The following is a 115,343-nucleotide window of genomic DNA, read 5'->3' on the forward strand; positions in this document are numbered from 1 at the left end:
GCAGAAAAATTTGTTTTTGTGGAATATAATTCCCTACATTTGCATCCCGCTTCACCACATAAGTGGTGGAAATGTCGGAACGGGGCGTAGCGTAGCCCGGTATCGCGCCTGCTTTGGGAGCAGGAGGTCGCAGGTTCGAATCCTGCCGCCCCGACACAATTGGACAGGATGGTATTTATACCATCCTGTTCTTTTTTACCCCCACCCGTAATGCCGTTCAGGCTTACAATTGGGGATCAAGGGATCAAGTTGAAAACTTGGGGGATTAGGTAAATTTTTAAGCATAGAGTTTAGTTAATCTATAGAGAAAAAATTCGACGTCCCGTACACCTCTGAGAGCGTTTCTAAAGGACTTTATCTTCGCATTAAATGATTCAGCAGCAGCGTTGGTAGCTCTGTTGTTAAAAAAGTTGAGGATACCCAGATAGTGGATCTTTATAGTCCTGGCCACGGTTTTAAAAGATAACAGTCCTGCTTCTTCGACGTCATTGTAGCGATGAAGCTGCCGGACGCGGAGGTGCCATAGTAGTGGCAGTTGGCTCATCAAACGATTTTCAGCAGGAGGTTAAGCAATACAGGGATGAACACTGTATACCTAAGTTCGTGCAAAACCAGGTAGAAGCCGCTAGTGTCAACCGTTACCGGGAGTATGGTCCGATTTATATCGATCAGGATAGTCAGCATCACTTCTCCCTGGTATTAGAGATGTATAGTGCGCCTATCTGGTCTTTCAGTGATCAGCGTAGCGAAACAGGGCTTGGCATTTGGGCCTATCACGTCTGTGAAGCCGTACTGTTTTGGCTGATGAAAATGGAGCCTGTGATGCATGAATGGTTGGATGGCATTGATCTTCCGGTTATCGATATTGAAGTACACGTTGATCCCGCAGTTGCTGACTTGGATACTATTGACGCAACGAAGGTAGATCAAACCGACACCCGCATCGTCTGTACCCCCACGGCGTGCGGGGTGAGGCTCCATGTGCCGCCGGGATTGCTGGCGTTGACAGGCTTTAGCGATAATCGCGCCGATAAGGCGTTGATGGCATCAGTGTTGCATGCTATGAATCAATTACCCAGGAGGCAACAAGCGGTTGATGTATCGACAGCACAACAAATCACAGATGTGGTGGAAAATATCATGGTGCCAACTCAGGCTAAAATGATCCTTTACAATGATGCTTCTCATAATGTTCAGATAGATCCGCGCAACCTGGTTTCGTCCCGCTATCTACAGGATGCAGACATATCTGCAGTGCTGGAGAGTTTGGTAGGGTGGCTTGGCGACAAATACATAATCCCCAAAACAATTGCCACTGTAGCTGAAAAAATACAACTAACAACCGACATCGTTAATGCGCTCAACAGCCAGATCGCCACTGAAATCGCGCAGTATGATGGCCAGGAACTGCTTCAATACCTGATTGCCCGTCACGAAAAGTTGGTTCAGGAGAGAGAATTTCAGGAATTGTATTTGCCGGCACGCATTGCCTGTTTCTCTGACTTTCAGCAGGAATTGGAGAAAATGAAAAAGAAGGGAAAACAACTGGTACCAACTGCATTTGCCTATCGTACACTGATTGAGTATGTGGCCAGCAACCCACCATTCGGAACAAAGCGTCCCAACATGGATAAGGTAGATTATCTCCTCGCCCTTATGGATATGATCAATGACTGGGGGACGGTCGGCGATACGCTTCGCCTGGGTTTGAACGATCCGGAAATGGGCCTGTTGCCCTCTGGAAGAATCGGTGCCGATAAAACCATGGAACGTGATTTTTTTGATAAATACCGACACTTAAAAACAGAAGCCGAACTTTTTAAGTTCCAGGAAAACTTCGATCGGATCTATCTGCCCCGTCCGCGTGGTAGGATGTCAGCTCCTACCGACGAGGTAAAAAAGTTAGATGCCGCTTTTGAAGCCGAATATGGGATCACATTCACCGAGAAGGCGCAGCTAATAGGCGCATTGATGAATATTGGATTTGTGGAGGGGATGCCCTGTGTTGTTATTGAAGAAAACGAATTGGTGGCACGTTTGGTAAAGGATTTACCTGAGCTGTCTGAGGCGAAGATAAAAGACGCATTAGTTCTCCTGACTCTCCAACAGCGGCCAGCTTTGGGAACACCTGTCGCGCCTTACACTTTTAATGATATCGCCACTTGGAGATATAACCGTGCCTTGTCGCACCTGCGAAGGCCGTTGGTTCGTATCAAAAATGGCGGTGCTCTCACCTATATGTACGGTTATCGTCACTTGCTTGATGTTGTAGGTAACTACTACATGCTGATTGGAGTAGGTAAACTGGCGGCCAGCAGTGCGGCCATGAAGACTTACTTGGGTGCAATGGCCGAAGAACGCGGTAAGGAATTTCGTAACATGGTGCGAGACTGGTTTAAGGGCAATACGCAGTTTGAGGTGATCAATCACGAGGTTAAGATTGATCGTGGAAAGCACCTGGATGCCGAAAAAAATTACGGCGATGTAGATCTGCTGGTAATCGACCATAAAGGGAAGATAGTCTATGCTCTCGAATGTAAGGCAATTTATGGTGCTCGCAGTATTTATGAAATGAAGACCGAGGCGGACCAATATCTTGGTCGCCCAGGCAAAGAAGCAAAAGCTAAAATCGGAATGCATGTAGAGCGTAATAACTGGTTGCAAGCAAATTACAATAAGGTCGCGGCGTATCTGAAGCTGGATGGCTCTTATTCGGTACACTCGATGTTGATAACTGCCGAACCAATACCATTGCCTATCCTCAAAGCTGCACAAGTGCCATTGCCTATTACCGATTTTGTGCAGTTGCGTATGAACGGTGTCGATGCCCTAAAGTAACCGTACTTTACATTATATACCTGCGCCTCCACCAAATCTCGGTGGTGGCGCAATCATTTTCCGTTGCCGCCGTTTTCGCCCAAGCTAAGGGAATCAAAACTCATTTCATTAATCACCAGGGGACAAGGTTTATCATACGTTCTCCCGTAGGATTCTTTGGCAGAATACGTAGTATCCATCGAAATAGACCTGTCCCAACAGATAAATAGCAATAATTGAGGCGATAGGCCTTTTTTTGCACGAAAAAATGGCACGAAAGTTTCCAGGTTGGCCGGTTGAGAGCTTTGTTGGAATGACGTAGAAATAACCTCAATACCTTGCTTGTCGCAGTATCTACCTACAACGGTATCAATTAGCAATAAGCTTTCCAGATTAGCCAAGCATGTTGTTGCAACATTTCGATATCTAACAGCTTAAGCTGTTTGTAAGCCTCTCTGTGGCAGTGCCGGTATTTCAAACTGCTCCCGCAAAAACACTGGGCATTTCGCAATGGCATATCGTTCGCGGCGATATACATCATTAAACTTTGGGTGGCATTGGCATCGTTACCTGTTTTTAACAACTGGCTGTAATATTCCAGCAACCCTTTGACGCCGTGGGAGTATTCCCCGTTTACATAATAACCTTCCACACGCCGGTGTGTTTGATTAAACAAGTAAGGCATTACCTGTTCACCAATGTAAGTACAAAGATCAATGCCCTTCAGACAACGTAAAACCTCTTCCGGAGGTACAGTAATACAACAGGTAAATGTATCTTCGTTAATGTGCCAGTCGCCAATGCGCGGAATCTTACCTCCAGTTTCGTAAAGGTCAGGAAAACGGTAGGGGAACGAATCTGTTGCATGAATCGCGACCTCATACTCATCCCACTGTTTCCCCTCCCGATCAATGATGGGTAGACTTCCCACTAATATAATGCGATCTTCCACTTCTTTTTTGTGAAGTGTAGGGAAACAAACAATAGCATCGTCTACCTGTTCCAGAAAATGCAAATAACCCTCACTCATTTGTTCTGCTATATGGTTTAGAGGTTATTGCACCGGCGGCAAGACTACTACTTGGCTTGCTATACGGAGCATCTTTACTTAAAGGAACTTCGTGGCATCTAAAACGCTTGCCAAGGCTTTTCTGCCAGTGATCGCAGGCGATGGTGGGATTATCTTCTGCCAACGCTTTTTTAGCATTATCAATAAAAAATTGCAGGTAACGCATGAATGCCTCTTTGTTTTTGTAATTTGCAAGCAGATCCTCTCCCTGAGGGGATGTTGGCCGCAAGCATTTGAAGTCCTTACGCAGAGCGCTTTCAATTAAAACAAGGGTTTCCTTCAGCGAAACATCGTCCCTGTCGTGCGGATAATAGTGGTTGGCAACAAGGATCGTCATAATCAGCCCACAAGGCATCTCCTCTCTTCTTAAGTCTCCCCAGGCTTTGAGGTATCGTACAATACGTCGAATCTGAACATCTTTTTTACGTACATCACCCAACCACCTCTGATAGTCTGAAAATAGTTTAGCCTCGTAGAGGAAACCTTTCTTAAACCCTGACTGTGCTTTTTCTTCGAACCAGGCAATGAACTCAATCGGATTACTCAGGATCCAACCTTTGGACTTTACAGCCAGGTCAGGGCATTCCTTATTTCCTGCATAGTAAATGGGAAGATCGATATGAAACCCCTCCTTTTTTATCACACGCACGCAGGTATCTTTATCGATCACTTCTTTAGAAGCGTCGTAGTCACCAATTGCATTGATAACCGCCTTGTGAAAGAAAGCGGGTGACGGCCTTTGGCTGGCAGGTAAAGTGCCGATGAAGTATACACCATCATCAAGATCATAATCATCGTTTTCTGGTGCAATAATCGTGTCCATCTCAAAGGAACCCTGGCTTTGGAACTCAAGGTCTTCATACAGATTCTGTACGGTATTTTGGAGTTGTTTGTGGCGGCTGGCAATGCGTGCCCGAAGTTCATTGCGCGAGCGGATTAACTCATCCCTTTTTCCATCTGACAGTCGAATAATGTGGTTATACTGTTTAAATGTTTCGTGTAAATGTGCCATAATGTTATATGTTGTAAAGTTTTCTGGTTTTAAAAAAGTCAGTGATTGCCGGATCCTTTTTTGCTATTGTACCCCTGTCATTTCCTTTGCCTCGAATAAAGCGGATAGCGTTTGTTTTGGCGCAATCCAGTTTTACCAGGTGCTGTTGCTCAGACGACACCATTTCCGAGGGGATACGCACATACTTCACCTTTATATCGTTCATCCCGCATAACTTTTGAAGGAAATAATCTGTAAAGGCACTTTGCCCGTTTAGTGAAATATCGAACAAATCGGCCCCCCAGCGCATGAAGGAACGGTGCCTGGAAAGCCCAACTGATTTGCCGCCTGTATTATTGAGGCTACTAATAGACAACACCTCTAACGCATTAAATGACTTGTCTTTACCCACGAAGTAGGTTAGGGCTTCTATAATCCCTATAAGCGTTGGGTTGTTGGCCCAGACGCCGCCGTCAATAAACTGCTTATGATCGTATCCTGGAATCTCGCATAGCGGAAAAAATGTTGGTGCCGCTGACGTGGCTAATGCAACGTCGACCAGGGTAGTACCGTTATCCCGATCCAGTAGTCCGTGGTCACGTTTAAAAACCCAGGGGCGCGCATCAGTAACAGAATAAGATGGAATGCAGATCAGGTTATTAAGGTCGCCGACCTTCTTTTCTTGGAAAAACGTTTCTAATATCTTCCTTAACCGTTTGTCAGAGTATTTCCCACCCCATAAAGCCTGACGAATACGAGCGACAAAAGGAACAATGCTGCGTGGGAATATCTTGCTTCCTTCCTCCATGTAGAGCCTGCTGATTTCTTTTGACGGTTTCCCAAGAGCCAGTCCCAAGGCGATCAGCCCACCTGTAGAAGTACCGCAGATCATATCAAAATACTCTCCACATAGGCCAAACCGCTGTTCCAGATGTTCCAGCACGGTTGCTGAATAAAGCCCTTTTATCCCGCCACCATCAATACACAGTATTTTAAACGGCTTATAGTCTTCACTTGTCAATAATTGTGTCATTTTTATTATATTAGCTGTAGGAGCCTTTGCCCTTTATTATTACTTAACCGTCGCCGACTGAAATTACCCCGCAGGGGAAAAAGAAAATTTTTCGGTTATAATGGATGTAGAAACTGGACAATACTTTGAATGGAACCATCGCAAGCTCGATGGTTTGCAAAATACAGATGCAGCGTGGGCCGCTGCTATTGAGAAATGCCGGAGGGAGATTAGTATCCGTCTGAGCAAAAGAACACATTTCGGGGCTCATTCGACTACCAGGCTGGGAGAGGATGCTATCGATTACTATGTCGAGTACGCATATGATGCTGTTCTAAGTGGTTCTTGGCAGTGGAAGGACGAATACTCTCTTTCTCAGCAGCTTTGCCGGATCGCTGGCAGTGTAATTGATACTGAAGTTCAAAAGTTTAAAGTTCAGCAGAAGAACAATGAGGCTCAGGTAATATATGAAGGAGCTTTTGATGACCTGGAAACTTACTTTTATCAGCAGGAAGAACTACCGGTGGGGTTCAATGACATGGACCAACTGATCATGGATCAGAAAATTCGGGAAATAGAGGAATTAATCAAGGGGGACACTAATTGTGAGGTATTCTGGGACTGCATTAAAGAAGGTATGAAGCCAGCCGAAATTGCTGCTATTATGGAAAAGACGCCTAAGCAGTTGTATAAACTACGCGAAGTTTTTATCAAAAAAATTCAGTCTTCTCCTTATTTTGAATCGGATTACTATGCAAAAGTCAAACGTTGATATATTAAATCATCTATACGGCCTGTTGCTGGACATGAACTTTCATGAGCCTGATGAGGATATTTGGGAAGGGAATAGCTACAAGCAGGATCCGTTTATTGCCAAGCATTTACGGCAAATAAAGCTGCGCACTGCAAAATTACGGGCAGTACAACAGAAGTCTGTATATAGTAATCTTGTTGCGGAGGTGCAGCGCTTAAAGGAGTTCGGGTTTGATAAATTAAAACAAATGCTTTCACAGCGGGAAGCGCAGCAACTGTATCCATTATTTAACAGATTTGAACAACTTACTGAAAAAGATAAGGACTCTATAGCTGAGGATCAAGAACTATTACACTTATTTAGTATATTAAAAGACAAGCTTAATAACTTCCAATCTGATGAGCCATCCCAGTCGTGAGGCACAACTGCTACTAGAGGAATTGGGGTGGTCGGCCCCTGGGGATCTCACTGTAGAAGAAATGGCTTATGCATGTGGTTTGATGATACAGCGTAAGGAAATGGAGGGTAGCGATGGGCATATCCTTATGAATGGAAGCATGGGGATTATCAACGTAAATGTTGCTATAAGCTACCAGCCGAAGATTAACTACGTGATTGCCCACGAAATCGGACATGCCCGCCTACACAGACAACTTTCTTTTTTTGCAGACAACAAGAAAACCTTAAATGAGTGGTATGCCAAAGGCCCCCAAGAAAAGGAAGCGAATGAATTTGCAGCCGAACTGTTGATGCCAGAGGCACTGTTTAAGAAGAAAGTAAGTAAAGAAAAGCTTAGTGTAAAACTGATTGAAAGTGTAGCTACCTATTTCGGTACCTCGAAGACTGCCACCTTCCTAAGATATAGAGAACATGGTGAATACCCGGTTATGGTCATTTTTGTTGAGAATGGCGTTATTAAGTGGAAGCAACCTTCAGATGATTTTCCTTATAAATGGCTAAGTTTAGATACTCGGTTACCATCATATACTGTAGCAGGTGATCATTATTACAGACAGGTATTGGAACCTGTGCCGGAGAAAGTGGATGCTATTGAATGGTTCCCTGAAGATTATACTGCCCAGCGAGAACCGCACCGAAAGCTTTGGGAGCAATGTTTTCCCGTAGGGGAGAATAGCCTTGTGACCTGTATATGGACTCCTTAAGCAATCCCCCAATCGTGACAACCCGCCATTATGGATTACAAACTCCCCGAAATCCTTTAAAGTCTGTATAAAATGAGTTCGACAATTGTCCAACTCGCCCGATTTTTACAGTTTATGCATGGAAATCCGCTCCAGTAGCGGATTTTTTGTTCGAATCAAGTTTCGTTATATTAATTCCGGAATGCTGTAATTTACTGTAGCAAAGGCTTTACCTGAATTCGAATCCAGTAATTTTTTTTGATTGAGAAGTTTTAGTTGAATGGTGCCTGCAACTGAACAGGTATTGCTGCAGGGGGATATTTTCTAATTGTCAGCCCGGTAACCAACCATATTCCCAGCACTTCTTTAAGGCCATCCCGTTTTAGTCCTACAGAGATGTAGACAGTTTTATTCACAACTTTGCTATTCTCCCGTACCTTAAACACAATGCCATTCAGACGATGAGATAAACTGGTTCTAATGGCCGGTTTTGCCAGGCGACGATATCTTGGTCACACGGCTGGTTATACGGCTGATCGTGGCGGTGGAAACGTCAAATTTATATACTTCTCTTATTTGCCCTTCTATGTCAGATACGCCCATTCCTTTAGCATAAAAGGACACAATTACCTCTTCCTGCCCCTGGACCATTCCAGCCCGTTAGGTACGATCATCGGGTTAAAACTGGCATCACGATCCCCGGGAACTGTTATTTCAGATTCACCATAGCTGGTTTTAATCTTCTTCTTACTATATCTATTACGGCTATTGTCGCTTTTATTTGGCTCATGTTTATCATAGCCTAAATGACTATCCAGCTCGCCTTCAAGCATCTTTTCAATGCCCCGTTTTTGAATCTGAGCCAGGAAATTATTTAACTGATCGGCAGTTTTAAAATGCTTCAGAAAGTCGTCTGATAAAAAATCTTCTGTCTTCATAAAACTGTATATGCTTTAAAATTGAAAAATCGAGGTGAAACACCCCTACTTTTAGATTTTACACAGTTTATGAGATAGTGTCATTTTGTTTATAGTCAAAGATGGTTCAAACTGAAATGAATTCAACTGACTGCTTTATCAGGTTCATGATGTATTCAATATTCTTATTGTCTTCAATCGCTATTTCATAGTCGCCATTACCCCAATGGCCAACAGCAGAAACATCCCTTGCTAGTTTCTTGTTATCTTTCAATTGTCCTTTCTTTAGGTTAATCCACAGCTTTAGAGATTTTTTCAGGATTGAAATATCAGCTACAATCTTTTCGCCTGTTTCAAAGCTAATGCGTATTTTCTTGGGGCTTACTTTCATTTCATTTGAAAGCTTTAATATTTCAGCCTTGAATTCATTATAAAGCTTTGTAATTTCAGGTGAAGCATTTTCCAAGTGTTCTTTCTCTGTATATGTCTTAGCTTTTACTGTGACGACTTTCTTAGCAGCTTTTTTGGTTGCCTTTTCTTTGGCTGGTTTATCTGTCGGCTTCGTTGTTGCAGGAGCTGCCACCACTGTTGGTTGCTTTTTGTTGGCAGCATAGTGAACCTTCATTGCTTTGATAATATCAAACAATAGTCGGAAATTTTTGAACTCTTCTTTATTAGTAAATGTTTTTGCTTTTGCAAGTAAGTTGGTCTTTGTAAGGTCTTTCAACTTTTCATTAATGCTTTCGATAGACTTGCCGTTAACATGAGTAGCAATTGAGTTCAACGCATCTTTGTAAGCCTCCAATAAATGTTGTGTATCGTAAAAGTTTTCTACTGTGAAAAATTCACTTTTGTGTACTGTATGTTTTGGATAACCTGTAGCATAAAACCCTAACTCATGCCGTTTTTTATTTTGTTGATTGGGAAATTGGCATTCCGTATGACTTAACTCTCTATTTCCAGTAGCATCTACATCAAATACCCCAATACATAGTTTATTGTATTCAATTTCTGATGTTCGTAACCCAAGCATCATTGGGGGAATGTTGCAGGCTGAGTTCATGTAGAAAATATCAAAACTTAATTCAGGGTACTCGTCTTTCAATTTGTAAAAGGCCAGGTTAATATGTTCTTTATCGTGTTTTCCTTCTACCAGTAACACAATAGGTTTTTTAGCAGCTAGAAAGCTGTTCTGCTGATGCTTATTCCAAAACTCGCCTGTTATTTCTTCAATGATTTCCTGCCTGTTCTTGTCTTCGATTTTGCCAGCAATCAGCATGTACACATTTTCATCTTTTATAGCTTGGGTTATAGTGGGAGAATGCGTTGTAATAACAATTTGCCTATTGCTTTTATAAGGTTCAAAAGATTTAATGATTTGCTCCTTATTGTTTAAGTGAACATGAGCATCAGGTTCATCTAAAATAAAGAGGCTATCTTCCTGCCCGGCAAATTCCAATGCTGCTTTAATCAGCAATAGTTTCTTTTCGCCCTCACTTAAATCCGTAATGGTTAAATTCTTGTTGAACTTGATAGCTATATCGTCAATTATTTTAGAGCCTTTTGGGGTGTTAGCAAGGTAGAGGTACTTATACAGATCATCTGTTACATAGCCTTTGTCCTCTATCAGTTTCTTAAATTCTTCTAACTTGTATTCGCTCTTGCTGTCTATTCCCCTGATAAATTGTAAGGCAAGGTTATCGTTGTAGTGCTCATAATTCCGTTTCAGGAAATCTATCTTAATCTTTTCTACTGTATCAATTTTGAGAACATCTTTTATAAATTTCTTATTGCTTTCTGAATTTGATACTAAAAGGCTGAGCAATGAAAGATGCCAGTAGAATTTATTAAGGAAAAGCATTTTTGGCAGGTTTGAGTAATCCGTTCCCTGTTGCTGTGCTTTATTGATATTTTTTATAAATTCAAGATAGAATGGCCCATAACAATCTTCAAACAACCTGTCTTCCTCACCGCTGTAAATAGCAATCACTTTTTGTGGCAGGTAAAGGCTTATATCAAGCATTGCAGTGCCATCCACAAAAAGGTTTTTTTGTGAACCTTTCTTTTCAATACGAACTGTATTGTTTTTTGAAGTTGCGTATTCCAGTGTATAATCAAAATCAACTTTGTAAGAAGATTTGTAGAGGTTTCGGAATATGTGGCTTAATGCTTCCAGCAAGTTGCTTTTACCACTGCCGTTGTTGCCAATAAAGGCAATCAGGTCTGAGTTATGAGTTAAATCAGCATCAAGGTTTTTGTAGTTTTTTATGTGTAGTTCTTTAATCTGCATAATGGTCAAAAATTTTCTGTTCAAACTCTATTTGAGCGGTACATAAAATATAATCTCTATCCTTAATAATATTCTGAACAAGTTCTCGCTTCGCGCTAATCTCCTTCACAATCTTCATTTGTTCTTCCATTGAGGGGCAGATTATCGGCGCTTGCAAATACTCTTGTCCATTAATGTTTGGCTGACCAGCAACTCTTTGGTTTGAATGTATCCAGTTCTTAAAAGTATAAGACTTTGTATATTCCAATAAATACTCAGGTGCTACTTTAGAAGTATCAATATTGTATTTTACTAGATAGCCCGCATAAATAGCCTTTCCATATTGCTCTTTATACAAAAAAGTCTTGCCAACTGTATTTCCAGACCTTGCAATCAAGAAGTCATTCTCCTTTAGTAAAAATTTATCGTCGACGATTTCAGGTGAAACAAATTCATCGTTTAATGTACCGTTTTCATTGATATCTGTTATACGTATATAACGTGTGTCTGATTTTCTCTGAACCCCTTTAACATTTGCACCATACATGGGTTTGCCAATGACTATTTCTTTAAACTGAATAGGCTTAACGTTTTTATAGTTGGTAAGTGACTGATTAACCCATACATCCCATCTTGTAAAATCCTTAAACTGAAAAATCTGTAATCCCTTTTTAACTGTTTTCTGAGTGTTCTTTTCCACTCCCAATATATCCAAGAAATATTTCTCAATTTCTAATTCAATATTATCAGCTTGCGATTTAAGAGCTACGGCCTTACTTATTTTGCTATTATATTCTTTCAGGATATTCTCCTGTTCCTTAATTGAAGGCAACGGAATTTTGTACCCCAATACATGATAAGGTCTAATTGCAGAATAGTTGGTGCTTCCTGTTGATTTTACTTGTTTAAGAAACCCATTTGTCTTGACAAGAACACCTAAAAATTCAGGCAATAACTGGCTTGTATCAATGTCAAACAAAAAATAATGACTACTTACTACTGCATCTTCTAACTCCTTTGGAACAATACCAAATCCACCAACTTTTGCATCAATTTCTGCAACTAAAAAATCATTAGGCTTGCATAATTGTTGTTTTTTTGTTTTGATTTCTTTACCTAAAACTTTATCTCTCAAAACAACACCTTTGCCTTGAATCTGAACCCTACATCTCTTGTAAGACTGGTTATCGTTGATTGTAATAATCTCTTTTCGTTGTTTTAACACCGTTCTGAGTTCTACGATTTTATACGCGGAGTTAATTTCGTTTTGATGACTGAGTGTATAATAATCCCAGAAGCCCAATTCATTAAAATTGGTAAACTTTAAATACCTGTAGTTAGATGTGTTTATAACCTGCTGCATTCTCATTTTAGTTTTTTACATAGAATATTTCAGGTTCAGAAACTATACTGTTATCATCAGCAATTGGTATTCGATAGATTTTGTCATCCTCTAATACCTCGTACTTGACTTTTTTAAATTTATTGCTCCACAAATGGTTTTGATTGCGGTAAATTTTAAATTCTTCAGCCAGCGGCTCTAACTCGTTTTCAATTTTTGAACCAGTGCTGCTAATTCCTGCCTTTTGCACTTCGGCAATAGGTATAGAGTAGCTGAAACGAGCTTTTATCAAAGCCTTTGTTTCCGAAATAATCTTTTCTTCCAATAGCCGCAATTCTGCTTTCAGTTGTTTTTTAGCATCTGCATCTAGGGCTTGATTGCCTTTCAATTCTATCTTATCTTGTATTGCATTTACTTCTGCCTGGTATTTCTTCAAAGCTTCTTTCTCAGCTTTAGCGGCAATAGTATTATACTGTTTTGCTTCTTCCTCCGTAAATTTTTTGAAGAAGAGCAGACTTGGTTTTACAGTGGCCCCGCTAGCAATAAATACATCCTGCGGAATGGAAGTGATAAACAGAATTTTTGCTTTGCTTTCTACAAACTCCCTTGTCTTTTGTAGGTTGGTATTGTTGAGCACCCCTTCAGGCAATACAATACCCATTCTGCCACCCGGCTTCAATAAGTTTAAGCATCGTTCAATAAACAATACTTCAGTTAGTGTACTCATACTGCCAGTTTCGTATAATTCAAGCAATGATTTACCAATGTTATCATTAACCTGTTTCAATGCTTCATCATAAGCTTTTCCGTATCTTTTTTGATACTTTCTGATTCGTTCTATATCTGTGTATTTATCAGCTTCCGTTATTTTAAGACTTTTTTCAATACGGCTGCCGAATGGCGGGTTAGTAAGTATTACGTCAAAACGGTTCTCAAAAATGCCGTTTACATTCAGCAGACCATCGTTGTGATGAACACCACCGTGCCCATCACCGTGCATAATCATATTCATTTTTGCTGTACGGCTCATTCTTGGGTTGGCATCTGTACCAAAAATGCAATCGTAACTCAGTTCCCTAATCCTGCTTTTGGAATTATTGATGTCTAATTCTGCATTCAGTTTGTAGAATAATTCGTTTACAGTTTCATCAATAGATTCTCTTTTTTTCTCTGTCAGTTTTTCGTAATCTGCATTGTAGTAATCTTTCTTAATCTTCTCCTTAGCCGAATGAATTTCATTTTCAATTTTGGCTCTTACGTACTCAAATGCTTTAATTAAAAAACCGCCTGAACCACAACAAGGGTCGCAGATAGCTTCGCCTTCCTGTGGATCTAACACTTCCACCATAAAATCAACTATTGTCCTTGGTGTAAAGAATTGCCCTAACTCACCTCTGAACGTTTTTCCTAAGAATTGTTCAAAGGCAATGCCTTTCACATCATCACTGGTGGTTGACAAATTGTAAATCTCCAGTTCTTCTACAATAGCCTCAAAGCTGTTCTCCCGAATGCGAATTATTTCATTTGGCTCAAATAAATCATCATCTTTGAAGTCCTCTTTGGTTTGTTCAAACAAAAACTGGTAAAAGTCTTTACCGTCTTTGGGTTTGTACTTTTCATAGCTGGCCTTATCTGCCTTAAATGCTTCCTTAGAGAATATTTGATTTTCAGAATTGGCTCTTTCGTACCTGATTTTTATAAAAAGAATTTTGCTGATTTCATCAAAAGCAGCCTCCGGTGAAAGTTTATCATTGTTACGAATTATATTATGGCATTTGAAAAGTAGTTTGGAAAACTCATCTCTTGTAAATGCTTTTGTTTGCTTTAATAACTCACTAATCTTTTTCTCATCATTGATGATTTTTGCATCAGGAATGTTAACTACTTCGTCCAATCGTTTGGGTATTTCGCCTTTTACGACTTTGAAGATTTTGGTCTCCTTTTCGTTTGTAGTAACGAAAAAATCAGCACCACACATTGCAGCATAGTTGGCTCCTTGAAAGTAATCATCTACTTGAATAGTTATATTGTCGGCTTTGCACTCAACGATGATTACAGCATTTTTTCTTTTCTTCTTATCGTCTGTATTTTTGTAAACAATAATATCCGCTCTTGCACCGCCAGTGCCTCTTTTGGTATTACTCACCAGAACCTCCTGCTCCATTTGCTCTAGAGAAAAGCCGTAAGTGTTTGCCAATCTGCAGATATACTTTTGTCTTACAATCTCTTCAGGCTTTAGCACTAACCAAACATTATCACCTTTAAGCGGTGCTTTGATTTTGTTGCCTTTTATTTCTATTTCTATAGCCATATGTGAAATGATTTGTACTTGTCAGTTGTTTAAAATTATGTTCTTGCAAAATCAATTAAAGGTTGAATATCTCCTGCATCGGCTGCTTTTATTGCTTTAAAGTAGATTCCTCGTGGGGCACCCTGCTTTACCAGATTGGCTGCTCCCCAGGTGTAAATTGGTTACTTGAAATTTTTCTTTATCACTATATCTGCTCTCAGGCGGCTATGCCTGCCGTTTCCATTGGGAAAACAATGTACGCTTACCAATCAGTGCTTAAATCGTATGTTACATTCATCGAAGCTGTAAGTGCCATTGGCATACCAGTATTTTTCATCGTCCAGCAAAGTCCTTAACTCTGTTGGTATCTTCCATTTGTCCACGCCAATATTTTTATTGGTATGCCGGAACTCACCTGCCCATGCCCGTACATTGCCATACATCCGTTTATGTACTGTTTTGAGAAAATCTTCGATAAACACATTGTCAGCCATAAAGGAACGCCCTAAACTCCATGCTACTGCCTGCTCAATACTTTGCTGTTCAAACTCGTCCAGCTCGTCGCGGGTAGCAATGGTGGGAATAAGCAGGTCTTCCTTTTCGTCTTTATCTAATGGTGTTTGTCCGTCTATATACTCACAGTCTAATCCCATAAGGTTTTAGGCATTTCGTTTTTTATAATGGCTGCTCTTTCCTGAATGGCTTTTTCAATACGCTGTTTGGTGATTTCCTGGTCTTCCAGCTTCATGGTGTTGGAAGTTCGTACTATTTGTGTGGCCAGTTCTCTTGCCTTACGGTCTATCAATGCCTCCAAACTGCCATCGTTTGGCACAAAGCCATACACCAATTGCATGTCCAATGCCTTGCCCGCTTCCCTGAGGGCTTTGATGGAAATAGAACCGTCTTTCTCCCTGCTTTCCATGTCCTGCACACTCTGTTTTGTAACAGAAAGGCGGTTACCCAATTGTAACATACTCATGCCAATGGCGGTACGGATGGCTTTTATCCAGCCGGTAGGTGGTGAGGCCACCTTTTGCAGGCTGGTATAAACCAACATTTTGTTATTGAGTTGCTGTATCTGTAATGACTTGTTGCACATGATGGTAAAGTTATACTTTGACTAAACGACGGCAAATGTAAGGATATAATCTGACAAATACATTAAAAAAGTAAGACTTTGGACTGACTTATAGATAGGGATAGTTAAGACATACTTTGGCTATTACATAAGGGATGAAATGTGGAAGTGAGTAGCCACACCTAATTATTTAGGTGTAAAATTTGTATCCATAGATTAGTCTGTTATCCCTAAACCTGTTAACCTGCCATTGCAGATCACAAATTCACTGAAAACCTTTAAGTTCTGCACAAAAGAGTTCGACAATTGTCCATCCACCCCGACTTTTATTAGATTAAACATAAAACCCGCGCTCATCAGCGCGGGTTTTATGTTTGAATCGAGTTCCTTTGTTTGAGTCTCAGAATGCTGTAATCTGCTGCGGTAAAGGATTTGGAACGGTTCGAATCCTGTAGTCTTTTAATTGAGATGTCTTAGCTGAAAATGATACAACAATGTTGGTGGCAGTAATTATGATTTAATAAATTCCAAAATGTCCTTGTTAATAGTTTCATGCCCTGTCGTTGGCATTCCATGTGAGAATCCTGGGTAAGTATTAGTATTCCCTCGGCCCGCAATCGCCGCCGATTGAAAATATATTGTTGAAGTTAAGCGCAAAAGCTGATAGTTATTCGTCGGCCGGAACTAAAACTGGGATTTGCAATTAGCTGATGTTGCAATGTCCTGCCCAACTTGCATAAAACCCCAATGTTGACTGTTCGTTGTTCCTCTCGTTAATTGGTTTCGTCAATCGTCTCAAAAAGTTGTTCTGCCAAATTTAAATTCGTCTTGTAGCCATTATCAATTGTTAAAAAATATTTGATCTGCCAATCTTGAGTTTTTTTAGCTTGTTTATTTGCCACTGTGTCCCAAGGGGGGTAAACCCTAATCCCACGTTTCCCTTTTTTGCCGTTTCCTGTCAGAATCCCTTTGTCAAGCAATACAGATTTTGGAAAAATAAATTGTCCAAAGTTGTCGCCGTTCTGTGATGAAATAATAATAAAATCAATTTCATCTGTCAAGTCAAATGGTTGAGTTACCCCTTCCTGATTTCGTTTCCAAATTGCTACAAATTGTCCAGTCTTTGTTGGTGTAATTTTAGAAATCCGGAATTTAATTTTGAGCTTATTCAGCCTAAAAGTACACGCTCCATATTCTTGGCTTTCGTCCTCTGCAATTAATCCGTCAAAGTCAAAGCCACATTTATCGTATACCAAAATTTTAGCACAATAAAGATGTTGTTGTAAATTTTTATCGTTCGTCAAGTCTGTTTTATTTGTTATTTAGTTTTACTGTAACACTTGTCTGCGTTGAAGTTGATGAATGTCGTTTTACAATGACAGTCGACCCAAAAATAAGCGCAATTATATAATTTTCAGAATATTATATCAGAGCAATTTTATCTATCAACTAATTGTGTAGATACTGCGCTATACGCATTTTGTATAATTATAAACTGACTGGTATTTAAGGCCAGCCGGTCTATTCCGGCAAAATCTGGCTATAAGCTGTGAAATCTTGCTTAAGCTAGCAAAAAGTTTCGAAAGTTGTAACCAACTTTCTGCAAAGGGGGACAAACATTATAAAAGATACTCCGTACACTTCTTATTTTTTACAAATGCTCGGTTATAGCAAGCCAACACCCTCAGCCAAATTTTGCAAACTTTTTGCAAAAAAATGCCGATTTCTTCCAAATCTTCGACCAAAAAATTGGAACTGTGTCGCCCCGACAAAAGAGGACAAAGTGGAAAAATTTCCATTTTGTCCTCTTTTATTTTCAAGCGAAAGCTATGTCCAGTGAACTGTCCGAGGTAAAAAAAGACTGATTATATTGACAAATCTCCAACACATTATGTGTTGGGGCTAAGATTACCAGATTGAATAAGCGTCATTTCACCCCTCAATTTTCCCGTTTCGTCGTTGATTTTTGTATAACCTTGCTTAATTTTCTTTTCTTTATATAAATGATTAGAAACGAGCGGAAAATATACTTATACAGCTCCTTGTTGATTGCCTTGATGGCCAATTCAGCCAAGCTAATGGCACTTAATACTGATGGAATCATTGCCCGCTATTGGCAGTTCAATGCTTGGGAATATGGCTTCCAATTTCTGTACAATATGTTATTTTGCCTGGTACTATTACACCTGAACCTTGCCCATGGCAGATTTTTCAGCGTGTACCGGCAAAACAAACAATGGCCAAAACTGTATGGTTACAATGCGCTATTGGTAATAACTGCTATTATCTTGGGAAGTCTCATCCACTCGGCACTGTTTGATATAGTATCTTTTCAGAAGATAATAGTAAGAGGATATGTCGCCCGGTTTATCCTTAGTACCATGATGGTTGTTGTGGTGATACGCCTCATCTTGCTGATACGGGAAAGCAGGCATAAAGACCTGATAAATGAACAGCTTCATGCGGCCTATCTGCAAGCCCGGTTAAAACTGCTTCAAGAGCAGCTTAATCCCCATTTTCTTTTCAATACGCTCAGCAGCCTTTCAGCAATTGTAAGAGAGAATCCGCAACAGGCTCAGGCCTATATCGTGCATTTGTCCAAAGTTTTCCGGTATACACTCATACATTCAGGTAATGATATGGTAACGGTAGATATAGAACTTCAGCATTTGGAATCCTACACCCAACTGTTAACAATGCGACTGGGAAATACGTTCCAGATCCGGACAAACGTAAGTCCTGATATTTTGCAAAAACGGATTCCTCATTTATCATTACAACCGTTGGTGGAAAACGCTGTTAAGCATAATAGTAGCACCACTTCACGGCAGCTAACCGTTGATATTTATGACAAAAAAGGCTGGCTTGTAGTGCAAAACAACCTGCAGCCTGCCACCAGCGAGATTGAAGGCACAGGGGTAGGACTGGCCAATCTGAACGAAAGATTCAAACTGCAAGCCTGCCGTGAAATAGAAATACATCAAACCGGTGAATATTTTATAGTCCAATTACCGCTGCTATGACCACGACCCGCCCCTTCCGCATTGTATTAATAGAGGACGAAGCCGCAACGGCAAGAAACCTGGAATATATCATTAGAGAAATTAAACCTGCCGTTGAGATCATGGCAACGTTACAAGGTGTGACGGAAGCGGTGGATTGGTTGGCGGGGAACCATAATAGCTATGATTTGATATTTTCTGACATACGGCTTTCGGACGGATTGTCGTTTGAAATTTTCCGGCAAACAAACATCAGCAAACCTGTCATTTTTGTTACAGCATATAATGATTATGCGATCGAAGCCTTTCGTAACAATGGTATCGATTATATACTAAAACCTTTTGATGAGGAGGAGATACGCCGTGCTTTATTGAAATATAACACGCTGATAGTTCCTGACGTTGAAATGGAACAGAGTAGGATAGCTGGCTTGTTACAGCAGCTGCAGTCCACTACTAAGAGCTACAAGAAATCGTTTCTTTTCCATTACTGCGGCAGGCTTATTCCTGTGGAATCTAGCAAAATTCATTGGTTTTATACCGCCAACGAGATAGTGTATGCCCATACAACAGAAGGGAAGCAGTACATCGTAGCGTCTACGCTGGAACAATTAGAACAACAGTTGGACCCCGCTCTTTTTTTTCGTGCCAATCGTCAATTTATCATCCATCGAAATGCCGTAGATACTGTGGAATATTTTTTCAATGGTCGACTGGTACTCAAAATACATCCCTCTCCCCGGGAACAGGTGTTGGTTAGCAAAGCGAGAGCAATGCTTTTCAGAAAATGGCTGGATCAATAGCTGTGTTCCACCGCCAGATTTAGCAGGTTCACCCTCTTTTACCTGAGTGGCAACTATCTGTATTATTACATTTGTTGTATTAAAAATTAAACATTTTTACGATGGTCTTAAAAATTAAGAAAAAATGGGCTTCCCTTGTAACTACCCTGGTGCTCATGGTATTTACAGTATCGGCGCAGAACAAAGAAACAATACAAGACGGCACACCCGAACAGCGGGCAAAGATACTAACCGAATGGATGAAAACTAACCTGGCACTGAGCGCCGTGCAAACCGAACAGGTGTATCACCTAAACCTTCAATATGCTCAAAAAAATGCGCTCATCTCGCAAAGCAAAGGAGGAAAGCTGTCTAAATACAAAAAAATGAAAGCTTTGCAGCAGGAAAAGTCTGCTTCCTTTACCCAAATCTTAAATACGGAACAATACAAAAAATACCAGGAACTTAAAGAACAAATGCTGAAAGCAATAAAAGAAAAGAGAAAATGAAAAGGCTATTATATCTATTGTTAATGATGTGCATTGCTGTTTCAGCCTGCTCTAAAAATAATAATGGTGGAAATACACCACAGCCTGACAACAGTCTGCAAGGACCTATACAAAAGCCTGTATCCGGCTATGGATCAGATGGGAATTATGAAGTAGCAGAAATAGATTTTGACAATCCGCAATATGCCGGAACGCAGGTTTCTATTTTTTATCCGAAGGGAATTACTTCTCCTAAACCCACCATATTCTTTTCGCATCCTTTTGGTGGAGAAAACAAAGCTTACAATATAGGGCTGTATAATTTTATTGCGAAGAAAGGATATGTGGTAGTATTTGTGCCTTACCGCACTGTCGATATTAGCATAGATCACCGCTATCAGACACTTTGGGAAGGTTTTATGAAAGCGGCGATGGCTTATCCTAATATTATCGACACCAGAAAAGTGGGATTTATGGGACACTCATTTGGTGGTGGCGCCAGCATAGACCTTGCCTACAAAGCTTTTACCGAGAAAGGTTGGGGACAAGATGCCCGTTTCCTTTTCACAATGGCTCCATGGTATTCTTTTAACTGGAACAGTCCGTTCACTATCGAGCAGCAATTGCGAAGTTTTCCTGCCAATACCAAAATGATAGCACAGGTATATGACGAGGACGATGTGAATGACCACCGCCTTTCTATCGATATCTATAAACACATCAATATACCTGACAGTGAAAAGGATTTTATTTACATCAAATCCTCGACCATTAATGGATATAATTATGTGACTGACCATGTAACACCCAGCTCCCGCAAGGCTTATGACGCATTAGACTATTACGGTGTATATCGCCTGCTGGATGCGATGATGGATTATTGTTTCAACGGAAATGCCAATGCTAAGAATGTAGCTTTGGGTAATGGATCTACTGCGCAAATTACGATGCCCTCTTACAACGGGCAATCAATGACTCCACTGGAAGTAACGGACAATCCTACACCAAAGTATCCGCAAAGTAAATACCAATTTCCGTGCAGCAGCAATGCTAACCCGAGGAACAACTATTGCGAATAATTGAGAGTAATAAATAGAACGGATTGAGAAATTTGGTAAATGTATGCTGCTGCTCGGTGTCACAGCATTGTCCCCCGGATGCCTGATTGAAGTTGACGCGATCGCGATTATTGATTGAAATTGCACTTTCAAAATAAAGCCTGCCCCACCGGGGCAGGCTTTATCACTTTATGCGATGCTTCCCTAATTGATACTGTAAAAGAAGCTTCTTAGTGCTTCTGCGAAGACCGTAGGTACTTCCAACGCGGCAAAATGTCCACCTTCTGCCATTTTTTGGAAACTGACTACGTTTACAAAGCGTTCTGCCCATTCCCTGGGAAATTGGGCTTCTCTTGGAAATATAGCTATACCTGCAGGTACGCTACTTTTTTTCAATGGTTGAGCACCTCCCCACTGCGCAATTGCATCTGCCTTGTACATTCTGACCGAGGTACCGATAGTTTGTGTGGTCCAGTAGATCATAATATTAGTGAGTAATTCATCTTTACCGCCAAATGCCTGCTCTATTATTTCAGGCGCAGCGCCTGCATTGATGAAGCTGAGTATCCAGGCCGTAAGCGCAACAGGAGAGTCATTTAAACCGTAGGCCAACGACTGGGGTTTGGTTGAATGTACCATGGCATAGGCGCCTTCGCTATACCACCACTGCTGCACGAATCCGGCAAATTGCCTTTCAGCCTCTGTCATGGTCTTTGGGTCTTCTTGTCCCATTGGATAGCCAATGTCTGTAAAATGTACCCCTGCCACTATATCGGGGTATTTCGATGCAAGGGCTTTAGTGATGCCCATACCTACATCGCCACCAGCTGCGTAAAATTTGGCATACCCCAGATTTTCAGTCATCAATACTTTCCATAAATCGGCCACTGCTTCACTGGACAAGGCAATCTTATCGGAAAAACCGAAACCTGGGATGGAAGGGATGATCAAATCAAAGCTTTGATCACCTTCAGTGAGTAACGGAATGATCTTGTGGAAACGGTAATAACTATCCGGCCAGCCATGTGTCAATAGGAGTGGCTTTGAATGCTTCCCTTTTCCCTTGATATATTGAAAATGGATTTTCACCCCGTTCACATCCGCCATGTATTGCGGGTATTTATTCAAGGCCGCCTCCTGCTTACGCCAATCATACTGGGTGAGCCAATAATGTACCAGCGCTTTCAGGTAGGCTTCACTGGTACCGAAGTGCCAACCCGATCCTTCTGCTTCACCCGGCCAACGGGTGTTGTCCAAACGGTTTTTTAAATCATCCAGCACTTGTTGAGGAACAGATACATTGAATACAGATACGTTTTTCATCATTGAAGTTTTTCTGGTTTGTGAATGTAGGTTTGTGGCACTTAATATGAGTAATGACAAAACAAGAGAAAGGATTCTTTTCATAATACCTTATTGTTTTAACTGGAACAAAGGTATATCAGAGGGTACGGGTATATTAGGCAAGATGGCGGAAGAACTGGTATAAAATTCGGTAAAGTCATTTTTACTGGCAGTTGGGAAATATGGTTATGTCCTGCGATAGTCAGTTGGGGTGACGTTTGTTAACTTTTTAAATGACTTAGTGAAATGAGAAGCATCTTCATAACCCAGCCAGTAACAAATCTCTTGTATGGAAAGGGCGGTTTGTTTCAGTAAACTTTTAGCTTCCATTATCACATATTCATCGATGAAAGTTTTAGCAGACTTGCCTAATTCTACCTGCAGGATCTCGCTGAGATATTTCGGAGTGATACTTAGCTTAGTAGCATAATAGGCTACTTCTTTATGTTCGGGGAAATGTTCTGCTACCAGTTTCCGGAATGTGCCGGCAATCTTCTCTTTGTTGGAAGCTGCAATGTTTGAAGAAGTTTGTGTATGAATAGAATGATACGTTTTGATCAACATCAGTAGTGAATGAACAATGCCGGGAATGGCATTCTTCTCTTCTTTTAACGCTTTAAGCAAGTCGAATATTGCCGTTATTTTTTTTAGTTGCTCCGCTGTTAACCGGATAACATGGTTACCCCCATGAAAGAAGAAGGGATGCGATGACAAGAACGAATTAAATGATAAGTCACCAAACAATTCTTCCGTAAAATAAATAGTATCATGTTCTGCCGTGTAGTTGCCTGTCCATTGACACACCATGCCCGGCCCAATGGTAGTTAGGCATCCGGCTGTTACCAGGTAATCCGTACTGCCAATTTTAAAAACATCTCCTTCGCCGGAATAAGTGATGCCAAGACCATAAGCAAATGTGCGGAAGGGGAAATTGATATGGGCACTTTTGTAAGTATGCCTGTCTGCCAGGAAAAAGGGTACCTGGAGACTATGCGAATTCTGATGCTTCAGAAATTCATATAGGTTAAATGAATTTAAATTGGTTTTTCGTTGCATACCAGGGTTATTAGTTGTAGGTAATCTAAAAATAGCACTTTTCTTATACTAATGCTGCAGCTTTAAACAACAAAAAATACTTAAATTGTGAAATTTAACGGCTTTTTTGCATCCAATCAATATAATCCTCTATCCTCCCTGCGAGATAAAAAGGTAAATTCAGTAAGGAATATTCTTTTCCCTTTGAAGTACTTTCTGTATCAATTTTTAATTGGCCACCAAAAGCATGCTACGATAATCCCGCCAGAAATCATCCGTATATAGAAAAAGAAAAACCCTGCCACCGGTTTGGTTTCCAACGCTGGCAATTTGTTTGTCATTAGCCGCTTTGGCAAGTAAAAGACTACATTCTTCTGCCCCTGGGGGTGCTACTAGCACCCATCTTTTATCATCGGTCAGTTTTGTATCTTCCAGTAGCTGGAAGTTTAATTTTTCTGTGTAGAATTTTATAGCCTCATCATAATCCTTTACTGTTAGTGCGATGTGGGCAATTTTTTGTTTCATAAAATCGACCTGTTTCTTCGAGATGGATTAAAACTTTCGATGCTAGATATTCATTTTGACCATCAGGTGCTCATCATGCAAAACATCGTTTTTGATGACGGCCTTTACTTTAACGGCCTCCAAGTGGTATCCGCTCTTCATTAATACTTTTTTGGAAGCCTCATTATAAGCAAACACACCTGCATAAATGCGAAGAATATTCATTTCCCGGAAGGCATATTCGGTGAGCAATGAAACGGCTTCTGTCATGATGCCTTTTCCATGAAAAGGCGCACCAAGCCAGTAGCCGATTTCGGCGGAATGACGGTAGATATCTGTTTGAGGCGTAAGCGTAATGGCGCCGGCAATTTTATCCTTTGCATAGATACCCCACACATGATTCAGCTTACCTTGTTCTATGAGAGAAAGAAACTCTTCCGCATCCTTCAGTGAATAAGGCGATGGAAAAGTGTCACGGAGATTGGCAGCAACAGCCGGATCATTGGCCAAGACGGCCATATCCTCAAGATCGCTGCGTTCAATGGCTTTCAGCTTAACATCGTTCTTTCCTGTAAGTGTCACGATTGTTTTCATGTTTTAATGTACATATATCTTCCGGTAGGGTGAAAATTATATTCCTTTTATATCACTGAAATTTTGTTAGCCATAATCACGATAAAGTCCTTCACGAATAATTTCTTGAGTGCATTGCTGCAATTTTCATGAATATTAATCTTAACCATGATAATTGAATTTACTGAGGCAGACTATACGTCACTTTCCCATTGGCATCCAAAAAATTCAGTTTGGCAGTACCGCTGGAATCCACAAACAGCTGTAACCGCGTTCTACCCATACGGTCCGCGAGCTTTACCATCGCCGTTTTACTATCGTCTTTGCCTACAAAAACGCGTTGTGCATAAGCCTGCTGACCGGGCTGAGGTTCCATCAGCCGTTTAAGCAATTCCTCTTTGGCAGGACTATTGGGAAGTGCCTGCGCTTTTTTATAGTCACCTCTCCATTGCCAGAAAGCTGGCGATGTTTGCCAGTCATCTATATGTAATCCGGTGTTTTGATCGCCATTCTGATCAGCATATGTCAGGTAGAGTACCTGGTTTTGATTATACTGGTCAAAAGATAAATGCCCCGTAGCAGTGTATTTCCCACTACTGTCTTTGCCGCCCATAAATACCAGGCCCCCGTTTTCAGTGCCTTCATCGTTATAAAAAACCAGTCCCGGTCTATTGCCGCCAGGGATAGGTGGTTTGATAGGTTTGCCATAAGCCATTACTTCCGGGGAACGGCTTTTATTGGAAATGACCATCCTTACCTGTCCATTAGACTCTACAATATTGATGCGTTCTACTGAAATTTCACTAAACCGTTCGATACGGGTGAAGGCAAATAAACCGGCGGCAACTACAAGTAAGGTAAGGATACCAGCGTACCATTTAAGGCGCATTAAGTCCTTTTGCATTTTGACGAATTGTTCTTCCATGGAGGATTTATATGAGTGTTTAAATATTGTAAGATTATTAGCCGGCAATGAATTTATTTTGGTAGCGTAAATAGGTGATGAATGTAATTTAGTACCAATTTTTAAATCAAAAAAGAAAGCGGCCGCTAAAATAGCAGGAAATAGGGGGTATCAGCAGCGGAAAATGGTAATGCGTGCAACAGGGTACTATATTTTCATGATAACCTAAGCTTAGCACAATTAATTAAATCCGCTAAATAAGCTCCCTGCTAAAGAAATAAAGCTACTTGTATGCAGAAGTGAACTCATACAGCCGGTAATGATGCTTTCCTGTTCCATTGATACAGGTTAACCATGGTTGCTGTGCCACCAACGGAGAGCAATGACCGTAAGTAAAAATGCGGATCACCCGTTGCTGCGATTCGCACTGCAATATGTCCAGCATATGTTGTAGCATGCGGCCCTCAAAAGGCGTGTAGAAAAAGAAAAGTGTGCCTTTAGAATAATCGCCCTGGTGTGCATTTATATTAGTAAAAGAGACTCCCTGCAACTGCAAGCTACGTACGCAGCGGCGGGCGTAGTCACAATAGGCAGGCTCGTATTCCATTCCTTTCGATACGATTCCGCTGAGCAGGTTAACCAGGATGGTGGCTTGTCCGAGTCCACTTCCGATGTCGAAAAATACGTCATGTGGCTTGGGCCGGGCTAATGCTACCATTTCAAATATAATTCTTGCAGGCGTTTTCTGATAGTATATCATTTCAGGCTCCCGCTCCAGCATAGGTGCTGGAAGCGGGTATACAGATAATAAGCCGTTGATAAAAGTGTCGAGGTCATCATAGCCTGGTTCATCAGATGGTGCGGCGCTGTTAACCACATCTCCCACGTATTCAGAAACCATGGCGTTAAAAGCAGCCGGAGAATAGTAACCTGCGCTGATTTTTTGCCGGAGCTGTGCGAACAATAACAGATCAGTTTGTTCCAGTTTGCATTTCAGTTGTATTGCGCATTGTTGTAGCTTCAGCAACGCCGGTGTGGGAGCTAAGCTGCTGATCCGGTCCAGGATATGAAAGTCGAGCTGGTCGATAGCCTGGGCGCGGTGACGGAAATGTTTTATTTCATAAAGGGTATCTTCTGCTTCTATCGCCCGGATACAGGACTGTAGCTCATTTATTACCACGCAATTTTTGACTGAATGTAAAATAAATTATGTTTTATCAGCAGTAAATTTTATACCGACAACACCTGGTTTTAATGTAGCTTAGAGGGATACGCTGTTAAAATCATCCTATGACCATCATACAAATCATATTGATACTGGCTACTGTTAGCGCCGGACTGATTACGGGGCTTCTTTTTGTTTTTTTGATTGCTATCAATCCTGCATTTACGCGTTTGCCGGATACCGCCTACATTGCCGCCATGCAGGCTATTAACCGGGTAATTGTAAACCCATTATTTATATTCAACTTCCTGGGCGCCGGGATATTATTGCCCCTGGCCGCATTTATGGATGGCAACTGGTGGCTATGGATGGCAGCGGCTTTGTATGTATTCGGAGTGCTGGGTGTAACCATCGGCGGCAATATTCCACTAAATAGTGTGTTGGATAAATTTCCGTTAGATACAGCCACACCGGAAGCCGCCGCCAGCGCCCGCACCGCTTTTGCCACTCCCTGGAATAAATGGCACGCGGTACGTACTTACGCAGCCCTGCTGGCATTCATATTGGAGGTGGTAACCTGCGTGTATAGGGGATAGAACAGCTTATTAGATACAAGAAAGCCTTCCCCGCGAGGAAGGCTTTCTAAGAAGTAATGATTACGAAAACTAGAAATTAGTGTTGATGATAAGTGTATTCCTGTCTGATGCTGCGAAATCCATTAGAATAGTTCCATACCGGCCATGCGTGTTGTTGGTAAAGTAAGTGGTCAGTTGTGGATTGATGGCATTGGAAACGGTAGTAATGCTGGGGATACCGAAGATTAATGATTTATATCCACTGCTGAAGTTGAGATACCATACAGATGCACTTCCGTTTTGGGCTTCTGTCAGCAGGTTGGTGATACTGGTCCATTTACCACTGTTATCAGGCACTACATATTGATCCTGTACCCTCAGGTTGGCGTTGCTGTTGTTGATAGAAAAGGTGGTGTTGTCTGCCCAGTTGGTACAGTCTATGCCCTTGGGCGTGTTGCTGGCGCCAAACCGTCTTACCAGTACAATTTTGCCCCTTACCTGTCCCAAGTTGGGAATGGTGGCGCTTAGATACCATTTGGAAGGTTGCAGCTGTGTGTAGCTGTCGAATGTTTGTTCAAAGGTGCGTGTGTTGTCGGTAGGATCATACTCTTCTTTCACACACATGACAATGGTTTCAGAAGGGTTGGCTGCCAGGAAGTCGTAACAGGCGTTGGTAACATCTGTAAAGTTCAGGTTTTGGTAGATGGAACCATGATGAATGGCAAAGGCATCGCCAATGTGCCGGCAACGGATGTCGAGAAAGCGGGTGCCTGCGTCGAGCTGTTCACGGATGGTGAGGTTCTGGCATTTGGCAGTGCCGCCTATGGGCTCAAAACGTGCGCCGCTGTCGTGGGTGCCAGGAATAGATAAATTGGATAAAACGGTATTGTCGGCAATGGATCCCATCCAGGCAGACAATGATACTGTTAGACCAGCGGTGGCAAGGCTGTTGGCGCCCGCATCGGCCCTCCTTTCGGAAGTTGGCTGAACGATATCTTTTTTACAGCTGAAAAGGAAAAAGGTGGCCGCAGCCAGAAAAAGGGTTATTTGCTTCATAGTGGATGTTTTTAATATTTAAAATATACTAAATAATTTTAGAGATAGCTATACCTGGCGGCGTTAAGTTTTTATGAAAAAACAGGTTCGTTTCCGGGTTGCCGGCCTGCGACAAGTGTTTTATTTTTGAAGAAAAGAATTACATGCTCACGACAGAACGGATGTACCAGGCGCTGATGGAGAAAGATGTGGCTTATGAAGGGCTGTTTGTAGCAGCGGTTAAAACAACGGGTATTTTTTGCCGTCCTACCTGTACAGCGAGAAAGCCAAAAGCCGGTAACGTAACATTTTTTCCTTCTTCCAGGGAGGCCATCGAAAATGGATACCGGCCTTGTAAGGTATGCAACCCCCTGGCGGCCATTGGGCAAACGCCTGCGCATATCCGCTGCATTATCGATGCCCTGCAGGCGGATCCGTCCAGGAAATGGAAAGATGCCGACCTGTTACAACAAGGCGTAGAGCCGAGCACCATCAGGAGATGGTTCCTGAAACACCATGGCGTTACCTTTCATGCTTACCAGCGCATGTTTCGCATGAATGCGGCGTTCAAAAAAATACAAACCGGGGAAACGGTTACTGCCGCCGCTTTCGATGCCGGTTATGAATCACTCAGCGGTTTCGCCGATTCTTTTAAATCAGTTTTTGGCGTGTCCCCCGTCAATAGTAAACATCAGCAAGTGATCAGTATCACCCGGTTGGAAACGCCCATTGGAAGCATGTTTGCCTGTGCGGTAACAGAAGGGATTTGTTTACTGGAGTTTACAGAAAGAAAAATCCTGGCAACGGAGTTTAAGGCGTTGACGCGATTGCTGCAAGCAAACATTATCCCGGGCGCCAGTCCCCATTTCGAGGTATTAAAGCAAGAGCTGGACGAATATTTCGCCGGAACCCGGAAAGTCTTTACGGTGCCGCTGCTGATGCCGGGGACCGTCTTTCAGCAAAAGATATGGCAGCTGCTGCAAACGGTGCCCTATGGTACTACCCGGTCGTATAAACAGCAAGCGATAGCGGCTGGTGAACCCGATGCTGTGCGGGCATTGGCGCATGCCAATGGCATGAATAGAATTGCCATCCTGGTACCCTGTCACCGCCTTGTGGGCGGCGATGGCAGTCTTACCGGCTATGGTGGCGGCATCTGGCGGAAGAAATGGTTGCTGGAACTGGAAAAATCACATGCTGATCCCTCTTAAGCATTTGTTAATCCCACACCGTTTACAATTGCGAAACATATTGCGATGTCTAAAATCCTTCTTTTGGCAGATACAACACGTAATCATCTGCACATGAAAAGATTTTTGGCCTTTTTTATTTTTACGGCAACTACTCTTTCTTCCGCCGCTCAGAAAGTACTGCCCTTGTATAAAGATTCCATACCCAACAGTATTGGCACTATTACACCGGAAAACGCACCAGCTATGACCCTCTACAAGCCGGAACACCCGAATGGTACGGCGGTGATCATCTTTCCCGGCGGAGCCTATGGCGGCCTGGCCATCGATGAAGAAGGGTTCAAAGTAGCCGAAGCTTTTATTACCAAAGGCATCACTGCCTTTGTAGTAAAATACCGCCTACCCTCAGATGCTACCATGCGCGATAAAAGTATGGGCCCTTTACAGGATGCGCAACAAGCCATAAAATTGGTGAGGATGAATGCTGCCGAATGGGGCGTCGATAAAAACAGGATCGGTATAGCAGGATATTCTGCGGGAGGCCACCTGGCCGCCACCCTGGGTACACACAGCGCCAAAAGCTATGTCCCCAACAAAGAAAAAATTGACCTGCGGCCCGACTTTATGATCCTCGTATATCCGGTAATCAGCATGCACGATGAACTCACCCACCAGGGTTCCAGAAGTAACCTCATCGGCCCTAGCCCATCCCCGGAAAAAGTGGCCTTTTTCTCCAACGAAGAATGGGTGAATAATAACACGCCACCGGCTTATATCACGCACTGTAACGACGATGCGGTGGTAAGCGTCAACAACAGTATCGCCTTTTACCAGGCCATGCAAAAAGGAGGTATTCCAGCAGAACTACACCTGTACCCCACCGGCAATCACGGATTTACCCAACGGTTACCCGTGTACGAATGGCTCGACCCCATGTCGTGGTGGATGAAAAGAGGGGGCTGGCTTCCCAATACCCCCTGATATTGAATCATGGCATAGCAGCGTGAACAGTGGGGTGCACCGGCGGCTTAGGGTGTAAAAGCTTTATCAATGGACGCTCTATCTTCTTGTAAAAAAGAATACCCACCGCTACACCCAAAGCCATGTGAACAAATATGGATAAGTCTGGATTAAGGAAAAATCCTGTATAGATATACATATTCGTCAGTAAATAGAAAAAGGTAAAGTGGGTCAGGTAAATGGAATAAGAGGCATCTCCCAGCAACAGGAAAAAGCGGTTATTCCATAACCTGGCCAACACCCCCTTCTTCTCCAGGAAGATACAGCCCGCCAGGATAAGGGCGCTGGGTAGTCCCCATAATAGCACCCTCTTTAAACTTCCCGTACCGGTTGTTACACTACCCAGCTCGGAAATATCCCCGAAACCATGGAAAATATTATATAAATAGCCCCCCACTCCCAATAGCAAGAGGAACGCCGCCACGCCCGCCGGCAACGTGATATTGCGGTACAGCCAGTAGATAATAACGCCAAATAAGAATTCCAGCATAATAGGGTTAGTATAAAATATCAGCCGGGGATCATGCACCTGCAAAACTTTTCCAATAATCACCAGGAGGGGAATAACCAGCAACAGCAGGAGCGTTTTGTATTTTATGCGTGTTAATATCAACAGGAAAAATAACATGTAAAACCACCACTCAAAGGAAAGCGACCAACCCACCACTAAAATAGGAAACAATGCTTTTTGCGAATTCAATACCGGCAACATCAACACCGTGTTTTTTAACCCGTATAAAACAGCCTCAATAGGATAGAATTTATCGAAAAAACAAAACAACACCATGTATATCAAACTCGCCACATAATAGATGGGATTAATCCTTAAAAAACGTTTCTTCAGGAAATCGAGACCATCATAGGCGCCAAAATAATTACTGGCAACATAACTGATAATAAAACCAGATATCCCGAAGAAAAGATCTACCCCAATGGCGCCAAAGTTTTCCAGGAAGAAGAACTTTTGCTGATGCGACACGGAAAATGCTTCCTGTATATCAATGGCATGAACATGGACCACCAATAAAACCGCGATGGCTCTCAGGAATTGTATGCTGTTAATCTTCATAAATGGGATACTGATTGAGGGTAAAGGACTGTAACACCGGTTCACAACTATATACAGCAAATTATGATTGTTGGCTGTAACTACACCTCAGTCAGTATCATTCTTACCTGATACGCGATTGCCAGGATATACGGCTGATTTCAAACCAGTTGGAAGGCACGCCGTCATGTATAAAGGTATCGGTTAACTGAAACCCTACTTTAGTTAAAACATGTACTGATGCAGCATTACCTGCATCGGTCCAGGCATAAAGGTAATCGGGCTGCAACTGCTCAAATCCGTATTTGAGCGATGCCAGGGCACATTCGGTGGCATAGCCCTTCCCCCAGTATTGTGGTATAAACCGATACCCCACATCGTAAAAATTAACCTGGTGATGTACCGGCGCCGTTACCAGTTTCAATCCCGCCCATCCCACAAAGTTATTGCTGGCCTTTTCAATCACGGCCCATCTGCCAATCCCGTTGCTGACATATTGTTCACGGATAAACCGGATTTTCTCCCGCGCTTCATCCAGGGTGTTAATGGTAATGCCTCCTACATATTGCACTACTGCCGGATCTCCATCCAGTGCCAACATACCGGGGGCGTCGGCGGGAATAATTTCCCGCAGGATCAAACGGGGCGTTGAGGCAAATATCTCCATACACTACTGTCTATTTTTCGCCCAATTTAAAAAACCTGCCGATATTTCTAATAAGAAATACCCGGCGTTTGATGAACAAACCGCTGATCTGTTAACTGTTTTAGCATAAAATCGGCTACATCGGCCCGGGAAACCTGTACGGTGATAGCGGGGTCATTAGCGGCAAATCCATACCTGTATTGCCCGGTGTGGTTACCATCTGTTAAATTACCAGGTCGTACAATTACCCAGTCCAGCTGGCTGCTTTTGATATGTTTTTCCTGCAGGGCATGATCGGCAAAACCCTTTTTCAGCAGGAAAGGCGCAATAATATACCGGAACACAAAAGGGGTTCTGCGCAGTACTTCTTTGCTGTCGCCATAACCAAGGGAGGTCTGGCAAATAAAACGCCTGATACCGGCTTTCTCCATCGCACGGATAATATTCCGCGTGCCTTCAGATCGCACTACACCCGTTTTATTGGCAGGGCGACCAATGGTAGATAATACCGCATCATGGCCTTTCATAATCGGTTCTATAGTTTGATAATCCAGTACATCGCCCTGTACTACCTGTAGATTAGGATGTTGTACCTGCAACATCTGCGGGCTACGCACAAACGCGGTTACCGTATGTCCCTGTTGTAAAGCCTGCGCTAAGAGTTGTTTACCGGTACCCCCGGTGGCGCCAAAGATTAGTAATTTCATCATCATTAATTTTATAATCCAAAATTAGGATGACGGGTACTGGGGAAATAGAACAAAACCGACAAACAATTATTTTGTAATAGAAGGGAAGTTGGTAACAATTTCTGTATTCTTCTTTTGATACTGGTAAGGCGATACGCCGGCAAATTCCTTGAATACACGGATATAATGCGACTGGTCGGCATAATCGTTTTCAAAAGCGATATCGGATAACTTGCTGTAGTCATTATTTCTCAGCTGGGTCAGCGAGTGCTGGAACCGGCATATACGCGAAAATAGTTTGGGAGAGATACCCACGCCCTGTTTAAACCGACGCTCAAAACTTCTTTCCGTGAGCCTCAGTTGCTGTTGTAATTCCTTTAAGGAAATACCTCCTTTGGAGGCCATAATTTGCATCAGGGCATATTGGGTAGCCTTATCGGGCCCCGTTTGATGTTTATTAATTTGTTCAATGAGAAATGCTGAAATAACCGCTATTTTCTCCCCTGTAGAAACAGTATTTGCCAGTCTTTCATTCAGAAAATAATCTTTTGAGGCCTCCAGTAAATCCAGGTCAGTACAGGTGTTGGTGAGGTCTCCTGCATTCAGGCCGAAAACACTATGCAATGCATCCGGATAAAAACAAACACCGATGGTACAAATGGTGCCTGCCAGCTGTAACTCTGTATATTTTGTAGTTTGCCCGTACAGTAATAAGTCGGGCAACAGTTTATCATCCTGGAGAAAAGTACCCTGACCGGATTGCTGGAACAGCAAACCCGGACAGCCATCTGCTACCGGCCCAAATATTCGGGGAGTAGCAGCAGCATCACTTTCCAATGTCCAGAAATAACGAACATGGCGCTGAAGATAAGTTGGTGGAGGAATTTCCTGGTACTTCATTTATTTGGGTAATAAACTTACATTCAAGGTAAGATTTTTTTATTGAATCCAATATTATCTGCCATTTCCATAGACGCATTATTTTATGAAACAACCTTTATTGTACTTCGTTGGCTGTATTGCCCTGCTACTAGCCACAGCAACTGGATGGGCGCAAAATAAAACAGTCGTTTTTCAATCTGACTTCGGGCTGAAAGATGGAGCAGTATCAGCCATGAAAGGTGTGGCCAACACGGTATCTGCCGATCTTAAACTCTACGACCTTACCCACGAAATTCCTGCCTATAACATTTGGGAGGCTGCTTACCGGCTGGAACAAACCGTTCCTTACTGGCCGGCCGGAACCGTTTTCGTGTCGGTAGTAGATCCCGGTGTAGGCACTTCCCGGAAGTCGGTGGTATTGAAGACCAATTCCGGCCACTTTATCGTAACCCCCGATAACGGCACCCTCACACTGGTAGCCGCTTCTCTGGGAATTGCTGCAGTACGTGAAATAGACGAAGCAGTGAACCGCCGTAAAGATTCACAACAATCCTACACCTTCCATGGCCGCGATGTATACGCCTATACCGCCGCCAGGCTGGCTTCCGGTGTCATTACCTTCGAACAGGTTGGCCAGGCCTTACCCAATGAGGTAGTGAAAATCCCTTATCAGCCAGCCACCCTGGAGAATGGTATACTTAAAGGAAATATTGCTATCCTCGATGTGCAATACGGCAATGTATGGACCAATATTTCCGCTGATTTGTTAAACCGGTTGCATCCCAAATATGGCGACATCCTCCATGTTACCTTCTTCCATCTTGGAAAAAAAGTACACCAGGCAGATGCTCCCTACAGTCAAACCTTTGGCGCGGTAGCCATCGGCCAACCGCTAAGCTATCTGAACAGCTTAATGGAATTGTCGTTTGCACTCAACCAGGGCAACTTCGCCGATACCTGGCATATTGGAAGCGGTAGTGAATGGAGCGTGGAAGTAACGGTTAGGCGCCGTTAGTTTACAAGTTCGAAATCCTAACTACCTTGTCTTGCGGCTAAAGCGGGGACGTTGTGATAAATCGAAGTTGTACAATAGGGTGATGCCATAAATATCTGGTTGCCTTTTACTAACGCTCTTCATATAGGAGCCTTTAAGTTCTATGCCATCCGCTTTGTCGCCAATCCGGATCCTCATGCCGGCATTAGCCACCGGCCCAAATGAATCCTGGTACGTAGAATCGGTATAGTGATAATTCCTGATCACCTGCGTAACATTCACCGGACCATAATGATAGCCAAAACCGCCACCCACAAAGAATCCCACCCGGTGTGGATTATTGAGAGAAGAAAGTGCGCCCACATTGAAATTTAATATAACTGGTATGTCGATCATAAACCGGGATTTTACTTCCGGTTCGCCGGTATCGTAATCGTAATAGTAAATATCGTCCCCCACATAGTAGCTGTCCGTTTGCCTTCCTCCGCGGCCGCCGGAGCCGCCAATACTCAGTGGAATGCCTACCGACAACGATGTGTGCTTATGTTCCATCAGGTTGAAGCGGGGTGAATAGGTAATAGCAATACTGAAGATGCTGCCAAAGCGAGGGGTATGATCAATGAACCCCGACAGACCAACTGCATGCATGAAACTTTGGGAGAAAAGCCGGGAACCGGTGAGGCAAATAATTGCTAACAAAACAATTTTTTTATTCATGGTACAGATGGTATTGGCTGATCGTGAAATGCGCAAAAGAGATGCCAATAAATAGGGTTATTTGCCACCTTATCTTGTATGGCAGTGCATTTAAAGCAAAAAGAAAGGGTTGGAACGATAACCATCGTTTCAACCCTTTTCTTTTTTTATACCTGGCTACTGCAATACGTCCAGTATCGGATGATCAATTCCCTGCACCTGGGTTTCAGCAGGCTTAATCAGCTCCAGTACGGTGATCTTATTGCGGCCGGTTTGCAGCCATTCGGCAGGAACATACAGTGTTTGCTGCGGGCCTACCTTCCAGTAACGGCCCAGGTGATGACCGTTGATCCACACAACGCCTTTACCCCACTTGCTCATATCCAGGTAAGTATCGCCTTTGCTGCTCAGTGTAAAGCTACCTTCTTTTAATACTGGTGCATCTGCTGCTACTGCCGATGTTTTGATAACGGGCTGTTGTTCGTAAGGAAGCTTAAATTGCTGCCATTGATGAATCGCCTTTCCATTAAATAATACCTGTCCATCTATCCCTTTCCTGTTTTTCAGGAGATAAGGGCCAAAGTTGATGCGTCCCAGGTTTTCGACCAGGATTTCCAGTGTTACATTTCCAGCAGGGAGGGTAATGTCGGTGCTGTCCTGCTTCAGTCGCCTGTCGAGGATCGCTACTCTTTTTCCGTTTACGAAAACCAGCCCGTAATCTCGCAGGTCTTTGATCTTTAAAGTGCCGCTACTGCCGCCTTTGAGAGTAGTGCGGTATAATACAAAGCCATAAGCCTGTTTCAGGTCTTCAAACGTTAACGGATCTACGCTTTTTACTGCAGCAGGCAGTTGGCTGAACAGGGCACCGCTGCGCTCAAAAGTAATAGCAGGTGTTGTGATTACCGGCTTTTTAGCAGGAATTTCCGGTAAGGTTACTCCAGGTGCTAAATGTTTGGCGATTACTTCTCTGAATGCCATGAACTTAGGCGTAGCATTTCCCGCTTCATCCAGCGGAGCATCATAGTCGTAACTGCTGATCTGTGGCGAATAAGGCGCTTCATCGTTGTAGTTGGCGCCGTTCATATAGCCGCGGGTAGTTCCGCCGTGGAACATGTACATGTTGATGGAGATACCGGCAGCCAATACCCGGTCTAAACGGGTAAGGAAATTTTCGTAAGGAACAGTATGGTGCTTTTCTCCCCAGGAATCAAACCAGGCAGGATACCACTCGGCAATATAGAATGGGCCCTTGCCATTGTGGTTTTCTTTTACCAGTTGTTTTACTTTTTCCGGATCATCCACGCCGTTTACGGCCGGCAGCAAACCCGGCAGATGTCCTTTGGCTACGTCTGCGGCAGGATCGCAAGTATAGAGCAAGCCGTCAAAGCCAGCTTCTGTAAACATCTTACGGTTAAGCTCTAGGTAAGATTTATCGTTAGCGTAAGAACCATATTCATTTTCAATTTGTGTCATCAGGATGTTGCCACCATGATTGATCTGCAAATGCGCCAGTTGTTTGCCTACGGCTTTAATATAATTATTGTAGGCTTTCAGGTATTGAGGTTCTTTACTCCTCACTTCCAGCCCTTTTATTTCCTGCAACCAGTAAGGATAACCGCCAAATTCCCACTCCGCGCAGGCATAGGGGCTAGGGCGTAAAATGACCCACATACCTTCTTCCTGACATATTTTTACAAAAGCAGCTACGTCGCTATTGCCGGAAAAGTTATAATGTCCCTGCTCTGGTTCGTGCATGTTCCAGAACACATATGTACCTATGGTATTTAAGCCCATAGCTTTTGCCATTTTGATCCGGTCGCGCCACGATTCACGGGGCACCCGCAGATAGTGGATCTCGCCGGAAATCATCTGGAAGGGTTTCCCATCCAGCAAAAAGGTGGAGTCGCCTAACTGAAAGGTATGTTGTGCACTTAATTGGAAGCAGCATAACATCATCAGTATTACTACGCTGATTTTTTTCATCACTTACTGTTTATTTGCGTTTAATTGTTGGGTCAATGTTACCACAGATCGTGCGGGTATCGTTATCGTATGACCGTTTACGTTACCCGGTTGTAAGTTGCCCTGGTTGTTGGTGGTATAGCTACGCATGCCGCCGCCAGGTAAACCTTTGCCACGTACGGTTATGTTAGTGGCGGAAGAGCGGCTATTGATAACCACAATAGCGATGCTGTTGTTTGTATTTTTATAGGCAGACAGATAGATATCTTTTGTATCAGCGCTGTCTGCCAGTTGCGCGGATACCCTTTGTGCGCCGGGTCTTACAAAACGGCTGTAATTACCGAATACCCACAACATTTTTGTATCGTGGATTTGTCCATCCGCTTTGTTTTTATCTATATAAATCAATCCATCTTTATAATCGTATGGCGATATAGCCAGCCACCACTGCCAGGCTGATGCGTTGGCAACGGCAAGATCAGTGTGGATAACCCTGGCCAGGTATAAGGCGGCGTCCATGCCCAGGTCTACCTTATTGCCGTTCATTTCGCCGGCATTATCGCCCAGTATGCAATATTCTGATTGCCAGAAAGGAATGCCCATCAGCGAGGCGTGTAATCTTTTACGTATAGCCACGGCCGTGTCTTGCGGAGAGGTGGTGAAATAGCTATGTCCTGCTATCGCTTTGTATAAGCTGGGGCGGTTTCCCAGGTAAGTAGGGCTGTGCGGATCGAAGAAAGCAGCTATCTGCATGCCTTTGGCTGGTTTGTCTTCACCGGCATAGAGGTAGTTGATCTTGCCGGCTTCTGTTATTAAAATCTTTGTGGGGAGCTGATGTTGATGAAAGGTCTGGTCTACCGCTTTTACGAGACCATAAATTTGTTCGTTGTTATAAGGACATCCTTCCTGGCCGCCATCGCTCCAATCCCATTGGGGTTCGTTAACAGGACTTACAAAATCGAGGGTGATGCCGGTTTCCTGCTGGATGCCTTGTACTACGTTTTTCAGGAAATTGGCTACGGCGGGGTATTGTTCGGGGGGCAGGTTGCATTGTCCGTTACTGGCAAATGCTTTACCGTTGCGGGTGAAGGCTACCGGGGGACTATTTAGAAAGCCCAGAAACTGTTGAACGCCCCTGGCTTTGGCGGCATTTAAGAACCATATCTGTCCGGCTTGCTGCTGCCAGTGGTATTGATGATCGGCGCCCAGGAAGCAGGCTGCCCGCCGCCATTCATCGCGGATGCCGCTTTCGCTGCCTTGTTCGGCGCTGCCAGCGCCAATGTTAAACCGCCACATCGACAAGCCAATACCTTTGGGTTGTCCGTTGGCAGTTGTATCGCTGCTAAACAGCCAGTCGGCCAGCTGGTTTCTCTTAGGATCCGGCCAGGTGCCGGTAAACTGGCAGGACCAGGCATCGGATGCCGCAAAGTTGTGAATAGTTTGTGCCTTCCTGGAAAGGTCGATGTTTACCCGCATCGCCGGGTTATGCTGAGATATACCCTGCTGTAATATCATACAACCGAGCAGGGCGCCTGTTATTTTTTTCATGTTCCTAGTAAGCGGTTGCACGCAAAGCCGCATGGTATGCAAGGACTTCCCGTAGTAAGAAGGGTAGTTGCAAGCCTGTAAAGTAGTAAAATAGTCGCTGATTATTTTCCAAATCTGATGCTGCTACCTTACTACTTTACAGATGCCTTGCTCCTGTTGGATTCATGCTATTGCCTGAAACTTATCATGACTAGTAGCCAGGGTTCTGCTTCAGAGCGCCATTGGAGGCCAATATATCTGCCCTTGGAATAGGTAACCAATAGTTGGCTTCTTTAAACAGGCGGTTATCCAGGGCTACTTTCCTGGTATAAGTATAGGCGCCGCCGTTAGCCGTAATGGTAATACCATAAGCCGGTACATTTTCGGTAACAGTGGCTGTTTTCCATCTGCGCACATCATAGAAGCGGTGCTCTTCAAAAGCCAGTTCTACCTGCCTTTCTCTCCTGATAGCGTCGCGCATCTGGTCTTTGGAAAGCCCTGGTGTTAACGCCGGCTGATGCACGCTGGCACGCTGCCGGATCTGGTTGATCGCATTGTATACGCTCGCATCGGGACCAACAGCTTCGTTTTGCGCTTCTGCATAATTCAGCAATACCTCTGCATAACGGATGTAAATCCAGGGCTGCAACCCCGCTACATCCCATGGATTGTCGATCGGATTTTTATCATCCAGGAATTTGCGCAGGTAATAACCTGTTTTGGAAGCATTCCAGTTGGAAGGACCGTCCTTACTGTCTTTACCCCCGGGTGTAAAGGTTTGTATGGTAGATCCGCGGTAAGAGGCGCCATTATAGAGAATGGTGGCATAAAAACGGGGATCCCTGTTGGCATACGGATTCTGTGGATTATACCCTGAAGCCGGATCGGTAATAGGTTTGCCGTTATTCATTTCATATGCATCCACCATATTCTGCAAAGGCGTATTGCCTGCCCATCCGCCATAGCCGTTAGGGCCATTGGAGATTTCGAGGCATACGTGGCGGGCGCCTACGGCAAATTGCCGCGCGAAAATGATTTCATTGTTATTGCTGTTCAGGAACAACTGTGTATAATCCGGCGCTATGCTGTATTTGGAAAGACCTATTACAGCTTTGGCAGCATCGGCTGCGGCCTGCCAGGTACCTACGTTGTAGAGCGGGCTGGCGGCATATAGTAACAAGCGGGCTTTCAGGGCCAGCGCAGCAGCCTGGGTAGCTCTGCCAGGCAGCCAGTCGGTGCTGTTGTTATCGGCTGGAAGATCGGGCGCTGCAGCAGTGAGCTCGGAAATAACATAGTCCATTGACTGTTGTAAGGTAGCCCTGTTAAATAAAGCCGGATCGCTCAGATTATCCTGCAAACTGTATTCTTTATCTCCCATCATTACTACGCCGCCATAGTTGCGGATCAGGTCATGATAACGGTAAGCGCGGATAAAGCGCAGTTCTGCCCTCAGGCGCTTGCGGTGCGCAGTACTCATTACTACAGTGTCAATGTGATTGAGCCCGTAGTTACATTCCCGGATACTGCGATAACTTCTCCCCCAAATGGTACCAGTGATACCCATGTTTTCGGGGGCCAGCTGTCCCTGCTGAACGAGCCAGGTGTTATCGTCGTTGTTATAAATAGATTCGTCTGTAATAGAGCTCCACAAACCATATTCGAACCCTCTGCCAAACCCGGGGTTGCTACCTTCCCCTTCTTTATCCTGTAGCTTAATGCTTAGATAACGGTTAATGACATAGTTTTCAAACAAAGAAGAATCGGCCAGTACGGCATCTCCCAATATCCTGTCGGTGGGAGTTACATTCAGAAAATCTTTCTGACAGGAGGAAAGGATACCTGACGCCACTAAAGCCAGACCGTATAATATATTTGTAGTTTTCATGATTTGATTTTTGTGTTTAGAACTTAACATTTACACCCAGGTTCACGATACGTTGTTGTGGATAAAACTGTCCACTGTTGCTGAAACCTTCCGGATCGTAGTCTTTGACTTTGGTGATGGTGAAAAGGTTAAAGGCATTGGCATATACGCGAAGACCCGCGATCCTGGCGCGTGATAAAACAGCCGACTGGATGGTATAACCCAGGGAGATGTTTTTTAAACGCAGGAAAGAGGCGTTGTTCAGCCAGAAAGTGTTGGGACGGAGGCCGCCATTTACAGAAGAAGAAGCACGTTCATCTACCCGTGGATAAGAACCGTTAGGGTTGGATGGACTCCACCGATTATCGGCCCAGCTGCTGTAGAAATTACCGATGGTACCAGATTCAGGCAGCACATATTGACTTACATGTGTTTGTCCGGCAAACAATACTGACAAGTCAAATCCTTTGTAATCGGCTGCGAGGTTAATACCATAAGTGATTTCAGGAATGTTGCCATACTTGGTTCTTACCATATCATCAGCGGTGATTTGTTTGTCGCCGTTATAATCCTGGTAAATCAGGTCGCCCAGCTTGGCATTCGGTAAATGGGGATATTTGGCCAGGTCGTCTGCTGTTCTGAAAATGCCGATGGTATTATACAGCAGGTAAGTATTCATTGGCCCGCCAGTTTCCCGCTGATAGGGTAAAGTACCTACCGCTTCGTCTTTGAAGATGATCTTATTTTTGGCATAGGTTGCGTTACCGGAAACATTATAATGGAAACCGCTACCGGTAGTATTGTCATACCCCAGGGTAGCTTCAATACCCTGGCTGTTTACCTTACCGATATTTTCTGCCGGCACCAGCGGATTGTTTTTATCAAATGGATTCACAATACCGGAGGTCTGCGTCAGGGAAGTGCGTGGCGTTAATATCTTGGTACGATGCTGCTGGAAATAGATGAATTCCAGGGAGAAGTGATCGAAGATAGTGGCATTCAGCCCCAGGTCCATCTTTTTAGCTACTTCCCAGGTAATATTAGGATTGGCCAGCTTTACCAGGTCTATACCACTTTGAATTTGTCCGTTGATCACATATTGGTTATAGAAAGAGTAGTTATCGAAATATTGGAACAATCCCACATTATCGTTACCCAGCGTACCATAGGAACCGCGGAGTTTCAGGTTATTAATAAATTTCACTGGCTCAAACCAGGATTCTTTGGATACTACCCAACCAGCAGAAACGGAAGGGAAGAAGCCATACTGTTTGCCTTCGGGGAAGGTGGAGGATCCGTCTACACGGGCCTGTACTTCCAACAGGTATTTTTCGAGGTAGTTATATGCAACTCTTCCGAAATAGCTTTTCCTGGTAAAGTTGTAGCTGCTGCCGAAGTTACTCCTGTCGGTAGCGGCAGCACCTCCCTGCGATAATTCCGGTGTGAGCGGGGTAGGAAAGTTGATCCGGCCAGCGCTCAGAGTATCTACCATGTTTTTGCTTTGCTCATAACCAATAAAGGCGTTGAAATCGTGCGCACCAAAACGGCGGGCATAATTCAGTTTAATGTTGGTGGTCAGCAGCGACATATTCCGCTGTTGCTCTACCAGCGATGCTTTACCATTGGACCCCCCTACGATCTTTGGTATATAGGTGTTTGAAGCCGCGTCGAAAGTGTATTCTTTATAAGGTGTAGCGAAGGTTTTGGCAAAATTCCAGGATTTGTCGGCCGACAGGAAACCATCCAACGATAAACCTTCAACTCCCGGAATCGCATAAGATCCTTTCAGAATACCATTAAATACCTGGGTAGGGTTGCGGGAAAGACCACCCATATCTGTTACCTGCATCACCGGGTTATTATTTTCAATACCGGTTGTAGGCAGGCCATTAGGATATCTGTCTAACACGGTAGGGTAAGCCCGGTAAATGCCGCGGAAAATATCTCCTGCAGAAGTAGTAGGATATTGGCGGTCTTCCTGGCGACCGGATAAGTACAGGCTCACTTTCAGGCGTTTGGTAATATCGGCGTCAATATTTGACCGGAAATTATACTGGTTGTATTTGGTGGCGCCGTTTTTATATAATCCATTTTGACCGATCATACCCAGGGAAACATAATACCGTACATTTTCTCCACCGCCATTTACAGAAAGACTGTGTTGGTTCTGGGTTGTAGTTTTTCGCAGAGTCGCCTTTTGCCAGTCGGTATTTGGATAATTTACCGGGTCGGAACCATCTTTGAATTTCTGTAATTGCTCGGCAGTGTAAAACTGGTTCATACCGCCGGCATTGTTATTATAATACTGGATTTCATTCATGATCTGCCCATAGGTATAAGCATCAGCCATTTTAGGCAACCTGGTGGGGGAGGAAAATCCCTGGTTAAAACTATAGTTGATAACTGGCTTCCCGGTTTTACCTCTTTTGGTAGTGATGAGCATTACACCATTGGCCGCCCGGCTACCGTATACGGCGGCAGAGGCATCTTTCAGTACGGAAATGCTTTCGATATCATTAGGATCGAGGCGGTCGAGGCCCCCGATCTGGCCGGGAACGCCATCTACTACGATCAGTACATCGTTATTACCGGTAGTGGCTAACCCACGGATGGTAACAGCAGAACCGTCGTAGCCTGGCTCACCGGAACGGTTGTTCGCAATAACGCCGGAAAAACGGCCGGTCAACGCATTGGATACGTTAGGCTGCGGACTTTGCACAATGTCGGCCCCCTTTACCACGGAAATGGAGCCCGTCAGCGTAGCTTTCTTTTGCGTACCATACCCCACTACCACCACTTCATTCACAGTTTTACTCAGGGCTGTCAGCACAATCCGCAGGGGCACCCCGCCTCTTACGGCTACCCGCTGCTCGGTATATGACATATGGTTAAATAACAGGGTATCTCCAACGGCTGCATTGATGCTGAATTTTCCATCACCGTCGGTCAATGCTCCCCCTGTTTTGTTCTTTACACGGATAGTTACCCCGGGAACAGGGGCATTGTCGGCAGATACGGTACCGGTTACCACAGCCTGTTGCGCCTGTGCCCCTCCGGCAATTAATAATAGCAATAGAAAGAATAAACGGGAAAGAACAGGTTGGCTCCGTAAAGGGACAAATAACTCACGGTCCGTTCCGGATTGAAGTCTTTTCATAACGCAATATTTAAATGAATGATTTGGAATGCTGGCGAATCTGTTTTGGTTGAATGGACTGATTTTCGCTCCCCCAGCCCTCTATGTTATCCGCAATGTACTATGAGGTACACAGATCATAGAGGGGGTAAATCATTTAAAAAGGGGGGTAAAATCGTAAATTATGGACAGGGGGTATTTAATCGTCCCCTATGCTCAAAGTGAATGCTATAGCGGGAAAAAGGGTGTTATACCTCCTCCTGGCTTTCCGTTACATTAAAATCCCTGTTAAAAGAGTGCCGGTATTTTTTTACATAGTCGGAAGGATTCATTCCAAACAGTTTAACAAACTGCTCCCGGAAGTATTTAATGTCTCCGATACCTACCTGCATGGCAGCCTGGGTAATGGTGTAGTTTTCCTTGAGCAGGAAAACAGCCGCTTTCCGGAGCCGGATCGACCGGATGAAGGAATTGATTGTTTGGCCGGAAATGGATTTTACTTTCTTATATAAGCTGGAATGACTCATGCCGATTTCCAGGGTAAACTTTTTAATGGAGAAGGTTTCATCCTCCAGGTTGGCTTCTATAATCTCTATACAGCGTTTAAGGAAATCCTGGTATTCTGCTGGTACCCTGATATTACTGTTTTTGAGCGTAATACGGTCAAAGAAGTATTGCTGTAACAGGTTCCTGTTCTTGATAATGTTATTCACCTTGGCCATTAACAGGTCGTTGTCAAACGGCTTGGTTATATAGTCGTCGGCGCCGCCCTCCAGGCCTTTGAGGCGGGTGTCGGAGGCAGAAGAACCGGTAAGAAGGATTACCGGGATATGGCTGATGGTATCTGTTTGCTTGATCCTGGCACATAACTCTACCCCGTCCATTCCTTCCATCTGGATATCGCTGATCACCAGGTCGGGCATATACTTCTGTACTGCCGAAAAGCCACTGGTACCGTTATCCGCCTCATATACCACAAATTTATCTTTGAATAACTGCTGGAGGTACTGCCTAATCTCGTCATGGTCATCAATCAGCAGGATCGACTTCTTTTCGGTAATGGTAGTGGTGGAAACTTCGGCATCCTGGGCAGTACTGGTATCCGGCGCTTCCAGGGTAGCATTGGAGCTGAGTTCCTCCAGGAAGGCCGATTTATACCCGGTGCTTTCCAATAACAGGGTACCGGCAAAATGAGCGCTTCCTTTTCTCAGGGAAAGCTGGAAGGCAGTACCCTCATTTACCTTGCTCTCATAACTGATGGCTCCATGATGCTTTTCTATAAAGTGTTTTACCAGGTAAAGCCCAATCCCGAAACCAGTTTGTAATGATTCCTTTCGATGCTGCGCCCGCTGGAATTTTTCAAAGATACGGTTGCCCACACTGTCTTCGATGCCACAGCCGCTGTCTTTGATAACAATAGTCACCCTGTCGTCCTCTCCGCTCACTTCAAAAATGATGGTGCCATTATCCGGAGTAAACTTAAATGCATTGGAAAGTAGGTTAAAAATGGAAATTTCCAGCTTTTCGCTGTCTCCATATATTTCTATGGCCGGTGGCTGGGCCTGGAAGGTATATTGAATATTTTTAATTTTTGCCTGTTGTAAAAAGCAAAGATATACCTCATGGCAAAGGGTCACAATGTCCAGTGGCGCCACCTTCAGCTGGTCGCCTTCCTGGTCGGCCTTGCGGAATAGCAGGAGCTGGTCCACCAGGCTTAGCAGCCGCCGGGCATTGCGGTATACGACGCCCAGGTCCGCGTCATTTTTATGCTGCAGCAGTTCCTTCAGCGGATTAATAATGAGGGTGAGCGGTGTCCGGAACTCATGGGAAATGTTGGTGAAAAATGCCAGCTTCTTTTCGTTCAGCTCTTTTTCCTTTTCCTTTTCCAGGTATGCCAGCTTGATTTCATATTTCAGCCGCTCTTCCCGCGCCTTATATTGGATGTACAGGTAAATAGCGGCAAGTGTGGTAGTAATATAGAGCAGGTAGGCCCACCAGGTACGGTACCAGGGGGGCAATACCACCAGGGAAACGGTACGGATTTCCGGGCCCCAGAAGCCGTCGGCATTACTGGCCTTTATTTCAAAAGTGTACTGGCCCTCCTGGAGGTGGGTATAGTTGGCAGTCCGGGTAGCGCCTACATAATTCCAGTTGTTATCCCAGCCCTGTAGCCGGTAAGCATAGCTGATTTTATCCGGTAGGCTGTATTCCAGTGCTACAAAATCGAAGGCGATCGTGGCTTTGTCGTAAGGGACGGTAATTTCACGCACTTCTTCCGCCCGGGTTCTGCCGGATACGTAGTTGTCCAGCGCTGTCACCGGCGTATTGTTGATTTTGATATCGGTCAGCCACACCGGTGGAATGGCCGTTTCGGCATACACGCTATCAGGGTAAAAGATATTGAACCCTTTAATGCCGCCAAAGGCAAACTCCCCTGAGCGTAGCGCCAGTGCCGCATTGAAGCTGAATTGATTACTCTGCAATCCATCGGAGGCAGAGAAGTTGCGAAACGTTTTTCTTACCGGGTCAAATTTTGAAAGCCCATTGAAGGTGCTGATCCAGATATTACCATTGTTGTCTTCCAGCATCCGGAGGATGGAATTACTCGGAAGCCCCTCGGTCATCGTATACCGGGTGTAGGCGCCTGTTTGCCGGTTAAAGCACAGAAGGCCACCCCCATCGGTGCCCACCCAAAAATTGCCGCGTTTATCGTGGTGAATGGAACGAACGGTATAACCAATATCAAAACGCTGGTGTTGCCGGTGAATGGTGTCTATCCTGATAAGAGATGAATAATTTCCTCCCCATAGCTGACCTTCCCGGTCCTCCGCCAGGCACTGCATGTTTACCAGGCTGCTATCGAAAAGTACAAACCGGCTTTCCTGGGGATTAAAACGATACAAGGTGCCGTTGTTGGTAGTGCTAGCCCATAGCTGTTGCCGCCGGTCTTCATATACCAGCCACACATTGTTTTCAGCGGTATGGGTATACGGATTAAAACATATGTAATGTTCAAATTTCCCGCTGGCAGTACGATACCGGTTTACCCCGCCAAACCAGGTAGATATCCACAAGTCGTGGTGAACGTCATGAATGATGGAGGTAATAAAATTGCTGCTGATGCCTTGTGGCTGATGTACATCGTGGCTATAAGAACGAATGGCGCCGGTTTCGCGATTCCAGTATTTTAATCCGCCCCCGTCGGTGCCTATCCAGATATTTTTTGCATCTTCTTCACAAAAGGAAAAGATGAAGTTATCAATAGCCCTGGCATCGGGATTCCTGTTCAACACATTTCGTTCAAACGGGTTACGCCTCGATTCCAGGATATTAATGCCACCGCGTAAGGTGCCTATCCATTTGCGCCCTTCGCGGTCTTCGTAAATGGAATAAACGGAGTTACTACTCAGTTGCGCAGGGCTACCCGGACTGGTAAACGAACGGGCCGGAACATCCGCGCCGGGTATCAGGTAGATGCCATTCCCGTCGGAAGCACACCAGGTGAGTCCCATTCTGTCGGTATATAACTGTACGATCTTACTATTTTCTGGTAAGGCATTGCCCGAAAATTTTCCGGTAGCGGGAATATACCGGAATACGCCGGTATCCGTACCCAACAACAGGTTGCCGGATGGGTCCACATTGAGACAATTAGCCCGGGGGATCTCCCTGGAAATAATATGTAAGGTCTGCTGACTAGCTTCATACCTGCACAGGCCAATATTTTGTACAAATACCCAGGCCGATTTTCCTGTAAAATTTATCCCGGTTACTTCGTAGCTGGTAAGCGTAGTACCTTCGCTGAGCAAAGGTATTTGCCGGCCGTCATAGAGGTTATTGTCAAATACGAGTAAGCCGTTTTTTTCGGTGCCGATTAAGGTCAGCCCGTTTTCGTCCGACTTAATAATATGTATGTTTTCGTTGGCTTTGCGTAGCGCGCGGCTATTTGCCGGCCGGTACACAGGCATGGTGAATTTTTCGGTGGCAGGGTTAAAAACGCTGACGCCCCTCCTGCCGCCCACCCAAAGCTGGTGGTGACTGTCGTCGGCCAGGGTATAAATACCGTTATCGGCCAGGGAGGTGCTATCTCCCACTTTGTTCCGGTAAATTTTAAACCTGTACCCGTCATACCTGTTTAGTCCATCATAAGTGCCAAACCACATAAACCCTTTGTGGTCCTGGTATACAGAAGTGACAGCATTGTTGGATAACCCATCTTCTATACCCAGATACCTGATGGGATAACCGATGGCAAACGTGGTACTGGCGATCACCATCAGCAATAAAATAAAGCAACATTTCCTCACATCACGCATAGGCTTATTTTAACGGCCATAAAGCTATTGAAAAAGACAGGGATTTTTTTGATTTTAACCGCAAAATTTGAATGAAACCAGCTACCCATGCCAGTACAACAAGCCGCGCAACGCGGCGCCCGGCAGTACCAGCATCAGTACCGGCAGCTGATGCTCCAACTATGGGAAGCGTACAACCGCCAGCTGGCGGCTATTGTACAGGTGATCCCGGAAGATGATTTACTGAAATGCTGCAAGTATGCAGATGGTACGGTGTTACCATTACAGTTTTTAATAGAAGACTATGTACATCACTTGGAGCACCATCTGCAACAAATGCTGGGAACTTACTAACTCAGTTCAGCGATAGTAGTATTCATACGTTTTACCCGCGCTGCCCATACTCTCCATAGCAGGTAACCCTGTACGCAAAGAATGCCGGCAATGGCCGCCAATGCAGTATAACGGGCATTGTTCCATTGAATACCTGTGCCCAGGAAAAAGGAAAATATACCTGCCATCGCCAGTATTTTGGAAGAGATGGAGACCACTGCGTATTGCTTTATTTGCAACGATTTCTTCCGCAGGTTATCCAATAAATTTTCCCCCAATACAGGACGTTTAGATAGCGTATAGCCGACGGCGTTATGTATCAAAAGAAGCAGCATCGCCGCTACCAGCAATAAATTCAGGGAAAGTGGCTTTTTGTTGCCATCAAAGAAATCGTAGTATACCAGCAGGAAGGCGCTATAGCTCACTATTTCTATGGTGAGTTGCTTACGGATACTCATGAGCACCGGGGATGTTTTCTTTTCAGCCAGTGCCTGTATTTCCAGGATGTTTTTTTGGGGAGTGGGTGTATTATCCCAGTAAGATTTAATGTGATCCATATGTTTATAAGTTTAAAATGCTTTTGATTTTGTTTTTGATGCGGTTCAGCTTTACACCTACATAGTTCTCTTCTATTCCGATAACACCGGCAATTTCCTGGTAGCTCATATCTTCCAGGTACAGGGCGATAATAGCCTTTTCTGCGTCGCTGAGTTGTTTGAGCGCCGCAAAGAACAATTCCTGTTGTTCGTTATCCCTATGATCAGGCTGGGCTATTTCGGGGAGGGTATCGGTATAGGTAACGGGCAGGCTTTTCTTCCGGAAGCTGGCCAACGCTGTATTCAGGGCAATACGGTATATCCAGGTGCTGATTTTGGCATTGCCCTGAAACGAGGGAAACGATTTCCATAATTGGTAAATCATCTCCTGGAAAAGGTCTTCCCGGTCTTCCGGCGTATCCCGGTACAGGCGGCAAAGCTTATGCAGCATTCCCTGGTGTTGCGTAATAGCGGCAAGAAAGGCCTGTTTATCCATGAAACTGATTTTATGGAATTAGTTGCAGTCCGGGTTAAAAACTTACAGTCTCACCAAATTACTTTATTCACCGTAGCCCAGTTGCGGGTGGTGCAGGGTACTCCCAGCTTTTTCTCCAGCCGGACTACTACATCAAGTGGCTTTGTTTCCAGGTCTTTCCGGATCATAGTATATACTTCGGTGCCCTGCATGTGAAGCGTTTCGGCAGCCGATTGCAGCGAGGCGATGACGGCCGTTGCATGTGGGCCCGCCGGCGCCGACAGGAACGTGATGTATACCTGTACTTTTTTATCGGGCACTATGCCGGGGAAAGGGGTTTGGGCCACTACCGCCTCCAGCTCGGTTACCGACCGTATAACAACCGGCACTTCAAAACCGTAGGTACGAAGCAGTAGTTGCTCCATTTTTTTGGATATGGCAGCTGCCTGGCCGTTGGCGGTAAACATAATATTACCGCTTTGAATATAGGTGCTAACATTTTTATAGCCCGCAGTGGTGAGCTGTTGGCGTAGATCTTCCATTTTAATGATACGCTTGCCTACGTTAACGGCCCTTAAAAATGCGACATACCTGGTCATATGGTTTTCAACTTTACTTTGTAAGTTTGTTGCATCATGCACTATCTACAAATCATTCGTAAGTTATATAACTTACCGGAAGCCGGCAACCACGGTTATCCTGAATCCGCACTGGCAGCCCTGGAAGAACGTTTACAGATCCGTATCCCGGCTACCCTCCGGGAATATTATCTCTCCCTGGGTGCTAACAGGCAAATCAACGATAGCTTTAACCGCCTGACTGCCTTTAACGAAATGGGTTTTTCGGAAGATGACCACCTGGTATTTTATGAAGAAAACCAGGGCGTGGTGCTATGGGGATTGTCTAAAGCGGAACTGGCGGCCGGTAATCCACCGGTATATGGCACGTACGACAGTGCGCGGAAAGACTGGTTCGTGGATTCGGATACGACCGAAAATTTCCTGCTGTCGATGGCCTGGTGGAATGGCGCTTTAGGGGGACTTACCCACACGGCTTTTACCGACCTGGAAGAAGACCTTACCGCGAAGCACCTGGCGGCGGTAACCGGCAACTGGCAGGAGCAGACAGGGATTTCCCACCAGCTGCTGCGCTTCTTCACCAACGATTATGAAGATATTCTTGTATTCACCACTGAACAGGATGGTACGGTAAACGGGATCTACGCAGGTACCAACAATGAACAGCGGTATCATCATATACTGCACACCCTTCACCTGGAATGGTGCTATCGTACCGACCGGGATGGGTAAATAAGGCGGCTATACAGCCATACGGCGCCCACCAGTCCATAGAAAACGCCGCCTAATACAGTGGCCAGGTAATCGAGCCGGTAACAGTAAATATAATGCAGGTGTTCATTGGTCACCAGTACGATGGTGGTCAACAAACCTACTGCTAACCAGAAGCCGGCAATTTGCGGCCAACTGGCGGTATCAGTATACGGTTCCGGTGATATTTTCAGGAAAACGAGCAGCAATATCAGCAAGCCAGCAAAGGAAGTAAGGTATTGCATGCCATACCAGGTTTGGATAGCATGGCCGGCTACGGTAATATTTTGTTGAAGAAAAGGCCACAGCTGCACAAAAAATCCATGTTCATGGGTAAAGGCATCGAGGAAAAAATGAGTCAATACCCCCAGTATAATAGAATAGATCACTACAAAATAATGTTGCCGGAAATAGCGGTGCCAGTTGAACCCCTGGAAGGGCTGCAATCTTCCGCTGACCCATTGAGGCAGGTAAGGCAGTAATACCGGTTTGACTCTGTGATGATACAGGTATGACAGCAGCAGTGCTAACGGTATATCATATACGAAAATTCCCCACCATAGATGTCCCAGGTTAAAATAGGGATTGAGAAAAATAAAATATAAAAAATCCGGTACCATACTGCCGACAATTAAACCGGTAGCAGACAAGTATTTGCGGGGGGCATAGGTAAGTGGGGCTACTATCGCCGCATGTGATATCGTAAAAGGCATCTTTAATGGTAATTGGATATAAATTTAATTAAACTACAATAAATAATCGCCGCATGATAAAGAAATGTTAATGTTACAATTGTCCATCATTTTCTGTAAAATGTCCAACGTTTTCCATGTGATAACACGTATTTTTAGTTAGTCTTTGAAAACATAAAAACAATGTGCTATGACAAAATGGAAAATTGATGAATCACACAGCGAAATAGGATTCAAAGTTAAACACCTCATGATTACAAACGTGAGTGGATATTTTACCCGTTTTACCGGAAACATGCTAACCAACAGTGATGACTTTCACGATGCTACTATTTCTTTCGAAGCGGCGGCAGATAGTATTGACACGCAAAACAGGCAAAGGGACGAGCACCTGAAGAACGGCGATTTCTTTGATGCGGCCAATCATCCAAAGATCAGCTTCGTTTCCAAAAAAGTAAAAAAGGTAGACGACGAGCAATATAAACTGTTGGGTGAGCTCACCATTAAAGGGGAAACCCATCCCATTGAACTGGACGTAGTACATGCAGGAACGACCGTAGATCCGTATGGTCAAACCAAAGCAGGTTTTGCACTCAAAGGCCGCCTTCACCGGGCTGATTATGGCCTTCGTTGGAATGCTACCACTGAAGCCGGCGGTATTGTACTCAGCGATGAAGTGAAGTTGAATATGGAAGTGCAGTTAATTAAGGAAGCATAAAGCGAAAAGCATAAAGCAAAAAGCTATTATGGAGATTGATAAAAGCGATTTTTACATATTCGCTAAGCGCAATCTCCATAATAGCTTTTTGCTTTATGCTTTCCGCTTTTAGCTCTTTTCTTTATCCTATCTTTGTACCCATGAAATTTGAACAATACAATATCTCTGCTGAAATAAAGGACAGTCTGAAGGAAATGGGCTTTAAAAAGCCTACAGATATACAGTTTAAGGCCATTCCCTCTATTCTGAACGGGGATGATGTGATGGCGATTGCCCAAACCGGCACCGGTAAAACGGCTGCTTTTGCCATTCCTATCCTGCATCGGCTCCAACAGCAGGACCGGCGTCACCGCAAAGTTCCTTACGAGGTAAAATGCCTGGTAATGGTGCCTACCCGTGAGCTGGCTATCCAGATTGCAGAGGTGTTCCAGGGTATTGCGCAGTATACCGACCTCCGTATCCTGGCGCTGGTAGGAGGCGTAGACCAGGGGCCCCAGATAAAAATGTTGGAAAAAGGCGTAGATGTACTCATTGCTACCCCCGGCCGTATGTTTGACCAGATTAACCAGGGGCATATAGACCTGAGCCACACCCAAACACTGGTACTCGACGAAGCCGACCACATGCTCGATCTGGGCTTTATCCGGGATATCCGCGATGTGATTAAACATATTCCCCGCGAACACCAAACCCTTTTCTTTTCGGCTACCCTCAATAAGGATATCAAGGACCTGGCTTATTCTGTAGTGAATAATCCCATCCGCATACAGATATCTCCCAAAGACCCGGTATCCAAAAATGTAAGTCACGCGGTGGCCTACGTAGAAATGGACGATAAACGCTTCTTCCTGGAAAGATTGATCAAAGAATTCCCGGAAAGCAAGATCCTCGTATTTGTGCGTACCAAAGTACGGGCAGAACGCGTAATGGCGGCCATGGCCCGTATTGGTATCAAATCCATTACCATGCATGGCGGCAAGGAACAGGGCGATCGCCTCGACGTAATGGCAGCCTTCAAATCCGGCGATGTCAAGGTATTGATTACCACAGATGTAAATGCAAGAGGTATCGATATTCCCAACGTAGACTATGTGGTGAATTACGATCTGCCCGACGTGGCGGAGAACTATGTGCACCGTGTAGGCCGTACGGGGCGTGGTGTACAGAAAGGACAGGCCGTGTCTTTCTGTAGTACAGAAGAAAAACCTATGCTGGAAACCATCCAGAAATTTTTAGGAAAGAATATTACGGAAATGACCATCAACAAAGATGATTACCGTGAAACGATCAGCTTCTCCGAAGATATTCCCAACGATAACTGGCAACTGTTGCTCGATCAGCATAACAAGGAAATGGATGAATTACAGAAGAAAGTGAAAAAACGTGCTGCGGCTACAGCGAAGAAGAAGGCGAAGAAGAAATAGTTTATTCGGAGATAAAGAAGAGAGGATGCCACACATCCTCTTTTGTTATGCCATAGCTAACGGAGATATTATATCCACGACATAATATAACAACAATGCCGGCATTGCGCCGGCATCATTCCCTAATTATTTACAATCTCTTTTATTGCTTTACCGCTTCTACATTCACAGTAATGTCAACAGTAGGTGCTACTGCATATACACCGGAAGGTAATTTATCCGCATACTTTACACCAAAATCCAAACGGTTGATGGTAGTTTTAGCGGTGAAGCCAGCTCTTCTTAAGCCCCATGGATCTTTGATTACACCATTGTAGGTAACGTCAAAGGTTACACGTTTTGTAGTATTGCGAATGGTCAGATCAGCGAGGAGTAAGTATTTGTTGCCAGCTACTTTTTTCAGGGATACACTTTTTAAAGTGATGGCTGGATATTCGGCTACGTTAAAGAAGTCGTCTGTTTTCAGGTGACCATCACGTTGATCTACGCCAGTGGAAATGCTGCCGGCATCTACGGTGAAATCTACTTTTGCGTTCTGGAAGTTAGTGCTGTCGGTAGTTTCAATGGTACCATTGAATTTGTTGAAATGACCTTGCACATAGCTCAGTCCTAAGTGTTTTACACCAAAGATGATGCTGGTGTGTGCCGGATCGGCGTTCCATTTTACCTGAGCAAAAGAGGCGATACTGGCCAATACCAGGAGGGCCGTGAAAAAGAAACCTTTCTTCATGATTTGTTTGTTTTAAAGAATATTATAATGATGTTTTATTTTGAAAGCTGACGGTCTGCTGACCAGCGTCCGGCGCCTTTAATGATTAAGGCCAGGTTGATGCCGATGACCAGTAAGTGGTATTCAAATCCTTCACCTGCCTGTGTACCAGCCCAGTTCATAAAGAACCCGTTGGCGTGATGTACAGAAATGGCAACCAGCATAATAACGGTTAGCATAGCTGCCCATAGGCGGGTGGTGAAACCCAGCAATATCAGCAAGGCGCCAATGCTCTCTGTGAAGATCACCAGGAAGGCCAGGATGGAAGGCGTACCGGAAGAGGTGAAATAGTTCATGGTAGCTTTAAATCCATAACCTCCAAACATACCAAGCAACTTCTGGGCGCCGTGTGGTAATATTACCAGCGCTACGGTAATGCGTATAATAAAAGATACAATGTTGTCGTCTGTTTGCAATAATCGTTTGAACATAAATGTAGGTTTTAAATTATCGTTGATACTTTTATTGTATATACAACTGTTAGGGCAAAAAAAATCAACTTCTCAGTTTATCCAATAATTCATTGAGGAGAATGGCTTCTTCTTTCGTGATTTTCTTTGTCAGCTCTTTGTGACTCTTGTCCATCAAAGGGTCTAGCTCTTTTAATAAGTTCAGGCCCTTTTCTGTCACCTCAATTTCTACTTTCCGGCGATTGCTATCGCACTGCTTGCGAGTCAGCAGGCCTTTCTGACGCAACTTCTCTACCAATCTTGTCGCATTGCTCATCCGGTCCATCATACGCTCCTGTATGTCCAGCAAATTCAATGGCCTGGGATAGCTGCCACGAAGGATTCTTAATACATTAAACTGCTGAGGGGATAAGTCAAACTGCTTCAATATATGAGATGTCGCCACTTCCAGCCAGCTACCCGTGAATATGATATTCAGCATAGCATGTTGGTATTCATCCTTGAATTTTGTTTGTTTCAGTTCTTCCTCCAGTTTCATAATTACATTTACAACTGTTGTTTATACAACAAAGGTAGGTGTATTTTTTATTTCTCCAAATTTTTTAACAGCGTATTCTATAAAATAAGAAGGAAGACCTTAGGTCTTCCTTCTTATTTTAGCTGTTCAAACCGCCGTCTATCGTGAGTGCAGATCCATTAATATAACTGCTTTCCGGGCCGGCCAGGAAGCTCACCAGGTCAGCCACATCTTCTGCCTTCCCATAATGCCCCAATGCAATGTGCTGGCGCTGGAAATCGGCATGCGGACCGTCTGCCGGATTCATATCGGTATCTACCGGACCCGGCTGTACCAGGTTGGTCGTAATACCACGGGTGCCCAGGTCGCGGGCCAGCCCCTTATTGAAGGAGATTAATGCCGATTTACTCATACTATACAGCGTACCATGCGGACCTACTACCCGGTCTGCCATACAGCTGCCAATGGTAATGATCCGGCCACCCGTACTCATGTGCGGTAACGCGGCCTGGGTACCTACAAATACAGCACGGGTATTCACTCCCATTACATGTTCATAATCTTCGAGGGTGTATTCAGTAAATGCTTTCATAACCGCAGTACCGGCGTTATTAACAAGTATATCAATACGGCCATGTTGCGCAACGGTTTCATTCACCGACGCAATCACTGCCGCGGGGTCAGCGCTGTCGGCCGCCAGGGTGCTTACTTTTTCTCCTTTGGCCGTTAGCTCCGCTACCAGCGCGGCAGCTGCCGCTGCTCCCTTTACATAGGTAAAAACAACTGTGGCGCCTTCTGCTGATAAGCGCTTTACAATGGCGGCACCCATACCACGACTTCCTCCTGTAACCAGGGCTATTTTATTTTCCAGACGTTTCATAAAAAATATTTTATGACAGCAAAGCTAGCCTGGTCGCCGGTTGTAAAGAAGAGGAGTGTTAATTGTTAACTACTAACCTCTATGTTAGTTTTGTGTCTGCAGGTATCTTTCCCGGAGTATTTGCAGGTGATGCAGCTGGTGCCCAACGGTAGTAAATCCCAATGCGAGTACCGACATCTCTGTTTTCCAACTCATACCGGTTTGCTGCAGCACCTCATCGGAAAAGCTCTTGAACAGCGCGATGCTGGCCATGCGCACGGCCTTTAACTCCTCCAGTACCTCTGCAACACTGCGATGGTGGGTGGCTGCATGGGCAGCATATTCATCCTGGTCCATGCTGGGGGGGACCTGCTTGTCGCCCCGAGCAAACATCAGGGCCCGGAAAGTAAACACCCGTTCTGTATCAGTAATATGTTGCAACACTTCTTTTACAGTCCATTTGCCCGGTTCATAGGCATAGTTGCCCAGAGGTTCCAGCTGAGCTGCATCGAGAGTGGCTAGGTCTTTAAATGCCTGGTCCAGTGCGGTGTTAAGATCTGTGTCCGGCACCAGGGAAATATACCGGGTATAATAACCAGGATCAGGAGAGATGGCATCTTTTTTCATCGGTGGTATTTTATTAAGTCAAGATACAAACAATTTTTACAGCCACCCGTCGCATCGGATAGTTATATAATGTTATTATTATATTTAATATATTTGTGTATAACATATCCTGACTACCGATCACCTACAAGTACCCTGCTATGAAATATTTGCTATTATGGGCATTAATAGGGCTTTCCGTTACTGCGTACGCACAAACGCCGGAAGCAACCAATACTATGCCCAGGCAATGGGATGCCAGCTGGATTAGTCCTGTTACCAACACCCCCTACGCCTACGGCGTTTATCTTTTCCGTAAACAGTTTTCACTGCTGAATTACTCAGGGCCTTTTATTATTCATTTGTCGGCCGACAACTACTACCGCCTGTATGTAAACGGGCGTTTCGCCGGCATGGGACCTGCCCGGTCCGACCCGGCCAACTGGTACTATGAAACGATGGATATCAGCCCTTACCTGAAATATGGTGATAACAGCCTGGCGATAGAAGTCATCAACTACGGTCCTGGCAGGCCGCAGGGACAATTTACGAAGGGTACTGCCCTGTTGGTGCAGGGACATCGTTCCCGGGAGGCCGCCATTATCAACACCGGCAGTACGCCATGGAGGGTAACGGAAGATGAAGCCTTTAACTTGCTGCCGGTAAAGCCTGGTGCCCGCTTCTATGGCGCGTTTCCGGGCGACAGTGTCGTAGCGCAATACCATCCCTGGGGATGGGAGCAAACAGCGTATAAAGATAGTAGCTGGGAGAAAGCGATAACCGTGGCCCCCCCGGTGCTGCAAGGCAGCAGCGCAGGAAATGGGCGCCTCCTTGCTCCCCGGCCCTTCGGGCCACTCTTACAGGAGCGGCAAAATTTTTCCCGGCTGGCATCCCAGCAAGGAGCAGCCGCTGATACCAACTTTTTAAAGGGCGCCGGTGCACTAACAATACCGGCTAAACGAAAAGTGTCTTTACTCCTCGATGCAGGGCAGCCTACCACTGGTTTCCCGGAAATGCTAATCAGCGGCGGATTGGATGCTGCTATCCATATAACCTATAAAGCAATAGCAGATGGCAATGCAACGGTAAAGGATATCGTTCGTCCTGATGGCGGAAACCGCCGCAGGGTCAGCGCTTCCGGATACCGCAGCTTTCGCTATGTACAGCTGGATATTGAAACAGGCAAAGCGCCGCTTATCCTGCACGATTACTTTAACGTATATACGCAGTATGGCTTGTCCGATAAATCTGCGTTTGCTGCCAATGCCAGGGCAGACTCGTTGTGGAATAACAGTAAGCGTATAACATTGCTGGGTGCGCAGGACAACCTCTATAACGATCCCTTCCAGGAACAATTACAGTATATCCAGGACGCACAAATACAGGGACTGGCACTGGCATTTTTTTCGGGAGATCATCAGCTGTGGAGAAATGCTTTGCTGCAAACAGACCAGTCGCGCGTTCCGGAGGGCCTGGTGCGTGCCCGGTACCCGTCAGACGACCGCCAGGTAACGGTAACGGCTGCACTGTCCTGGGTAGGTGCTGTACAAGACTATCTTTTATATAAATCAGATAAGGCGCTGGCCAGGCAGGTATATCCGGGTATTAAGAGCATCCTCGACTGGGTAGACCGTTATCCCGACGCCAGCACTGGCCTGCCGGGCTATATGCCTTATAAAGACAGCCTGCCGCTTTGTCCGCTAACAGCCCAATACCTGTACGCGTTAAGGCAGGCGGCCCTTATTGCCGGCTACTGCGATAAGCCAGGCGACTCCCTGTCCTGGTCCCGCAATGCCGACAAGCTCCGGGAAGTATTATACCAGCAATGCTATGATGCGGACAAAGGATGGTATGCAGAAACGCCAGGGGGGAAAAGCTATTCCCGCTACACCAATGCCATGCTGGTGCTGGCGCAGGCGGTACCGCCAAGGCAGGTAAAGAGTATTATGCAACGTTTACTGAAAGAAGCATCGTCGCCACAGGAATCCTGGCGGGAGAAATACTATATTTTCAAAGCTATGCAGGAAACAGGTGTTACCGCTACTTTCCCGGCAGAACTGCAGGCGTTGCCGCCGCTACAGGAACAACAATACCAGTCAGCCTGTGCCGTCAGCAATATTTTCCTGCTGGGTATTATGGCGGGTATACAGTCAACCAGCTATGGTTTTAAAACGGTACTAATAGCGCCAGATCCGGGCGAGGCGCCCCATGTAAAGGCTGCCATGGCGCATCCGGATGGCGGCCTGCTGGAAGTAGACCTGGCATTTAAAAATAATCGTGTAACCGGCAACGTTAAATTGCCTTTCGGGATTACAGGAAAGTTCCGCTGGAGAAACAAGGAAATTACCCTGCATGGCGGGCCCCAGGAGATCAGCCTGTAACAGGAGGCGTATAAAAACAGGAGGACGGTGGATAGCTCCACCGCCCTCCTGTTTTCTATAAAGAGATATTTTCTCAGGCCCGGCCAGCCTTCATTTTCCGCTTGCCGTAAAAGTAATTCATCAACAATGCGCCAATGCAGATGAACAAACCGAAAAATTCACGGGTTTCTTCTATCCATGGTTTGGTGGCCTTCATCGTTTCAGCCAGGTTTTCTGCATTGTGTTTGGTAAACCAGTCCTCCACACCATTCTGATCAAAGAATTTATAGGTAGCATATGCCAGGTATACCAATATACCCGCTATATACCATTTGGGATAGAAACGTTGGCGGGCTGCCAGCCAGCAAAATACGGCAGCGTATAAATAGATAGGCATCCATACGTATGGATCGGGATCATTGTACTGTAAGCCGGCAAAGAGGACGAACATCAGGGAAAGGAAGATATTCAATGCTTTCATGACATAAAAATTAGGGCTTAAACATACACAAAAGAATTTCAAAAGTGTATTTCCTTGTATTATTTTATCTCAGTAGTGCGGAATAGTGGAAGAATGACCCGCAAATTTGGCATTTTTAAAAAAAATGTTAAAGTAGCATTTGTACAGACTGGAATAATGTTATATATTCGAAACCGATAACAGAATTCCACGTGAGAACCAAAATCTGAGTTAGAAAATGTTTGTAACAGTCGTCAAAGTTTCTCACACCCAGTAGTAATGTAGTCCATATCACTAAACAACTTTAAACGAAGATTCACATGAAATAACCATCATTTGATCAGCGGTGTTTGTTTTAGTTAATCAATGCTTTAACGGTTATAATTTAATTGTTGAACAGACACTTTATTTCTTATTCAGCTCCATGTAGCGCATCATGCATGGTCGCCGGGTAGTTAATGCTTAAATACATCTATCATCAATGACCTGTTATAGCCTACGCATAACAGGAAAGGGAGAGGTATGCAAGGTGGTGTCTGGTTAGCAGTGGAAGTATATACAAGAGGAACTCTTATTTTCTAACCATTTTTTCTTAAACGTTACCCTTTAAATCACGTTATGAAAAAGCAATTTTACCAGGCCCTAGCCGCGCTATGCGGCATCCTGTTGCTGCTGGCCGGCGGCAACGTTTACGCACAATCAAAAATCACGGGGAAAGTGACTGACAAGGCATCCGGCAATGCGCTGCCCGGCGTCACCGTTTTTGTAAAGGGTACTAATCGTGGTACCGCTACAGATCCAGCAGGTACTTTCTCTATTCAGGCCAAATCAGGTGAAACACTCGTTTTCTCCTTCGTAGGATACGATCCCCAGGAAGCCGTCGTGGGTAGTGGGCCAATGAATGTACAACTCGGAGAAAAAGTGGGGTCACTGGAAGAAGTGGTAGTAACCGGTTATGCCAGCCAGAAAAAGAAAGATCTGACAGGCGCAGTTTCTATCGTAAAAGTAGAAAACCTCACCAAACAACCAACCTCGCAGATTGCCAGCCAGCTGCAGGGCCAGGTATCTGGTGTAACCGTATTGGGTGGTGGTCAGCCAGGCCAGGAACCACAAGTGAAAATCAGGGGTATCAATACCTTTGGGAATAACACGCCACTCTACATCATCGATGGAGTACCGGTGTCTAACCTCACCGACGTAAACCCCAATGATGTACAAACCATGCAAGTGCTTAAAGATGCAGGCGCTGCCTCTATTTACGGCGCCCGCGCGGCCAACGGGGTGATCGTAATCACCACCAAAAGAGGCACCGGCAAAGTAAAGGTTTCCTATGATGGCTACTATGGCCGTCAACAACCACAAGGTGGTAACGTATGGAACCTCCTCAATCCACAGGAACAAGCCGATCTGAAATGGATGGCCATTAAAAACTCTCCCGGCAACCCTTTAACAGATGCACAATACGGTAGCGGCCCTACGCCTGTATTACCCGATTACATTGCACCGGTAGGTCTAAAAGAGGGCGACCCTGCTACAAATCCCAACTTATATTTCGTAAACCCGAACTATAAATCCGCAGCAGACCTGGCATCATTTTATCGCATTACCAAAGCCAACAAACAAGGTACTGACTGGTTTCATGAAATATTTAAACCAGCACCCATTACCAGCCATAATATCTCCGTGGGCGGTGGCAGCGATATCGGCAACTATTTCTTCTCCTTCTATTATTTCAATCAACAGGGTACACTTACCAATACCTATAACAAACGTTACGCCGTACGCGCCAACAGCAACTTCAACATAACCGATCATATCAGGGTAGGCGAAAACCTGGAATATTCCATTATCAACAACCCGCAGATTGGTACGCTGGTGGAAGGTAGCGGTATTGGTATGGCTTTCCGCGAGCTAACCATCATCCCGGTGTATGATATCAAAGGAAATTATGCCGGATCCAGCGGAAAAGACCTGGGTAACGCCCGTAACCCTGTAGCTATACAGGATCGCTTCGGAAGAACCAAAGCACTCGCCAACCGCTTGCTGGGTAACGTGTATGCAGAAGCAGACATCCTCAAGAACTTCACACTGAGAACCAGCTTCGGCGGTGAAATATATTCTTTTGACAACAACAGCTTTACGCTCCCGGAATATGAAAATGCAGAAAATACAACGGTGAATCAGTATACAGAAACTACCGGCAACGGCTACGACTGGACCTGGACCAACACCCTGAGTTTTCATAAAAATTTCAATCAACAACACGATCTGAAAGTGATGATTGGTACAGAAGCGTACGATAACCATTTCCGTACACTGACCGGTACCACCACCGATTATTTCACCTTCGATCCCGACTTTACCAACCTTAGCACTGGTACCGGCACACCTACCAATGGCAGCGGTTTTGGTACAGACGGATTGTTCTCACTGTTTGCCCGGGCCGACTACTCCTATAAAGACCGTTACCTCATCGGCGCTTTAATTCGCCGTGATGGTTCAAGTCGTTTCGGACCCTCTAACCGCTATGGTAATTTCCCTGCGGTGAGTCTGGCCTGGCGTATTTCACAGGAAGAATTTATGAAGAATGTTTCCTGGATTTCCGACCTGAAACTGCGTGGCGGCTACGGTATCATGGGTAACCAGATCAACGTAACACCCAGCAACCAGTTTACCGCATATGGCTTCGACAGAACGTCTTCCTTCTATGCCATCAATGGCGCTGCCACCACCAGCAAAGGTTTTATCAAAAGACAAATTGGTAACCCCAATGCTAAATGGGAAAGCAATGTCAACGCCAACATCGGTGTAGATGCAACGTTGTTTAAAGGTAAGCTGGAATTCACAGTTGATTACTACACCAAAGAAGTAAGGGACCTGTTGTATAACCCGGAATTAGCCGGCGTATTCGGAGCGGCTACCACGCCGTATACCAACGTAGCAAAAATGAGGAACAAAGGATGGGACGCCTCTATCACTTCCAATACAGACCTGACCAGGGACCTCAAACTCACCGTTACCGGTACTTTAACTACGTATAATAATAAGATCCTGGCTATTTCTGAATCAGCTCCTTACTTCGACCTGGAAAGCCGCCGTTTCGGTTCCCCGATCATCCGCAATGCTATCGGGCAATCTATCAGCGAATTCTTTGGTTATAAGATAATCGGTTTCTGGAACACCCAGGCGGAAATAGATGCTGCTAATGCCTCCGCTAAAGCCAAATTCCCTGATCTGAAAGAATACCAGATCGGCGCAGGCTTAGGTCGTTTTAAATACGCCGATGTAAATGGCGATGGCAAAGTAGATGCCAGCGACCGTACTTACCTTGGCAACCCCAATCCTAAATTTACTTATGGATTGAATATCGGTTTAACGTATAAACATTGGGATTTTAGTGCCTTCTTCTACGGCGTACAGGGAAATAAGATCTGGAACCAGGTGAAATGGTGGACAGACTTCTATCCTTCCTTTGTAAGTGCCAAAAGCAAAACAGCGCTGTATGATTCCTGGACGCCCACTCACCAGAATGCCAAGGCCCCTATCCAGGAAGTGGCTTCCTCTCCCAGTACTTCCGGTGCACCTAACTCTTATTTCGTGGAAAATGGCTCCTACCTGCGCGCAAAAAATATGCAGCTGGGATACACCTTACCCTCTTATTTGCTGAAGAGAGTGGGTATCACCAAGTTCAGGGTATATGCCCAGGCGGCGAACCTCTTTACCATCACCAAATATTCCGGTATAGATCCCGAAGTAGCTGGAAATACACAGTCGTTCGGATTGGATGAAGGCGCGTATCCTAATCAGCGTCAATACCTGGTGGGCGTAAACGTTACCTTCTGATCCTTTTGTTGAACTGTAAAAATGAAACAAATGAAAACATTAAGATATTCAAGTGTTGTTATAGTAGCGCTGGCAGGCTTGCTGACAGCCTGCTCAAAGAGTTTCCTGGAACGTGCGCCGCAGGGCACGCTCACAGAAGAAATTGTGGCTAATAAAGATGGGGTAAACTTTTTACTGATCGGCGCTTATGCCGTACTCGACGGACAAGGCAATGGTGCCGCCGTAGCAGGTGGCAATCCATGGGAAGCATCGCCTACCAACTGGATTTATGGTAGTGTGGTTGGAGGTGATGCCCATAAAGGCAGTAATGCCGGTGACCAGGAGCCTATCAACGATATTGCCAGAAGTACTTACAATGCCAGTAACAGCTTTTTTAATACCAAGTGGAAAGCCGTGTATGAAGGCGTAAGCCGTTGTAACCTTACCCTGCAGAAAATGAAACAGGCTACCGATATGACACCTGCCCAAAAGACGCAAGTGGAAGCGGAAGCGCGTTTCCTGCGTGGACACTACTACTTTGAATTGAAAAAATTCTTCAATAAGGTGCCTTACGTGTCTGATACCTCTGTAGATGTGAGAGTATCTAACGACAAGGATATATGGCCTTTCATTGAAGCAGACTTCAAATTCGCAGCAGATAATCTCCCTGACGATTACGTGGCCAGCGGAGAAGTAACCAGGGCCAACAAGTCGGCTGCGCAGGCTTATCTCGGTAAAACTTATTTATACGAGAAAAAATATGCAGAAGCCTTTACCCTGTTAGCTACTGTGGTGTCTTCCGGAAAAACCAGTGCAGGCGTGCCTTACCGGCTCTCTAACCGTTTTGAGGATAACTTTGATGCCTCCAAAAAGTTAAATAACCCGGAAGCTGTATTTTATATCGAAATGACCGCTAACGATGGTACCAATACCATTGCTAACGCCAACTCCGGTGAAATGCTCAACTTCCCGTATGACCCAAGTCCATTTGGCTGCTGCGGCTTCTTCCAGCCGTCCCAGGACCTGGTTAACTCTTATCGCGTAGACGCCAGCGGGCTTCCTTACCTGGATGATTATAACGATCATCCTGTAAAGTCTGATAAAGGGATTACCAGTTCCCAGGCTTTTGTACCAGATGCTGATCCGCTGGATCCCCGCCTCGACTGGACTGTAGGCCGTCGTGGATTGCCTTATCACGACTGGGGAAATCACCCCGGCGCTATCTGGCAGCGTGATCAGGGCTATGGTGGTCCTTATTCTCCCAAGAAAATGGTATACTGGAAGAAAGATCAGGACAAATATCATGATGCACACTCCTGGGCGCCAGGTTCCGCTATCAACGTAAACCTGATACGTTTTGCGGATGTAGTGCTGATGTACGCAGAAGCGGCAGCACAAACCGGCAACCTGCAGGTGGCTACAGATATGGTGAACAAGGTGCGCGACCGGATGAAAAATAATCCAACGGAATGGCTGCATAAGTGGGATGATGCTACCAAGCAATTCGTGCCTGGCGTAATGGCCGCCAATTATAAAATAGGCGATTACCCACTGTTTGCTTCCACAGCCTATGCCTTGAAAGCCATTTATTTTGAACGTAAACTGGAACTGGCCACCGAAGGTCACCGCTTCTTCGATCTTTCCCGCTGGGGTATTGCAGACCAGGTACTTACCGCCTATTATACTTACGAAACTACTAAGGCTGGTTTCCCTGATCTGATCGGGGCCCAGTTTACCAAAGGAAAGAATGAGTACTTCCCGATACCGCAACGTCAGATAGATTTGACGCTGCAGAATGGGCAACCGGTGCTGAAACAGAACGCCGGCTACTAAGCAGGATTTTGGTCACCTGATATGATTTGCGGATCTCCCTTTTTTGATTTTACGGAAGATGGATAACTGACAGGTATTCCTTCCCCCGAAATCAAAAAAACAGGAGATCCGTAAATATTTTATATTGTGATACTTGAAAAAAGAACCCATGCCCAATCAACCAAACAAATGGACGCGGATCTCAGCGGCCTTATTCCTGCTCCTATCCGGCGGGTTGTTGCAAAGCGGATGTCATACCCCTACCCCGGAAGAAAAAGGAAAAAAACTGGCTGATAAGTATTGTTCCGGCTGCCATTTACCGGTATCTCCCGATTTGTTGGACAAAGATACCTGGACCCGGCACGTATTACCCGCAATGGCCCTTAAATTGGGAATCAGGGTATGGAGTGGCAATCACTATTATCCCCCGATGCCGGGCGAAAAACCGGCGCTTATTTCCATCAAGGAATGGACGGAATTGGTAGCCTACTATCAGACACAGGCGCCGGAAAAGTTATTGCCCGCCAAACCGCCGGTACCCTTGCAACATGACTGGTCAATTTTCTCCATGCAAACACCGGTAATGAAAGACAGCCTCGAACCCGCTGCCACTACAATGGTGGCGTTCCTGCCCGATGGAAGCGGGTTGCTTACCAGCGACGGCAATAATAATACCCTGACGCGCTGGAACCGGGACCGCCAGGTGCTGAATACCTGGAAGTTGCCTTCTCCGGCCGTAAATGTTTTATTTACCAAAGACAGTACAGGGCAGCAGTCCGGTATTTTAACCGAAATAGGTAACATGCGCGCTGTGGATGTGTCTGCTGGTATCGTGACCCGCTTATCCCTCGATAATCCGCATAGCCAGCAAAAAGACCTGATGCCCTTCCTGAAACGTCCGGTTCAAACGCTCACCGCCGATTTTGATAAGGATGGCCTGGAAGATATGCTGGTATGCGCTTTTGGACACAATCAAGGAGGGCTGTATTGGTTGAAGCAGCTGCCTGACCATACGTTTAAAAACCTCCCTATATGGGAGGTGCCCGGCGCCTTACAGGCAATAACCGGTGATTTTAACCGTGACGGCTATACGGACATCATGGCGTTGTTTGCCGCCGGCGATGAAGGTATCTGGTTGTTCGAGAATGATAGGAAAGGAGGATTTACTTCGAGAAATCTCCTGAGATTCCCGCCTCTCTATGGTTCTACCAGTTTCCAACTGACGGATTTTAACGGCGATGGACAACCTGATATACTATATACCTGTGGAGATAATGCCGATTTTTCGATGGTGCTTAAACCTTACCACGGTTTATACGTCTATCTTAATGAAGGGAATAATAAATACAGGGAGACCTGGCATTACCCGGTGAACGGATGCACAAAAGCTGTAGCAGCAGACTTCAATCACGATGGAAAAATGGACATTGCTGCCATTGCCTTTTTTGCTGACTTTCAAAACAATCCGGCTGAAAAATTTATCTTCTTTGAAGGAGGAAATAAACCGCTTTCATTTACACCGCATGCACCACCCATTGAAAAAGAAGGAAGGTGGATTTGTATGGATGTAAAAGACAGTGATGGAGATGGTGACCTGGACATTGTACTAGGAAACTATGCAAGAGGGTTTATTATACTTGATGATTATAAGGCCGACTGGAAGGAATATCAGCCGTTTATTGTATTGCTGAACAATTCGAAGCGATAAAATGCAACGTAAAAAACGTTTGTTTATTTGGAATGAAAGCAGAAATATGTATCTTACGGCCATATTTTATTGCAACGTGTATTAATCGTTTTTTTCAAATCATTACTGTGGAGAACACTACCCATCATATGTTTTTGATTATTAATGCACAATCGTTCATAAACAACGTTTTCCCAAAATATACCTTATTGCACCATGAATACCATAAGTATTCTGGTGATACAAAGATATCCTGATGCATAATCAGGTTTTAGAATGGCGGAAGGAGAGGCAGTAATGCCTCTCTTTTATTTTGTACTATTCACTGTAGGCCCCCTCCATCGCCCTATTTTGCCACCTATCATAAAAAAACAACCGAATGCGGAAAATCCCATTATTCCGGGGTAATTTTATTCTGAAATCAGGATTATTGTTTTAAACAGGATATGTCAGTGGCTGAATATGTATATGATCAGGATAAAGTGAACACGCTGCTTAGCACGATCATCAGGAATAACGGGAGCGAAAAAGCCAGCAACTGGCTACAGCAGCGACTGGAGCTGCAACAACAAACCGGCGCTATCCCTGCTTTTAATCAAACTTTTACGGCTATTCCACGTTTCACCGGTAAGGGAGTTATTACGCTTTCGCCTGCAGAGGAAGCAGGGTTGCAAGCACTGGTACCTTCTTTTTTCGTACGTGGGTGGACGTTAGACCGTCTCACACGGGTCTGGTGGTTGTTGCAATTGCCGGTATCAGATAAAGCAATTTACCTGGATACCCTGGAAAAATTGTTTAACGCCGCAGAAATGAATGAGCTGTCGGCCTTATATAGCGCCCTTCCCCTGCTGCCGTGGCCGGAAGAATGGATAGGACGTACTTCTGAAGGCATCCGGTCTAATATTGGCCTGGTACAGGAAGCCATTATGCTGCATAATCCCTGGCCTGCCCGCTACCTGCCCGAACCCGCCTGGAATCAGCTGGTAATGAAAGCCATTTTCACCGACAAACCACTGCATCTCATCACCGGGCTCGATGAAAGAGCCAATGTGGCGCTGGCCAATATCCTTACAGATTTCGCCCATGAGCGCTGGGCCGCCGGCAGAAACGCCGACCCCATGCAATGGCGACTGCTGATAAAATTTGTGACCGCAGATAATTTTCCGGATATTATCCGCATCTGGCACTCGTTGAACAGTGTGGAAAGAGAAGCGGCCGCCCTGGTTTGCGCACAATGCGATTATGCGCCCGCAAAAGAGCTGCTGGCACAGTCACCCGCATTAACCGCCGCCATCCTGGAAGGTAGTCTCACCTGGGATATGCTGGCAGAGAAAATAGTAAAATGATAACATCACTAAATTGATTTGATATGTGTGGCATTCATGATTTAACAGAGAAAGATCTCCAACCACTTACCTATACACCCGCTTATCTTAATAAAATAAAAGGCATGCGCTTCTTTGATCCGCATGTACATATGACCGCCCGTACCACCGACGATTACCAGGCCATGGCAGATGCCGGCGTGGTAGCCATCATTGAACCGGCCTTCTGGCTCGGACAGCCCCGTACCGGTGTCGATACTTTCCGCGACTATTTCAGCAGCCTGCTGGGATGGGAGCGTTTCCGCGCTTCCCAGTTTGGTATTAAGCACTACTGTACTATCGGGCTTAATTCCAAAGAAGCCAACAATGAAAAACTGGCGGAAGCCGTAATGGAAATCCTGCCCCAGTTTATTTATAAAGAAGGCGTAGTAGGCGTGGGCGAAATCGGTTTCGACGACCAGACTCCCCTGGAAGAAAAATATTACCGCGCCCAGCTCGAACTGGCTAAAGAAGCCGGCTTACCCGTACAAATACACACTCCCCACCGTGATAAGAAAAAAGGTACCCAAAGAAGTATGGATATCGCACTGGAACATGGACTGGAGCCTCACATGATCATTGTAGATCATAACAACGAGGAAACTGTGAAAGAAGTGCTGGATCGTGGCTTCTGGGCTGCATTTACCATCTATCCCTTCACCAAAATGGGGAATGAACGCATGGTAGCCGTAGTAAAACAGTATGGAAGTGAACGTATTATGGTCAATTCCGCTGCCGACTGGGGTATCAGCGATCCGCTAGCCGTTCCCAAAACCGCCGCTTTAATGCACGAAAGTGGTATTGACATGAATGATATTCATTTGGTAACTTACACCAATGCTGTAAAAGCCTTTGCACAGAGCGGGCAAATTGACGAAGCTGACTTTGACAACACAAAAAATGTGGATCAAAGTGAGAAGTTTAATGGTAGCTCCGTATTGCGCGGTGGCCAGCAACCTCGAATCGATAAAAACACAACCATCATCCGGTAATGTCTGGCAGCTTTGTTCCTGCTGGCAATGAACCATGAAAACCTGAGTACACGGTGAGTTATATTGTTAGCAAATTAGTAGGATACCTGCGCCTGATGCGACCTGCCAATATCGTTACTGCTATCGCAGACATACTGGCCGGGGTAGCTATTTCAGGCTATTGTATAAATGTTTCACCCAGCAATGTTACGCTCGATGGCATATTGCCCGTAATATGCCTTTGCCTGGCCACCATTGGATTATATGGTGGTGGCGTAGTATTTAATGATGTATTTGATGCCAGCCTGGATAGTGTAGAACGACCAGAACGGCCCATCCCCAGCGGGTTAATCGCTAAGAGTCAGGCCGTTATACTGGGCAGCTACCTGCTGTTGGTAGGAATTCTGGCGGCATTCTCGGTAGGAGGCCTTACCGGCTTCCCCGGATGGCTGGCGATAGGAGTAGCTACCAGCGCCCTTGTCTACGATAAATGGGGAAAACATCATCACTTCCTCGGCCCCTTTAATATGGGCCTTTGCCGCGGACTCAATCTACTATTGGGTATCAGTATCGTACCTGATGCACTGGCTTCCTGGTGGTGGATGGGATTTATTCCCATTGCCTACATTGCAGCTGTGACCAATATCAGCAGGGGAGAAGTACACGGTGGCAGCGTTAAAAGCCTGCGCCTCACCGCCTTCTGCTATGCCGCAGTATATGTAGCCATGGCCGTATTGGCCTTTTTACATCACCACATCTGGACAGCCCTTCCCTTTATCATTCTCTTCGCCTGTATGATTAATATACCACTTTTCAGAGCGATGAAAAACCCGATCGGCCCTAATATTGGCAAAGCCGTAAAGGGGGGGATCATTGCTTTGATTGCCATGAATGCCGCATGGGTAGCCGCCTTCGATACACTGTCGTTTGCATTGGTGGTACTGCTGCTCTTACCTGTTTCTATGGTATTGGGTAAAATGTTTGCTGTTACCTGACAACATCCGTTATTCAACAATACCGCGCTTGAGCGCTTCTTTTACCAGTCCCGCTGTATTCCTTACGGCCAGCTTCTGTGTAAGATTCAACCGGTGCGTTTCTACCGTACGTAAACTGATAAACAAGGCTGCTGCTATTTCCTGGTTGGAATATTCTTCCGCAATCAGTTTCAGTATTTCTTCTTCGCGACGTGTGAGCGGGATATCATACCCCGACCGCTTTTGACCGGTGAGCATTTCATCCAGCAACTGGCGACGGATAATATCATCCAGGAACTGATCTCCGGCATATACGGTTTCTATAGCGGTGATCAGCTTATCCGGATCTGTATTCTTTAAGAGATAGCCCATGGCGCCATTGCGAAGCATTTGCTTTACGTAATGTGATTCCATAAAGCTGCTGAGCGCAATCACTTTAATGCCCGGATGGCTTTTTCGCACCTGCTTGCATAGCTCCATTCCGTCTATGTCGGGCATCTGGATATCGAGCAGTAATACATCCGGTTGTACAACAGGCAAGGCTGTCATCAGCGTGGTAGAAACATGACTTTCATATACCACCTGTACCTGACTATAAGGCGCCAGCATTGCCTTTATTCCGTTAATGACCAACAGGTGGTCGTCCGTTATAGCTACTTTGATCGACATATAACATGAATTAAAATAAAAACTGCATTTCCATAGGTTGTATCACCCCTACGTTGAATTCCATGTACGCAGTAGTGCCGCAGCCCGGAGAGGCGGTAATAGTGAGCTGTCCGTTTAACGACCTGACTCTTTCTTCCAGGCTGCTCAATCCAATACCGGTATGTGCTGAAGGAATATTCTTAAAACCAATGCCATTGTCTTCTACTGTAATGCTCACATATCCATCGTGTTGGGTGATTTGTACCAGTGCCGTAGTAGCATAGGCATGCTTGATAATGTTATTCACCAGTTCCTGTACAATACGGTATACGGATAATTCGAAGTTATTATGAAACCGGGGTAGCTCACCAGACGTAAAAAAGCTGATTTGCAGTTTCCGTGAATGGCTCACATTACGGCAGAAAAATTCCAATGCAGCTGGGAGACCTTTACTGGCAAGGATTTCCGGTGTCATATTATGCGCTGTTTTCCGCACTTCTCCTATGGCGTCGTCCAGCATGCGCATAGCATGATTAAATCCTTTTTCATGTTGCAGGGAAAGGTCTGATTGCAAGGCGCGAAAATGCATTTTTACAGCGGATAGTAGCCCCCCAACCCCGTCGTGCAGGTCTTTGGATAAGCGGGTGCGTTCTTTCTCTTCTCCCTGCATCAGGGCTTGCAGCACCTGCCTGGTTTTTTCCAGCTCCAGCCTTTGCAATAGCTCCGCCGCTATATGTTGCTGTTGGCTCGATTTCTTCCATACTACAAAAGATAGAATGAGCCATACCAGCAGATTGGTGAGGAAAATGGCTGTCCACATATTACCGTCAGCCATAGAATGCTTCCACGGCAATGACTGCGACATCAATGCCTGGTCTGGCCACAAGATAAAAACACTCATAAGAAATAATATTCTCAACATCTCAGATGTACTTTGGCAACCACCAGGTTACTATGATTAATAATGCCATGTCCGTAGGTCAACAAATACAATGAATAAGCCCGGCAGGTAATAGCATAGCTATCTCCGGCCACTCCAGTGCGTGACAGCTGCTCAGTATGCAACAAAAGATGTGAAAAACAACCGATGTTACAGGGTTAACTACCAGGCAAACAATGCCTCATTTTTTGGTCAAACAATATTTTTCTTCCACTGTGTAGGAAGCGTCATTTCTACAGCGGCATAAAGGTCAATATTTCTGTTTTAATACACAATAGGCAATGGGATGAGTGGATGCGTTTGTGGACCAATGACAAATGATGATGCCATGAAACTGTTTGTGGTAAAGGGTTTGTAGACAAACGGTTTATGTCAGTAGAACTACGCAATTTATAAAATAATGGTTTTTACCGTCTGTGGCTCCACGGAAAAAAGATTCCTTTGTGCTCCGATAAATGATTCTACAGGCTAACCCCCAGAAAATAGGCTCCGCTCCCGGAGCCTTATTCTTTGTAAAAAATCACATTTTCTATGTACTTTTAAAGGCTATAGTTTTTTTAAGTTAGATGATGCGGATTAAGCCATGGAATATATTCAACAAAATTTCAATGTCAACTTTTCTTACGGAGTGTTCTTTAGCAGTCATTTATTCGATTCTGCCAATAACTGTTTAGCGGCTTTCCTGGAGTCGAAAGCAGAGGATGCTTATGTGAAGAAATTGCTTGTAGTGCTCGATGGGGGTGTAGCGGCACATCACCCACAGCTAACCGAACAAATCCAACAATATTTCCGGCAGGTAAAAGGCTTTCAGCTGGCTCCGGAAATTATTACACTAGCAGGCGGCGAGTCAGTGAAGAACGACCTGCCCTTGCTTTTCAGCCTGGTAGATGCCATCGACAAATATGGTATTGACCGTCACTCCTATGTGATTGGCATTGGCGGCGGTTCCGTCCTGGATATGGTGGGATTTGCAGCTGCAATTTCCCATCGCGGGGTAAAACATATCAGGATCCCTACCACCGTGTTATCACAAAATGATTCCGGTGTGGGCGTAAAGAACGGTGTTAATTATAAAGGCAAGAAAAATTTCCTCGGCTCCTTTGCACCGCCGGCGGCAGTGTTTAATGATCCCGTATTTTTAACTACCCTCGATGCGCGTGATTGGTGCTCCGGTATGGTAGAAGCAGTGAAGGTGGCGCTTATCAAGGATGCGGCTTTCTTTGAACGGATAGAAGCAACCGCCGTTGCGATGACTGCCGGCGATATGCCCGCTATGCAGGAATTAATTTATCGTTGTGCGGAATTACACATACAACATATTGGCGGCGCCGGAGATCCATTTGAAAGCGGTTCTTCCCGCCCGCTGGACTTCGGTCACTGGAGCGCTCATAAACTGGAACAGCTCACTAATTTTGAGCTGCGCCATGGAGAAGCCGTGTCTATCGGTATCGCAATAGACAGCGTATATTCGTTCTTGTTAGGATGGTTGTCTGAACAGGATATGCTGCGTATTTTAATGGTATTGAAAAATATGCACCTGCCGGTATGGCATCCGCTATTGGAAAAGCAGGGGGATAAAGATTCTCCCGTAATAGCAGGACTGGAAGAATTCCGTGAACACCTGGGAGGACGTTTAACCATTTCCCTGCTTCGCGCTATTGGCAAAGGAGAAGAAGTGCACCAGATGAACCTTGATTTGTTATACCAGGCAGTGGATATCTGCAAAAATAATCAGTGATGAAAACAGCGATTGGCCATCTTACCTACTGTACAAACATTCATCCCGGCGAAAGCTGGGGCGATCACTTTACGCAACTGAAAAAATTTATACCTGCTATCAAGCAACAGGTATCCCCGGATCAGCCCTTCGGCATTGGGCTGCGACTGGCCAATACCGCCAGCCTGGAACTCAGCAAGGAAGAACACCTGAAAACATTTCAACAATGGTTGAAGGAAAATGATTGCTATGTATTTACGATGAATGGATTCCCCTATGGCGGATTTCATAACGTAGTGGTAAAAGACCAGGTACATGCGCCCGACTGGACCAGCGCCGACCGTGTAGCCTATACCATTCGCCTCTTCCGCATATTGGCGGCCTTACTACCCGCCGGCATGGAAGGAGGCGTATCTACCAACCCACTCACTTATAAGTTCTGGTGCAATCGTTGTGAAGAAGAAAAGAATTCCTTCACCGAAAGCGCTACGTTAAATATGTTGTTGGTACTGGAACAACTGGTACGCATTCACCGCAGCGGGGGCCCGCTGCTGCACCTCGACGTGGAGCCGGAGCCAGATGGACTGATGGAAAATACCAGTGAATATATCAGCTGGTATTTTGAAGAGCTGTTACCCGCAGGTATTCCGTTTATTAAAGAGAAGTTCGACGTGGATGATCAGGAAGCAGCAGACATCATTAAAGCCCATATCCAGTTGTGCTACGACGTTTGTCATTTTGCACTGGTATATGAGGCGCCGAAGCGGGTGCTGGAAAGACTTCACCACTATGGCCTGAAAGTAGGCAAGCTGCAGATCAGTGCGGCCTTGAAAGCCGATATGCCGGCAGATCTGGCCGCGAGGAAAGAAGTAACTGATGCGTTTCGCCGGTTCAATGAGCCGGTGTACCTGCACCAGGTGATTGCCCGGAAAAAAGATGGTAACTTTATCCATTATCCCGATTTGCCACAAGCCCTGGCAGATGAGGAAAACCCGGAAGTAACAGAATGGCGCTCTCATTTTCATGTACCGGTATTCCTCGATCAATTCGGCATTCTGCAATCTACACAGGAAGATATAAAACAGGTACTGGCGTTGCAACGGCAACAACCGTTTACTGCACACCTGGAAGTAGAAACATACACTTGGGATGTGCTGCCTCCTGAATTAAAACAGGAAATGTCGCTGTCGGTTTCGAGGGAGCTCAGCTGGATCAAAGCACAGGCGTAACAACGGCAGGAACCCGCTAAAAACTTGCTTTTCTGCCACCTGAATTATAGCTTTATACCGGAATTGTAACGGCGATCGTATTTATGAGAAAGACAGTAGTTATCGATGTAGTAGGGCTCTCCTCTTCTTTGCTGGAGCACCTGCCTTTTATAAAGGCTTACACACAGCAGCGGCACCTGGCCACGGTGATGCCGATGTTACCGGCGGTTACCACGTCGGTACAAAGCACCTATCTTACCGGCCAATGGCCCAGTGAACATGGTATTGTAGGCAACGGCTGGTACGACAGAACAGATGCAGAAGTGAAATTCTGGAAACAATCCAATAAACTGGTGGATGCCCCAAAAATATGGGACCGCGCCCGTAAACTGGATCCTTCCTTTACCTGTTCACAAATGTGCTGGTGGTACAACATGTACGCCAACGTAGATTATTCCCTCACACCGCGCCCAAACTATCTGTCAGACGGCCGCAAAGTACCCGATTGTTATACTACTCCCGCTACGCTCCGGGACTACCTGACCGAACAACTCGGTAAATTTCCGCTGTTTAATTACTGGGGCCCCACTGCCAGCATTAAATCCAGTCAGTGGATCGCAGATGCCACCATACTGACCGATAAACTATATAACCCAACCCTCACCTTCGTATACCTGCCTCACCTGGACTACTGTTTGCAGAAATTCGGACAAGACCCGGTGCGCAACGCAAAAGAGCTGAGTGAAATTGACGGGGTAGTAAAGCAGCTGATTACCTATTACCAGCAACAAAACTGTGATCCGATTGTATTATCTGAATACGGGATCACTAATGTCAATAACCCTGTTCATCTCAACAGGATTCTCCGGGAACAGGGACTGCTAGCCCTGCGGGTGGAAAATGGCCTGGAGCTGCTGGACGCAGGGGCTTCCAAAGCTTTTGCGGTGGCAGATCACCAGATCGCACATATTTATATCAACGATCCTTCCTGTTATAAACAAGTGCGTAATATCCTGGAAAATGTACCCGGCGTACAACTGGTACTGGACCGGGAGGGTAAACGGCAACACCACCTGAGTCATGCCCGTGCGGGCGACCTGGTGGCGGTAGCAGATGCTAACAGCTGGTTTACTTATTATTACTGGATGGATGATAAAAAGGCGCCGGATTTCGCCCGATTGGTCGAAATCTTCCGAAAACCAGGGTATGATCCGGTAGAAATGTTTATGGATCCCGCAGATCCGTTCATTAAACTGAAAGCGGCGGGCAAACTGTTGAAGAAGAAACTGGGCTTCCGTTACCTGATGAACGTTATTCCACTGGATGCTACGTTGATTAAGGGCTCTCACGGCAGGCTGGAAGAAAATCCGGCTCACCACCCGGTAGTGATCAGCCCCGAACCGGCTTCCAAATCCCAATTACAGGCAATTGACGTATATGACGTGATATGGAACCAATTGACCGGTAAATAATCACTTATGTATAAATATGGTTGTGCCCTGATTATTATGCTGCTCTTGTCAGTAAACTTGCTGGCGCAGGATACCGCCTGGCTGGAATCGTTTAACCGGGAGCGTATTCATACCACCAAAACGGCCATGGTTGTGCTGGGAGGATGGTCGGTGGCCAATATCGCCACGGGATTGGTTGGGATGGGCCAAACCGGTGGAGAAGCTAAATATTTCCACCAGATGAATGTTATCTGGAATGCCGTGAACCTAGGCATAGCCGCTGCGGGCTACTTTGGCAACCGCAAACTCAATCCCGCCAGCTATAATATGCAAGGCAGTATCCGCGAGCAAAATAAGATTGAAAAGATTTACCTCGTCAATGGCGCCCTTGATCTGGCCTACATTATGGGGGGATTGTACGCCCGGGAATATGGGAAAAACCAAACCGGGAAAGAGCAGGACCGCTGGAAGGGTTACGGCTCTTCTATCCTGTTACAGGGAGGGTTCCTGTTGTTGTATGACATCGTAAACCTTAGTATCCATCACCGCCATGGCAAGGCCCTCAATAAAAAATTTGATGGTATGCAGCTATCCTTTGCCCCTGGCCGCATCAGCGCCAGTCTCACCTTCTAATACGTTCATCACAAAATAAATGGCTGGGAAATTTATTATTCTATATTTATGCAACCGATTGTATTTTTTAAATACTACTAATTAAAACGCGTAAATAACAGCAACGTTATGAAAAGAAGAGATTTTCTTAAAACCGGCACCATGGCTGGATTAGGAGCAGGGCTAACTATTCTCAATTTTCCTGTTTTCGGGAAAAATGCCCCCAGCAATAAGTTGGTGCTGGGCGTAATGGGCGTTAATTCGAGAGGAAACTGGCTGGCCCAGTGCGCAGCCAAATTACCTGGTGCGGAAATCGGCTATATCTGTGATGTGGAAGACGGCGCCATTGCCAAAGGCCTCAAAGCCATTGGGCGCGCCCAGCAGCGGCAGCCTACCGTCATCAAGGATATCCGCAAACTGCTGGAACGAAAGGATTTTGACGCACTGTTTGTGGCTACACCCGATCACTGGCATGCGCCAGCGGCTATCATGGCTACAGCAGCAGGTAAGCATGTATATGTGGAAAAACCCTGTGCCCACAATCCCCATGAAGGAGAACTCCTTACCGCAGCCGCCAGAAAATACAACCGGCTGGTGCAAATGGGCAACCAGCGCCGTTCTTGGCCCAACCTGCAACAGGCGGTAAAGGAAGTAAAAGAACAAAAAGTGCTGGGAAAGGTATACTATGGAAAAGGATGGTATGTGAATAACCGCGCACCTATCGGTATTGGTAAGAAGATACCAGTACCGGCTACACTGGACTGGGACTTATGGCAGGGACCCGCTCCCCGCCGCGATTACCTGGATAACATCGTTCACTATAACTGGCATTGGCGGTGGAACTGGGGCACCTCCGAAACCTGCAATAATGCTACCCATGAACTCGACTGCCTGCGCTGGTTTATGGACGTGGAATTTCCCATCAAGGTAACATCTGCCGGCGGACGTTATGCCTATCCGCCAGATGATTGGGAAACGCCAGATACACAAGTGCTGCAATTCGAATTTGAAGGGAATAAGGCCATTACCTGGGAAGGCCGTAGCTGCAGCCCTTTTGAACTGGAAGCAGCCGGTCGCGGATTCGCCCTGTTTGGTGAAAATGGAAGCCTGTATAATTCAGGGGGCGACAACTACAAACTGATCGATCCTAAAGGGAAGGTAATTAAAGAGGTGAAACAATCTGCTAACCCTAACCAGAGCGTCACCAACACAGTAAGTCCCGCAGGCGAATTTTATGATGCCGTGCATATTAACAATTTCCTCGAAAGTATACGAGGCAATGCCACCCTGAATTCCGAGATCAATATCGGCTATCGCAGTACCCTGCTTTGTTTGCTGGGCAATATTGCACAACGCAGCGGACGCATATTGCATACCGATCCTGCCAACGGTCATATCCTGAATGATAATGCCGCTATGCAGATGTGGGAAAGAACCTACGAAAAAGGTTGGGCGCCCAAAGTGTAAATACCGTTTTTATAAAGAGGAATTCTGAGAAAAGAGGAAAAGCCGGATTTGAAAAAAAAATATCTCCGGCGGCTAACAACTTTGCTCAGAATTCCTATCTTTACATATCTCGAAATCCTTTCTCCTATTAGGTTTATAGACTAGCAATAAATATAATAAGTTGTTATCCCCCATAACTTTTAGTTATCGACTTTATTTGTTTGTGGAATGCGGTTCCCCTAATTTTGATTACCTGTAATTTTTATAACCAACCACCACCAACCTGGTATATTTCCCCGGAGGGGATGATCGCATGGAGCTTTTACAACAATCTCAGTACCTGCCAGTATTACTGATAGGCTTAATAGTAGGTTATTTATCCGGTTTATTGGGTAAAGGAGGCAGTGCTATCAGCACACCCGCTTTGCAGATATTTGCCGGGGTAAACCCCTTCTTTGCGCTGGCATCTCCATTACCGGCATCCATTACCAGCACTTTATCGGCTACCGCAGTTTATAGTAAAGAGAAGTTATTTAACCGCCGGGTAATCTTGCTGGGCGCTGCTTTCGGCGTTCCCGCCACCATTTTGGGGTCCTGGCTGAGTAGTTATTTGCCGGGAAAGTCGCTGATGATCATGACCGCCCTCTTTATCATGATTACCGGCTTGTCGTTGCTCTATTCTTTTTTACGGGAAAAACCGGTTAACGAAAACCGCCTGGAAAGTGGGGAAGTACCGGGAGGTAAACTGATCGCCGCCGCGTTATTTATAGGCTTCTTATCAGGCCTGCTGGCCAATGCCGGCGGAGTATTATTCAGCTCTTTTTTTATAAAGCAATTGAAGATGCCTATTAAGCAGGCGCTGGCTTGCGCAGTGGTATTGTCGGCGGTATTGTCGATACCCGGCGCGATTACGCATTGGTGCCTGGGGCATATAGACTGGAATATTGCATTGTTATTGTCGCTCACCGCATTTCCTGCTTCTTACCTGGGGGCGAAAACGGCAGTGAAAATGAAAACACCGGTACTCGAAAAATTATTTGCACTTACCCTGGTCGTATTCGGCGTATACGACATCTTCTTTACTATCTGGAAATAATCAGGCGTGGGCCTTTATTTTATGAATAGCTTCCTGCTCGAAGGGAGGCAGCGAATTTACAATCAGCTCATATGCATTCTGCAGGAAGGTTTCCAGCTCAGATTCCGATAGCAGGTCTTCCTGGTTTAATTGTACCCAATGATACCGCGCCAGATGAGGTGCAGGCACTATTCCCGGCCGGGATATTAACTGATGAAACTGCGATTGACTGCACTTAAACGACACCCGGTGAGGAGGGTCGAGGGAAAGCATACAAAATAATTTCTCGCCTACGTAAAAGCGCAGCTCGTTGTCCCACTTTTTTTCAGTGATGACCGCCGGGAGAGACCGGCACAAATCCAGGGTGTGATCAAACATAACAGCAGGTTTTAAGAATATTATTTAAAGCCGTTTTTTTAGAACGACTAATACCGATAACAAAGCACGCATTAACATATTAAAATATGACGTATGCGTGGTTAACATAACAACTAAGCTGTAAATAGTGATTGAAATTGCTTTTATAAAAATAGGAAATAAAACGCAAAATACGGTGTTAAAAAGTATTGCCGTGGTTGCTGGGAATACCGGAACTGCTTCTCATACTGCATTCAGTACCAGTTATCCATGATTTATTAATCAAAATTTAATTGCCCCGGGAGCCGGTGTTAAATTCCCTTAGGCCTTAGCCTTTGTGCTTTGAGAAAGAAAAAAAGTATCTTGCCTCCTGGATTAATACCTTTTACAGCACATGATACTGGACTTACTGTCGAATGCACCGCTTTATTACCGTTTAGGCGTTAAATTTATCAAGGCTTTTGAATTCCTGGCACAAACAGATCTGGCGGCACTTGAGAAAGGAAAATATGAGATAGATGGCAGCAATATTTTCGCGATCGTCAATGAATACGATACCGTAGATACGGCAACTGAACAGATGGAATCGCACAAGCAATATATCGATGTCCAGTACATGGTATCTGGGTCGGAGCTGATAGGGCACGACTTCCTGAAAGATCAGCAGCCTTCCAAAGCATATGATGAGGCGGCAGACTACCAGTTGTTTGCGGAAGATCCTATGTTTTTCTCCAGGTTGGAGAAAGGCATGTTTGCTATTTTTTTCCCTACAGATTTACATATGCCTAATATCAAGGTAAGTACACCTTCACCGGTGAAAAAAGTAGTAGTGAAGATAGCCGTTAACTTATAGTATATTGATGCCGGTATCCTGGTCGGCGGTGTTCAGGATGCCCGTAATGCACACGACCTCGTTTTCCACTTATGAAATAGCAGTGACCGATGAACAGTGATCGACCAACACCATCTCCGGAACAAATTCCAGCCGATTTGCCGGCAGCCGATGCGGCTGCGAATGCGTTGCTGTGGAGTCGTATAAGGGATAGCCAGCAGGAAGCGCTGGTACTGCTATATGAGCGGTTGTATTTTTACCTGGTTAATTACGGCATCCGCATCTGTGGTGATATAGAAATTACGAAAGATGCCATTAATGACCTGTTTCTCGAAATCTGGGATCAGCGCTATCGGCAGCCGGAAGTGGCCAATGTAAAATCCTATTTACTCACTTGGTTGCGCCGTCGCATTTTTGCAGATATCCGCCATAGTAAAAAAACAACCGAGGCGGCCGGCGCCTGGTCAGATACGGCTACCCCACATGAATTATCGTATGAAGAATGTATTGTGGCCATCCAGACCTCCGATGAAATAAAGCAAAAAATCAGGCGCGCCATGGCAGCACTCACGCCCCGGCAAAAAGAACTGATTCAGCTCCGATACTTCGATGGCCTTAGCATGGAGGAAGTGAGCCAACGTACCGGCATTAGTACCAAAACCGCCTATAATACCCTGGGCAGCGCCCTGAAATGCCTGTCAGCAGAACTTTCCTTCCTGGTGATTTTGCTCTGGCTGCTTAGTAAATAGCCTTTTTCCCCGTGTTCTTTTCTCTCTCAAAAAAAAATTAAAAAAAAGTTGGCTTTTTCTTGGGAATAAATCACCATTTCTTACACTAGTTATTACTAACAGTAACAATGAACCATCAATTTAATGTTGCCGAAGACTTTCTGTTGGATGATTCTTTCCTTCGTTTCTGCATCGGGATTAATGAAAACGATGTAGCATATTGGGAAAAATGGATCTCCGAAAACCCGGACAAACGCCCCGTGTTTGACCGGGCATGCAGGATGTTTGCTATTATCAATGGGCAACAGGGGAAGTTAGATGTAGAAGTGAACAAGTTCAGGACCCTGTTGCAACAGCATATCGACACTACTGCCTCCAAGGCGGCTCCTAACTCTTCCATCCGTTATATGACCCGCTGGCGCGCTGCTGCAGCCATTTTATTGCTGGCAGCAGGAAGCGCAGCGTGGTTTTACTACAGTGGTAAAAAAACGGCTGCCTCCAAGTCTGCCGCCATCGCACAAAATGATGTGCTGCCGGGAGGTGCCAAAGCCAGCCTGGTACTGGGAGACGGTACTGCCGTGTTGCTCGACTCCCTGAAGGAACAGGGACTGAAGGAAAAAGATGGTACCCGGATCGGCAATAACAACGGAAAGCTCGTATACGATGTATCCGGTACTTCCGGCGACAAGGTCACTTTCAATACCCTGTCGACCCCCCGTGGCGGCGAATACCAGCTGGTATTGCCCGATGGGTCAAAAGTATGGCTGAACGCCGCTTCTTCCCTTCGCTTTCCTACCCGGTTTACAGGCGCCGACAGAACCGTGGTGCTCACAGGAGAAGCCTACTTTGAAGTAGCAGCCAATGCAACGCAACCCTTTCATATTCAATTAAATAATGGGCTGAAGATAGCAGTATTGGGCACCGTCTTTAATGTAATGGCCTACGACGACGAAAAAACAGTAAACACCACGCTGGTAAGCGGAAAAGTAAAAGTAAACCAGCAAAATGGTAACAGTGTATTGCTCCAGCCATCAGAACAGGCAGTACTCACCAAAAACAACCAGCAACTCCAGGTCAGCGAAGCAGATATAGATAAAGCGATATCATGGAAAATGGGAACGTTCGAATTTGATGATGATGATTTAGCATCCGTTATGAGACAGCTGTCGCGCTGGTACGATGTGAATGTAAAATTTACCGGGCCGGTACCGGATAAGCATTATACCGGGTCAATACGTAAACAGGCCACGTTATCCCAGGCATTACAAATTTTAAAAACTGCCGGGGTACAATTTAACATTGAAGGAAAACAAATCATCGTTGAAGTAAAATAATAGCACAATTTAAGGATGTAACAACCAAGATCGTCGTGTAATAATGCAACAAACAAAAAACCGGAAACGCGGCAACGTTCCCGGTCGGATTGTTTGGCGGGCGCTTACACGCTTATTTGACCTAAACAGCAACGCTCACCTAAAACTTAACAAATCTATGCTATTTAGACATGTTGGCAAACACCCCGGAAATTCGGTGTTCGCGCAAATGCTGAAAGTTATGAAACTAGCTGCTTTTTTGCTGCTGGTACTGGCTATGCAGGTAAGTGCAACCGGTTACTCGCAAAAACTAACCCTTAACATGCGCAACGTGTCGCTGTCTAAGGTGTTTAAGGAAATCCGGAAACAAACCGGGTATACCTTCTTTTATAATACAGAAATGCTGGAACAGACCGACAAGGTATCTGTGGCAGTGGTGCAGGCTGATCTGGAGTATGTATTGGGCAAGTGTTTGCTCAATAAGAAGCTCAATTACAGCATCGTCGACAACACCATCATTCTTTCTGTAAAACCTACCCCGCAAACGGAGGAAGTGATCCCGCCGGTAGCTAATATCTCCGTGTTCGGTAAAATCACAGATGCCACCACCCACGAACCACTCAGCGGCGCTTCCGTAAAGCTGAAAGGCACCACTAAAGGCGTCAGCTCCGATGGTAAAGGTAACTATACCCTGCAACTGCCCGACAATGGCGGTGTGCTGGTAGTCACCTATATCGGGTATGAGCCGGTGGAAAAGACGGTGACCGCTGCGGGTCAGCTGGATATTGCCCTGAAACCCAAGGCGGTACAAACAGAAGAACTGGTAGTAGTAGGTTATGGAACCCAGAAAAGAAAAGATGTTACCGGCGCCGTATCTTCTGTAAGAGTAAGCAACATCAGCGCCAATGTATCCAAAAATATCAGTTCTGCGATCCAGGGCCGTGTCGCCGGCGTTTCAGTAGAATCTTCCAGCGGTGCCCCCGGTGCCGGCATGATCATTACCATCCGTGGTATGAGCACCTTGGGTAACAATACCCCCCTCTATATTGTAGACGGCGTGTTTGTAAGCAATATCGATGGTGTAAGCCCCAATGATGTAGAATCTATCGAAATCCTGAAAGACGCAGCTACCGCCAGTATCTACGGCTCCCGCGCAGCCAACGGCGTAGTGATCATCACTACCAAAGGTGGTCGCAAGGAAACTGCCCCCAAACTGAGCATTGATACCTGGTTCGGTGTTCAATCTATACCTAAGAGAATGGATTTACTCAATGGCCAGCAGTGGACTGACCTGATGAGCAAATATGTAACCGGTATCCCCGCTTATGCCGGCGTGAACACCAACTGGCAGGATGCGATCTTCAGACAGGGCCTGCTCACCCGCACCAACGTGAACTTCAGCGGTGGTTCCCAGAACTTTACCTACGACTTATCCGGTGGCTACCTGAAAGAAGACGGTACTATTATCCACACCAATTATAATGCAGCTAACTTCAGGATAAAAACCGAGTACGATAAAGGCAGGTTCAGGGTAGGCGAAACCGTTATGATTAAAAGAGGCAATACCCTTACCAATCCCGGCGGTGGCGACCAGGTGCACAGTATCGTTGGTAGCTCCCTCATGATGCCGGCTACCGTACCTGTATATGATCCTACCCAACCGCTGGGTGGATACGGAAGAAGGCCCACATTCATGAAGAATTTGTCGAATCCTGTAGCACGTCTTGAAAACATAGAAAATACGTCAAAAGAACTTTCCATTCTTGCCAATGCTTTTGCCGAAGTAAAGCTGATAGAAGGCTTGAAATATAAATTCAATGTGGGCTTAACCCAGACTCAGACAGATGGTCGCGTTTATACTGGCGTCTTTGACGATGGCAACTCTGCTAATCCGTTACCGGACCTGTCACAATCCACTGGTACTGCCAATTCCTGGTTAGTGGAAAATACGCTGAACTACAATAAAAAGCTGGGCAAACATAATTTTGATGTATTGCTGGGTTATAGTGCCCAGAAAAATATCTATTCCGGGTTTAGTGCCTCCCGCAACGATTTGCCGATAGGTACCTATACCATGGATGCAGGACTGGCCGGATCTCAGAAGAATGGGGGAGATGCAAATAGCAGTAGTTTGGTTTCCCGTTTTGGCCGGGTCACTTACTCCTACGATTCCCGGTACCTGTTTTCCGCCTCCATCAGAAGAGATGGTTCTTCCCGCTTTGCACAGGGTTACCAATATGGTTCTTTCCCTTCCGTATCATTGGGCTGGAACCTGCATAATGAGCAATTCTTCTCTTCCCTCACCAACGTGATCAATACCTTTAAACTGCGTGGTAGCTGGGGTGGATTGGGTAACCAGGAAATTGGTAACTATCTCACGCAAAATAGTATTACCAGTGGTCTTAACTATGTACAGGGCGGTGTATTATGGCCTGGTGCTACTGCCAGCGCCTATGCTTCACCAATAGACCTGTCATGGGAAGAAACCAAAATCACCAACGTAGGCGTGGATGCAGGTTTTCTCAATAATAAGCTGTTTGTAATTTTCGATGTATTCAACAAGAAAACAACGGGTGTATTGCTGAGCGTACCATTCCCACCATCTGTAGGTAAAACAGGTTCGCCTACCCTCAATGCCGGTGAAATCCAGAACAAAGGGTTTGATCTGTCCCTGGAATACAACGACAGAGCAGGTGAAGTAGGTTACCGTCTTGGTTTTAATATCTCCCATACCGCCAATAAAATGACGGCTATCAGCGTGGGCTCCGGCCGCCAGGAATTTGGCGGAATTTCCAGGGCAAAAGTAGGATATCCTATTGGCGCCTTCTTCCTGGTAAAAACGGATGGCATCTTCAACTCTAAAGAAGAAGTGGCTGCACATAGCAAAAATGGTACTCCCATCCAACCTAATGCACAACCTGGCGATATCCGTTATGTAGATTATAACAATGATGGTATCATCGATAACCAGGATGAGCAATACCTGGGTAGCCCTTTCCCTAAAGTGAATATGGGCCTGTCCGCGAACCTCAATTGGAGAGGCTTCGACCTGGGCCTGTTCCTGGAAGCGGTAACCGGCAATAAAATTTACAATGCCCGCAGAAAGTGGATGGAAAAGATGAATGAGGTGACTAACTTTTCTACCGATGTATTAAATGCCTGGACGCCTGAAAATCATTCTAACTTCCCTCGTTTTACTTTATCCGATCCAAATAACAACAACCGCGATAACAGCGACAGATGGCTGGAAGACGGTTCCTACCTGCGTCTCAAACGCGTAGAACTGGGATACAATATTCCTAAATCACTGATGAACAGATGGGGTATCGACAAAGTAAGAGTATATGCTTCCGGCGAAAACCTGTTTACTATTACTAAGTACAAAGGCTACAACCCGGATATCGGCGGAGCTGCACTGTCAAGAGGTATGGACAACTCCTGGGATGTATATCCACTATCCCGCACAGTACTGGTTGGATTGAATCTTACTTTTTAATCGTTTAATGGCTTTGCAACATGAAGAAATCATTTAAATATATAGGAGCACTCGCTTTGGTATTGGCTACTGCAGCGGGATGTAACGAGAAAAACTTCCTTAAACAAACAGATCCCAACAAAATCACAGATGCTACTTTCTGGAAAGACGAATCCAGTGTAAGCCAGGCACTGGCAGCTACCTATAGTCCGCTGCGTTCTTCGCTCTACGGCTACTGGGGTTCTTTCCTCGGTATTCAGGATATCAATGCACTGGGCGATGATGTGTTTACCCTGCCGGGAGAGGAACCAGGTACCTGGGCAGTAGCTACTTTTGCTAACGATGAAAACAATGGTGACCTGAGCAGCATTTTCGGTAGCCTCTATCAGTGTATTCATCGTTCCAACCTGCTGATAGCCAAGATTGGCGGCGTAAACATGGATGCTAATAAAAAGACCCTTTATATCGCAGAAGCGAAGTTCCTCCGCGGCTTGTCTTACTATCTGCTGGCTTCCAACTGGGGCGGTGTACCCGTGAGAACTACGCCATTGGAAACAACAGATGGTTATGATACTCCTTGCAGTTCCAAAGCAGATGTATGGAAACAGGTGATAGCCGATTTCTCTGATGCGATCCCCGGACTCCCGGTTACACGTGATCCCAAAGAACAGGGAAGGGTAACCAGCGGCGCAGCCGTAGCTTACCTCGGTAAGGCATACATGTTCACCGAAGATTATACCAAGGCCGAAGCTACTTTCGACATACTTACCAAAGCGCCGTATAACTACGACCTCGTGGCCAATTACGAAGATAACTTCACCGATAAGAATGAGTACAACGTAGAATCCGTTTTTGAATGGACCTTTGCTCCTATTGGTGATCAATACGGTGCCTGGAATACGGAAACACCCAACTCACCGATGTATAACTACCTGCCACAGTTCATTGGACCTCCCGCAGGTGGTGGATGGTTTAAATATGTACCATCCAATTACCTGGTGAATGAGTTCCTGAAAGAAACCCGTCCTGCCGGTTCCGACACCAAGTTCGATAAAAGGATGTACGCTTCCCTGATGTGGAAACGTTCCTCCCTCGGTGAAAGTGATACTACCTGGTATGATGGTAAAACTTTTGAACAACTGTGGAACTCTGCCCTGTCAAAAACAGTGCGCCTGTACCCGGATACACAGCTGGATACTGTTACCCATGGCCGTTTCCTGATTAAAAAAGGAACCAGCGCCTGGCGTAATGTGGCCAATGCTGATAACTACTGGGGACCTACTCCTTCTACCGCCAATTACCGCGTATTGCGCTTTGCAGAGGTATTGTTGCTGCGTGCAGAAGCGGCTGCCCAAAATGGCAACAATGGCAAAGCGCTTACTGATATCAACCGGATTCGCCAGCGAGCTGGTCTGAAAGATAAGACGGTAGCAGATTTGCCAGGTAAGGATCAACTGCTTGCTGAAATTGATCACCAGAAATTACTGGAGTTATTCTTTGAGCAGAACCGCGTATATGACCTGAGAAGATGGAATAAATCTGCAGGTACCTTATCTGCAATTTTAAAGACCAGGCAGAAACAGGGCGCCAACGTATTCCAGGCAAAACACTATGTTTTCCCAATACCAGCCAGCGAACTGAAATCAAATCCTAAGGCAACACAGAACGATCTTTGGAAATAATATTCGCTATCGGGCCCTTGGTAAAAAGGGACCGATGGTATGTACCTCAATAATAAGAAAGCATCGTGCCGGTCGGCGCGATGCTTTCTTATTATTGAGGTACACCGCTACTTCCAGTATTCATCGAAATAGCCTTTTATCAGGATCGCCTCACTGATTACATTTTTTACTTCATAATCATACCACCCGGTATACTGTAAGTCGGGCACCATATGCACTATAGACGAGTTGTTGGACCCAAGCAGCAGGATATATTTTTTAGGATTTAAAGGATTAGGATAGATAAGTGTATATCCTAAAGAATTGCCGTCAATATGCCGGGAGCCAATATCCAAAGCGTTGGCACTAATTTTTAGGGGAAGTTTGGATACCAGGCGCCTAATGAAAGAATTGGTAGTGGGGTTGCCGATAAGTATCAGGTTACTACGGGCAATATCCCCGTTACTCACAGCTGCAGCGGTTTTAACAGGGCAAGTGTTGAAGTTGTTTTCCTGCCAGTTTTGAATGAATTTATTCACCATCGTTTGGTTGGCCAATCTTTCTTCTTTGGTGCCGGTATCGCCGGTTACCAACAGGAAATTGTCTTTAAAGATATCGTTGATGGGACCTTCTACGTCGTGATTTTTTTCAAAGAGTTCCGGCTGCTGTTGTTTATCAATGGATAAGTGGAGGGCATCTGCCTGTGGAGCGATGTTAAAGTAAGTGGTGTCGTTGTTGGTAATCACCAATAACTTTTTGTTTCGCTGAAGTCCGGGTAATTGTGTTAAGTTGATCGAATACCTGCGTATATTCTTCGTTGTTATCTTAAGCTGGTTGTTATTGTTAAAGACTGCCCGGATATTTGCCAGCGTATGCAGTGTATCCATCTGATCAATGGTCATCCAGTAAGCCCGGTTATACTTTAACTGAAAGGTGGAAAAGTTGATGGATAGCGGTGTTGTAGTTACTTTATCCTTAAAAAAGACAAACATCTTTCGGAGGAGGAGTGCATCAGGGTATAGATCCAGGCTGGGTGTTTTGGTAATATTTTCTACACTATCCAATATGATATTAAATTCCTGTTTTTTCGCCTGATGGTATATTGTTTTTGAAATAGCATAGTCAGATTTATGGTCTGCTGGCGCATGAGCAATATATAAGGGGATATGCTGATAGTTATTAATCATTTGGAGCAAGTTGTTTTCCTTTACCCATTCTGTTGGATAGCGGAACAGGTCGGAGCTGGGAGCCAGCATCGTTTTGCTTTTGGTATAGTTAAGTTCCGGACCTTCTACGCCAATGGCTGCAAAATATTCCGGAAACCTGTTAGCCAGCAGCATGGCAAACATGCCGCCCGAACAAACGCCATACAGGTACACGCGATGTGAATCGATGTTATAGTCTTCACCAACTTTATTCATTGCCTGGAAAATGCTGGTGGAAACAATCGGGTTTAGATTATATCTTTCAAAGATCCTTGCAGCAGGCCACAGGATAGCATATCCAAATTTATCTGCAAGCCTTGTCAGCGCATCTATTTTATCTAAATAGGCTACATGGGGGCTCTGGATGAAGGGTACTTTTTGGCCTACCCATGGAATCACCATCACCAACGGGATGGGAACGTTTTTGCGGTAAGTACCGGGAACATAGACCATATAGTTTTCAGTACCTCCATCTACCTTTGAAATATAACCACGCAGATGCCTTCCTGGAATGTTGGAGAACTGGGCGTTATTTACAATACCGGCTATGTCAAATAAGGTAGTTGCAATTTTTCGGTATAATTGGTCATCGCATCCGTACCGGGTTCCAAAACTTTTCAGGTACCGGAACCTGGAAAAAAGTGTTTGGGTATTCACCAGGAAGTCGCCGCTGGGCCTGCCAGTCGATAATTTAATAGAGTCGGCATCATACACATCATGGTAGTTGCCTATCATGAATATTTCGCTCAGGGTGTCTCCTGGTACCAGTATTTTACATTTATAGGATCCTTTATCAAGATGGGGTAATGGGATTTGCCAATTCGCTCCACGGGGTAGTTTGGTGGAGAGCATTTCTTTCCCTGCCGGATTGAAAACCTGTAAGACGGTTGAATCGCACAGCGGTGTGAAGCAAGGATTCAGGTTTACTTTTAAACTATCGTTTGCGCCCAGCAGGCAGTGTTCCAAAAAATCGTATCCGAATTTATGCTGATAAAATTCTGCGGCATAATCGATGCGGCTCATGTTGAGGTAGAAGGCCCAATATCCTCCGCCATTATTACACTTCAGCAAAACAAAGTTGAGCCCTTTTTGCAGGTGTACAGTAATAATGTTAGTGTTTCGCTGCATAGACCTTGCATCATTTACGCGAAAGCATAACTTTTGATTTACCCATATCTTCATCCCGTCATCGCTACCCAGGAGAAACGCAATATCCTGATCTATAGGGCTGTTCACGGAAAATACGCCATAGCAGTTGGCATGAGGGAGCGCTGTAAACAGATCTACGCCATCCACATAAGAGTGCGGTGTTTGATACAGGAAACTCTTTTTCCCTGCTCTATCCCTTAACCGGGAAATGTTATCAAAATTGATTTCCTCTTCCCGGAGTCCATATTGGATAAACTCATCGGTATCAATATGATGTAATGATCCTGTATCGCTTGTAAATGGGCCAAACAATATCATGCGGCCAACATTCACTTCACTGTTGAATTTTTCAACTGCCGGCAACTGGATATTGGGAACCTCCGAAGTGTTGGCGCAAGCGGTAAATAAGGCTGCCAGGAGCGGCAAAAGGCTGGCATACTTGCGCGGAAAGTACAAGGGTATAGGCTGCTGCCTGCCGGGGCGCTTTCGTAGGGTTATCATTTTGTGGGTTATGATTTTGATCTTAGAGAATAGAGTTTTAAATTACACACAATTATTCCAATTGTCAAGGTTTCACGAAGTGGAAATATAATTTACTACTGATACTAATCCTGATCTCATACCAGGGAGTTTTTATATCACAGAACAATGAATTTTTACTAATTATCAACCTAATGAGTTTACGCCACTGGCTTTTAATTTTATTAATTATCCTCTGCGCTTGTCGCCAACCAACCACCAAATCCTTGCCCTATTGGGTACAGGAAGCATTTAGTATAGATAGTATGCAACCGGCAAAGTTATCATCCCGTTTCCGGGATGGTTATGTGCTGTTGAGTCAGCGCGACGATCCGGGAGCTTTATTTCTCCTTAACAGCAGAGGACGGGTGGTATGGTTCCACCAGGTAAAAGGTACCGGTTTTAAAACCGCACATTTTACGGCTAATAAAACATTTCTCTGTATCCTGGGTGGTAAAGAATATGCTACCAGTTATGGTAATCAGATATTGGAAATATCGCTGGAGGGCGATACCCTGTTAAACCTGCGCAAAGGACAGGGGGACTTTACCGCCAATGCACACCATGAAGTGCTGTTAAATCCTGATAATAACATCGTACTGTTAAGTACTGTGGAAAAGGTGGTTGATCTCAGCTCCGCCGGTGGCAGCGCCCGCGATACCGTTAAAAGCGATGGGATTCTCGTGCTGGACCGCAGAGGTCATAAGCTGTGGGAATGGACGGTGTTTGATGCGTTAAGTCCACTAACGGATACGGCTATACTGCATACGCGTACTGACTGGATGCATGCCAATAGTCTTAGTTACGATAAAGACGGCAACTATCTCATTTCCTTTTACAACAACGGACAAATCTGGAAGCTGGACGCCCGCACAGGTCACGTGATCTGGAAGTTTGGCCGTGGGGGCGATTTTAGCTATCCCGATTCGGCTGCTTTTGATATGGGGCATGCGGTGCATATCAATAGCGAAAATGACCTGATGTTGTTTGATAACGGCGTATCCAGCCAACGGTCACAAACACTTAGTTTTCACCTGGATGAGCAAAATAAAACCGCCACTGCAAGTATCCGTTCTCCTTTACCAGGTTATTTGTTTAATGATCGTATGGGAAGCGCTTACCTGGTGGATAAGGACAACCTATTGCAATGTTGCTCCAAACGTAATACAGTTTTGCTGACCGACCGGCATGGTACGCCGCTGTGGCAGCTGCGTTGCACCTTTATTCCTTACCGGGCGGAATTCATTCCTAAGGAAGTCCTGCCTGATTTATAGTATTTTTTGGAAGATAAATACCTGGCCTATTATGAAGAGTTCACTAAGTATCGTTACCGGTGGTTTCCTGCTGGCTACTGCCGCCACCGTATTTTATTCCTGCCAGACCAAGGTGCAGGAAAAAGAAAAAGAGAAAACACCGGTGGTAACCACTGCGTTGTTACAAGTGGATAGCACGGCTATCCCTAAGGATAAGTTTGGAGAGGAAGTAAAATATGGACAGCAGCTGATGTACAATACGGCCTATTACATAGGGCCGGAAGGTATCAATGGTAAGTATCTTGGCAATAAAATGAATTGTACCAACTGTCACCAGCAGGGTGGTACCAAGCCTTTTTCTTTTAACCTCATGTTGTCGCACGAAGACTATCCCCAGTACCGCGCCCGTGAAGGGAAAGTATTGACCCTGGCAGAAAGGGTGAATAACTGCGTTACCCGTCCGCATAACGGCCGGCCGTTGCCGCTCGACAGCAAAGAGATGGTAGCATTCCTGTCATACTTCAGGTGGATCAATAGCTTTGTGCCGAAAGACCAACCTTTTAAAGGTCAGAAAAACCTGTCGGTGACTTTACCTGATATAGCGGCTAACCCGGAGCATGGTGCGTTGCTGTATGAGCAACATTGTTCCCGTTGTCATGGTAAAGAAGGAGAGGGACAATTACGCGCCGACCAGGTTACCTATACCTATCCGCCCCTATGGGGAAAATATGGCTATCAGCCGGGTTCCAGTATGCACCGCATTATTAAACAAGCACAATGGTTGAAAGCCAACATGCCATATGATAAGGCTACCTGGGATAAGCCTTTCCTCAGCGATGCCGAAGCTATGGATATCGCGGCTTTTGTAAACGACGACAGCCGTCATCAGCGCCCCGATATAAAAAGCTTTGATTACCCGCATATGGAAGAAAAAGCATTGGACTATGATAAGGGTCCTTTTGCTGATACTTTTTCCGTTGCCCAGCATAAGTTTGGCCCTTATCAACCGGTAGTTGATTATTGGAAGGCGAAGGGCATGAAAGCCAGTTATTGAAGCCCTATGTAAGCAAAAAGGTTGTTCCATCATCTGGAACAACCTTTTTTATACCAGTAGTTAACCCGGATTATTTTTGTGCAGCTGCCCAGCGGGCCATTTTCTGTTCCAGTACAGAAAGTGGTACACAACCATCTTTCAGTAACTCATCGTGGAAAGAAGACAGGCTGAATTTACTGCCCAGGGCAGTGGTATATTTATTGCGTAGCTCACGTATTTTCAGTTCCCCGATTTTATAGGAAAGTGCCTGTGCCGGAATGGCCATATAGCGCTCAATTTCAGCAGTAGCTTCCTGTTCGGATAGCGGTTCGTTATCCATCATGTATTTGATGGCTTGTTCGCGGGTCCAGCCTTTGGTATGCAAACCAACGTCAACGACTAAACGAATAGCGCGATGTATTTCATCGGTCAGCCGGCCAAAGTACATATAGGGGTCGGTATACAGTCCCAGTTCTTTACCCAGGCTTTCGCAATAGAGTGCATATCCTTCGCCATAGGCGCCAATCCAGGAAAAGCGGCGGAACTTCGGCAGGGAGTCATTTTCCTGTTGCAGGGAGATCTGGAAATGGTGTCCAGGAATAGCTTCATGCAGGAAGAGGCATTCCATGCCGGTGTAAGAAAACTGGGTAGCATCGAGAATGGGCACATAAAATACGCCGGGGCGGGTGCCGTCGGCACTGCCCTGCATATATTCTGCCGATGCGGAGGCGGCCCGGTAGGCTTCGGTTTGCCGGATTTCGAATGGTGTTTTAGGGAGATGACCGTACATCTTTTTAACGCTGGGCATGATTTTATTTTCGATGGCTTTGAATGAATCGAGAATAGCCGCGGGCGTTTTAAATATGCGTAGTTTTTTATCCGTACGAACGGAGGCAAAAAATGCCGGTAAGTCGCCCTGGAAGCCGGTGCTGTTTTTCACTGTCTCCATTTCGCCCCTGATGCGGGTTACTTCTTTTTCACCCAGGTTGAAGATAGCTTCAGGGGTGAGGTCGGTAGTGGTCCAGGTTTTAACGAGGTAGGCGTAATAAGCTTTACCATCTGGTATACCGCTGATACCGCTGCTGCTGCGCGCCTGGGGCAGGTATTCGTTCTGTAGGAAAGCCTGTAGTTTAGCGAAGGAGGGCAGTATATATTTTTCAATAGTTGCTGTATAATCCTTTATCAGCTGTGATTTCACTTCAGTGCCGAGCGAGTCGGGGATCATTTTCAGCGGGGCGTAGTATACGTTATTAGCCGGGTCTTTTTTGGCCAGGTCGGTCACCTGTGGAATCACTTTCACCACCAGGCTTTTGGGCAATACATAGCCGGAGGCCATGCCGCGGCGCATATTGGCAATAGCGGTATCGGTCCATATCGCAAAGCGTTCCATACGATGCATGAAGTTGCGATAATCTTTTTCTGTTTTGAATGGCTGAGCCGAGGTGCCGCCAGCCAGCTGGGTGAGGGTGAGTGGCAAACAGGTAAACTGTTGTACCGGCATCAGGTAGTCATGAAAGGTAAGCCCTTCCCGGTTGATGTTGAACTCTCTTCGCAACATATCGTAGGTGATACGGTCGTTGCCGGAGAGGAGGCTGGTATCAATCCCTTTGATGGCTTGCTGGTAGCTGGCGAAAAACGAATCGGCTTTAGCGCGATAGCTTTCACTGATATCTATCGGCAACTGGTCGTTGTATTGATTTTCGCCATTTTGGGTGGCTTGTAAAGGATTGAGTGCCATGTTTTCGGCATAGTAACGACTGGCCAGGTGGTGAAGGGAATCGGCTGTGGCTGCAGGGTTGCTATGATTCCCGGGCGATTGACAGGCGCCCGCAAAAAGCGAGGCTGCGATCAACAGGTAACGCGGTTGTTGTAACTTGATCATGTGAATGGGTTGTGAATAAGCAGTAATTTACCGTTTTATCCAAAGAAAAAAGCTTTCCGAAGAATCGGAAAGCTTATTTAGAACAGTGAACAATGAAAAAAAAGATAAAAAATATTACTTAAGATTTTTTATGCGAATACTTTTGAAAGAAACCTCATTACCGTGATCCTGTAACAGGATATGTCCTTCCGGCCACAACCCAAAATTCTTCCAGTTTTTATACTTGCTGATAGCTACCAGGTCCTTGAAAGCTTGGGAGCCACGCTCGTATTCCAGCACTTTAAACCCATTTAACCAATGCTCTACGTGGTTATTTGGATACACAATAATACGACCTTTGTTCCATTCTCCAATAGGGTTGATGGCACGTTTTTCCTGTTTTCTTGTCATGAGATCGTAAAGGCTTGCTAACGTGCGGTTTCCATCGCGTCCTAATTTGGCATCCGGGTGCTTTTCGTCATCTAATACCTGGTATTCAAGCCCGATAGCCGACTTACCCCCTGTTTCATAGGTTTCGCTCACAAAGTATTTTACGCCGCTATTCGCGCCTGGCGTGAGTTTGAACATAAATTCCAGTTCAAAGGCGCCGTATTGTTTTTCGGTGACAATGTCGCCGCCGCTGCCTTCCTCATCCCCATTGGAATGCTGGATGGTCAATACCCCGTCGTTGATCACCCAGCCTTTGTCTGGGAAAGTTTTCTTGTACACGCCTCTCCAGCCTTTGGAGGTTTTGCCATCCCATAACAGTTGATAGCCGTTTTTCTTTTCCTGGCCGGAAATGGTGTTATCCACGTTGTTAACTACGTAGATATTATCGTAGGGCGAATACTGGGAAGGAGCCGGGTTTTCGATGATCCGGATATTTTTCCAGTAGATATTTTTATTATCATCTTCTGCTTTTTTGCCGATACCATGCACCTGGAGGGCGATAAAGCCCTTAGGCAGGGCGGTATCCACCAGGTGAGCAGTAGGCACGCCATTTACCCAGGTACGCATTTCATTGCCCCGGCACTCTATACGGTATTTATTCCAGCCGTCTTTTTTAAACGCCTGCTGTCCCGCCGGGTTCAGTTCCATCGGGTATTGCCAGCCCCTGCGGCCTTCTTCATAAATACCACCGCTCCATTTGCGGTCAGATGGGTCTATTTCCATCTGGTAGCCGAATACACGTCCGTTCTGGTAGTCGGGCCTGCTCTGGCTGCGGAATTGGATGCCGGAGTTAAATTCCTTTCCCAGCTTGAATTCCAACTCCAGAATAAAGTCCCCGTACTCTTTCTCTGTGGCCAGGAATGAATTTGGTGTATTCATTACCGTGGTACCCACAATTTCACCGTTCTGGGCATTGTATTTTGCCTCACCTCCCAGCTGTTTCCAGCCTTTCAGGTCTTTACCATTGAAAAGTTGGTGCCACTGGGCTTTTTGGGCATATAGGCCGCCATACATACATAGCAGGGAGCCGCATAAAAGGATCACTTTTTTCATAACTAAAAAGGAATAAGAAGCCCAAAATAATCAATGGAAATGATTTCTACAACCGATTGCAAAACATTTTTATTTTACATATATGACGTAGGTGGTCCCCGGGACCGATGATTATCACGATTTTTAAAATAAAGTTTGCAAACGATTGCAAAAATGTAAAATTGTCTTATTTTGGTTCATCGAAGAACCTGAAGCGACGGGCCAAAATCTAACTAAGTATCCTTTATTCCACTTATCACAAACTACGTTATGAAAAGATCTTTCTCACGTTTTGTCTGTATGATAGCATGTCTGCTATTTCAGCAACTCACCATGGCACAGGGAAATTCCTCTACGGTGGAGGGAAATGTACTGGACGCCCAAAAAACGCCTCTTGTAGGGGTAACTGTTTCTATTAAAGGAAGGAGTTCCGGCACACAAACAGATGCCAAAGGACATTACCGGCTACAGGTGAAAGACCCGGCTAATGCCACGTTGGTATTCACTTTTATTGGTTTTTCATCGGTAGAAGAACCTATCAAAGGTCGCACTATCATCCCGGTCATCCTGCAGGAAGACCGTAAAAAACTGGAAGAAATCGTAGTTGTAGGGTATGGCCAGCAGAAGAAAAAAGATGTAACCGGCGCCATCTCCTCGGTAGGCACCAAAGCCATACAGGACGTACCGGTTACCAATCCGCAACAAGCCCTCCAAGGCCGCGCTCCCGGCGTGGAAGTTATTAACAATAGCGCCAAACCCGGCGACGAACCACAGGTACGTATCCGCGGTACCCGATCTCTGTCGGCCGGCAACGACCCGCTCTACGTGGTAGATGGTATTCCGTACGCTGGTAATCTCAGCGATATCGGTACAGGAGTAATACAATCGATGGATATTTTGAAAGATGCCTCAGCCACAGCCATTTATGGTTCCAGAGGCGCCAACGGCGTTGTGCTCATTACTACTCAACGCGGTAAGCTGAGTAAACCCGTGGTATCCTACAGCGGCTCCTACGGTTATGTACAACAGCTGGGCGAAACAGATATGATGGATGCCAACCACTTCATTGAAATGCGCCGTGAAGCCAACCGCACCATCGGCAAGTATAACGATAATAACCGCGACTCTTCCGACGCCGTTATCTTTAATGCCACCGAACTGGCCAATATTAAAAAAGGAACAAATGTTGACTGGCAAAAGCTCATGATCTCCCCGGGATACCAAACCAACCACGCTATCTCTGTAGCTGGCGGCTCGGAAAGAACCAAGTATACCGTGGGACTCGGATACTTTAAAGACCAGGGCGTATTGAAATTACAGAGCTACGAACGCTATAACATCAACCTGGGCATCGACCAGATGATAGGCAGCCGGGTACGCGTAGGGGCATCCCTGTTAGGCGCTTACAGCCTGCGCAACGGCGAAACTTATAATGGTATCGATAATGCCTTGAAAATGCTGCCTATCGCATCGCCCTACGATGATAAAGGCAACCTCATTATCCTGCCTACCGGCGATAGCCAGCAACCCAATCCACTACTGGATTATGTACCCGGTAACCGCGTGGAGCTGATGAAACGTTTCCGCCTCTTTACCAGTTTGTACGGAGAAGTGGAAATCGTTAATGGCCTGAAATACCGGCTGAACGTAGGTCCAGACCTGCAATACTACAACTATGGCCTTTTCCAGGGTAAAAACAATACCAACCTGCTGATAGGTGGTGGCGACGCACAGGCCAGCAAAGGCAACGCATCCACCCTGGCTTATACCATTGAAAACGTGTTGACTTATAACAAGTCTATCAAAAAGCATAATCTCGCTGCTACTGGCTTGTACAGCGTACAACGGCAAACAGCTGATGTCATGACCACCAACGTAAGAGGGATCCCGGTGGAAACACAGCAATATTTTAACCTGGGACAAGCGCTCTCCGTAACAGGCGTAACCAGCAGTCTCAGTACCTGGACTATCCTCTCTTACATGGGACGTATTAACTATGGTTACGACGATCGTTACCTGTTAACACTCACCCTCCGCGCCGACGGCTCTTCCCGTTTTGCACCCGGGAAAAAATGGGGTTACTTCCCTTCCATAGCAGTAGCCTGGAATATTATCAACGAAGCCCCCTTCAAAAACCAGCATACCCTCGATAACTTAAAGCTCCGCGCCAGCTATGGCCGTATCGGTAACACCGGTATCAACCCTTATGCTACGCAGGGATTGTTGACCAGGATCCCTTACTCCTACGGTGGAAAGGGCTCCCTGGGCTTTGTACCGGGAGATTTGCGCAATCCTAACCTGACCTGGGAAACCACTACTTCCACTGATATAGGCCTGGATTTCGGCTTCTTCAATGGCCGCATTACCGGTGTGGTGGAATGGTATAACCAGAAAACCACCGACCTCCTGATGCCGCACCTGCTGCCCTTCAGCAATGGCTTCAACCAGGTACTGGAAAACCTGGGCACTTCGAGGAACCGTGGATGGGAAGTAGGACTCTCTGCTATCATCATCGACAACCCTAAAGGCTTTAGCTGGAAGATGGATGCAAACGTTTTCAGGAACCGCTCCAAGATCCTTTCTATTGGCGGTGGAAGAAGTGCAGACGTGGGTAATGGCTGGTTTGTAGGTCAGCCTACTTATGTCTATTACGACTTTAAAAAGACAGGTATCTGGCAGGTGGAAGACGCTAAGCTTGCCGCTAAATATGGCGTAAAACCAGGAGAGATCCGGCTGGAAGATGTGAACAAAGACAGCACGATCGATGCCAAAGACAGGCAGATACTGGGTTCCCCGGAACCTAAATGGTCGGCCGGTACCACCCAACGCTTTTCTTATAAAGGTTTTGAATTGTCGATCGTAGCATTTGCCCGCATAGGCAGTATGATACGGAGTGATTTTTACTCTAACTATAATACCCTCTTTGGTCGTTACAATAACCTGAACATTGATTATAACACGCCTTCCAATCCTACCAACGATTTTCCAAGGCCCAATGCCAACCAGGAAAGACCCAGCAACTACCAGTCGCTCAGCTATTTTGATGGCTCTTACTTCAAAATCAGGAATATCACCCTGGCTTATAGCTTGCCGGATGCACTCGTAAAACGGATGCAGATGCAGGAATTACGCTTTAGCGTAGGAGTGAAGCAGCCGCTGATCATTGCACCTTACCGCCAACAGTGGAAAGGAATAGATCCGGAAGATGTGAATGTAATCGGTATTGATGCACCAGCCACCTGGATGTTGCAATTTGGATTGAATGCGAGATTTTAATCAACTCTTAAAAGGAAAACGTTATGAAATATATAGTGCCTATCATGTTACTGGCTTTTGCAGTAAGCTCCTGTAACAAAATGCTGGATGAAAAAGTAGTCACCAATGTGACAGACGATTTTTATAATACCAAAGCCGGATTTCAAACCGCCGTTACCGGCTCCTATGTGGCGATGCGTAACTTTTACAGTACGGAAAGAGGGATGACGCTAACAGAAACCGGTACAGATATTTATACCAATGGCTCCGATGGTAACTACAAATTTACCAGTCAATATACTTCGCAGCTGGATGCCCGCTACGACCATGTGAGGGAAGTATGGAACAGCTTTTATCAAACCATCAATACCTGTAATGTGGTGGTAGACCGGGCCAATAACATCCCGGGGCTCGATGATGCCACCAAAAAAACAGGCGTAGCAGAGGCGTTGTTCTGCCGCGCGCATTACCATTTTATCCTGATGGAAATGTTTGGGGCCATACCCTTACAGCTACATGAGAATACTAAGATTGTAACGGAATCGCACCGCGACAGCGTTGCCGCTGTATACGATGCTGTGATCGCCGACCTGCTGGCGGCTGATAAAGACTTGCCGGCAGCTGCTGCCAACTGGGGACGGGCTACCAAAGCGGCTGCTGAACACCTGCTGGCCAGGGTATACCTCACCCGCGCTTCTTCGCCCCAGGCTAAACCGACAGATTATGCCGATGCTGCGAAATATGCCGACCAAGTGATCAAAAATTTCGGATTCCGCCTGCTGGATGATCCCGGACAGGTATGGGCGCAGGGCAAGGAAAATAATTCAGAAACAGTATTTGCCGCGCAATACACCGCCGATCCGCTGTATGGTTATCCTGACAATAATGCCTGCCGCTTTTTCCTGATGCAGTACGATGTATTGGCCGGTATGAAACGTGATCTGCCTAATGGCACGCCCTGGAAGCGTTTCCGCCCTACAAAATTCCTGATCGACACGCTGTATAAAGACCGCGTACATGATGTACGTTACGAAAAGTTCTTTACTACCGTATGGTACGCCAATACCGCTACCTCCAAGTTAAATGTAGGAGATACCGCCGTATACCTGCCAGGCTATGATGTTACCAAAGCAGAAATAGAGAGTAAAAAATACATGCTGGTGCCGCCTAGGCTGTATACCGAACGCCTGTATCCTTCCCTGAATAAGTTTGCCGATTCCCTACGCCCGGATAACCAGGCTTCGGGTGTAAGGCCCTTTATCGCTTTCCGTCTCGCAGAAGCTTACCTGATCGAAGCAGAAGCCAAAATGATGCAGGGGGATAATCAGGGCGCCGCCGACCTGGTAAACATAGTACGCTGGAGAGCCGCCCGGGTAGGTGCTACACCAGTCGAAACACAGGCCAATCGCGATGCGCTCACCGTTAAAGCATCCGATATGACCATCGACTTTATACTCGACGAAAGAGGACGGGAGCTGGTAGGCGAGCAAATGCGCTGGTTTGACCTGACCCGTACCCACAAATTGCTGGAAAGAGTACAACTACATAATACCGAAGGGGGACCCAACATTCAACCTAAACATGTACTACGCCCAATTCCACAGGACCAGATAGACAGATCGTCTAATCCGTTCCCACAGAATCCTGGCTACTAGTAGCAACAGAAAGCTTAAAGCTTAAAACAAAAGGCTATTGAGGCGAATGACCTTGGCGATTTTTAATATTCGCTTTGATCATTCGCCTCAATGGCTTTTTGCTTTCTGCCTGCTGCTTTTTGCTTATCTTCATTAACTCAAAAAACCTTTCGTCCTATGGCACAGAAAAAGATATTGCTACTTACCGGTGATTATGCAGAGGATTATGAAACCATGGTACCTTTCCAGATGCTGCAGATGATCGGCCATGATGTACATGCTGTTTGTCCGGATAAAGCAGCCGGCGATAAAATCAAAACAGCGATCCATGATTTTGAGGGCGATCAAACCTATAGCGAAAAGCCAGGACATGGTTTTGTACTCAACGCCACTTTCAACGATGTTGCAGGCGCCGATTATGATGCCCTCGTTATTGCCGGTGGCCGGGCGCCGGAATACCTGCGTTTAAATAAGAACGTGCTGGAGCTGGTAAAACACTTTTTCCTGGAAGATAAACCCGTGGCGGCAGTATGTCATGGTATCCAGATCCTGACAGCAGCCGACGTGGTGCGCGGCAAAAAATTAACCGCTTACCCTGCAGTAGCACCTGAAGTCACGGCCGCAGGTGGTACCTATGTATCAGTGAATGTATATGAGGCAGTGGTAGATGGTAAACTGGTGACGGCACCCGCATGGCCTGCTCATCCGCAATGGATAGCCGCATTTTTACAGGTGCTGGGAACCAGTATAACGCTGTAAATTTCATTATTTGTAATATATTGATTACAAATACCATAAAGAAAGTTTAAATTATCTTTCTACGGATTTTCAAATTAAACGGGCATTACTTACCTTTGCAGCCAAATTCAGGAGGCTATCCCTGCATTGGCAATTGATAATTCGTAATTTGTAATTGATTTTTATAATATGTCCGGACAGCTTAAAGAAGTTCGTAACCGAATCAAATCTATTCAATCTGGTCAGCAGATCACCAAAGCCATGAAAATGGTAAGTGCTGCTAAATTAAGACGCGCCCAGGATGCTATCATGCTGATGCGCCCTTATGCTGTAAAGCTCCAGGAAATGTTACAGAATATTGTTTCCAACAGCGAAGGCAATATCAATACACCACTGGCGGCACAGCGCCCTGTTGAAAAAGTATTGATCGTGGTTATTACGTCTGACAGAGGTTTGTGCGGTGCTTTCAACTCTAACCTGATCAAAACGGCTAAACGCGTGATCCGCGAAAAGTACACAGAACAGTTTGAGAAAGGCAACGTAGAACTGTTACCAATTGGTAAAAAAGGCTACGAGCACTTTATGCAAAACGGTTATAAAGTAAATGGCCAATTCTGGCAGATTTTCTCCAGCCTTACTTTTGATCACGTAAAAGAAGCTGCAGCAGTAGCCCTGAATGGTTTTACCAACGGTACTTATGATGCAGTGGAAATTGTGTACAGCGAATTTAAAAACGCCGCTACACAACTATTTGTAACAGAACAGTTCCTGCCTATTGCTAAGGTGGAAAACCAGGATAAAAGCGGTCTGAAAGCTGACTTCATTTTCGAGCCTGAGAAAGAAACCCTGATTGCAGAACTGATGCCTAAAATTCTGAATACCCAGTTCTTTAAAGCCATCCTGGATTCACATGCTTCTGAGCATGGCGCCCGTATGACTGCAATGGACAAGGCAACAGAAAACGCCAGCGAAATGCTGCGTTCCCTGAAGATCTCTTACAACCGCGCCCGTCAGGCAGCAATTACCACCGAGCTGACAGAAATCGTGAGCGGTGCTGCAGCATTGGCTGGATAAGCAGTGTAAGACACTTTTTAACATTAAAGTCAACAACTGAATTAATATTTTCAGATTAGGGTCAAAGACTGTATTTTCGGTCTTTGACCTTTTTTTATAAAATCCACCTCCTGTTAACGTATGGAAATATCACAGATCATCCCGCACGTGGAAGCATTAATTTTTGCCGCCGACAGGCCCTTGCCTTTGCTGGAAATAGTGGATCTGCTCAACAATGCATTGGCTTTCCTGGAAGACCGCACCAACCTGGATCAGGTAGAAGCCGCCATGGAGGCCATCCGGGAAAAATACAGCTCAGAGTTTTATGCGTTTGAAGTACGTAGTAGCGGTGGTGGCTATCAATTCCTTACCAAGAAAGAATATTACCAGACAGTAGCCCAGCTGAACGGGGATAAATTCCTCAAACGCCTGTCTACCGCAGCACTGGAAACCCTTGCTATTATTGCTTACCGCCAGCCTATTTCCAAAGGAGAAATTGAATACATCCGGGGCGTAAGTACTGATTACTCTATCCAGAAACTCCTGGAAAAAGAGTTGATCGTTATTACCGGCCGTAGCGAAGACCAACCAGGTAAACCCCTGCTGTACGCTGTGTCCCGCTCTTTCATGGATTATTTTGGCCTCGCCTCTGTAGCCGATCTGCCTAAGCTGAAAGAACTGTTTGATGAAGAAATCGTACAACCCACGCTGATCAGCGACGAAACAGCTACCCTCGGCAGAGGTGAACATAGTCAACAGAGTAATACAGAAGGTATTCATTCCCTGATGGTTTCGGAAGATGGAGAATTACTCGATCCCGATCACCAGCTCGATCATGTTGCCGCCGCTCCACCTGAAGATGAGCACCCTGCTTCGGAAGATGAAGAGGTAGAACCAGATGATGAAATTGTGCGCCTCGATGATTTTATCGAAGAAGCCAACGAGGAACTGGAAAATAACGATGAAGAAACCGGGAGTGCCGAAATTACCAATATCCCCGCACCCGAACTCGAAGCAGCACCAGATGAAGAAATAATTGACGGGGAAAGTAATGAAGATCCGGATGGCATCATGGAAGATGCTATCTCCCATATGGCGGATACCACAGCAAACATCCCTGCAGCGGAAGAAGAAGCCGATAAAAAGGAAGACACAGACGAAAAGCCGGAAGAGGACGATGGCCTGGAGGAATTCGACAACTCATTTGAAGAGCGGCTTTTCGGGGAAAAATTATTACAGGTGAATGGTCCTGATGCGGGTAATGAAGAAGAGGAAGAGGACGAAGATGAGGATGAAAACGATGATGATGATGATGATGATTGGGATGAAGAAGAGGAAGACGACGATGAAGAAGAGGACGACGGTGATGAGGAAGATGACGAAGAAGACGATGACGAAAGTACAGATCCCGGCGACAGAAGAAAATAAGTGTAGATCATAGTAACGGCCACACCTTCATAGTGTGGCCGTTGTGTAATAGCAAATGTTATAATCCTGCAATCACGGTAGCAAAAATCTGGCTCAGCAATTTATCTGCTTTGCCGGCTACTGCGATAATTTCTTCAATAGAAACAGGGTGCAGGTTGTCGGGATCGCATTCATCTGTTACTACCGACACCGCGGCGCAAGGCAGTTGCAACTGGTTGGCGACTATCACCTCCGGCACAGTGCTCATCCCTACCAGGTCGGCGCCTATCATGCGTAAAAAGCGATATTCCGCCCTTGTTTCGAGGTTAGGTCCCATCACGGAAACGTATACGCCTTTTTTCAGGGTAGCGCCCTGTAAAGTGGCGGCAGCCTGTATTTGAGCGCCCAGCGCCGGATGATAGGGACAGCTCATATCCGGGAAGCGGGGACCATATGCGGCAGCATTGAGGCCACGGAGCGGGTTTTCCGGCTGCATGTTGATATGATCGTCCAATAAAATAAGATCTCCTTTTTTAAAGGTGGGATTCATCCCGCCGGCTGCATTGCTGAGCAGCAGCTGCTGGACACCCAGTGCTTTCATGACGCGCACGGGGAAGGTGATTTGCTGCATCGTATAGCCTTCATAGTAATGAAAGCGTCCCTGCATGGCAATAACGGGCGTATCGTTAATATGGCCGAGTATCAGGTGGCCTTTATGTGATTCTACCGTGGATTCCGGGAAATGCGGAATTTGCTGGTAGGGAATGGAATGTGCTATTTTGATATGATTTACCAGTTCTCCGAGTCCTGTTCCCAACACTACGCCCACACGTGGCTGTTCAAAGGAAAAGGATTGCAGATAGGCAGTAGCCGCCGCTATTTGTTGCAGTAACGAGTCCATACGTCATTAAAATTTGCTGCAAATTAATTCCCTTTATGGGCAATCATGTAAAACAGGGGTGGAAAATATCTTTTGCACCAGAGCAATATTCTTTCTTCCCGGGCTATGAGCACTACTTTTTTCTTCCGGCGTATGGCGGTCAATATGCGCTGGGCGCACTGTTGCACGGAAATACCTCTGGCTGTAGAGGGATCCATTTTTCCATAGGGGCTGCCATCGGCGGTAATAGCGGAATAGGTAATGGGGGTGTGAATGCGTCCGGGGCAAATAATGGTAGTATATAACCCCGGAATAGGCTGTTCTGTTTGCAGGGTTTCGAAATACCCTTGCAGGGCATGTTTGGCGGCATTGTACCCGGAGCGCCAGGGATATCCCATCAATCCTGCCATGCTGCTGATCACAATAATTTGTCCGCCGCCCTGCGCTTTGAAATGAGGCAACAAGGCTTGTGTGAGCATGACAGCGCCGAAGAAATTCACCTCCATTAACTGCCGGACGGCGGCCACAGAAGTATCTATCAGCTTGGAGCGTTGGGTAACACCTGCATTGTTTACCAGGATATCTATTTTTCCAAAAAAGCTGAGTGCAGTCCGGGCGCCGGCTATTACCTGGTCTTCGTCTGTTACATCCATCAGCAGGATTTCGCAATGGGGCGTGTATACCAGGCATTCGTTTCTAACCGCTTCCAGGGCGGCCTGGTTACGGGCGGCCAGGATAAGCCGGGCCTTTTCCCTGGCCAGCAGTAATGCCAGCTCGTGACCTATACCCGAGCTGGCACCTGTGATAAGTATTACTTTATTGGTAAAATACATATGGGCTGTTATCAGGATTTCAACGGAACGATCTTAATATTTTTCCATCTCACCTTAATACCGCCACCAGAGTGAATCTGTAAGGCTATTTGTCCATTGGCGGCGCCAATTTTTTCATCTTTCAGGGTAATCATTTCATGACCATTGAGCCAGGTAGTTACATTATCACCCTGTACCCTCACTTTCATGGTGTTCCATTCGCCCATTTTCAGGTATTGTTCTTTTTCCTTATCGGGTTGTATCAGCCATCCACGGCCATAGGATTCGTAGATTCCGCCTGTGTGTAAGCCGGGAGGCGCTACTTCGGCCTGCCAGCCGGTTATTTTAGTGCCCTCCAGGGACGAGTGAAAGAATACGCCGCTGTTGCCATTAGCCTCCTGTTTAAACTGTACGGTGAGCTCAAAATCTTTGTATTGACCATCGGTACCCAGGTAGCCGTATTCTTTATCGGGGCCGCTTTCACAGATGAGTTCTCCTTTTTCTACATACCACTTTTCGGTACCATATACTTTCCATCCATCCAGGTTTTTTCCGTTGAATAAAGACTGTGCTTTTTGCGCAGACGCACTGCCGGCGCCCAATAGGAGAGCGGCTCCCAGTACGAATTTTAGGCAATTTTTTTTCATAACACTGTTTGAGTTTAGTGATTTAGAGAGTGAATACGATAAAAAAAGTCCTCCCTCGCCAAGGCGGGGGAGGACTCCAATATAAGGTCAATTTCCTGTATTTCTATACCAGAAAATTATCTTGCTATATTCACTGCTCTTTTTTCACGGATCACCGTTACTTTAATCTGGCCAGGATACTGCATTTCTGTTTGTATCTTATTAGCGATTTCGAATGATAAACGGTCGGCATCGCCATCGGATACTTTTTCACTTTCTACAATGATGCGCAATTCTCTACCCGCCTGGATCGCATAGGCTTTTTCCACACCATCATGTGCGAGGGCCAGGTTTTCCAGGTCTTTAATACGTTGCAGGTAGCTCTGCATAATTTCGCGGCGTGCGCCAGGGCGTGCACCACTGATGGCATCGCAGGCCTGAACGATCGGGGAAATCACGTATTGCATTTCCATTTCGTCGTGGTGAGCGCCGATAGCGTTTACCACAGCGGCATGTTCGCCATATTTTTCAGCGAGCTTGGCGCCGAGGAGGGCGTGGCTCAGTTCAGTTTCTTCATCAGGTACTTTACCAATATCGTGCAGTAAGCCGGCACGTTTGGCCAGTTTCGGGTTTAAGCCCAGTTCTGCTGCCATCACGGCGCAGAGGTTAGCCGTTTCCTTGGAGTGCATGAGCAGGTTTTGTCCGTAGGAAGAGCGGAAACGCATCTTACCTACCAAACGTACCAGTTCTTTATGGAGGCCATGGATACCCAGTTCTATCACGGTCCTTTCACCGATGTCCATTACCTGTTCTTCCAGTTGTTTCTTGGTTTTTTCCACTACTTCCTCAATACGGGCCGGGTGAATACGTCCATCCTGTACCAGGCGTTGCAGGGACAGGCGCGCTATTTCGCGGCGGAGTGGGTCGAAAGACGATAGTACAATCGCTTCAGGGGTATCGTCTACGATCAGGTCAACACCGGTAGCCGCTTCGATGGCGCGGATGTTACGACCTTCACGGCCAATGATCTGGCCTTTGATTTCATCGCTTTCCAGGGTAAATACGGTGATGGTATTTTCGATGGTTTGCTCAGCAGCGGTGCGCTGAATAGACTGGATAATGATTTTCTTGGCTTCCTTGTTGGCTTTCAGCTTGGCGTCTTCAATGATTTCCTGGATATGGGACAAGGCCTGTGAACGGGCTTCTTCCTTCAGGCTTTCTACCAGCTGGTGTTTTGCTTCTTCTGCAGTTAAGCCGGCAACTTTTTCGAGGCGGCGGATATGCTCTTCCTGGTGTTTTTCGAGTTCTGTACGCTTAATGGTTACCAGTTCCATTTGACGGTTCAGGGTTTCCTTGATAGCGTCGTTCTCGTTGATTTGTTTCTGAACCTGCTCGTTTTTCTGGTTGAGTTGTAGTTCTTTCTGTTTGATACGATTTTCTGACTCGGCCAGTTTCTGATTACGTTGCAGTACGTCCTTGTCGTACTCGCTCTTGAGTTGCAGGTATTTTTCCTTCGCTTCCAGTAAGCGGTCTTTTTTCAGATTTTCGGCACTAACCTGTGCGTCTGCAATGATTTTTTTAGCCTGTTGCTCCGCTTCATCTATTTTATGCTGCGTATTTTTGGCAAAAATCACCTTACCCAGCGCAATCCCAATGACCAATGCCACTATTGCAGTTATTGTCGTGATAAGTGTAACATCCATATGAATTATTTATACTTGATTTATGTAGTATTCTCATACCCAGCTTGCTGCTAAAACACAACAGGGGCGAGAACTGACCCGCGAAAATACAAAAAAATAGCAGTTAAAGCGTCTTTGATACGTGATAATTAACTAATTAGCTAATTCGTTGTTAAGCAATGGGTAACGTGGTCATCCCAAGGCCTGGTTGATAATTTCTTCCAGCTTTTCCAGCTTCTCCTGTAAAAAAGGAGCAGTGCTTGCCTGAGCTTTACCGCCGCTGGTTACAGGGTGTGTAGCGTACATAATCAGGGCCATAGCAATATAGTCCTGTAGGTCTTTTCCCGCATAGGACGTTTTAAAATCGACAATTTTCTCATTCACTTCTTTCATAATACGACGCACCTCTTCCTCCTCTTCCGGTTTTATCTTGATACGGTAAGAACGGTCGGATACGACAATGTTTATGGGAATGAGTGTTTCCATGTATGATTTTTTATCAACTGTTCAGTAAAGCGATACAGCGGTCAATTTCTTTGATATAATCGTTGATTTTGCCCCGGATTTCCTTTCTGAAAGCGTCATCTTCGGCTGCTATGGTGGTACCTCCCTGGGCAGTAGATGCAATTTTCATTAGTTGCAGTCTTTCTTCCAGGTTTTGTAGCGACTGTTGCTGCTGTTGCAGCGCCTGTTGCTGTGTATGAACTTCTTCTTTCAGCAATACATTCTCCGCCTGCACCTGTTGCAGTTTCTTAACCAGCAGGTGCAGCTTCTCTTCTACGCGTTGAATGTATTGCTCCAGAATCATCCGTATTACTTATTTTCTGATTTCCGCTTGTAACTGTGTTTCAAATGTTTTGATGAGTTTCTCCATTACACTGTCAATCTCTTTGTCAGTCAGCGTTTTCTGTGGATCCAGGAAGGTGAAGCTTACGGCGTAAGACTTCTTGTTGGCTCCCAGTTTTTCGCTCTCAAATACATCGAACAGGTTCACTTGTTGTAACAATCCAGACTTCACGCTGCGGGCGGCCGTTTCAACGGAGGCAAATTGTACCTGTTTGTCAAGTACAAGCGCCAGGTCTCTTCTGACAGCCGGGAAGCGTGGTATTTCCTTGTAAAAGTTATCACTTTTTTGCAAGAGTCCCAGTATTTTATCCCAATTGAAGGTAGCATACCATACTGGCTGACGGATGTCAAACTGCTTCAACTTCGCTGTGGCAACGCCTCCGAGGGTAACAACCACCTGGTTTTTTATCTTGATTTCCCAGGATGGCTGTAGGCCAGGTTCGGCGCTTTCGGCCCAGGTAAGTTGCTTATAACCTAGTTGTTGGAGGATATTAATCACAAAACCCTTCAGGAAGTAGAAATCCACCGGGCTGGATTTGTGCATCCAGGTTTCGGCTGTTTTCTTACCGGTCAGGTACAGGACCAGGTGGTTATTTTCACCATAGCCTTTTTCCAGTACGCGGTATGTTTTTCCGAATTCGAAGAACAGGAGGTCTTCGTTTTTGCGGTTCAGGTTATGGGCAATGCTTTCCAGGCCGGTTTCCAGCATGGAAGGGCGCATGATGTCCAGCTCCACGGTGAGGCTGTTCATCATTTTTACCGTATGCTCCAGTACTTCCGGCGTATAGTACTTACTGTTGGTAATGGAGTTGGTGAAGATTTCGTTGAAACCGTTACCGGCGAGGTAATCGGCTATTTTTTCTTTCACCCGTTCTGCATCCGGCTGGCCGGATAAGGCGGGAGAGATGGATATTTTAGAAGGAATTTCAATATTGTCGAGTCCGTCAATACGCATTACCTCTTCCACCAGGTCGGCCGGCAGGCTGATATCCGGCTTGCTGAAAGGCACGGCTACACGAAGTCCCTCTGCTGATTCGGAGAGGATATCGAAGCCCAGGCTACGGAGGATATTCTTGATTTTATCTGCCGGGTAGTGGCTGCCGCTCAGTTTGCGGATATAGCTATAAGTGGTTTCTACCTGTGTTTTTACTTTCACGGAAGGATATACATCCACAATACCGGAAGCTGCTTTTCCGCCGGCCAGCTCACAGATGAGGGCTGCCGCGCGTTGCAGGGCCAATACCACGTTGGAGATATCCACTCCTTTTTCAAAGCGGGAGGCTGCGTCGGTGCGCAGTCCATGGCGGAAGGAGGTTGTCCGTATACCGCCGGCGCTGAAAAAGGCGCTTTCCAGGAAAATGCTTTGCGTGGCATCAGATACGCCGGAATGCAGGCCGCCGAAGACGCCTGCAATGCACATGCCTTCGCCGGCGCCATTGCAGATCATCAGGTCGGAAGCATCCAGTTTCCTTTCTTTTTCATCGAGGGTCACGAACGGAGTGCCGGCCGGGAGGTTTTTTACTACGACCGCATTGCCTTTGATAGCCGTAGCATCGAAGGCGTGCAGCGGCTGACCGGTTTCGTGCAGCACGAAGTTGGTGATATCCACAATATTGTTGATCGGGCGAACGCCGATGGTACTGAGCCTGGTTTTGAGCCATTCGGGGGAAGGGCCTACCTGTACGCCGGTGATGGAAATGCCGCTATAACGGGGGCATGCATCAGTGTTGTCGATAGTAACGCTGATGGATAAAGGTGTTGCCGCCTGGGGCAGCGCTTTTATTTCCGGCAGCTGTACCTGGTATTTGTGGGTATGCTCTATGTTATTGAGGAAGGCGCATACGTCCTTTGCCACCCCTATATGGCTCATGGCGTCCATACGGTTAGGCGTAAGGCCTATTTCATAAATGTAGTCCTTTGCGGGCTTAAACACTTCGCTGGCGGGGGTGCCGGGTTGCAGGCCGGCATCCAGTACCATAATGCCATCGTGACTGGTGCCCAGTCCTATTTCATCTTCAGCGCAAATCATTCCCTGGCTTTCTTCTCCACGGATTTTTGCTTTTTTCATGGTCAGGGGTTCGCCGCCAATAGGGTAAATGGTGGCGCCAATGGGGGCTACCACTACTTTTTGTCCCACTGCTACGTTGGGAGCGCCGCAAACGATGTGTAGGGGTTCCTCGTTGCCGGTGTTCACGGTGGTGAGTCGCAGTTTATCCGCATTCGGGTGTTTTTCTGCTGTCAGCACTTCTCCGATCACCAATCCGGCCAGACTTCCCTTTACAGCTTCGAATTTTTCCAGGCTTTCTACTTCCAGTCCTATCCTGGTTAAAATAGTAGACAGTTCCTCCGGTGTAGGCTTTACCGGTAAGTAATCACATAGCCAGTTGTATGAAATCGTCATTTATCTGCTCGGTTTATATAAGTGGCGTAAAGTTAACAACTAATGAGCGGAAAGCGGAAAGCAAAAAGCAAAAAGCTATTATAGCAAGCAGAAAGCGGAAAGCAGAAAGCAAAAAGCCATTGTGGAGAAGACGTGAGCGAATATTGGCCAACTAATCTCCCCGAAAATCTTCTCCATAAGGGCTTTTTGCTTTCTGCTTTCCGCTTTTTGCTCCCCAAAAACAGCCACAGCATTGTATCTCGCCCCATGTGGAAAATCTTTTTACACAATATGTGTGAATAATCGGACCTTCGCTTGGGAATTTCCTGTGTTTTGGTGGATAACCCGGGTTGTGTCAGTGGATAACTGACATTTTGCTTGTGGATAACCTGTGTATGTGACTTAATAAATTTAATAACGAAAGGGGGGTATTATTAAAAAAAATGCCTTTACCTTAGTTCGCATGGCTGAAAAAATTTACAATTTCTTAAAGTAGCTATCAACCCTAATGAAGTCGGGAATAATGCAGATATCAATTGTAAAAACAACAGGAAAGGCCCATTGACAGTAACCTTTTATTAACTTTTTTTAATACACTAACCATAAATGGATCTCAATCTTAAGAAGGACCGCAATGTGCGCAGGAAGCCGTCCATTGATGTGTCATCCTTGGTGTATGGCAAGATACCACCACAGGCTAAAGAATTGGAAGAAGCTGTTTTGGGAGCCGTAATGCTTGAAAAGGGTGCTTTTGATACCGTTATCGAGATATTGAAAGGAGAGTGTTTTTACGTAGAAGCACACCAGATCATTTTTAGTGCGATGACCCGGCTGGCCGGTAAATCAATGCCGGTGGATATCCTCACAGTAACGGAGGAACTAAAGTCTATGGGCCAGCTGGAACAGATCGGGGGACCTTTTACCGTCATGAAACTGACGAACATGGTGGTATCATCTGCCAATATTGAGGCCCATGCCCGTATTATCCTCCAGAAATTCATTCAACGGGAACTGATCCGCATTTCCGGGGAAATCCTGACCGAGTCTTATGAAGACACGGCCGATGTATTTGACTTGCTGGACAGCGCAGAATCCAAGCTGTTTGAAGTCACCAATAACCACCTCCGTAAGAACTATGACTCCATCGACCGTGTACTGGTGAATACCATGAAGCGTATCGAGGACCTGCGTAACAAGGGAGATGATATTACCGGGGTACCTTCCGGCTTCCCCTCGCTCGATAAAGTAACCTATGGCTGGCAGCCTACGGATCTGATCATCATCGCAGCCCGTCCATCTGTGGGTAAAACCGCCTTTGCGCTGAACCTGGCGCGTAATGCGGCCCTTCACCCTCGTTTTGCCAGAGGAGCAGCGGTATTCTCTTTGGAAATGTCCTCGGGCCAGATTGTACAACGTATTCTCTCGGCCGAGTCTGAAATAAAGCTGGAAAAGATTTCCCGTGGTAAACTGGAAGAATATGAGATGAAGAAGCTGATGACCCATGGCATTGAACGCCTGGCTAAAGCGCCCATCTTCATCGATGATACCCCCGCCCTCAACATCTTCGAGCTGCGCGCCAAATGCCGCAGGCTGGTACACAATCACGGCGTAGGTGTTATCATCATTGACTACCTGCAGCTGATGAGTGGTAGCGCTGATGGAAAAGGCAATAACCGTGAGCAGGAAATCAGTAAAATTTCCCGCGACCTGAAAGGGTTGGCAAAAGAGCTCCAGGTACCGGTAATCGCCCTGTCGCAATTGAGCCGTGATGTGGAAAAACGTAAAGACGGTAACAAGATGCCGCAGCTGAGTGACCTCCGTGAATCCGGAGCCATTGAGCAGGATGCCGACATGGTAATGTTCCTCTACCGTCCTGAATATTATGAAATCAATACCAATGAAATGGGCGAATCCAACAAAGGTGAAACCCACGTTCGTATAGCCAAACACCGTAATGGTCAGCTCGATACCATCAAACTGAGAGCCGTACTGGAATTCCAGCGATTTGAAGATGATGGTAGCCTGGAAAACCCCGGTGGTGGCGGTAATCCTTTCACAGGTATCTCCCGACCCCAGCAAGGCGGCGGTGGTAACGATGAAGCGAAGCTGTACATACAGAAAGGATCCAAGATGAACGATATGGATTTTGATGAAGGATTTGAAGATGCACCCTTCTAGCAAGGAAAAGATATTGCTAAAAAGCCGGCATCTATTCGATGGCCGGCTTTTTAGCTTTTAGCCCTTAACTGTCGCAATGAAACACCCCCTGTAGCGGGAGTAACCATTTGTGTACGTTAAATAATACAGAATAATAAGATTAACCAATGAAACAGCTGTACTTAAAATATAAAGGTCACTACCAAGACAATTTCAGCTTAGCCTATCCTGTTGTTATCTCCCAGTTAGGACATACCCTGGTAGCATTATCTGATAGTATCATTATCGGTCATACCGGCAAAGTGCCCCTGGCAGCGGTGTCACTGGGGAACGGGCTGTTCAACATTTTCATGGTAGCCGGCATCGGCATGTCTTACGGACTGACGCCCCTGATAGCACAGGAAAATGGACGGGGCAACAAAAATGCCATCGGCCACCTGTTGAGCCACAGCCTGATCATCAATATGGTGGTAGGTGTGCTGTTATCGGCCCTCATCTACTTTGGCAGCGGCTATTTATCGCTGTTGCACCAGGAAGGAGATGTAGCGGAACAAGCCCGTCCCTTCCTGCGTTTCCTGGGATTTTCCTTTATTCCGCTGATGCTGTTCCTGTCGTTTAAACAGTTTGCAGAGGGGCTCGGCTTTACCCGGCAGGCTATGAATATCAGCATCATCGGTAACGTGATTAATATCCTCATTGGTATTACGCTGGTGTATGGCTTGTTTGGAATGCCCCGTATGGGTGTAATAGGCGTGGGGATTGCCACTTTTACCGATCGCCTGATCATGGGAGTTACCATGTCGATCTATGTATTAAGATCACCCCGGTTTAAGCCTTACCTGCAATCTTTTGGGTTTAAAAACCTGCAGGCCACTGCCATTAAGAAGATCCTGGGCATTGGTACGCCGGTAGCCCTGCAATATTTATTCGAAGTGAGCGCTTTCAGTGCCGCGGCAGTGATGGTGGGCTGGATGGGTGCGGCTGAACTGGCAGCCCATCAGATTGCGTTGAGCCTGGCCGCCATGACTTACATGATGGCCAGCGGTATTTCTGCGGCCGCGGGGATTAAGAGTGGTAATAACTTCGGAAAGAAAGATTTCCATAGGCTCCGTTTATCGGCCATTGCCAGCTACCATATGGTGTTGGTGCTGATGGGAGCCGCCGCCTTATTGTTTACCGTAGGCAATCACCTGTTACCCTCTTTTTACATACAGGATCCGCAGGTAATCCAGATTGCCGCCCGACTGCTGATTATTGCGGCCTTCTTCCAGTTGTTTGATGGGATGCAGGTGGTGGGATTGGGTATTTTACGGGGACTGGGCGATGTGCGTGTTCCTACGGTGATTACGCTATTGGCTTACTGGGTGCTGGGTATTCCGCTGGGCTACCTGTTGGGTATACACCTGGGATATGGCGTAGAAGGCGTGTGGTGGGCGCTGTTGCTGGGACTACTGGTGGCTTCTGTATTGCTGTTTGCCCGCTTTCATACTAAAACGAAAAAACTTTCTGCTTAACTTCGCTTATGGATTTGCCCGTTTTTTATGCGCCGGACATACAACCCGCCGATACAAGATATACAATGAATGAGGATACATCTAAATACTGTATCCAGGTACTCCGTCACGAAAACGGCGATCAGGTGTTGCTGGCAGATGGCCGTGGGCACAAGTTTACCGCTGAGATCACGGACGATAAC

96 protein-coding genes, 1 tRNA gene and 1 pseudogene (1 of these 98 only partly in view) are annotated in these 115,343 nt (G+C 45.7%); 45 read left to right on the forward strand and 53 right to left on the reverse strand.

The annotated features are described in order from the left end of the window. Positions 1 to 80: 80 nt before the first annotated feature. Positions 81 to 154 (forward strand) — tRNA-Pro (locus HGH90_RS11930). A 123-nt stretch (positions 155 to 277) separates the two neighbouring features. On the opposite strand, the gene HGH90_RS11935 is transcribed toward HGH90_RS11930, so the two are convergent. Beyond that, the gene (locus HGH90_RS11935; protein ID WP_211172625.1) at positions 278 to 544 is read right to left on the reverse strand and encodes a transposase; all 267 of its coding nucleotides are present in this window, start codon (positions 542 to 544) and stop codon (positions 278 to 280) included. Positions 545 to 603: 59 nt separating this feature from the next. On the opposite strand from HGH90_RS11935, the gene HGH90_RS11940 reads away from it, so the two are divergent. Continuing rightward, positions 604 to 2,838 (forward strand): hypothetical protein, encoded by a 2,235-nt coding sequence (locus HGH90_RS11940; RefSeq protein ID WP_169191185.1) that lies wholly within the window; start codon positions 604 to 606, stop codon positions 2,836 to 2,838. A gap of 352 nt (positions 2,839 to 3,190) precedes the next feature. Here HGH90_RS11940 and HGH90_RS11945 read toward each other — a convergent pair whose 3' ends face one another. Genes HGH90_RS11945 through HGH90_RS11955 form a run of 3 tightly spaced genes read right to left on the reverse strand, consistent with a single transcriptional unit; the run spans position 3,191 to position 5,910 of the window. After that, positions 3,191 to 3,847 carry an SEC-C domain-containing protein gene (locus tag HGH90_RS11945; RefSeq protein ID WP_169191186.1) on the reverse strand — a complete coding sequence of 219 codons (657 nt, stop codon included), beginning with the start codon at positions 3,845 to 3,847 and terminating at the stop codon, positions 3,191 to 3,193. Further along, complete coding sequence (locus tag HGH90_RS11950; RefSeq protein ID WP_169191187.1) at positions 3,840 to 4,898, reverse strand: cyclic GMP-AMP synthase DncV-like nucleotidyltransferase; 1,059 nt, start codon at positions 4,896 to 4,898, stop codon at positions 3,840 to 3,842. The genes HGH90_RS11945 and HGH90_RS11950 overlap by 8 nt, the downstream gene beginning before the upstream one ends. A 4-nt stretch (positions 4,899 to 4,902) precedes the next feature. Next, positions 4,903 to 5,910, reverse strand: a complete 1,008-nt coding sequence (locus HGH90_RS11955; RefSeq protein WP_169191188.1) for a CBASS cGAMP-activated phospholipase — start codon at positions 5,908 to 5,910, stop codon at positions 4,903 to 4,905. A gap of 100 nt (positions 5,911 to 6,010) precedes the next feature. Between HGH90_RS11955 and HGH90_RS11960 the strand changes: the two genes are divergently transcribed. Genes HGH90_RS11960 through HGH90_RS11970 form a run of 3 tightly spaced genes read left to right on the forward strand, consistent with a single transcriptional unit; the run spans position 6,011 to position 7,806 of the window. Then, positions 6,011 to 6,661, forward strand: coding sequence for a hypothetical protein (locus HGH90_RS11960; RefSeq protein WP_169191189.1), 651 nt, complete (start codon positions 6,011 to 6,013; stop codon positions 6,659 to 6,661). Then, positions 6,642 to 7,061: a hypothetical protein gene (locus HGH90_RS11965; RefSeq protein WP_169191190.1), complete on the forward strand. Its 420-nt coding sequence runs from the start codon at positions 6,642 to 6,644 to the stop codon at positions 7,059 to 7,061. The genes HGH90_RS11960 and HGH90_RS11965 overlap by 20 nt, the downstream gene beginning before the upstream one ends. Beyond that, positions 7,042 to 7,806, forward strand: a complete 765-nt coding sequence (locus HGH90_RS11970; protein WP_169191191.1) for an ImmA/IrrE family metallo-endopeptidase — start codon at positions 7,042 to 7,044, stop codon at positions 7,804 to 7,806. Before HGH90_RS11965 ends, HGH90_RS11970 begins: the two co-directional genes overlap by 20 nt. Before the next feature lie 251 nt (positions 7,807 to 8,057). Here the strand turns inward: HGH90_RS11970 and HGH90_RS32255 are convergent, their stop codons facing one another. From HGH90_RS32255 to HGH90_RS12005, 9 genes are all read right to left on the reverse strand, one after another. Next, positions 8,058 to 8,231: a transposase gene (locus HGH90_RS32255; protein ID WP_410493682.1), complete on the reverse strand. Its 174-nt coding sequence runs from the start codon at positions 8,229 to 8,231 to the stop codon at positions 8,058 to 8,060. A 31-nt stretch (positions 8,232 to 8,262) separates the two neighbouring features. Continuing rightward, positions 8,263 to 8,436 (reverse strand): transposase, encoded by a 174-nt coding sequence (locus HGH90_RS32260; protein WP_211172627.1) that lies wholly within the window; start codon positions 8,434 to 8,436, stop codon positions 8,263 to 8,265. Further along, positions 8,412 to 8,723, reverse strand: a complete 312-nt coding sequence (locus HGH90_RS31655; RefSeq protein WP_211172628.1) for a transposase — start codon at positions 8,721 to 8,723, stop codon at positions 8,412 to 8,414. The genes HGH90_RS32260 and HGH90_RS31655 overlap by 25 nt, the downstream gene beginning before the upstream one ends. A 106-nt stretch (positions 8,724 to 8,829) precedes the next feature. Beyond that, the gene (locus HGH90_RS11980; RefSeq protein WP_169191192.1) at positions 8,830 to 10,992 is read right to left on the reverse strand and encodes an AAA family ATPase; all 2,163 of its coding nucleotides are present in this window, start codon (positions 10,990 to 10,992) and stop codon (positions 8,830 to 8,832) included. Beyond that, entirely contained in the window at positions 10,982 to 12,340 is a 1,359-nt protein-coding gene (locus HGH90_RS11985) for a restriction endonuclease subunit S (protein WP_169191193.1), read from the reverse strand. Before HGH90_RS11985 ends, HGH90_RS11980 begins: the two co-directional genes overlap by 11 nt. A gap of 1 nt (position 12,341) precedes the next feature. Beyond that, the gene (locus HGH90_RS11990; RefSeq protein WP_211172629.1) at positions 12,342 to 14,624 is read right to left on the reverse strand and encodes an N-6 DNA methylase; all 2,283 of its coding nucleotides are present in this window, start codon (positions 14,622 to 14,624) and stop codon (positions 12,342 to 12,344) included. A 248-nt stretch (positions 14,625 to 14,872) separates the two neighbouring features. Continuing rightward, positions 14,873 to 15,256: a mobile mystery protein B gene (locus HGH90_RS31660; protein ID WP_211172630.1), complete on the reverse strand. Its 384-nt coding sequence runs from the start codon at positions 15,254 to 15,256 to the stop codon at positions 14,873 to 14,875. Then, a complete protein-coding gene (locus HGH90_RS12000) occupies positions 15,247 to 15,702 on the reverse strand; it encodes a mobile mystery protein A (RefSeq protein WP_169191194.1) in 456 nt (151 codons plus the stop codon). Before HGH90_RS12000 ends, HGH90_RS31660 begins: the two co-directional genes overlap by 10 nt. 752 nt (positions 15,703 to 16,454) lie before the next feature. Then, positions 16,455 to 16,985, reverse strand: a complete 531-nt coding sequence (locus HGH90_RS12005) for a MepB family protein (protein ID WP_211172631.1) — start codon at positions 16,983 to 16,985, stop codon at positions 16,455 to 16,457. Between the two features lie 774 nt (positions 16,986 to 17,759). Here HGH90_RS12005 and HGH90_RS12010 point away from each other — a divergent pair. The 4 genes from HGH90_RS12010 to HGH90_RS12025 all read left to right on the forward strand — a co-directional run bounded on the left by HGH90_RS12010 (position 17,760) and on the right by HGH90_RS12025 (position 21,032). Continuing rightward, positions 17,760 to 18,704 carry a sensor histidine kinase gene (locus tag HGH90_RS12010; RefSeq protein ID WP_211093107.1) on the forward strand — a complete coding sequence of 315 codons (945 nt, stop codon included), beginning with the start codon at positions 17,760 to 17,762 and terminating at the stop codon, positions 18,702 to 18,704. Next, positions 18,701 to 19,486 carry a LytR/AlgR family response regulator transcription factor gene (locus HGH90_RS12015; protein ID WP_168766821.1) on the forward strand — a complete coding sequence of 262 codons (786 nt, stop codon included), beginning with the start codon at positions 18,701 to 18,703 and terminating at the stop codon, positions 19,484 to 19,486. The genes HGH90_RS12010 and HGH90_RS12015 overlap by 4 nt, the downstream gene beginning before the upstream one ends. A 101-nt stretch (positions 19,487 to 19,587) precedes the next feature. Then, positions 19,588 to 19,974 carry a hypothetical protein gene (locus HGH90_RS12020; protein ID WP_168766822.1) on the forward strand — a complete coding sequence of 129 codons (387 nt, stop codon included), beginning with the start codon at positions 19,588 to 19,590 and terminating at the stop codon, positions 19,972 to 19,974. Then, on the forward strand, positions 19,971 to 21,032 hold the full coding sequence (locus tag HGH90_RS12025; protein WP_168766823.1) for an alpha/beta hydrolase: 1,062 nt from the start codon (positions 19,971 to 19,973) through the stop codon (positions 21,030 to 21,032). The genes HGH90_RS12020 and HGH90_RS12025 overlap by 4 nt, the downstream gene beginning before the upstream one ends. 183 nt (positions 21,033 to 21,215) lie before the next feature. Here the strand turns inward: HGH90_RS12025 and HGH90_RS12030 are convergent, their stop codons facing one another. From HGH90_RS12030 to HGH90_RS32105, 6 genes and pseudogenes are all read right to left on the reverse strand, one after another. After that, entirely contained in the window at positions 21,216 to 22,337 is a 1,122-nt protein-coding gene (locus HGH90_RS12030; RefSeq protein WP_211172632.1) for an epoxide hydrolase family protein, read from the reverse strand. A gap of 204 nt (positions 22,338 to 22,541) precedes the next feature. Then, a complete protein-coding gene (locus tag HGH90_RS12035) occupies positions 22,542 to 23,411 on the reverse strand; it encodes an AraC family transcriptional regulator (protein ID WP_168766824.1) in 870 nt (289 codons plus the stop codon). Between the two features lie 225 nt (positions 23,412 to 23,636). Next, positions 23,637 to 23,915, reverse strand: a pseudogene (locus HGH90_RS12040) (VOC family protein); the annotation flags it as partial. Between the two features lie 42 nt (positions 23,916 to 23,957). Continuing rightward, positions 23,958 to 24,488: a GNAT family N-acetyltransferase gene (locus HGH90_RS12045; protein ID WP_168766827.1), complete on the reverse strand. Its 531-nt coding sequence runs from the start codon at positions 24,486 to 24,488 to the stop codon at positions 23,958 to 23,960. Between the two features lie 160 nt (positions 24,489 to 24,648). Continuing rightward, positions 24,649 to 25,371, reverse strand: coding sequence for a hypothetical protein (locus HGH90_RS12050; protein ID WP_211093110.1), 723 nt, complete (start codon positions 25,369 to 25,371; stop codon positions 24,649 to 24,651). 283 nt (positions 25,372 to 25,654) lie between these two features. Then, positions 25,655 to 26,551 (reverse strand): hypothetical protein, encoded by an 897-nt coding sequence (locus tag HGH90_RS32105; RefSeq protein ID WP_168766829.1) that lies wholly within the window; start codon positions 26,549 to 26,551, stop codon positions 25,655 to 25,657. Positions 26,552 to 26,661: 110 nt separating this feature from the next. Here HGH90_RS32105 and HGH90_RS12060 point away from each other — a divergent pair, with 110 nt between their 5' ends. Next, complete coding sequence (locus tag HGH90_RS12060) at positions 26,662 to 27,132, forward strand: DUF1772 domain-containing protein (protein ID WP_168766830.1); 471 nt, start codon at positions 26,662 to 26,664, stop codon at positions 27,130 to 27,132. A gap of 69 nt (positions 27,133 to 27,201) precedes the next feature. Here HGH90_RS12060 and HGH90_RS12065 read toward each other — a convergent pair whose 3' ends face one another. Further along, on the reverse strand, positions 27,202 to 28,167 hold the full coding sequence (locus tag HGH90_RS12065; RefSeq protein ID WP_168766831.1) for a phosphatidylinositol-specific phospholipase C: 966 nt from the start codon (positions 28,165 to 28,167) through the stop codon (positions 27,202 to 27,204). A 143-nt stretch (positions 28,168 to 28,310) separates the two neighbouring features. Here HGH90_RS12065 and HGH90_RS12070 point away from each other — a divergent pair, with 143 nt between their 5' ends. Beyond that, entirely contained in the window at positions 28,311 to 29,357 is a 1,047-nt protein-coding gene (locus tag HGH90_RS12070; RefSeq protein WP_168766832.1) for a bifunctional transcriptional activator/DNA repair enzyme AdaA, read from the forward strand. Between the two features lie 93 nt (positions 29,358 to 29,450). Continuing rightward, positions 29,451 to 30,317, forward strand: a complete 867-nt coding sequence (locus HGH90_RS12075; RefSeq protein WP_168766833.1) for an alpha/beta hydrolase — start codon at positions 29,451 to 29,453, stop codon at positions 30,315 to 30,317. A 7-nt stretch (positions 30,318 to 30,324) separates the two neighbouring features. Here the strand turns inward: HGH90_RS12075 and HGH90_RS12080 are convergent, their stop codons facing one another. From HGH90_RS12080 to HGH90_RS12095, 4 genes are all read right to left on the reverse strand, one after another. Further along, positions 30,325 to 31,425: an acyltransferase family protein gene (locus HGH90_RS12080; RefSeq protein ID WP_168766834.1), complete on the reverse strand. Its 1,101-nt coding sequence runs from the start codon at positions 31,423 to 31,425 to the stop codon at positions 30,325 to 30,327. Positions 31,426 to 31,528: 103 nt separating this feature from the next. Then, positions 31,529 to 32,071: a GNAT family N-acetyltransferase gene (locus tag HGH90_RS12085; protein ID WP_169191196.1), complete on the reverse strand. Its 543-nt coding sequence runs from the start codon at positions 32,069 to 32,071 to the stop codon at positions 31,529 to 31,531. Between the two features lie 47 nt (positions 32,072 to 32,118). Further along, entirely contained in the window at positions 32,119 to 32,757 is a 639-nt protein-coding gene (locus HGH90_RS12090) for an NAD(P)-dependent oxidoreductase (protein ID WP_168766836.1), read from the reverse strand. Between the two features lie 69 nt (positions 32,758 to 32,826). Next, positions 32,827 to 33,639 (reverse strand): helix-turn-helix domain-containing protein, encoded by an 813-nt coding sequence (locus tag HGH90_RS12095; RefSeq protein WP_168766837.1) that lies wholly within the window; start codon positions 33,637 to 33,639, stop codon positions 32,827 to 32,829. A gap of 85 nt (positions 33,640 to 33,724) precedes the next feature. Here HGH90_RS12095 and HGH90_RS12100 point away from each other — a divergent pair, with 85 nt between their 5' ends. Beyond that, on the forward strand, positions 33,725 to 34,636 hold the full coding sequence (locus HGH90_RS12100; RefSeq protein ID WP_169191197.1) for an S-adenosyl-l-methionine hydroxide adenosyltransferase family protein: 912 nt from the start codon (positions 33,725 to 33,727) through the stop codon (positions 34,634 to 34,636). Positions 34,637 to 34,657: 21 nt separating this feature from the next. On the opposite strand, the gene HGH90_RS12105 is transcribed toward HGH90_RS12100, so the two are convergent. From HGH90_RS12105 to HGH90_RS12130, 6 genes are all read right to left on the reverse strand, one after another. Next, the gene (locus HGH90_RS12105) at positions 34,658 to 35,314 is read right to left on the reverse strand and encodes a hypothetical protein (RefSeq protein WP_169191198.1); all 657 of its coding nucleotides are present in this window, start codon (positions 35,312 to 35,314) and stop codon (positions 34,658 to 34,660) included. Positions 35,315 to 35,488: 174 nt separating this feature from the next. Further along, on the reverse strand, positions 35,489 to 37,294 hold the full coding sequence (locus HGH90_RS12110) for a glycoside hydrolase family 35 protein (RefSeq protein ID WP_169191199.1): 1,806 nt from the start codon (positions 37,292 to 37,294) through the stop codon (positions 35,489 to 35,491). 3 nt (positions 37,295 to 37,297) lie between these two features. Next, a complete protein-coding gene (locus tag HGH90_RS12115; RefSeq protein ID WP_169191200.1) occupies positions 37,298 to 38,821 on the reverse strand; it encodes a glycoside hydrolase family 30 protein in 1,524 nt (507 codons plus the stop codon). 190 nt (positions 38,822 to 39,011) lie between these two features. Then, the gene (locus HGH90_RS12120) at positions 39,012 to 40,685 is read right to left on the reverse strand and encodes a RagB/SusD family nutrient uptake outer membrane protein (RefSeq protein ID WP_168766842.1); all 1,674 of its coding nucleotides are present in this window, start codon (positions 40,683 to 40,685) and stop codon (positions 39,012 to 39,014) included. A 16-nt stretch (positions 40,686 to 40,701) separates the two neighbouring features. Next, on the reverse strand, positions 40,702 to 43,821 hold the full coding sequence (locus HGH90_RS12125; RefSeq protein WP_169191201.1) for a SusC/RagA family TonB-linked outer membrane protein: 3,120 nt from the start codon (positions 43,819 to 43,821) through the stop codon (positions 40,702 to 40,704). Between the two features lie 227 nt (positions 43,822 to 44,048). Continuing rightward, positions 44,049 to 48,116: a two-component regulator propeller domain-containing protein gene (locus HGH90_RS12130; protein ID WP_169191202.1), complete on the reverse strand. Its 4,068-nt coding sequence runs from the start codon at positions 48,114 to 48,116 to the stop codon at positions 44,049 to 44,051. A gap of 87 nt (positions 48,117 to 48,203) precedes the next feature. On the opposite strand from HGH90_RS12130, the gene HGH90_RS12135 reads away from it, so the two are divergent. Then, on the forward strand, positions 48,204 to 48,449 hold the full coding sequence (locus tag HGH90_RS12135; RefSeq protein WP_168766845.1) for a DinB family protein: 246 nt from the start codon (positions 48,204 to 48,206) through the stop codon (positions 48,447 to 48,449). Here HGH90_RS12135 and HGH90_RS12140 read toward each other — a convergent pair. Genes HGH90_RS12140 through HGH90_RS12150 form a run of 3 tightly spaced genes read right to left on the reverse strand, consistent with a single transcriptional unit; the run spans position 48,446 to position 50,038 of the window. After that, on the reverse strand, positions 48,446 to 48,985 hold the full coding sequence (locus HGH90_RS12140) for a hypothetical protein (protein WP_168766846.1): 540 nt from the start codon (positions 48,983 to 48,985) through the stop codon (positions 48,446 to 48,448). The genes HGH90_RS12135 and HGH90_RS12140 overlap by 4 nt on opposite strands. Positions 48,986 to 48,989: 4 nt before the next feature. After that, positions 48,990 to 49,460 (reverse strand): RNA polymerase sigma factor, encoded by a 471-nt coding sequence (locus HGH90_RS12145; protein ID WP_168766847.1) that lies wholly within the window; start codon positions 49,458 to 49,460, stop codon positions 48,990 to 48,992. 50 nt (positions 49,461 to 49,510) lie between these two features. After that, a complete protein-coding gene (locus HGH90_RS12150) occupies positions 49,511 to 50,038 on the reverse strand; it encodes a DUF1697 domain-containing protein (protein ID WP_168766848.1) in 528 nt (175 codons plus the stop codon). 36 nt (positions 50,039 to 50,074) lie between these two features. Between HGH90_RS12150 and HGH90_RS12155 the strand changes: the two genes are divergently transcribed. Continuing rightward, positions 50,075 to 50,749 carry a hypothetical protein gene (locus HGH90_RS12155; protein ID WP_168766849.1) on the forward strand — a complete coding sequence of 225 codons (675 nt, stop codon included), beginning with the start codon at positions 50,075 to 50,077 and terminating at the stop codon, positions 50,747 to 50,749. Here HGH90_RS12155 and HGH90_RS12160 read toward each other — a convergent pair. Then, the gene (locus HGH90_RS12160; protein WP_168766850.1) at positions 50,725 to 51,480 is read right to left on the reverse strand and encodes a DUF4184 family protein; all 756 of its coding nucleotides are present in this window, start codon (positions 51,478 to 51,480) and stop codon (positions 50,725 to 50,727) included. The two genes, HGH90_RS12155 and HGH90_RS12160, sit on opposite strands and share 25 nt — an antisense overlap. Positions 51,481 to 51,649: 169 nt before the next feature. Between HGH90_RS12160 and HGH90_RS12165 the strand changes: the two genes are divergently transcribed. Together HGH90_RS12165 and HGH90_RS12170 are read left to right on the forward strand one after the other, a co-directional pair. Beyond that, on the forward strand, positions 51,650 to 52,177 hold the full coding sequence (locus HGH90_RS12165; protein WP_145663867.1) for a YceI family protein: 528 nt from the start codon (positions 51,650 to 51,652) through the stop codon (positions 52,175 to 52,177). 140 nt (positions 52,178 to 52,317) lie between these two features. Continuing rightward, positions 52,318 to 53,601 (forward strand): DEAD/DEAH box helicase, encoded by a 1,284-nt coding sequence (locus HGH90_RS12170; RefSeq protein ID WP_168766851.1) that lies wholly within the window; start codon positions 52,318 to 52,320, stop codon positions 53,599 to 53,601. 142 nt (positions 53,602 to 53,743) lie between these two features. Here the strand turns inward: HGH90_RS12170 and HGH90_RS12175 are convergent, their stop codons facing one another. The 5 genes from HGH90_RS12175 to HGH90_RS12195 form a co-directional block, all read right to left on the reverse strand. Beyond that, positions 53,744 to 54,331 carry a YceI family protein gene (locus HGH90_RS12175; protein WP_168766852.1) on the reverse strand — a complete coding sequence of 196 codons (588 nt, stop codon included), beginning with the start codon at positions 54,329 to 54,331 and terminating at the stop codon, positions 53,744 to 53,746. Between the two features lie 35 nt (positions 54,332 to 54,366). Further along, complete coding sequence (locus HGH90_RS12180; RefSeq protein WP_168766853.1) at positions 54,367 to 54,801, reverse strand: DoxX family protein; 435 nt, start codon at positions 54,799 to 54,801, stop codon at positions 54,367 to 54,369. Between the two features lie 64 nt (positions 54,802 to 54,865). Continuing rightward, on the reverse strand, positions 54,866 to 55,318 hold the full coding sequence (locus HGH90_RS12185) for a MarR family winged helix-turn-helix transcriptional regulator (RefSeq protein WP_168766854.1): 453 nt from the start codon (positions 55,316 to 55,318) through the stop codon (positions 54,866 to 54,868). 118 nt (positions 55,319 to 55,436) lie between these two features. Next, on the reverse strand, positions 55,437 to 56,177 hold the full coding sequence (locus HGH90_RS12190) for an SDR family NAD(P)-dependent oxidoreductase (RefSeq protein ID WP_168761708.1): 741 nt from the start codon (positions 56,175 to 56,177) through the stop codon (positions 55,437 to 55,439). 84 nt (positions 56,178 to 56,261) lie between these two features. Beyond that, the gene (locus tag HGH90_RS12195; protein ID WP_169191203.1) at positions 56,262 to 56,783 is read right to left on the reverse strand and encodes a DinB family protein; all 522 of its coding nucleotides are present in this window, start codon (positions 56,781 to 56,783) and stop codon (positions 56,262 to 56,264) included. Between the two features lie 140 nt (positions 56,784 to 56,923). Here HGH90_RS12195 and HGH90_RS12200 point away from each other — a divergent pair, with 140 nt between their 5' ends. Beyond that, positions 56,924 to 59,143 carry a hypothetical protein gene (locus HGH90_RS12200; protein WP_169191204.1) on the forward strand — a complete coding sequence of 740 codons (2,220 nt, stop codon included), beginning with the start codon at positions 56,924 to 56,926 and terminating at the stop codon, positions 59,141 to 59,143. Positions 59,144 to 59,216: 73 nt separating this feature from the next. Here the strand turns inward: HGH90_RS12200 and HGH90_RS12205 are convergent, their stop codons facing one another. After that, positions 59,217 to 59,603: a transmembrane 220 family protein gene (locus HGH90_RS12205; RefSeq protein WP_168761711.1), complete on the reverse strand. Its 387-nt coding sequence runs from the start codon at positions 59,601 to 59,603 to the stop codon at positions 59,217 to 59,219. Between the two features lie 597 nt (positions 59,604 to 60,200). Here HGH90_RS12205 and HGH90_RS12210 point away from each other — a divergent pair. From HGH90_RS12210 to eboC, 6 genes are all read left to right on the forward strand, one after another. Continuing rightward, on the forward strand, positions 60,201 to 63,425 hold the full coding sequence (locus HGH90_RS12210; protein WP_168761712.1) for a SusC/RagA family TonB-linked outer membrane protein: 3,225 nt from the start codon (positions 60,201 to 60,203) through the stop codon (positions 63,423 to 63,425). A gap of 30 nt (positions 63,426 to 63,455) precedes the next feature. Continuing rightward, the gene (locus HGH90_RS12215) at positions 63,456 to 65,237 is read left to right on the forward strand and encodes a RagB/SusD family nutrient uptake outer membrane protein (RefSeq protein WP_168761713.1); all 1,782 of its coding nucleotides are present in this window, start codon (positions 63,456 to 63,458) and stop codon (positions 65,235 to 65,237) included. A gap of 148 nt (positions 65,238 to 65,385) precedes the next feature. Then, the gene (locus tag HGH90_RS12220) at positions 65,386 to 66,924 is read left to right on the forward strand and encodes an FG-GAP-like repeat-containing protein (protein WP_168761714.1); all 1,539 of its coding nucleotides are present in this window, start codon (positions 65,386 to 65,388) and stop codon (positions 66,922 to 66,924) included. A gap of 425 nt (positions 66,925 to 67,349) precedes the next feature. Further along, positions 67,350 to 68,249 carry an EboA domain-containing protein gene (locus tag HGH90_RS12225; protein WP_168761715.1) on the forward strand — a complete coding sequence of 300 codons (900 nt, stop codon included), beginning with the start codon at positions 67,350 to 67,352 and terminating at the stop codon, positions 68,247 to 68,249. A gap of 23 nt (positions 68,250 to 68,272) precedes the next feature. Then, on the forward strand, positions 68,273 to 69,259 hold the full coding sequence (locus HGH90_RS12230) for a TatD family hydrolase (RefSeq protein WP_168738876.1): 987 nt from the start codon (positions 68,273 to 68,275) through the stop codon (positions 69,257 to 69,259). A gap of 53 nt (positions 69,260 to 69,312) precedes the next feature. After that, a complete protein-coding gene (eboC, locus tag HGH90_RS12235) occupies positions 69,313 to 70,233 on the forward strand; it encodes a UbiA-like protein EboC (protein ID WP_317166141.1) in 921 nt (306 codons plus the stop codon). Positions 70,234 to 70,242: 9 nt separating this feature from the next. Here eboC and HGH90_RS12240 read toward each other — a convergent pair whose 3' ends face one another. Beyond that, positions 70,243 to 70,881, reverse strand: coding sequence for a response regulator (locus tag HGH90_RS12240; RefSeq protein WP_168761717.1), 639 nt, complete (start codon positions 70,879 to 70,881; stop codon positions 70,243 to 70,245). A gap of 10 nt (positions 70,882 to 70,891) precedes the next feature. Next, positions 70,892 to 71,761: a sensor histidine kinase gene (locus HGH90_RS12245; protein ID WP_169191205.1), complete on the reverse strand. Its 870-nt coding sequence runs from the start codon at positions 71,759 to 71,761 to the stop codon at positions 70,892 to 70,894. A gap of 622 nt (positions 71,762 to 72,383) precedes the next feature. On the opposite strand from HGH90_RS12245, the gene HGH90_RS12250 reads away from it, so the two are divergent. The 6 genes from HGH90_RS12250 to HGH90_RS12275 all read left to right on the forward strand — a co-directional run bounded on the left by HGH90_RS12250 (position 72,384) and on the right by HGH90_RS12275 (position 79,330). Continuing rightward, complete coding sequence (locus HGH90_RS12250) at positions 72,384 to 73,538, forward strand: 3-dehydroquinate synthase (protein ID WP_168761719.1); 1,155 nt, start codon at positions 72,384 to 72,386, stop codon at positions 73,536 to 73,538. Then, positions 73,538 to 74,746 (forward strand): metabolite traffic protein EboE, encoded by a 1,209-nt coding sequence (eboE, locus tag HGH90_RS12255; RefSeq protein ID WP_168761720.1) that lies wholly within the window; start codon positions 73,538 to 73,540, stop codon positions 74,744 to 74,746. Before HGH90_RS12250 ends, eboE begins: the two co-directional genes overlap by 1 nt. An 83-nt stretch (positions 74,747 to 74,829) precedes the next feature. After that, positions 74,830 to 76,197, forward strand: a complete 1,368-nt coding sequence (locus HGH90_RS12260; RefSeq protein WP_169191206.1) for an alkaline phosphatase family protein — start codon at positions 74,830 to 74,832, stop codon at positions 76,195 to 76,197. Between the two features lie 6 nt (positions 76,198 to 76,203). After that, positions 76,204 to 76,809: a DUF6992 family protein gene (locus tag HGH90_RS12265; protein WP_169191207.1), complete on the forward strand. Its 606-nt coding sequence runs from the start codon at positions 76,204 to 76,206 to the stop codon at positions 76,807 to 76,809. Between the two features lie 108 nt (positions 76,810 to 76,917). Continuing rightward, positions 76,918 to 78,255: a Gfo/Idh/MocA family protein gene (locus HGH90_RS12270; protein WP_169191208.1), complete on the forward strand. Its 1,338-nt coding sequence runs from the start codon at positions 76,918 to 76,920 to the stop codon at positions 78,253 to 78,255. Between the two features lie 292 nt (positions 78,256 to 78,547). Continuing rightward, the gene (locus tag HGH90_RS12275; RefSeq protein ID WP_168761724.1) at positions 78,548 to 79,330 is read left to right on the forward strand and encodes a sulfite exporter TauE/SafE family protein; all 783 of its coding nucleotides are present in this window, start codon (positions 78,548 to 78,550) and stop codon (positions 79,328 to 79,330) included. Here the strand turns inward: HGH90_RS12275 and HGH90_RS12280 are convergent, their stop codons facing one another. After that, a complete protein-coding gene (locus tag HGH90_RS12280) occupies positions 79,331 to 79,687 on the reverse strand; it encodes an MmcQ/YjbR family DNA-binding protein (protein WP_168761725.1) in 357 nt (118 codons plus the stop codon). 373 nt (positions 79,688 to 80,060) lie between these two features. Between HGH90_RS12280 and HGH90_RS12285 the strand changes: the two genes are divergently transcribed. The 5 genes from HGH90_RS12285 to HGH90_RS12305 all read left to right on the forward strand — a co-directional run bounded on the left by HGH90_RS12285 (position 80,061) and on the right by HGH90_RS12305 (position 87,696). Beyond that, the gene (locus HGH90_RS12285; protein WP_169191209.1) at positions 80,061 to 80,519 is read left to right on the forward strand and encodes a YhcH/YjgK/YiaL family protein; all 459 of its coding nucleotides are present in this window, start codon (positions 80,061 to 80,063) and stop codon (positions 80,517 to 80,519) included. A gap of 89 nt (positions 80,520 to 80,608) precedes the next feature. After that, positions 80,609 to 81,247 (forward strand): RNA polymerase sigma factor, encoded by a 639-nt coding sequence (locus HGH90_RS12290; protein ID WP_169191210.1) that lies wholly within the window; start codon positions 80,609 to 80,611, stop codon positions 81,245 to 81,247. A gap of 107 nt (positions 81,248 to 81,354) precedes the next feature. Beyond that, positions 81,355 to 82,560 carry a FecR family protein gene (locus tag HGH90_RS12295; RefSeq protein WP_168761728.1) on the forward strand — a complete coding sequence of 402 codons (1,206 nt, stop codon included), beginning with the start codon at positions 81,355 to 81,357 and terminating at the stop codon, positions 82,558 to 82,560. A 220-nt stretch (positions 82,561 to 82,780) separates the two neighbouring features. Then, a complete protein-coding gene (locus HGH90_RS12300; protein WP_169191211.1) occupies positions 82,781 to 86,035 on the forward strand; it encodes a TonB-dependent receptor in 3,255 nt (1,084 codons plus the stop codon). 20 nt (positions 86,036 to 86,055) lie between these two features. Beyond that, positions 86,056 to 87,696 (forward strand): RagB/SusD family nutrient uptake outer membrane protein, encoded by a 1,641-nt coding sequence (locus HGH90_RS12305; RefSeq protein WP_169191212.1) that lies wholly within the window; start codon positions 86,056 to 86,058, stop codon positions 87,694 to 87,696. A gap of 107 nt (positions 87,697 to 87,803) precedes the next feature. Here the strand turns inward: HGH90_RS12305 and HGH90_RS12310 are convergent, their stop codons facing one another. Next, positions 87,804 to 90,530, reverse strand: coding sequence for a PHB depolymerase family esterase (locus HGH90_RS12310; protein ID WP_169191213.1), 2,727 nt, complete (start codon positions 90,528 to 90,530; stop codon positions 87,804 to 87,806). 173 nt (positions 90,531 to 90,703) lie between these two features. On the opposite strand from HGH90_RS12310, the gene HGH90_RS12315 reads away from it, so the two are divergent. Both HGH90_RS12315 and HGH90_RS12320 read left to right on the forward strand, forming a co-directional pair. Next, positions 90,704 to 91,822: an aryl-sulfate sulfotransferase gene (locus HGH90_RS12315; RefSeq protein WP_169191214.1), complete on the forward strand. Its 1,119-nt coding sequence runs from the start codon at positions 90,704 to 90,706 to the stop codon at positions 91,820 to 91,822. A 31-nt stretch (positions 91,823 to 91,853) separates the two neighbouring features. Further along, positions 91,854 to 92,855: a c-type cytochrome gene (locus tag HGH90_RS12320; RefSeq protein WP_168761733.1), complete on the forward strand. Its 1,002-nt coding sequence runs from the start codon at positions 91,854 to 91,856 to the stop codon at positions 92,853 to 92,855. 70 nt (positions 92,856 to 92,925) lie between these two features. Here HGH90_RS12320 and HGH90_RS12325 read toward each other — a convergent pair whose 3' ends face one another. Continuing rightward, positions 92,926 to 94,716 (reverse strand): DUF885 domain-containing protein, encoded by a 1,791-nt coding sequence (locus HGH90_RS12325; RefSeq protein WP_169191215.1) that lies wholly within the window; start codon positions 94,714 to 94,716, stop codon positions 92,926 to 92,928. Between the two features lie 114 nt (positions 94,717 to 94,830). Next, positions 94,831 to 96,198: a DUF1080 domain-containing protein gene (locus tag HGH90_RS12330; RefSeq protein ID WP_168761735.1), complete on the reverse strand. Its 1,368-nt coding sequence runs from the start codon at positions 96,196 to 96,198 to the stop codon at positions 94,831 to 94,833. Positions 96,199 to 96,447: 249 nt separating this feature from the next. Between HGH90_RS12330 and HGH90_RS12335 the strand changes: the two genes are divergently transcribed. The 5 genes from HGH90_RS12335 (at position 96,448) to scpB (ending at position 104,285) form a co-directional block, all read left to right on the forward strand. Continuing rightward, entirely contained in the window at positions 96,448 to 99,453 is a 3,006-nt protein-coding gene (locus HGH90_RS12335; RefSeq protein ID WP_169191216.1) for a SusC/RagA family TonB-linked outer membrane protein, read from the forward strand. A gap of 23 nt (positions 99,454 to 99,476) precedes the next feature. Further along, positions 99,477 to 101,087 carry a RagB/SusD family nutrient uptake outer membrane protein gene (locus tag HGH90_RS12340; RefSeq protein ID WP_169191217.1) on the forward strand — a complete coding sequence of 537 codons (1,611 nt, stop codon included), beginning with the start codon at positions 99,477 to 99,479 and terminating at the stop codon, positions 101,085 to 101,087. 156 nt (positions 101,088 to 101,243) lie between these two features. Beyond that, positions 101,244 to 101,825 (forward strand): DJ-1/PfpI family protein, encoded by a 582-nt coding sequence (locus HGH90_RS12345; RefSeq protein ID WP_168761738.1) that lies wholly within the window; start codon positions 101,244 to 101,246, stop codon positions 101,823 to 101,825. Positions 101,826 to 101,993: 168 nt separating this feature from the next. After that, positions 101,994 to 102,878 carry an ATP synthase F1 subunit gamma gene (atpG, locus tag HGH90_RS12350; protein ID WP_168761739.1) on the forward strand — a complete coding sequence of 295 codons (885 nt, stop codon included), beginning with the start codon at positions 101,994 to 101,996 and terminating at the stop codon, positions 102,876 to 102,878. A gap of 120 nt (positions 102,879 to 102,998) precedes the next feature. Beyond that, on the forward strand, positions 102,999 to 104,285 hold the full coding sequence (scpB, locus tag HGH90_RS12355) for an SMC-Scp complex subunit ScpB (RefSeq protein ID WP_169191218.1): 1,287 nt from the start codon (positions 102,999 to 103,001) through the stop codon (positions 104,283 to 104,285). Positions 104,286 to 104,343: 58 nt separating this feature from the next. Here the strand turns inward: scpB and HGH90_RS12360 are convergent, their stop codons facing one another. The 7 genes from HGH90_RS12360 to pheT form a co-directional block, all read right to left on the reverse strand. Further along, the gene (locus tag HGH90_RS12360; RefSeq protein ID WP_169191219.1) at positions 104,344 to 105,165 is read right to left on the reverse strand and encodes a purine-nucleoside phosphorylase; all 822 of its coding nucleotides are present in this window, start codon (positions 105,163 to 105,165) and stop codon (positions 104,344 to 104,346) included. Positions 105,166 to 105,188: 23 nt separating this feature from the next. Then, positions 105,189 to 105,977 (reverse strand): SDR family oxidoreductase, encoded by a 789-nt coding sequence (locus HGH90_RS12365; RefSeq protein ID WP_169191220.1) that lies wholly within the window; start codon positions 105,975 to 105,977, stop codon positions 105,189 to 105,191. An 11-nt stretch (positions 105,978 to 105,988) separates the two neighbouring features. After that, a complete protein-coding gene (locus HGH90_RS12370; RefSeq protein ID WP_145663996.1) occupies positions 105,989 to 106,603 on the reverse strand; it encodes a DUF1080 domain-containing protein in 615 nt (204 codons plus the stop codon). A 116-nt stretch (positions 106,604 to 106,719) separates the two neighbouring features. Continuing rightward, positions 106,720 to 108,285 (reverse strand): ribonuclease Y, encoded by a 1,566-nt coding sequence (gene rny / locus HGH90_RS12375; RefSeq protein ID WP_169191221.1) that lies wholly within the window; start codon positions 108,283 to 108,285, stop codon positions 106,720 to 106,722. Between the two features lie 171 nt (positions 108,286 to 108,456). Next, positions 108,457 to 108,750 (reverse strand): cell division protein ZapA, encoded by a 294-nt coding sequence (locus HGH90_RS12380; RefSeq protein WP_145664013.1) that lies wholly within the window; start codon positions 108,748 to 108,750, stop codon positions 108,457 to 108,459. Between the two features lie 13 nt (positions 108,751 to 108,763). Further along, a complete protein-coding gene (locus tag HGH90_RS12385) occupies positions 108,764 to 109,072 on the reverse strand; it encodes a hypothetical protein (protein ID WP_169191222.1) in 309 nt (102 codons plus the stop codon). Between the two features lie 9 nt (positions 109,073 to 109,081). Next, positions 109,082 to 111,511, reverse strand: coding sequence for a phenylalanine--tRNA ligase subunit beta (gene pheT / locus HGH90_RS12390; RefSeq protein ID WP_169191223.1), 2,430 nt, complete (start codon positions 111,509 to 111,511; stop codon positions 109,082 to 109,084). Positions 111,512 to 112,096: 585 nt separating this feature from the next. Between pheT and dnaB the strand changes: the two genes are divergently transcribed. From dnaB to HGH90_RS12405, 3 genes are all read left to right on the forward strand, one after another. Beyond that, the gene (gene dnaB, locus HGH90_RS12395; RefSeq protein ID WP_145664040.1) at positions 112,097 to 113,668 is read left to right on the forward strand and encodes a replicative DNA helicase; all 1,572 of its coding nucleotides are present in this window, start codon (positions 112,097 to 112,099) and stop codon (positions 113,666 to 113,668) included. A gap of 146 nt (positions 113,669 to 113,814) precedes the next feature. Continuing rightward, positions 113,815 to 115,161, forward strand: coding sequence for an MATE family efflux transporter (locus tag HGH90_RS12400; RefSeq protein ID WP_169191224.1), 1,347 nt, complete (start codon positions 113,815 to 113,817; stop codon positions 115,159 to 115,161). A gap of 8 nt (positions 115,162 to 115,169) precedes the next feature. Then, positions 115,170 to 115,343: the beginning of a 16S rRNA (uracil(1498)-N(3))-methyltransferase gene (locus HGH90_RS12405; protein ID WP_169191225.1), read on the forward strand. Its footprint extends 531 nt past the window's final position; only the first 174 of its 705 coding nucleotides appear in the window; its start codon is at positions 115,170 to 115,172; its stop codon lies off the right edge, out of view.

This window comes from Chitinophaga sp. Ak27 (assembly GCF_012726295.1).
Lineage (GTDB): Bacteria > Bacteroidota > Bacteroidia > Chitinophagales > Chitinophagaceae > Chitinophaga.

Bases quoted from the DNA above. Each gene is read 5' to 3' on its own strand.
- HGH90_RS12400 (WP_169191224.1), top strand. From the start codon at position 113,815: ATGAAACAGCTGTACTTAAAATATAAAGGTCACTACCAAGACAATTTC.
- HGH90_RS12205 (WP_168761711.1), bottom strand. From the start codon at position 59,603: ATGAAAGCATTGAATATCTTCCTTTCCCTGATGTTCGTCCTCTTTGCC.
- HGH90_RS12175 (WP_168766852.1), bottom strand. From the start codon at position 54,331: ATGAAGAAAGGTTTCTTTTTCACGGCCCTCCTGGTATTGGCCAGTATC.
- HGH90_RS12100 (WP_169191197.1), top strand. From the start codon at position 33,725: ATGAAACAACCTTTATTGTACTTCGTTGGCTGTATTGCCCTGCTACTA.
- HGH90_RS31655 (WP_211172628.1), bottom strand. From the start codon at position 8,723: ATGAAGACAGAAGATTTTTTATCAGACGACTTTCTGAAGCATTTTAAA.
- HGH90_RS12045 (WP_168766827.1), bottom strand. From the start codon at position 24,488: ATGAAAACAATCGTGACACTTACAGGAAAGAACGATGTTAAGCTGAAA.
- rny (WP_169191221.1), bottom strand. From the start codon at position 108,285: ATGGATGTTACACTTATCACGACAATAACTGCAATAGTGGCATTGGTC.
- HGH90_RS12140 (WP_168766846.1), bottom strand. From the start codon at position 48,985: ATGGATCACATTAAATCTTACTGGGATAATACACCCACTCCCCAAAAA.
- HGH90_RS12260 (WP_169191206.1), top strand. From the start codon at position 74,830: ATGAGAAAGACAGTAGTTATCGATGTAGTAGGGCTCTCCTCTTCTTTG.
- HGH90_RS12230 (WP_168738876.1), top strand. From the start codon at position 68,273: ATGTGTGGCATTCATGATTTAACAGAGAAAGATCTCCAACCACTTACC.
- HGH90_RS12300 (WP_169191211.1), top strand. From the start codon at position 82,781: ATGAAACTAGCTGCTTTTTTGCTGCTGGTACTGGCTATGCAGGTAAGT.
- HGH90_RS12015 (WP_168766821.1), top strand. From the start codon at position 18,701: ATGACCACGACCCGCCCCTTCCGCATTGTATTAATAGAGGACGAAGCC.
- HGH90_RS12080 (WP_168766834.1), bottom strand. From the start codon at position 31,425: ATGAAGATTAACAGCATACAATTCCTGAGAGCCATCGCGGTTTTATTG.
- HGH90_RS11980 (WP_169191192.1), bottom strand. From the start codon at position 10,992: ATGCAGATTAAAGAACTACACATAAAAAACTACAAAAACCTTGATGCT.
- HGH90_RS11985 (WP_169191193.1), bottom strand. From the start codon at position 12,340: ATGAGAATGCAGCAGGTTATAAACACATCTAACTACAGGTATTTAAAG.
- HGH90_RS12245 (WP_169191205.1), bottom strand. From the start codon at position 71,761: ATGAGTGTTTTTATCTTGTGGCCAGACCAGGCATTGATGTCGCAGTCA.
- HGH90_RS12340 (WP_169191217.1), top strand. From the start codon at position 99,477: ATGAAATATATAGTGCCTATCATGTTACTGGCTTTTGCAGTAAGCTCC.
- HGH90_RS12125 (WP_169191201.1), bottom strand. From the start codon at position 43,821: ATGAAAAGACTTCAATCCGGAACGGACCGTGAGTTATTTGTCCCTTTA.
- HGH90_RS12200 (WP_169191204.1), top strand. From the start codon at position 56,924: ATGAAATATTTGCTATTATGGGCATTAATAGGGCTTTCCGTTACTGCG.
- scpB (WP_169191218.1), top strand. From the start codon at position 102,999: ATGGAAATATCACAGATCATCCCGCACGTGGAAGCATTAATTTTTGCC.
- HGH90_RS12120 (WP_168766842.1), bottom strand. From the start codon at position 40,685: ATGAAAACTACAAATATATTATACGGTCTGGCTTTAGTGGCGTCAGGT.
- HGH90_RS12035 (WP_168766824.1), bottom strand. From the start codon at position 23,411: ATGCAACGAAAAACCAATTTAAATTCATTTAACCTATATGAATTTCTG.
- HGH90_RS12050 (WP_211093110.1), bottom strand. From the start codon at position 25,371: ATGCAAAAGGACTTAATGCGCCTTAAATGGTACGCTGGTATCCTTACC.
- HGH90_RS12365 (WP_169191220.1), bottom strand. From the start codon at position 105,977: ATGTATTTTACCAATAAAGTAATACTTATCACAGGTGCCAGCTCGGGT.
- HGH90_RS32260 (WP_211172627.1), bottom strand. From the start codon at position 8,436: ATGGTCCAGGGGCAGGAAGAGGTAATTGTGTCCTTTTATGCTAAAGGA.
- HGH90_RS12030 (WP_211172632.1), bottom strand. From the start codon at position 22,337: ATGATGAAAAACGTATCTGTATTCAATGTATCTGTTCCTCAACAAGTG.
- HGH90_RS12215 (WP_168761713.1), top strand. From the start codon at position 63,456: ATGAAAACATTAAGATATTCAAGTGTTGTTATAGTAGCGCTGGCAGGC.
- HGH90_RS12250 (WP_168761719.1), top strand. From the start codon at position 72,384: ATGGAATATATTCAACAAAATTTCAATGTCAACTTTTCTTACGGAGTG.
- HGH90_RS12190 (WP_168761708.1), bottom strand. From the start codon at position 56,177: ATGAAACGTCTGGAAAATAAAATAGCCCTGGTTACAGGAGGAAGTCGT.
- HGH90_RS12165 (WP_145663867.1), top strand. From the start codon at position 51,650: ATGACAAAATGGAAAATTGATGAATCACACAGCGAAATAGGATTCAAA.
- HGH90_RS12070 (WP_168766832.1), top strand. From the start codon at position 28,311: ATGCTCACGACAGAACGGATGTACCAGGCGCTGATGGAGAAAGATGTG.
- HGH90_RS12195 (WP_169191203.1), bottom strand. From the start codon at position 56,783: ATGAAAAAAGATGCCATCTCTCCTGATCCTGGTTATTATACCCGGTAT.
- HGH90_RS12010 (WP_211093107.1), top strand. From the start codon at position 17,760: ATGGCACTTAATACTGATGGAATCATTGCCCGCTATTGGCAGTTCAAT.
- HGH90_RS12280 (WP_168761725.1), bottom strand. From the start codon at position 79,687: ATGTTTGATCACACCCTGGATTTGTGCCGGTCTCTCCCGGCGGTCATC.
- HGH90_RS11935 (WP_211172625.1), bottom strand. From the start codon at position 544: ATGAGCCAACTGCCACTACTATGGCACCTCCGCGTCCGGCAGCTTCAT.
- HGH90_RS12275 (WP_168761724.1), top strand. From the start codon at position 78,548: ATGGAGCTTTTACAACAATCTCAGTACCTGCCAGTATTACTGATAGGC.
- HGH90_RS12095 (WP_168766837.1), bottom strand. From the start codon at position 33,639: ATGAAGTACCAGGAAATTCCTCCACCAACTTATCTTCAGCGCCATGTT.
- HGH90_RS12240 (WP_168761717.1), bottom strand. From the start codon at position 70,881: ATGTCGATCAAAGTAGCTATAACGGACGACCACCTGTTGGTCATTAAC.
- HGH90_RS11960 (WP_169191189.1), top strand. From the start codon at position 6,011: ATGGATGTAGAAACTGGACAATACTTTGAATGGAACCATCGCAAGCTC.
- HGH90_RS12265 (WP_169191207.1), top strand. From the start codon at position 76,204: ATGTATAAATATGGTTGTGCCCTGATTATTATGCTGCTCTTGTCAGTA.
- HGH90_RS12310 (WP_169191213.1), bottom strand. From the start codon at position 90,530: ATGATAACCCTACGAAAGCGCCCCGGCAGGCAGCAGCCTATACCCTTG.
- HGH90_RS12075 (WP_168766833.1), top strand. From the start codon at position 29,451: ATGAAAAGATTTTTGGCCTTTTTTATTTTTACGGCAACTACTCTTTCT.
- eboE (WP_168761720.1), top strand. From the start codon at position 73,538: ATGAAAACAGCGATTGGCCATCTTACCTACTGTACAAACATTCATCCC.
- HGH90_RS12060 (WP_168766830.1), top strand. From the start codon at position 26,662: ATGACCATCATACAAATCATATTGATACTGGCTACTGTTAGCGCCGGA.
- HGH90_RS12385 (WP_169191222.1), bottom strand. From the start codon at position 109,072: ATGATTCTGGAGCAATACATTCAACGCGTAGAAGAGAAGCTGCACCTG.
- HGH90_RS11955 (WP_169191188.1), bottom strand. From the start codon at position 5,910: ATGACACAATTATTGACAAGTGAAGACTATAAGCCGTTTAAAATACTG.
- HGH90_RS11945 (WP_169191186.1), bottom strand. From the start codon at position 3,847: ATGAGTGAGGGTTATTTGCATTTTCTGGAACAGGTAGACGATGCTATT.
- HGH90_RS12295 (WP_168761728.1), top strand. From the start codon at position 81,355: ATGAACCATCAATTTAATGTTGCCGAAGACTTTCTGTTGGATGATTCT.
- HGH90_RS12135 (WP_168766845.1), top strand. From the start codon at position 48,204: ATGCCAGTACAACAAGCCGCGCAACGCGGCGCCCGGCAGTACCAGCAT.
- pheT (WP_169191223.1), bottom strand. From the start codon at position 111,511: ATGACGATTTCATACAACTGGCTATGTGATTACTTACCGGTAAAGCCT.
- HGH90_RS12185 (WP_168766854.1), bottom strand. From the start codon at position 55,318: ATGAAACTGGAGGAAGAACTGAAACAAACAAAATTCAAGGATGAATAC.
- HGH90_RS12345 (WP_168761738.1), top strand. From the start codon at position 101,244: ATGGCACAGAAAAAGATATTGCTACTTACCGGTGATTATGCAGAGGAT.
- HGH90_RS12380 (WP_145664013.1), bottom strand. From the start codon at position 108,750: ATGGAAACACTCATTCCCATAAACATTGTCGTATCCGACCGTTCTTAC.
- HGH90_RS12145 (WP_168766847.1), bottom strand. From the start codon at position 49,460: ATGGATAAACAGGCCTTTCTTGCCGCTATTACGCAACACCAGGGAATG.
- HGH90_RS11970 (WP_169191191.1), top strand. From the start codon at position 7,042: ATGAGCCATCCCAGTCGTGAGGCACAACTGCTACTAGAGGAATTGGGG.
- HGH90_RS12270 (WP_169191208.1), top strand. From the start codon at position 76,918: ATGAAAAGAAGAGATTTTCTTAAAACCGGCACCATGGCTGGATTAGGA.
- HGH90_RS12220 (WP_168761714.1), top strand. From the start codon at position 65,386: ATGCCCAATCAACCAAACAAATGGACGCGGATCTCAGCGGCCTTATTC.
- HGH90_RS12150 (WP_168766848.1), bottom strand. From the start codon at position 50,038: ATGACCAGGTATGTCGCATTTTTAAGGGCCGTTAACGTAGGCAAGCGT.
- HGH90_RS12325 (WP_169191215.1), bottom strand. From the start codon at position 94,716: ATGATCAAGTTACAACAACCGCGTTACCTGTTGATCGCAGCCTCGCTT.
- HGH90_RS12320 (WP_168761733.1), top strand. From the start codon at position 91,854: ATGAAGAGTTCACTAAGTATCGTTACCGGTGGTTTCCTGCTGGCTACT.
- HGH90_RS12225 (WP_168761715.1), top strand. From the start codon at position 67,350: ATGTCAGTGGCTGAATATGTATATGATCAGGATAAAGTGAACACGCTG.
- HGH90_RS12065 (WP_168766831.1), bottom strand. From the start codon at position 28,167: ATGAAGCAAATAACCCTTTTTCTGGCTGCGGCCACCTTTTTCCTTTTC.
- HGH90_RS12180 (WP_168766853.1), bottom strand. From the start codon at position 54,801: ATGTTCAAACGATTATTGCAAACAGACGACAACATTGTATCTTTTATT.
- HGH90_RS12085 (WP_169191196.1), bottom strand. From the start codon at position 32,071: ATGGAGATATTTGCCTCAACGCCCCGTTTGATCCTGCGGGAAATTATT.
- HGH90_RS12025 (WP_168766823.1), top strand. From the start codon at position 19,971: ATGAAAAGGCTATTATATCTATTGTTAATGATGTGCATTGCTGTTTCA.
- HGH90_RS12290 (WP_169191210.1), top strand. From the start codon at position 80,609: ATGAACAGTGATCGACCAACACCATCTCCGGAACAAATTCCAGCCGAT.
- HGH90_RS12330 (WP_168761735.1), bottom strand. From the start codon at position 96,198: ATGAAAAAAGTGATCCTTTTATGCGGCTCCCTGCTATGTATGTATGGC.
- HGH90_RS12020 (WP_168766822.1), top strand. From the start codon at position 19,588: ATGGTCTTAAAAATTAAGAAAAAATGGGCTTCCCTTGTAACTACCCTG.
- HGH90_RS12210 (WP_168761712.1), top strand. From the start codon at position 60,201: ATGAAAAAGCAATTTTACCAGGCCCTAGCCGCGCTATGCGGCATCCTG.
- HGH90_RS12360 (WP_169191219.1), bottom strand. From the start codon at position 105,165: ATGGACTCGTTACTGCAACAAATAGCGGCGGCTACTGCCTATCTGCAA.
- HGH90_RS12305 (WP_169191212.1), top strand. From the start codon at position 86,056: ATGAAGAAATCATTTAAATATATAGGAGCACTCGCTTTGGTATTGGCT.
- HGH90_RS11965 (WP_169191190.1), top strand. From the start codon at position 6,642: ATGCAAAAGTCAAACGTTGATATATTAAATCATCTATACGGCCTGTTG.
- HGH90_RS31660 (WP_211172630.1), bottom strand. From the start codon at position 15,256: ATGGGATTAGACTGTGAGTATATAGACGGACAAACACCATTAGATAAA.
- HGH90_RS12155 (WP_168766849.1), top strand. From the start codon at position 50,075: ATGCACTATCTACAAATCATTCGTAAGTTATATAACTTACCGGAAGCC.
- dnaB (WP_145664040.1), top strand. From the start codon at position 112,097: ATGGATCTCAATCTTAAGAAGGACCGCAATGTGCGCAGGAAGCCGTCC.
- HGH90_RS12170 (WP_168766851.1), top strand. From the start codon at position 52,318: ATGAAATTTGAACAATACAATATCTCTGCTGAAATAAAGGACAGTCTG.
- HGH90_RS11950 (WP_169191187.1), bottom strand. From the start codon at position 4,898: ATGGCACATTTACACGAAACATTTAAACAGTATAACCACATTATTCGA.
- HGH90_RS12130 (WP_169191202.1), bottom strand. From the start codon at position 48,116: ATGCGTGATGTGAGGAAATGTTGCTTTATTTTATTGCTGATGGTGATC.
- HGH90_RS12000 (WP_169191194.1), bottom strand. From the start codon at position 15,702: ATGTGCAACAAGTCATTACAGATACAGCAACTCAATAACAAAATGTTG.
- HGH90_RS12335 (WP_169191216.1), top strand. From the start codon at position 96,448: ATGAAAAGATCTTTCTCACGTTTTGTCTGTATGATAGCATGTCTGCTA.
- HGH90_RS12285 (WP_169191209.1), top strand. From the start codon at position 80,061: ATGATACTGGACTTACTGTCGAATGCACCGCTTTATTACCGTTTAGGC.
- atpG (WP_168761739.1), top strand. From the start codon at position 101,994: ATGTCCGGACAGCTTAAAGAAGTTCGTAACCGAATCAAATCTATTCAA.
- HGH90_RS12315 (WP_169191214.1), top strand. From the start codon at position 90,704: ATGAGTTTACGCCACTGGCTTTTAATTTTATTAATTATCCTCTGCGCT.
- HGH90_RS12090 (WP_168766836.1), bottom strand. From the start codon at position 32,757: ATGAAATTACTAATCTTTGGCGCCACCGGGGGTACCGGTAAACAACTC.
- HGH90_RS11990 (WP_211172629.1), bottom strand. From the start codon at position 14,624: ATGGCTATAGAAATAGAAATAAAAGGCAACAAAATCAAAGCACCGCTT.
- HGH90_RS12110 (WP_169191199.1), bottom strand. From the start codon at position 37,294: ATGAAAAAAATCAGCGTAGTAATACTGATGATGTTATGCTGCTTCCAA.
- HGH90_RS12370 (WP_145663996.1), bottom strand. From the start codon at position 106,603: ATGAAAAAAAATTGCCTAAAATTCGTACTGGGAGCCGCTCTCCTATTG.
- HGH90_RS12160 (WP_168766850.1), bottom strand. From the start codon at position 51,480: ATGCCTTTTACGATATCACATGCGGCGATAGTAGCCCCACTTACCTAT.
- HGH90_RS12115 (WP_169191200.1), bottom strand. From the start codon at position 38,821: ATGAAAAAAATAACAGGCGCCCTGCTCGGTTGTATGATATTACAGCAG.